Here is a 115,343-nt window from a genome sequence, read left to right on the forward strand (position 1 = left end):
TTAAATAATTATGATAGAGTTTTATTTCTTTTGAACTACTTTGATACACTGAACTGCGTGAGGGATAGTAGCGAAAAGCCCACAGCGAGATGGTACGACAAGCAAGGACTTGTAGCGGATAGCCCGACCCTTGTGGTCACGCCCAAATTTTAATTAAGTATTTATTTCAAGGTCTTTGATATACTCTTCGTGTTCGTAGAAGAAGTATTCGAAGGAATCCATTTTTTCAGCAAAGAAGCTGAAAATTGTGTTCCATGTGGATTTGTTATTGATGCTGATATTGTTTAATTCAACCCAAATACGGCTGATAATTTTTCCGTTTTCGAGATGGAAGTTTTTTTCGAAAATAGCTTCAGGTAAATATTCTTCTAAAAGGATGGTTTTGAGCGATTCAATTTTTTCGAAATAAATTTTACGATGTTCTTCGTCTTTAGGTTCAATATCTAAAGAGACCATGGCTTTTTTATTATCAATATGGAATTTAAAGGTTACATCTTTTATTTTGGTGTTGTAGAGTAACCATTTTCTAGGATATTCCTGTGCGAAGGTAATCCAAAATTCACGCTTTATTTTCTGAGCTTCTTCTTTACTGAACATTAGTTGATGACGGTTACTTTGATTTTTATATTTAAAAGTGGAAATTCTTTTTTGTCGGTTTCTTGGTTGGCGATTTCGTTCATGACATCAAAACCTTTTGTTATTTTGCCAAAAACGGTGTGTTCATTGTCTAAATGGTGAGCTCCATTTTTGTTTTGAACAAGATAAAATTCGTAAGGATTGCTTAGTTTATTCGGGTTTTCTTCCCACAATCTTGCAGAGGCTAAAGCTCCGTAATTGTGTTTAAGGTTGTTGTTGAATTCGGACGGAATGAGGTATTTGCCAATGTTTTTTCTATCTTTTTTAGTAATGGATTCGTCGGAGTTTCCGCCTTGAATGATGAAATTTTTAACCACACGATGAAAATAAGTAGTGTTAAAATAGTTTTTTTTGACCAAATAGATAAAATTGGCTCGGTGTAAAGGTGTTTTGTCGAATAATTCGACTTCTATATTTCCAAACTTTGTTTCGATAAGTACTTTGTTTTCGGGATTTCTTTCGCCATACCAAGTTAAAAAATCAACTACATTATCGTCTGTCAGAATTACCGTTTCTAAATCATATTTTGGTTTTAGAGTAATATTTTTTATGTTAATTGAATCAATTTTTTGTTCTCTATTTTTTTCTGTAGTATCTTTCGTTTTCTTTTCACAGGAATACAGCAAAACAATTGGCAAAAAAAGGATGAGTTTATGGAATTTCATGATTTTTTAAAATTTGTTCCAAAAATAGCAAAAGAATCGCTACCGGCTAAAAGTGCTCATTTAAAAATGGCCCCATTGTTTAGACAAGAATTATTAAATAAAATTGATTATAATTCTTATAATCCAAAAAAGGCTGCAGTTTTGATGTTATTTTATCCTAAGAATAATGAAACCCATTTAGTTTTGATAGTTAGGAATAGTTATCCCGGAGTACATTCATCACAAATTGCTTTTCCGGGCGGGAAAGTTGAACTGGAAGATGAATCGCTAGCTCATACCGCATTGCGGGAAGCAGAGGAGGAGATTGGTGTGAATAGAATACATATTGAAATTGTTAAATCGTTTACAGAAGTTTACATACCGCCCAGTAATTTTCTTGTTTCCCCTTTTTTGGGAATAAGTCAAAAAGAATTGGAATTTGTCCTGCAAGAAGACGAAGTGGCCGGTATCATTGAATTATCGTTACGCGATTTTTTGGATGATAATAATGTGGTGATTAGAAAATTAACCACTTCGTATGCCAATGAAATAGATGTTCCTGCTTTTTTAGTGAAAGAACATATTGTTTGGGGAGCAACTGCTATGATGATGAGTGAATTGAAAGAAACTATTAAAATGGTTCTTTAATTGTTCTTAATTTCATAAATTCGCATTCAATTTTTTCAATTTATTCTATAATGGGATTATTCAAAAGAAATCCATTTGGTCATATATTGTTTTTAAAAAAGTGGCTCATCCGTATTTTTGGGGTGATGACACATCAGCGTTATCGTGGCTTCAACGAAATGCATATTGAAGGTTCTGAAATCATTAAAAATTTACCGGAAACAAATGTGTTGTTTATTTCCAATCATCAAACCTATTTTGCTGATGTAGTGGCCATGTTTCATGTATTTAATGCCAGCTTGAATGGGAGAGAGGATAATATAAAAAATGTGGGATACTTGTGGCAACCCAAGTTAAATATTTATTATGTTGCCGCCAGTGAAACCATGAAAGAAGGATTGTTACCAAGAATTTTAGCCTATGCCGGAGCTATCACAGTAGAAAGAACTTGGCGGGCGAAAGGAAAAGATATTAAACGAGAAGTGAATCCAAACGATACAGAGAATATTAAAATTGCATTAGAAGATGGCTGGGTAATTACTTTTCCACAAGGAACAACTCGGTCTTTTAAACCGGTTAGAAAAGGCACAGCTCATATAATCAAACAACACAAACCTATCGTTGTTCCTATTGTAATCGATGGATTTAGACGTTCTTTTGACCGTAAAGGACTTCGCATCAAGAAAAAAGGAATTCTACAATCAATGGTTATCAAAGAACCCTTGGATATAGATTATGACAACGAAACCATCGAAGAAATTGTTGAAAAAATTGAGTACGCCATAGAACAACATCCTTCGTTACTTAAAGTAATTCCGGTAGAAGTATTAGAAGAACAAAAAGAATTAGATAAAAAAAGAATGTGGGAGTATTAAAAATCCATTTTCTTTAATTCTTCATAATTTTTAAGTAATCGTTTCATTAAAAATCCATAAACCAAACGATAAAACAACCAAAACAATCCTAAAGTTACGGCAAATAAGACAAAATACGTTAGCCCAATTACAATCCAAAAGGCTTGTGGATTTTTATCTTTTGCATTTTCCAACACCGAATTTATATTTGGGTCATAATTAATTTGGGAAATAACTACTATAATGAAAATAACAGCAAACATCGCTAGATTATACCAAATGTAATACTGAACGGTTTTTCGGGTTTTTATAATGGAACGCATCAACTTTTTAACGGTATCGGTCGTTGATATGGTCTTGAAATTTTTATAAAACATATAAATAAAAATAAATATGATAATATAATTGATTACCGATAATACTTTAAACAAAGTATCAATATGATACATTTCAAGCGTCTCCAGATAATTGTCATCCACGGTAAAAAAGCTAATTCCGGCCCAAAAAATCAATTCAGCAATGCTAATCATCAAAATCCATTTTACAATAGAAGACGATCGCTTGTGAATCATTTGATAGATTTGGTTTTCCGTCACTTGTTCGTAAACATGCGGATCTTTTTTCCAAGCTTTTTTTAATAAATCTAATTCCTCAGTCATATTCCTACGGATTTACTATTTTTTTTAATTTTCCTTTAATTCTGTTCATTTTAACTCGTGCATTTACTTCACTAATACCAAGCGTTTCGGCAATTTCTTCATAATCTTTGTCCTCCAAATACATGAAAACCAATGCTTTCTCAATGTCATTCAATTGTTGCACGGCTTTGTATAACAATTTAATTTGCTCTTCTTCTTCATAATTGTAATCATCGGGAGCAATAAACTGTTTTTTGCCTTCCATATCGGTGGTAGCTATGGAACGTGTACTTTTACGGTACAACGTAATCGCCGTATTCAATCCTACTCGGTACGCCCACGTCGAAAATTTCGAGTCGCCACGAAATTTTGGATACGCTTTCCATAACTGAATCGTAATTTCCTGGAATAAATCATTGTGAGCATCCTCACCCGACGTGTACAAACGACAAATCTTGTGAACGATGTTCTGATTTTCCTTTAATTGCGTAACAAAAGATTGCTCTAGTGGATTACTCATGATGTGTTAGTAGTCTGAATGTAAAATTTGTTACAAGGTACTATTTTTTTCAGAAGCTATTCCCGCTATCCGTTCCAAGCTTTTTTGTCTTGTTGCTTTTTTCTAAGGCAAAAAAAGAGCTTCCGTTGGTCGCTTTTTTTTGCCAAGAAAAAATGCAACAATCCTGCAAAAGGCTTTCCACTGCTATCGGGGCTATTTTCGTTGTCGGTTATCAGTTTTCAGTCGCAGTTTTCAGAGAAGTTTATTCACTTTCTATTCATTCGGTCTGAAATTTTTTTAATTTTTCCAATTTTAAAAATCTGTGTTCAAATAAAAATCCATTCCATTCAAATATGATAAAATTCAGTTAAATTCCCGTCTTTCAAAAAAACGAATAATTCATCAAATGTTAAAATCAACTATCTTTGTCACACAAAATCTCAGTAGCTCAGTAACACAGCAACTCAGTAACTCAAAACTATGAATATCCCAAATACCAATCTTCCCAGAATCGTCATCATCGGTGGCGGATTTGCCGGAATTGCTCTCGCCAAAAGCCTCAAAAATAAAAGGGTGCAAGTCGTTCTAATCGACAAACACAATTATCATACGTTTCAACCACTTTTATACCAAGTAGCCACAGGTGGACTCGAAGCCGGTTCCATTGCCTACCCCATTCGGAAAGTGGTGCAGGAATATCAAAATTTTTACTTTCGTTTGGGTTTCGTCAATGAAATTGATACCCAAAACCAAAAAGTGAAAGCAGACATTGGCGAGTTGCGGTATGATTATTTGGTAATTGCCACCGGTTCCAAAACCAATTTTTTTGGCAATAAAGAAATCGAACGGAACAGTGTGGCTATGAAAACCATTCCACAATCGCTCAACATTCGAAGCCTAATTCTCGAAAATTTTGAGCAAGCGTTGCTAACCAACGATATTCACGACCGACACAGTTTGATCAATTTCGTACTTGTTGGTGGCGGACCCACCGGAGTGGAATTAGCCGGAGCATTAGCCGAAATGAAAAAAGCCATTCTTCCCAAAGATTATCCCGATTTGGATGTACGAAAAATGCAAATCAACCTCATTCAATCCAGCGATCGAATTTTAGATTCCATGAGTGAAAAATCCTCACAAGAAGCAGAAGATTTTCTCATACATCTAGGGGTTAATGTTTGGAAGAATGTTCGCGTTACTGGTTATGATGGCAGCACAGTAACTACCAATACGGATTTAACTTTTAATTCGGCTACCGTGATTTGGACAGCCGGTGTTCAAGGAGCTTTACCGGCCGGAATTGATTCCAATGCGATAATTCCACGTGCGGAACGCTTGAAAGTAAATGAGTTCAACCAGGTAGAAGGCTATGATAACATCTTTGCCATTGGTGATATTGCGGCGATGATGACTGAACAATATCCAAAAGGACATCCTATGATGGCTCAACCGGCCATGCAACAAGGGAAATGGTTAGGCGAAAACATCGTCAGCAAAATCAATAAAAAACCCCTCAAACCTTTTGTATACAATGACAAAGGTTCCATGGCAACCATTGGTAGAAACAAAGCCGTGGTGGACTTACCCAAATTTCACTTTAGCGGCGTTTTTGCTTGGTTTGTATGGATATTTGTGCACTTATTCTCCCTCATCGGATTTAAAAATAAAGCCGTTGTACTGACCAATTGGATTTACAATTACATCCGTTTAGATCGCGAAGGACGATTGATTATAAGACCTTTTAAAAAGAAAGATGTGACGTCTTTTGTGGCGGATGAAGTTTAAGTCGAGAGTTATTAGTTTGGAGTAGGTAGTTTGGAGTAATTCTCCCAACTAATTACTCCTAACTCCCTACTTACTTTCCATTCCAATCATCAATCCAACAAACTTGCTATACCCTTCCAAACCGTCTTTTTGTTGATTGAATTTTAAGAAGTTGTCGTAAAAAGTTTTGAAAATCGGTTCCAAAAAGGTTTCGTATTCTTCATGAAATTGTTTGCTTTCATCAAAGTTTTTAAGAATTCCGGGATTGAGTAAGGAAAGAAATTTTTCGCTTCGCCCTTCTTCAATCCGTTCTAAATTTCGGAGACAATGTTTTACCGCAAAACTATAACCTGAATATTGAAAATAAACATCTTCACTCTTGATGGAAGTTAAAAACCCGATAAAGTTGGCTTCACTTTCGCTGGCATACCCAATTTGATGAGCCATTTCGTGTAAGGTGGTGGTTGGGAAATTATATTTTGGTAATCGGTCATTTACTTGGGCTTCATTCGTAAACGGATTCAAATAGCCACCAAATCCCATATAACTCAACGGAACGCTGATTAATGAGGGTTTGATGCTTGTTTTTTCGTATTTTAAAAAAGGAAATTCTTTTTCAACAGAAGTATAACTTTTCACACTCAAATCAAAAATTTCTTGAGTAGAGTAGGGAACGATCACTTTCACCGAATCGTTTTTCGTGATTTGTTTATGAATAGCATTCGTTTTTTTAATCATTTTTAAGGTGAAAGCTTCCAATTCTTCAATCGAATATTCTTTTTCGATTTCCAGTTTTTCATACATCGGAATCCGATGATAATTGGTTGCCCATAAAAAATGAAACAAAAAATAAAAAACTGACGCAAAACTCAATACTTTCAACAAATTGTCTTTCCAACTGATTTTCCATGTTTTTCGCACGTTCCAAAACCATCGGAATACGAAGAACAAAACGATTCCGTAAATCACATCACCAATGGAAACCTTTGTAAATCCGAAAGTTATTCTTGAAACTTTAGAAATAACAGGATAGATTCCATTACTGTAATACTCTTCTATAAACTTCGGAAATAACGAAGTGATTTTTAATACAATGAGTTGTATCAATAGCAAAAGTGGAAGAATGTATTTTTTCTGAATCATAGTTGGTCAAATATATGAAAAGGGGATGGGTTATAGGTAGTAGGTAAAATGTTTAGCGAAATTTTAATAATTTTAACTTCTTTATTTAGAATAAATAAGAATAATATTTTTACTTTTGTAACATCATTTTTCAATCATGAGAAAAGCAAAAAAATCGGAAAAAGTAATTTATTTCTGCGACGGCAAAAAATGCTGTAAATACAACAAAGAAATCAAAGATTGTCTGAAAGACTTGGTCAAAGACAATGGCTTAAAAGAAAAAGTTGCGATTGAAAAAATGAAATGCCAAGGCATGTGTAAACAAGCTCCGGTTTTATGCATTCACAAAAATGAATGTGTGGGCAAAGTTTCTACTAAGGAGGCTAAAAAACTCTTTGAGAAGCATATCGCTTAAATTATTTTCTTCCTGATTTTATAAAAACTTTACACTTTTCAAATCAAAAATTGGTTCATTTTCTTTGTAACTTTGCATTACTGAAAAACTAAGTAACTCAGAATCTCAGCAACTCATAAAAAATGAACCAAGAAATCAGAAACCTCGAACCCAAAGCCCTTTGGAATAAATTTGCCGACTTAAACGCGGTTCCTCGTCCGTCAAAAAAAGAAGAACGCGTGATTGCGTTTATGATGGATTTCGGAAAGCAATTAGGTCTTGAAACCCTCAAAGATGAAGTAGGAAACGTCATCATTAAAAAACCGGCAATTCCAGGCATGGAAAATAGAAAAACCATAGTAATGCAATCGCATTTAGACATGGTGCATCAAAAAAATAACGATACAATTTTCGACTTTGATACGCAAGGCATTGAAATGTATGTAGATGGCGATTGGGTCCGTGCCAAAGGAACTACTTTGGGAGCTGACAACGGTTTGGGCGTAGCGACCATCATGGCGATTTTGGAAAGCAACGACATCCCGCATCCGGCAATAGAAGCCCTTTTTACCATTGACGAAGAAACCGGCATGACCGGAGCAATGGGTTTAAAAGGCGGTTTGCTAAACGGTGAAATTCTGTTGAATTTAGATACCGAAGAAGACGATGAAATCGATATTGGTTGTGCCGGTGGTGTAGATGTTACGGCTACCAGAACCTATGAAGAAGAACCAATTCCTGAAAATTCATTGGCTTTTATCATCACCGTAAAAGGTCTTAAAGGAGGCCACTCCGGAATGGATATTCACAAAGGTTTAGGCAATGCCAACAAAATCATGAATCGTTTGTTGTTTGATGGTTTTGAAAATTTTGGTTTGCAAATTGCAGAAATCAACGGAGGAAGTTTACGCAACGCCATTCCAAGAGAAAGTGTGGCAAAAGTAATTATTTCGGCTATTTATGAAGGATCGTTTCAATTGGATATGCAAGAAGTAATCGATGATATTAAAAAAGAATTCAAAACCACTGAACCGAATTTAACCATCGAAATTACCGAAACCCAATTACCGGAAAAAGTAATGGAATTAGGCGTTCAAGAAGGATTGATTCGTGCGATTTATGCGGCTCATAATGGTGTGTATCGCATGAGTGCTGATATGGCTGATTTGGTGGAAACTTCTAATAATATTGCGAAAGTTACTGTGAAAGATGGTACTATTTCGGTACAATGTTTAACGCGTTCTTCCGTGGAAACGTCTAAATTTGAATTAGCAAATGCCTTGCGTTCTGCCTTTGAGTTAATGGGTTGCGAAGTAACGTTTAGCGGCAGTTATCCCGGTTGGACACCCAATGTGAATTCCCCCATTTTAGATGTTTTGGTAAATATTTACGAGAAACAAAACGGCACCAAACCCAATGTGGTGGCTTGTCACGCCGGTTTAGAGTGTGGAATTTTAGGAACCAATTACCCAAAAATGGATATGATTTCTTTTGGACCAACGATTCACGGGGCTCACTCTCCGGATGAACGTGCCTCGATTTCATCGGCACAAAAATATTGGAAGTTTGTGTTGGAGATTTTGGAAAATATTCCGGTGAAGTAGTTTCCTTTTAAAGTTTATTTGCCACAGATTCGCTGATTTATACCTTTTAACAGTGAATCTGTGGCTTTGTAATTATAAAATCTCTTTGGTTTTATTTTTATTTCTTCTCCCCCACCAAATTAAAAATCCGGTAACGGGTAATGAGGCACAAACGAGACTGATAATCAGAGCTAAAACTTTGCTCCAAATACCAAAAATAGCACCAATATGTATGTCGTAATTGGCGGCAACGGCTTTTTCGCCAAGATTTTTGTCTTGGTGCGAATGTTGGTGCAATAACTCCCCCGAATTTTCATCAAAAATCAAACTGTGATTCACATGATAGGAGTAGGACAGTTGCTTGACAAACACATCATAATTGGGATGTTTGTGGTCGTCTAAATGGTCATAGCCCAAATCTAAACTGTATTGAAACGCATCGGGATATAGAGCTTCCACTTGTTGGGCAATTTTATCCAAGGTGTGTTCATTACGCATTTCAATAGGAGCTTGGGTTTGAATGTGCGAAAAATCAGGATAGGTAGTGCTTCCGCCCGAAAACACAAAATACAAAATAGCTTGAATAAAGAAAAACGCATAAAACAATCCGGTAAAGGCTACTACAAAAGCTAACGACGAAACGTAAAATCCTAAAATATTGTGCAAGTCATAGTTTTTGCGTTTCCAGCTTTTGACGTTTTCCCAACGAAAAGCAAAACGTTGTTTGCTGGCTTTTTTGTTTTTGGGCCACCATAAAATAATTCCCGAAATGAGCATAAACAGAAAAATCAAGGTTGGAATGCCACACACATACGTTCCCCATTCGGTATTTAGCATAAAACTAAAATGGATGGATTTGATGATGTTGAAAAAATCGGTGGTTTCATCATAAACACCCCGAATTTCTCCTGTAAACGGATTTACATACACCGACTTGTAAACCAAATATTCATCATAAAAATTCCAGCCATCCGGATTGCGTTCGTAGTAATAAAAAATGTAGCTTCGGCTTTTATCAATCGGAATCGTTACCCAGTGAATGGGATATTTTTCATTCGTAAACACATCCACTTTTTGCTCTAAAACTTTTACCGAAAGCGGTTTTTTAGAAGCGATGTTTTCCTCGTAATGATAGATGGCATCCATACGAAGATAATGGGTAATTTCCTCCTGAAAGACATAAATGGCTCCGGTAATCGAAATCAAAAATACAATCAAACCTGTTGATAAACCCAACCAAAGATGCAGCTTTCGAATTCCTTTTTTGAATGGTGTATTTTTCATAGTAAAATGCTAAAAATTCCCCATCGCAATGAGGAGCTTATTTTGAATCAAACGGAGTGAATTAAAATTTGTAGGTTATACCGGCGTTGATGCTTCGCAAACGTTGTGGCGTTACAGTTGACCAACCCGAATAGTATTTTTCATTTAAAATATTGTTCAATTTTAAGGAAACCGTAAACTTTGGACTATCATACGATAAAGCCGAATTTAAAACCGTGTAAGAAGGTAAGGCAAACGTTCCGGTATTGGCTCTGTTTAGGGTTTTGTATTCGCTGGCATAATTTCCGCCAAAACCAATTCCGAATCCTTTGAATTGGCCTTCGGTAAATAAATAGTTGGCCCAAAAGTTCACCAAGGTTTCCGGTCCGGCTTCTTCGGGACGTAAACCTAAATACCCTTCACCCGTAGTTTCTTTGGTTACTTCGGCCTCATTGTGACTGAAACCGGTGATAATGTTCAATCCTTTTATCGGATTGGCAACGATACTGATTTCAATACCTTGGCTTTGAACTTCACCTCCTTGAATGGAATTGTTAATGTTGTTTGGGTCGGTTATTACTCGGTCTTTTACCAGAATGTTGTAATAACTAATAGAAGCCGAAATTACATCTTTGTACAGACTGGTTTTTAAACCGAATTCATACTGATTGGCTTGTTCGGGGTCGAATTCTTTGGTTCTTGGGTTGCTACCATCCAAATCGGCAACAGTAACGGGAGCTACATTTTGAAAACCATTCATATAGTTACCAAAAACCGAAACTTTGTTTTCAATCAATTGATACACTGCACCCAGTTTTGGTGAAACGGCTACTTGACCTTTGGTTTCTTGGGCATCGTATTGTGATGTTTTTCCATCAAAATAGTCCAAACGCAAACTTGCCATTACCGATAATTTATCAGTAATATTCAATACGTCTGAAACATATGCACTCATTATTTCTTGACTGGCTTCGGTATTTCCGGCAAAACTATCGGTTAAAAGAGCATTGGTTCCGGCTTGTGTTAAAATTCCGGTATCGGTTCCGTTTACTAATGATACGGTTCCATTGGCTACCCAACCGGATCCGCCGTTGATTAATCGGGAATTGTAATAATCCAATCCGGCAACTAAACGATTTCTCATTTTCCCGATTTTAAAATCACCAATGAAATTTTGTTGGATATCGGTGGTGTAAAACGTTCCGTCTGCTTTCGAAATGAAACGTGTGAATTCATCACCATTGGCAGAATCCCATAAATACTGATAGTATCCATTGGTTTTGGTTGAGCTTTTAGATAAAACCGTTTGCGAAGTCCAATTTTCTGAAAGTTTATACAACGCTTGCATTTGCATGTTGAACGAATTATTGGTCATGGTCAAATTGTTGGAAGTAAATGATCTCTTGTAGTTTTGTTCAAACAAGCTCATTTTGTCAAAAGAAAGCGGAGCAAAACGACTTAGGAAAATCATACTTTGTCTAGCCGAGGTATTTTTATAAAACTCGGTGTTTACCAAAAAAGTCAATTTGTCATTCACTTGATATTTTAAAGAAGGTGCAATGAAAAAAGCATTGGAAAATCCGGCATCTTGAAACGATTCTTCGGTGGTGTAAGCCGTATTGACCCGAAGGGCTGCTTTGTCATTCATTGGAATATTAATATCCGCTGTCACTCGATTGCTCCCGTAGGTACCGTTGATGTAACTTATTTCGCCACCCAATCGATCGTATGTTTTTTTGGTTACAACGTTAATTAAACCTCCATAGGAAATGACACTGCTTCCAAACAAAGTTCCTGATGGTCCTTTGATGACTTCGATATTGTCTACATTAATAGGATCAATGGTTGTGTTGGTTAACGAGGGTAGTCCATTAGTCATCGTTGGTTGAACCGAAAAACCACGCATAGAATAGTATTCGGCTCCATCGCCATTTCTTCCCGTAGATTCCCAAAGTCGGGTTACTCCGGTAGCGTTTTTAAGAGCATCATTAAAATTCGTAACCACTTGTTCTTTCAAAAGTTCAGCCGGAATGGCGTTGTAAACTTGAGGATTTTCAATGTCTTTCAAGGGCATTTTAGAAACTACGGTGCTTTCCTCTCTTCGGTATTTGTTGACTTTTCCGTTGAGTACAATTTCTTCAAGCGATTGATTTTTTTCTTGAAGGGTAATGGTACCCAAATGACTCAATTGGTTTAGGTTAACGGTAACTTCTTGATTTGCATAGCCCAAATGCGAGAACTGCAGAGTGTAGGTTTCGTTTTCAAGGTTTGTGATAACAAAAGAACCGTCGGTATTGGTTTTACTTCCCTTTGAAGTTCCAATTAGACTCACATTTACGTTTTCTAAAGGTTGATTTTGATTGTTTTTAACCATTCCGGTAATATATCCAGATTGAGCTTGAATGCCAGAAAAACTAAGCATGAGTGTAAGGACATAGAGTATAGATTTCATTATAACTTATTTAGATTAATTAAAAATAACATTGCAAAAATAAAGGTTGTATTTAAAAACACAAAGTTTATTTAGATTAATTTTAAATAAATTAAATTAGAAAGAAGTAAGATGTTGAGAGTCAGTTACAATGTTTTGTAATTATTTTGACTTGAATAAGTTTTGATTTTTTGGAAATTTGTGTTGGAGATTTTGGAGAATATACCGGTGAGAAATTAAGAATATGGAGAATAGAAAATAGAGAATCCCGATGAAAGTTGGGATTTTTTTATGTTAAATAAATTAATAGCGAATGGTTAAGAAAACAATTTTAACTTATAGATTCTATCAACAGTTGTGCATTTTATTCTTTAATGTCACAAATTTCAAATGATTGATACATTTTTCTGCAATTTCTATAGTAATAATTTTCAAAAGGTAATCCTTCATGTTTAAATTTACAGAAAATGATAGCTCGGTTATAGTGTTCGTCTCCATCGATATCATAGTCGACAATATCTGCAAAATTTATTTGTCCAATCTTTAATACAAAAATTGTTTCGTAGTCTTTGTCTTTTTCATTTGCTTTATATTTCCACTTATTATCAGGAAAAACATCTATTGTTAACCTTTCAATCATAAACTCCATTCCATTATGATATAGGCCGAACAGTTCAGCACCAAACCAAGAATAATTTCCATTTTCATCTGGTTTATTTGAAAAAGGGTACTGAGTTCCATCAAACGCACGAATTATCATTTTTGAGTTCCTTTTGCGATTTTCTAAACGAAAATTTAGCCAATCAGCAAAATCTATTTTTATTTTTTTTCTGAGGTCGAAGTTTCTTTTAAATTCTTGCTCACTGGTAGGTAGTTTAATAATAAAATTTGACCAATATTTTTCTAGTAAGCCTTTGTGATTAGAAACTCTGTTTTCTATTGTTTGCCAACCCCAGTAAATATTTTCAAATTCTGTTTTTAAATTTTCTTTCAGTTCATCACAAAATTCATCTAAATCAGGATGATCATTATATGTTGATATGATGTAAAGTTTAGTTATTTTAATTTTTAATCCATTATTTAAAACTTGATTTACGTCATCTTCAATATCTTTGAACAATTCTCTTCTTATAATCACATCTTTTCTTGAAAGATCTTTCTTTTTGCATTGAATTGCAACATCCTTTTCAGAAGAAAAAATGTCAATTCCTTTTTGTTTATGACCATTCTTACCAAATCGTTTATATGAATTTGTAGAATCAAGAATGTTAAATAAGTCAGAAATCATATCTTCAAATATGTCTGGATTATTTATGGCTGGTAATTGATGTTTCATTATTTGCAGATTTTTTTTGCATTATAAATAGCTTATTCATGTTAGATAAAATGAGACTTATTTCCATGTCATAGTATTTATATGTAAGATAAAACAATTTTCACTCTCCCAAACATAAAAAAATCCTTTCAATTATCACCACTAAAAACTTCTTAATCTTTCGATTCAAAATCAACGAATCAGTTTCAATCAAACCCCAACAAATTCTTGAACTTCCGTTTGTCTTTTATTCCCACCAAAATCAAACAACTTACTACAATCCATCACATTAGGTATACGATCAAAAACACAAAGTTGAGCAATGACCGCTTCTAAACCTTTAAATAAAACCTTTTTGCTTTCCTTTTTTGAGGAAAAAGTACTGTGATGAAGTGGCAGTTGATATCCACAGGCTTGCAAGAACGTTTTTTCAATTTCCAATAGTTCCAATGGGGAATAACCATTGAATTTTCTTTCCAGTCGTTGGTGAACCAAACCAACATAGTTTAATTGTAAGCTGCCATTAGCATCTGAAAACTCTTTCCAATACGTTTTGTGGTCCAAAATAGTACCTACTGCACAATGCTGAAACGACAAAGGTTTTAAGTTGTTTTCGTGAAAAGCTTTATACAATTTATTGACGGCCTCATTAAATCTTTTTGAAGTTTCCATGACGTAATTGTTTGAATACAGTCAAATTTAAGCATAATTTCATAACCAAGCATGGAACAATCGTTAACTTTTCAGGACAAAAAATTAATGTACTTTCTTAAACGGAAAACCTTGTTTTTTCCCATCGCCACTAATTTCGGCATACAAACTATCTCTGGTCACTAATTTGTAGGTGATTTTTTTGGGAAAATCGTGTTCAGGGTTTTCAAAAACTAAATAATCGGAAATGGAAGAGGTTAATTTAAAAGCTACCGGTTTTTCTTCATTTTGATTGGAAACAGTGACGATGTAAAATAAATCACTTTGACGTTGAACTAATCGAACTGTTTCAGCAAACAAAGTATCTTTTCCGTTGATGAAATAACTTTCACCTTTCAAAACAGTATCATTTTCAACTTTCCATTCTTCAGAAAAAGTACCATCAGGTGTTTTGTTTTCCCATCTTCCTAAAAACCAATTGGCTTTCTCTAATTTTTTGAAAGACGGTTTCTGTTGGCAGGAAAAACAGCAAAATAGTAGTGTGGATACGATGTAAATTATGTTTTTCATGATGGATGATTTGATTAAACAATACTACAACAAAACATTGAAATGAGAAACTTGAAACTTGAAACAAAAAATCGTACTTTTGCACTCCAAAATAGAGTACTACAACTATGTTAGACAGATTACAATATGTAAAACAACGTTTCGACGAGATTTCCGATTTGATTATTCAGCCGGATGTGATTGCCGATCAGAAGCGTTATGTGCAATTGAACCAAGAATATAAAACCTTAAAAGGGTTGGTGGACAAGCGTGAAGAATACATCCGTTTGACCCAAAATATAGCAGAAGCCAATGAAATTATTGCTGATGGTTCGGATGCCGAAATGGTAGAAATGGCCAAAATGGAATTGGACGATGCCAAAGAAAGACTTCCTGAATTAGAAGAAGAAATCAAGTTCATGTTGATACCTAAAGATCCGGAAGATGCTAAAAACGTAATGGTGGAAGTTCGTGCCGGAACAGGTGGTGATGAAGCGTCGATTTTTGCCGGAGATTTATACCGCATGTACACCAAATATTGTGAAAGCAAAGGCTGGAGAACGTCTGTGGTGGATATGAACGAAGGAACTGCCGGTGGTTTTAAAGAAATCATTTTTGAAGTAACCGGTGAGGATGTCTACGGGACCTTGAAATTTGAAGCAGGCGTTCACCGTGTGCAACGTGTACCCCAAACAGAAACACAAGGACGTGTACATACATCAGCAGCAACTGTAATGGTTTTACCGGAAGCGGAAGAATTTGATGTGCAAATCGACATGAACGATGTGCGGATTGATTATTTCTGTTCATCTGGTCCCGGAGGTCAGTCGGTGAATACAACAAAATCGGCCGTTCGGATGACGCATATCCCAACAGGATTGGTGGCTCAATGTCAGGATGAAAAATCGCAACATAAAAATAAAGACAAAGCATTAACTGTTTTGCGTTCACGTTTATATGAATTGGAATTAGCCAAAAAGCAAGCGGAAGATGCAACCAAACGTACATCACAAGTAAGCAGCGGCGACCGTTCGGCAAAAATTCGTACTTATAATTATGCTCAAGGTCGAATTACAGATCACCGTATTGGATTAAGTATTTTCGATTTAGATGGATTCATGAACGGAAATATTCAAAAAATGATTGACGAGTTGCAGTTGGTAGCCAATACTGAAAAACTGAAAGAATCAGAAGTGTTTTAATCCACCTACAAGTCAAGAAAGCCCACTCCAAAAAGTTGGGCTTTTTTTATACTTTACAATTCATATTTTTTTGAGAACTTTGTAACAAACAACTCCTATGACTACAACACAACTAATTGAACAAATTCATCAAAAAAAATCATTTTTATGCATCGGTTTGGATGTGGATTTGACTAAAATTCCGCCACATCTTATAGCGTCAGATGATCCGATTTTTGAATTCAACAAAGCCATTATCGATGCTACTCATGATTTATGTGTTTCCTATAAACCGAATACCGCATTTTATGAAGCGTATGGGTTAAAAGGTTGGCAATCTCTTCAAAAAACAATTCAATATATCAATGAAAATTATCCTGAAATGTTTACCATAGCCGATGCGAAACGAGGCGATATCGGTAATACTTCGACCATGTATGCCAAAGCTTTTTTGGAAGATTTGGATTTTGATTCGGTTACGGTTGCTCCGTATATGGGAAAAGATTCCGTGGAACCGTTTTTGGCTTTTGAAAATAAACATACAATTTTATTGGCTCTAACTTCCAACGAAGGAGCATTCGATTTTCAAACGAAACGATCTGAAGGAAAAGAATTGTACAGACACGTTATAGAAACTTCCAAAACGTGGAAAAACAGTCAAAATTTGATGTATGTGGTTGGTGCGACAAAAGCAGAATATTTCACTGAAATCCGAAAAATTATTCCTGATAGTTTTCTTTTAGTTCCGGGCGTAGGAGCACAGGGAGGAAGTTTGCAGGAAGTCTGCAAATACGGAATAAACGCTAATGTAGGTTTATTAATCAATTCTTCCCGCGGTATTATTTATGCTTCGAATGGAGCTGATTTTGCTGAAAAAGCAAGAGAAGAGGCTTTAAAGATGCAGGAGGAAATGAAAGAAATTTTAAAAACAAATTAAAATGACAAAAAGAGATTTTTTTCGATTGCTTATCAAAATATTCGGGCTTTATTCATTCATAATTAGTTTGTTTATGTTTCTTCCGGAAATGATTTCAACTTTTTTTCTTTATAAAGACTATTCGTATTTATTTATTTCTCTAGGCGGATTCTTGGTCATCACATTTTTTTGTTTCTTATTAATTTCCAAAGCAGATTTAATTATTAATAAGCTTGAATTGGAAAAAGGATTTGATGATGAAAATATCATTTTAGGAAACATGAATTCTTTAATGATACTCAAACTTGCTATATTGTTAGTGGGATTTTTTTTAGTGATAGATTATGTTCCGAGTTTTTTATACCACATTGTTAATGCCTTTAAAAAAGAAGTTAGTACCTATGGGATTGATGCTCAAAAAGTAGATTATTTTGGGTTAACAGTAAGTTGTGTCAATATTATCTTGGGATATTTATTGCTTACAAATTATAAAAGAATAGCTGAATATTTTGACAAATAGAGTTATGAATTTCTTTATTTTAGTATAAAGTTTCTATGAACTGTATCGACCAACTTGGCATTGAACACTCTTTCAAAACCACTCCCAAACGAATCATCTCCCTCGTTCCCTCGCAAACGGAATTGTTATACGATTTAGGATTGGAAGAGGAAATTGTAGGCATTACCAAATTCTGCGTTCATCCAAATCATTTGAAAGCCACCAAACAAATTATTGGTGGAACTAAGCAAGTGAAGTTTGACAAAATAGAAGCCCTTCAACCCGACATTATCATTGCTAACAAAGAAGAAAACACCAAAGAAATCGTCAAAGAATTGAGTAAAATTTGTCCGGTTTGGGTTACTAATATTGTTACGATAGAAGATAATTTGCAAATGATTGCTGATTTTGGAAAGCTCTTTAACAAACGCACTGAAGCTCAAAAATGGAACGATAAAATCACTTTTGCGTACCATGATTTTCAACAATTTATTAAGGATAAACCTTTTCGAAAAGTGGCCTATTTTATTTGGGCGAATCCCTATATGGTTGCCGGAAAAGATACGTTTATCAATGAAATGCTCACTTTGAATCGATTTCAAAATATTTATGTGGAAAAAGGACGTTATCCGGAAATTGAATTGGAAAAAATTCGAAAAGAAGGCGACCCGGAAGTTGTGTTTTTATCTTCAGAACCGTTTCCCTTCAAAGATGAACATGCCTTTGAAATCGGTCGGAACACACATCACGCTAAAACCATTTTTGTGGATGGCGAAATGTTTTCTTGGTACGGGAGTCGCTTATTGAAAGCGTTTGATTATTTCAAACAACTGCATCAAAAACTATAATTCAACTTCTTCTAAAACAAGTTCCTCTTTTTGTGGAGTAGAAGCTTTTTTTGATTTATCTGTTGGATTTTGTTTTTTCTTTTTCACAAAGTTGGTGAACTCTTCTTTCAAAAAAATTAAGTCTTTATTTTCTTTAAATACGCCTTTCATTTGGGGTAAAATTTGTTTCGACAAAGATATATTATTTAAACATTAAATTTTCATTAAGATTTGTTAAGATTGCATTTGTGGATAAAAAGACTATTTTTGTTCAAAATCTGAAGCCTTGATTGCACATACGATTTACCGAAATGAAAGCAGTACTGAATGGGTGACCTTTGTTCATGGTGCCGGCGGAAGTTCCTCTATTTGGTTCAAACAAATCAGAGCGTTTCAAAAGCATTTTAATGTTTTGTTGCTCGATTTGCGTGGGCACGGCGAATCAAAACCAACATTCAAAAACGGTTTTAATCAAAAATATACCTTTCAATCCATCGCTCAAGATGTGTATGAAGTAGTCGAGCATTTAAAAATTGAAAAGTCGCATTTTGTTGGCATTTCTCTCGGAACCATTGTGATCAGACAATTGGCAGAAATGCATCCTACCCGAGTAAAATCGATGATCATGGGTGGAGCGATTCTGAAAATGAATTTCCGCTCGCAAATTCTCATGCGTTTGGGAAATATTTTTAAATACGTTTTACCTTATTTAGTACTCTATCGCTTTTTTGCTTTTGTGATTATGCCTAAAAAAAATCACAAACAATCGCGTTTACTTTTTATCAACGAAGCCAAAAAATTATACCAAAAAGAATTCATCAAATGGTTTAAATTGACGGCAGAAATCAATCCGGTGCTTCGCTGGTTTCGTCAAGTGGAAATCAATATTCCAACACTTTATGTGATGGGTGAAGAAGATTATATGTTTTTACCTTCTGTAAAACAAGTGGTTGAAAAACACTATAAAACAGCAGAATTATTTGTGATAGAAAATTGCGGACATGTGGTAAACGTTGAGCAACCGCTACAGTTCAATTCGGCTGTCATCTCTTTTGTTCGGTCTAAAGCATAAAAAAAAGTCAGCGGTCTCAATCACTGACTTCTTTTTTACTAACTAACTCTAACCAAACAAACCTTAAATTTTATGTTACAAATATCGCAAGAAAAAATCGTTTGTAATGTTAAGCATTTGTTATATATATGTTATTGATTATTAAAAATTTAGATAAAGCAGTAAACCCATAACCATTTACCCATCTAGATAATAACTTACACTAAGCACTTCAAATTTTTGCTAAATTTTTCACGTCTCGTCTCCCCCTCTTTTGGAGGGGGTTGGGGGGAGGTTATTTCTTATCCTGCATCGCAAAAACCCTTTTCAACAAATCTGAACTTCTAGCACTCAAATTCGTACGGATTTCTTTTTCTTCCACAGCAATCATTTTAAATACACCTTCCATTGCTTCTTTGGTGGTGTAATCGGTTAAATCGGGATTTACTTTTTTCACTAACGGAATTGAATTATACCGGGTAATAATATTTTCCCAAACCTTATCCGCTCCCACTTTTGCAAACGAATTTTTAATCACCGGATTAAATTTGGCATACAACGCGGTTGAAGTCGAATTCTGCAAATAAGAAGTCGCCGCCGTTTGATTGCCCATCAAAATATTTTTAGCATCATTAAAGGTCATTTGTTTCACTGCATCCACAAAAATAGGCGTGGCTTCTTTCACCGCATCTTCTGCAGCACGGTTCAATACTTTTAACCCTTCATCGGCCAAACTCGATAAACCTAATGCTCGTAATCGGGAATCCACCATTTTTAATTCATCAGGAAGTAAAATTTTCACGGCTTCGTTCTTAAAAAACCCGTCCGTTTTGGTCAGTTTTGAAACTTGTTTGTCTATGCCATTGTTCAACGCTTCTTTTAACCCATTGGCAATATCTGCATTACCAAGAATTCCATTAGTTTGAGGCAATTGAGCCGCAATTTGTTGCATTTCCGCACAGCTAAAAAATGTAAAGGCACATAAAAGTAAAATTGTTTTTTTCATAGTAGATAAAATTTATAGTCCAAAAATAAGCAATTACCATGCCTTTTTTCGAGTTTGGGTTGTTAAGCTTTAGGTTTCATTTTCACGCAAAGTCGCAAAACCACAAAGTAATAAAATAAAGTTTTAAACTTTGCGACTTTGCGTCTCTGCGTGAAACTAATAAAATCCGTCAAAATCCGCGTTTAGCTTCAGCTAATCCGTCCAATCCGCGTTCCAATTAGATGTTGCCTTTCCAACTTCGTGGCAAAACCCTAACAAATAATTCCTCCAATTTTAAAAATCTGTGTTCAAAAAATAGAAAACAGAAAACCAACAACAGAAAACAAAAAAACCGCTATTATTTTTTATTAATTCCGTAAATTGCACCCTCAAAAACATCATTTTTTTATCAATGGAACAAGCAACTCCTTATATTCCTAAAAATAAAGTAAGAATTGTAACCGCTGCATCTCTTTTTGACGGTCACGATGCCGCCATCAATATCATGCGTCGGATCATTCAAGCCACGGGTGTAGAAGTCATTCATCTGGGTCATGACCGAAGCGTAGAAGAAGTCGTAAACACGGCCATTCAAGAAGATGCCAATGCAATTGCCATGACTTCCTACCAAGGTGGTCACAACGAATATTTCAAATACATGCATGATTTGCTCAAAGAAAAAGGAGCAGGTCACATCAAAATATTTGGCGGTGGAGGAGGTGTTATCCTTCCTGAAGAAATCAAAGATTTACACGATTACGGCATCACTCGCATTTATTCTCCCGATGACGGTCGTGCGATGGGTTTACAAGGAATGATTAATGATTTGGTGCAAAAAGCCGATTTTCCTATTGGTGATAATTTGAATGGTGAAGCGAATCATTTGGAAGAAAAAAATCCAAGAGCGATTGCAAGAGTAATTTCAGCCGCAGAAAATTTCCCGGACATCGCAAAAGAAACGCTCGATACCATTCACAAGAAAAATGAAACCTCCAAAATTCCAGTTCTCGGAATCACCGGAACAGGTGGAGCCGGAAAATCATCCTTAGTAGATGAATTAGTGCGTCGTTTTCTAATCGATTTCCCTGAAAAGACCATCGGTTTGATTTCAGTTGACCCATCCAAAAGAAAGACAGGCGGAGCGTTGTTAGGTGATAGAATCCGAATGAATGCTATCAATAATCCTCGCGTTTACATGCGTTCGTTGGCTACACGTCAATCGAATTTAGCGTTATCAAAATATGTTGCCGAAGCCATTCAAGTGCTCAAAGCAGCAAAATACGACATCATTATTCTGGAAACTTCCGGAATTGGTCAAAGTGATACCGAAATTTTAGAACATTCGGATGTTTCGTTATACGTGATGACTCCTGAATTCGGTGCTGCCACGCAATTGGAAAAAATCGATATGTTGGATTTTGCCGATTTAGTTGCCATCAATAAATTCGACAAAAGAGGTTCACTCGATGCTCTTCGCGATGTGAAAAAACAATACCAACGCAACCATAATTTGTGGGATGCCGATTTGGATTCATTGCCTGTTTTCGGTACGATTGCTTCGCAATTCAATGATCCGGGAATGAACACACTGTACAAAAAAGTGATGGACAAAATCGTGGAAAAAACGGGTGCCGATTTGCAATCGACTTTCGAAATTACACGTGAAATGAGCGAGAAAATCTTCGTGATTCCGCCACACAGAACGCGTTATCTTTCGGAGATTTCAGAGAATAATCGCAAGTACGATGAAACGGTTTTATCGCAAGTGGAAGTCGCTCAAAAATTATATGGAATTTACAAAACCATCGAATCCGTTGGTCATATTAACAAGTTAGGTTTAACGAAATACGGTTTGAATGAAGAGCAATTACAAGCCGCTCAATCTTCAACCAACCAAGAATTTTTAAGTTTATTAACCAAAGAATTCGACCGGGTAAAAATGAACCTTGATCCTTTCAACTGGGAAATCATTTTGAATTGGGACGAAAAAGTAAACAAATACAAAAACCCGATTTATTCGTTTAAAGTTCGCAACAAAGAAATCAAAATTCAAACGCATACCGAATCGCTTTCGCATTCACAAATTCCAAAAGTAGCCTTGCCGAAATACCAAGCGTGGGGCGATATTTTAAAATGGAATTTACAAGAAAACGTGCCGGGAGAATTCCCTTTTACTTCCGGATTGTATCCGTTTAAGCGAGAAGGCGAGGACCCGACCCGCATGTTTGCCGGAGAAGGCGGACCGGAACGCACCAATCGCCGTTTTCACTACGTGAGTTTGGGAATGCCGGCCAAACGTTTGTCCACCGCATTTGACTCGGTGACGTTGTATGGAAATGACCCGGATTATCGTCCGGATATTTACGGAAAAATCGGGAATGCCGGGGTTTCGATTTGTTGTTTGGATGATGCGAAAAAGTTGTATTCCGGTTTTGATTTGAGTCATCCGATGACTTCGGTGAGTATGACCATCAACGGTCCGGCTCCGATGTTGTTAGGATTTTTCATGAATGCCGCCATTGACCAAAATTGTGAAAAATACATTTTGGAAAACAATTTACAAGACGAGGTAGAAGAAAAAATCAACGAGATTTATAAGAAAAAAGGTTTTGAAAGACCTCGCTATAACGGCGAACTTCCCAAAGGAAACAACGGTTTAGGTTTGATGTTGTTAGGCGTAACGGGAGACCAAGTGCTTCCGCAAGACGTGTACCAAGACATCAAAATCAAAACCTTAGCCCAAGTTCGCGGTACGGTGCAAGCCGATATTTTAAAAGAAGATCAAGCACAAAATACCTGTATTTTCTCCACTGAATTTGCTTTGCGATTAATGGGCGACGTGCAGGAATATTTCATTCAGAAGAATGTTAGAAACTTCTATTCGGTTTCTATTTCAGGGTATCATATTGCCGAAGCAGGAGCTAATCCGATCACGCAATTGGCGTTTACGTTGGCGAATGGTTTCACGTACGTGGAATATTATTTGAGCCGTGGCATGAACATCAACGATTTCGGTCCGAATTTATCCTTCTTTTTCTCTAACGGAATCGATCCGGAATATGCGGTGATTGGTCGTGTGGCAAGAAAAATTTGGGCAAAAGCCATGAAAAATAAATACGGAGCCAACGAAAGAGCTCAGATGTTGAAATACCATATTCAAACGTCCGGACGTTCGTTGCATGCTCAGGAAATTGATTTTAACGACATTCGTACGACGTTACAAGCCTTGTATGCAATTTACGACAACTGTAACTCGTTGCACACCAATGCGTATGACGAAGCCATTACCACACCAACGGAAGAATCGGTGCGTCGTGCGATGGCGATTCAGTTGATTATCAACAAAGAATTAGGATTAGCCAAAAACGAAAACCCGATTCAAGGTTCGTTCATCATTGAAGAATTGACGGATTTAGTAGAAGAAGCAGTTTTACAGGAATTCGATCGCATCACCGAGCGTGGTGGTGTGTTGGGTGCGATGGAAACCATGTACCAACGTTCTAAAATTCAAGAAGAATCGTTATATTATGAAACCTTGAAACACACAGGTGAATTCCCGATAATTGGGGTAAATACATTTTTGAGTTCCAAAGGTTCGCCCACGGTGATTCCGGCGGAAGTGATTCGTGCCACCGAAGACGAAAAACAATTCCAGATTAACACGTTGGAAACCTTACATCAACTGCATGCCGAAAAGGTAAAAGAGCAATTGAACAGCTTGCAAGAAGCCGCCATCAAAAACCAAAACCTTTTTGAACGCTTGATGGAAGCCACCAAATATTGTTCGTTAGGACAAATTACGAGTGCGTTGTTTGAAGTGGGTGGGCAGTATAGGAGGAATATGTAATTCTATAATATTTGAAAAGGATGACGGGAGTTGTCCTTTTTGTTTGTGATAATAAGAGCTGTGTCTATTTCTTAAAAAGGAATTATTATTTGCTTCGAAGTCAGGAGGATACTTCCTGAATACGGTTATATACTTGAGGTAGTAAAAAATCAAAACACAAATAATAAAATTTGAATTCAGAATTTATTTTATTTTGACATTTGATTTTTTTTATTATCTTTGCATTGTACTTGGTAAAGTATACCTATTGGATTATAGGTTTCATCTGGATAGATGGCAGGAAATATATAACTGGTAAGTTGTAGGTAATGGGAATCACTATACTTCTCTTTTATTGTTTCTTTCATAAAATCAAACATTCGATTCCCTTTTATAATTAAAATGAAAGATATTATTCTAAAGTTAGAACATTCTAACTCTGTACAGACATCTTTACAAGGATGTAAAATTCAAAAAATTATTTCGTCCATTTCACCTTCAACATTTATTAAATTATTAAATGTTGCGGATAATAAGGTTAATCCAAGAATTGCGACTGTTAACAAAATAACTAAGAGTATTCATGAAACACTTGAAGTTAGTCCTGAGTTATTTTGGTTCAAATCTAAAGGAATTCTAATTTCTACAGAGTCTTTTGAATTACTTGATAGAAACCGTGTTAAAATTTCTTTATCAAATCTTGATTATGAGGGTATCATGGATGGTGGTCATAATACTTTTGCAATTGCTACCTACATAATAGAAAAACTTTTTGAAAAGAAATTGAAATCTTGGGATGATACAAAAGAATTTTGGTATAATAATTTTGAAGAAATTCTAAAAAAGTTTGAAAGCTCTAAAGAGTTATTTAATTTTTCTATTCCAGTTGAAATTATTACACCAAATGATGAAGATGGTTCGGTAGAAGAATTTTATGATTACATATCAGAAATTTGTTCTGCAAGAAATAATAATGTTCAACTAAAAGAAACTGCTAAAGGCAATCAAGTTGGATACTATGACTATTTAAAAGAATCTTTAGATAATAAATACAATATTATTTGGAAAACTGGTGATTCAGGAGATATCAAATCTGAGGATGTAATTAGTTTATCAAGTTTGGGTTTAATCTTTTTAAAGGAAAATGATCTTTTACCAAATGATGTAAAATCTTTGAATAAGATAAGTATATATTCTCAAAAAGGAAAGTGTGTTGATTTCTTTAATGAAGTTTTATCTCATTCAGATATAAGTGAAGAAGAAAAGGGTAAATATGTTTTAAATTCACAAAGAGTAAAATCAGCCTTAGACTTAACAGATGATATATTACATTTTTTTGATAGACTTTTTGTTGAATTCCCTAATTTATATCATCAAGCTGCTCCAGGCAAATTTGGTAGAATTTCTTCAGTAGATCATAAAAAGAAAGGTAAAGCTCCATTTGGTACATCCTCTAAGCTATCAGATTATCAATATTCTTATGGTTTCTTTTACCCATTAATATGTGGTTTAACTAGTTTAATGAAATATGACGAAAGAAATGATGAGGTATTTTGGAAGATTAACCCGAAGAATTTGGATCTTAGTTCACTTGATTTGTCACAATATGTTGAATTAATAAAGATTGTAAATTTTGATCCCCAAAAAATAGGAAAAGGAGTAGTTTTTTATAATGAATCTGAAAGTATCTTTGATAAAATTGATTAATTATATTTAATGTAAATTTCAGAGATCGTTCATTGAACGATCTCTTTTTTTAAAAAAATATTATTTTGAAAAGGTATAATAAAAATTGATCAAAATCATTGAGACTATTATCCATAAACATTCAAATTTTAAACTTATAAATTCTTAAAATCTCCTCTAGTTTCAAATTTTAATCAAAATAAAATTACATTAAAATTCATTCTCATAGAAACCAATTCGAATCATTTTTTAAAACAATAATCCCTACTTTTGCACAAACTTTCCAAAATGGATTCACTCAGTCAAATCGTTCTCGGAGCCGCAGTGGGCAATCAAGTGTTGGGCAAAAAGATAGGCAACAAAGCTATTCTTTACGGTGCCATTGTGGGAACCATTCCCGATTTGGATGTAGTGTACGGAAAGTTTTTAGATCCGCTAACGGCAACCGATATTCACCGTGGGTTTAGTCATTCGGTGGTGTTTTTTCTGTTGCTGTCACCCATTTTAGGATGGATTTTTCAAAAACTGGAACATAAAAATAATGTCCGTTTTAATGAAGCGACGGTGTTTGCTTATTTGGGTTTGCAAACGCATGCGTTGTTGGATTGGTTTACCACGTGGGGAACGCAATTGCTTTGGCCCTTGGAAACCCGGTTTTCGTTGCAATCCATTTTTGTGATTGATCCGTTGTATACGATGCCGTTTTTGTTTTTCCTGATTCTTTCGATGAAGAAAAAGAAAGACAATCCCAAACGACTATTTTGGAACCAAACCGGATTAATCGTGAGTACTTCGTATTTGCTTTTCACGCTTTTCGTGCAATCAATCGTCACAAATAAATTTGAAAAGCAATTGAACGAAAATCAAATTTCCTACCAAGAAATAGTGGTCAAACCATCGCCATTCAACATCATTTTATGGACGACCAATGTAAAAGTTGAGAAAGGCTATATGATTGGTGATTATTCTTTTTTTGACACCCAACCGATTCAATTTCAGTACATTCCTATGCAAAAAGAATGGATTGCTCCGATAGAAGAAGAGCCTGTTATTCAGCAATTAAAACGCATTTCGGAAGGATGGTACTGCATTACAAAAAAGGAAAACCAATTACTTTTTAATGACTTGCGATTTGGGGTGATGAATGCGGATTCAACCGATTTTCAATTTTCATTCAGTTATGCTATCAAAGAGCAAAACGGTTTGTATTCCGCAAGTGAGTTGCCGAATAAAAACCGAGCTCAGGCGGAAAAGTTGTTAAAAAAACTTTGGGTGAGGATGTGGGGGAATTAAGGTTGTAGTTTTTTAGATAAAAATTCTGAAATATCATGCGTCCATTCATCTTTATACTTTATCAAATAGTTTTCATGTCCTGCATTCTCATAAATTTTTAATTCTTTTTGGCCTTTTAAGTTTAAGAAAATTTCATCAATTTCTTCCAAACTAACTTTTTTGTCTATCTTTCCGTGCATTAAGAGGGTCGGAATAGTAATGTTTTTGGAATAGTCAGTTGAATTATGTCCAAATCCCCAAAATCCATTTTGAATTCCTCCCCAAAAAACTAAAAGTCCGGCCATTGGAAATGTTGGTACATTCATCGATTCAAATCTTGCTCCAACTGTTTTATACATTGAGCCAAATGGACATTCGATGATAATTCCTTTGGGTTTAATTTCAAAGTCGCTAATCGCTTTCATAATAGCAACAGCTCCCATTGAGGTTCCAAAAAGGAAAATATTTTTTTCACCGATTTGCTTTACATATTCATAACTCGATTTAACTTGTTCGGCTTCTAAAAAACCAATTGTTGTTTGATTTCCTTCTGAGCCACCTGAACCCATAAAATCAACTAAAAATGTATTGAAACCTAAGTCTCTGAAAACTTCAGCTTTGTCTAACATGGATGATTTATTTCCTCCATAACCATGGAAAAGTATAATTGTTCCTTTTGAATGTGATGTTTTGATATCCCAACATTCTATTTCTTTATTGCTTTGAATATAAATTGTTTCAAAAGTTATTGAAGGTTTTTTTTTATTAATGGGTTTTGGATTATTTACTCCAAATAGTATAGTTGAAATTTTCTCAATAGTAGAAAGTTTTGCCGGAGTTTTTGTTTTTTCGGATTTACTTTCAGCAAAGTGAGTGAATTTATAAGAATGAAAAATTGCGATAACGTTCATTAAAATGAAAAGTATTACAAATGTCCAAACTAGTTTCTTTATTATTTTATGCTTTATCAATTGCATTGAGTTTACTGCATAAATCGCACCTCACTAATTTTCCCATCCGTAATCGTATACACCGCAATCGCATATATTTTGGGTTGCGATTTCATAACAACCACTTCTTCATGGTCGATGACTTTGTTGTTTAACACGATTCGGTTAACTAATTTACAATGCAAATCAGGTAATCGGTTGAACATGGAAGTATATTCTTCTCTCATTTTTGCTTTTCCTTCGTACAAAAGCTGATCGGGAAAAGCATAGACTTTTACATTTTCGCTATACGGTTTCAAAAAGGCTTCGATGTCACGTTTGTTATAGGCATCCAATTGTTCTTGGGCTAGGGAAGTAGCTTCTTGTTCGATGGTCGATTTGTCTTGGGCTATACAGAATGAAATATTGAAAAATGCGAGAGCAATCAAAAGTAAATTTTTCATATTCATGGTTTAATTAGTTTTTTGTTTCTTTTTCATCACTATTAAACTTCCGCACAATCGCCTTCAACTTCTCTTTTCTCGCCATTTCTTTCTCCTTCTTCTTGGCTTGCTCTTTATGCAATTTGTCGTTGTGAATTTTGATGTTTTTTGGATTATTTCTACCCATCTTTCAGTAATTTATCAATTTTCACATACCCAATTTCGAGAACATCTTCCTGATTGGATGCTGATTTAGAAATGTTCAACTGGAATTTTTCTTTAAATTGTGGGGATAAAATATCTTCAATTTCATAAATGTCATCCACATCTACGCCGTATTTATCATCAATGTGCGAAGTAGCTCCTTTAAAACCGCAATGTTTGTAAAACGAAGTGGCTTTTGCTTTTTTAATGGCCTCGGCTTTGTTTTGAGCAACGGTGAGCACCTTATAATGGTATTCTTCAAATTCATTTTCTTTGTATCCGCCTAAATTGAGGAAAAATAATTTTTCGGTGTTGCGAACATTTTTCTCCCGTGAAACAACTTCAATTGTATAACCATCCACGCAAGTTACTTTTCGCCAAGCATCAATGTGAATTCTTCCTTTTGCTTCCGGCCAAAAGGCTTTCATATCGGGAACTAAAGCCTTTAAACTTTCGCCAATACCAAAAAAGATATCGTGTTGTTCGGTCAATCGTCCGGGTGGAGTAGCTCCCAGCATCACCATAAAAAGGGTTTGATTTTCTTCCATTTTTCAAAAGTAAGAAAAATAAAATTAGGGCAAATCACTCAAAAAAGATAACTTTGGCATGAGTATTGGATAGAACAAACTATCATTAATCATTAAAAAATAGACGTATGAAAAAAATTACATTCATTTTAGTGTTAATCGGGATGATAACATTACAAAGTTGCGAAGGACCGGAAGGACCTCCGGGAAGAGATGGCTTTACCGTTGAAGCAGAAGTTATCGAAGTAGGAAACGTTAACTTTACCCCACAAAATAATTTTGAGTTTCAAATCTTTTTAAATCCTCCCATCTTACCGGCAGATAAAATTTTAATTTATCGATTAATCGATGTAGATGGCGGACAAGATGTTTGGAAATTATGTCCGGAATATGTGTTTTTTAATGACGGTACATTAAGCCATGCTTACAATTATGATTTTACACGTTCAGATGTACTATTTTATATGGAAGGATTTGATTTAGCCGGACTTTCGCCGGCGGTTCGCACTAATCAAATTTTTAGAGTGGTCATCATTCCGGGTTATGGTTCGAACTTTAGAATGGATTTTAGCAATTATGACCAAGTGATGGCAATGTTAGGACTTTCAGAAGCGAATGTAAAGCCGATTGAAGCTCGTCAATAAATTCTGAATAAATTTTAAATAAATTTTAAAAGGTCTTCCCAAAGACCTTTTTTTGTGCGTTTAATTTGTCTAATTTCGCAGCACTTTTAAATGCAATTATGGATTATCTTTTTATCATTCTTGGGTTGGTATTTTTAGTTTTAGGTGGTGATTGGTTGCTCAAATCGGCTGTGGGTATGTCGCTTCGTCTGAATGTATCCAAAATAGTTATCGGGATGACAGTAGTTTCGTTTGCCACGTCTGCACCGGAATTGATTGTGAGTGTCAAATCGGCTATGGCCGGTTTCCCCGATATTGCACTTGGAAACGTAGTAGGGTCTAATATTGCCAATATCGGATTAATCCTTGGCATCGTGATGATAATCAGTAAAATGAAGGTCGATGAATCGTTCTTTAAAACCGATTGGCCTGCCATGATAGTTTCTTCTTTATTGCTCTACGGAATGCTTCTTTTTGATGGACAGGTCAGTAGAATAGACGGAATAATTTTGTTTGTTTTATTAATTGCTTTTGTTGTTTATCTCATCAAATCACAAAAAAATAAAAACCAAGAAATCGAAATTCCCCTCGAAGAAACCATGAAAATGTATCAAGTAGTTGGGTTTCTAGTCATTGGTGGAGCTGCTTTGTACGGAGGTTCAGAGTTGTTAATCAAAGGAGCGGTTAATGTGGCTCAAACGTTTGGTGTTTCAGATCGAGTAATCGCGGTTACTGTGGTAGCCATCGGAACCAGCATACCGGAATTGGCTGCCTCACTTATTGCTGCCATCAAAAAAGAAAGTTCTATCTCCATTGGAAACGTAATTGGTTCAAATATTTTAAATATTCTCTCTGTACTTGGTCTCTCAGCCATCATCCATCCGATTAAATTAGTAGACAATCGCTTACTTAGCTTCGATATCTTATGGATGTTAGGTTTTGCGTTTATTTTATTGCCTTTGGTTTACCTGCCACAAAAGGGTTTTCTTGACCGCAAAGCCGGTATAATTTTATTGGCAAGTTATATTTTGTTTGTCTATCTCACATTCGCTTAGTTTTCAGGAGCTCATCCAGCTATCCGCTATAACTCCTCGGCCTAAAAACTATTTTTTCTAAGTCTTTTTTGTGGCTTCCGTTGGTCGCCCCAAAAAGCCAAGAAAAAGTAGCTTTTAGTCCTGCGGGGTTTCCACTGCTATCCGGGCTAGGGAAGCAGTGGTCAGTTTGCAGTGGTCAGTTTTCAGTCGCAGTCATCAGTCTCAGTTTTCAGTCTCAGTCTCAGTTTCCAATTTCAAGTCAATCATTTCAAGTTTTCAAAAGCTTTGTGCCTTTAATTCTTCGCAGCAAAATAAGTCGAAGTTTTCAAACAACCTTGTCATCCTGACGCATTAAGAATCTCACCAACTCAGCCTCTCAGCAACTCAGAACTGCCATTTCCTCAAAAAAACCTCCCCATTAATCGATAATTTTTACATTTTATAGATTTTACCCCTAAAAAAATAGGGGTATGATTGTTTTGAAATAAATTTTAAATATATTTGCACCGTAAAATAATATGGTTAAACCTTAAAAAAACAATTTTATGTCAACTTTACGTTTCCAAGCATTAAACGATGCATCAAACAGAAAACCTGTAAAATTTGATGAATCCGGTAGAAAATCTGAACTTTTCGGTTCTAATGTGTTCAATGACAAAGCTATGCGTCAGTACCTTACTGCCGATGCTTACAAAGGAGTAAAAGATGCCGTGCAGCACGGAACAAAAATCGACAGAAAATTAGCCGATTACATTGCTTTAGGAATGAAAGAATGGGCATTGTCAAAAGGAGTAACACATTATACGCACTGGTTTCAACCACTTACCGGTTCTACCGCAGAAAAGCACGATGCTTTTTTTGAAACATCTTATGACGGTTCAGACCCGGTAGAAAAATTCGGTGGCGGACAATTAGTGCAACAAGAACCGGATGCTTCTTCTTTCCCAAATGGCGGAATTAGAAATACTTTCGAAGCTCGTGGTTATACAGCATGGGACCCAACTTCACCGGCATTTATCTTCGGAACAACTTTGTGTATTCCAACGGTTTTCATTTCATATACCGGGGAAGCATTGGATTATAAAACACCTTTATTAAGAGCTCTGAATTCAGTTGACGAAGCGGCTACTGAAGTATGTAAATATTTCGATAAAAACGTTAAAAAAGTAACCGCCACTTTAGGTTGGGAACAAGAATATTTTTTGGTGGATTCAGCTTTAGCCAATTCGCGTCCAGATTTAATGTTAACAGGAAGAACATTACTTGGTCATACCTCTGCCAAAGGACAACAATTAGATGATCATTATTTCGGTTCAATACCTTCAAGAGCATTGGCTTACATGAGAGAATTGGAGGAAGAATGTATGTTATTAGGAATTCCTGTAAAAACACGTCACAACGAAGTAGCTCCCAACCAATTTGAGTTGGCTCCAATTTTTGAAGAGACTAACTTAGCGGTTGACCACAATTCATTGTTAATGGATGTGATGTCAAAAGTGGGCGAACGTCATGATTTTAAAGTTCTTTTCCATGAAAAACCTTTCAAAGGGGTAAACGGTTCTGGAAAACACAATAACTGGTCGATGGCTACCGATACCGGAGTAAATTTATTATCTCCCGGTAAAACGCCAATGAGTAATTTACAATTCTTATCGTTCTTTATTAATACCATCAAAGCGGTTCAAGAATATGAAGAATTGTTGAGAGCTTCTATTGCTACAGCCAGTAATGACCACCGTTTAGGAGCAAATGAAGCCCCTCCGGCCATTATTTCTGTTTTCATTGGAGAACAATTAACCAAAGTCTTAGAGAATTTAGAAGGTGTTTCTAAAGGAAAACTTTCTCCGGAAGAAAAAACAGATTTGAAATTGAATGTAGTGGGTAAAATTCCGGATGTTATGTTAGATAACACTGATAGAAACAGAACCTCACCTTTTGCGTTCACCGGAAATAAATTTGAATTTAGAGCGGTAGGTTCTTCTGCAAACTGTGCTAATGCGATGACAACATTGAATTCTATTGTTGCGAAGCAATTGAGAGATTTCAAAAAAGAAGTTGACGCTCTAATTGAGAAAAAAGATTTAAAGAAAGACGAAGCGATTTTCAATGTGTTGAGAGAATACATCAAAGGAACTAAAAATATCCTTTTTGAAGGGGACGGATATAGCGATGCTTGGGAAAAAGAAGCCAAAAAGCGTGGTTTGAGTAATCACAAAACAACTCCTGCCGCTTTAAAAGCAAAAGTTTCTAAAAAAGCATTGGAATTGTTTGAAGAATTAAACGTAATGAACCACGTTGAGGTGGAAGCTCGCTACGAAATTGAATTGGAAGAATACACAAAAAAAATCCAAATCGAAGGAAGAGTGTTGGGTGACATTGCCAGAAATCACGTAATTCCAACGGCTATTCGTTACCAAAATACATTGATTGAAAATGTTCGCGGTTTAAAAGAAATCTTCGGAAAAGATTTTGAAAAAATAGCGAAAGAGCAAATTTCGTTAATCAAAGAAATTTCAGCTCACATCGAAGGAATTAATTCAAATGTAGAGGCAATGACCGAAGCTCGTAAAAAAGCAAATGCCTTAACCGATGCTCAAAAAATGGCAGAAATGTATTGTGACAAAGTGAAGCCATATTTTGAAATCATCAGAGAGCATTGCGATAAATTAGAACTTTTGGTTGACGACGAAATTTGGACGTTGACGAAATATAGAGAGTTGTTGTTTACGAGATAAATTTCACTCCTTAAGAAGTAGCCACGAATTTCACTAATTACACCGAATTATTTGGTATAATTAGTTTAATTCGTGGCTATACTGTTTTATAAATTTTTCAAATCTATTTGTGTTTTTGTGTCTTGACTTTTTTTAAGAAAAAGTAAATTTATTTTCTTAAAAAGTGACAATATTAAAATAATTTTATATTTTCGTATCGCTTTTGTAAACAAATGCTTGTTTTTAAAAAAAGCAGAATGCCCCAAGCATTAAAAAAATCTAGAAAATATAACCGTGGGAAGTATAGTGGTATTTTAACAGTGAGTTTTCTGTGTTCAAAAATACTACATCAAAATCTTTTTTGATTTTGATCACAACAAAACTAAATTTCCAACAAATTAACACTAAAACGAGTGGGATAACGAAAGTTGTCCCACTTTTTTTTACTTTCATAAAATTAATTAATTGTATTTTCGTTATCCTTAAAAGGAATGATATGAAGTGGATTTTCACAAGTCTTTTGTTTTTGGTTTTTCAATTTTTTTCTGCTCAGGAACAGGTTTCCTATTATTTTGATTCCAATAAATTTGAATTAAAAAATAGTGAAATTCAAAAAGTAAATGAGTGGATTTCAAAAAATCAAGATGTCAAAATAGTGGCGATCAATGGTTATACTGACGAAGATGGAAGCATCGGTTTTAATGATACATTGGCTCAAAAGCGAGTGGATTTTATTTATAAATTAGTAAAAGATAAAGTCAAAATTAGGGATGATTTTAAAACCCGAAGTTTCGGAAAATTACATCAACATTCCGATAACAAAGCAGAAAATAGAAGGGTGACTATTTACTACATCGAAGCAAAAGATTTAGCCAGAGAAGACGAAATTTTAGGTATCAAAAAAGAAGAGATTGCTCCAAAACCTAAACCCAAAAAACAATTTCCGGAAGCTATTGTCATACAAAACCCGAATGGTACCGAATCAACATTTGAACTGAATGTGGAGTTCATGCAACAAGTTGATGCCGCAAAACCCGGCGAAAAATTAAAATTGGAAAACCTTAATTTTCAATTAAATACGTTTGCTATTGTGAATGAAAGTCGCGGAAAATTGTATGAATTATTGATTGTGATGCAACAAAATCCTGAACTTTCTATTGATATTCAAGGCCATTTGTGTTGCATGCCAACGGATAGAACTAATTTATCAACTCAACGTGCCAAAGCAATTAGTCAGTTTTTACGAATGAATGGTATCGAGAATTCGAGGGTTACTTATCAAGGTTTTGGGAGTTCGCAACCCATTTATCCATTACCGGAAAAAAACGAAGAAGAAAGAGCCGCCAATCGCAGAGTAGAAATTGAAATTATTAAAAATTGAGAATAGTACTTTTTTTTAGTTTATGTTTCTCATTTCTTCAAGCTCAAGAATCAAAAACACTATATTTTGATTTTGCCAAAGAAATGCCTAATTCAATTTCTTTAAAAAATTTTGATGAATGGATTTCTTCAAATAACAATATTGAAATTCTACAAATAGCAGGCTATTGCGATTCCGTTGATACGAATTTGTATAACAAAAAACTAGCTTCAAAAAGAATTCAAAGTGTTTTAACTTTATTAAAATCAAATAACTGTATAATTTCCAACAGTTTAATTCAAGAAGTTTTTGGAGAAGATTTTAATCAATCAAAGATTCAAGCAGAAAATAGAAAAGTAACTTTTTTGTATAGAAAAGTGGATGAACCAATTGTAAAAACTGAATTAGAGATAGAAGAAAAGCCTAATGTAGAGTCACTTGCCGAGAAAATTGAAAAGGAAAGAATTTCATTACTGGATAAGTTCGAAAAAGCGAATGTTGGCGATAAAATTGTGATTCATAACATTCATTTTCAATTTAATACTGAAATTATTATCCCGGAATCTGAACCTTTACTCGAACAATTGTTGTTTGCTATGGAATTGAATCCGGATTTAGAAATTAAAGTTTTAGGACATATTTGCTGTAATCCTGATCCAAAGGATACAAAATTATCGTATCGACGTGCTTTGAAAATTTTCAATTATTTGAGAGATAACGGTATTCAACTTCGAAGATTGGCTTACAAAGGTTTTGGAAGTAATCAACCAATTTATCCAATTCCTGAAAAAAATGAAGAAGAAAAAATAGCCAATCGCAGAGTAGAAATTGAAATTGTAAAAAAATGAAATCATCAGTCTACTTTTTCCTAATTTTATTTTATGTTCCATTTTTTTCTCAGGAAAAAGTGGATATTTTTTTCGATTTCAATAAAGCGAACCCCAATTCCAATTCTATTCAAGTTTTGAATGAATGGATTAAACAAAATCCAACGGCCGAAGTTTATAAAATGGAAGGATATTGTGATACAGTAGATTCCAAAATGTATAATTTAAAATTAGCCGAGCGACGAATTCATACGGTCGAAACTATTTTAAAATTGAATAAAATCAAAATATTAGAAAAACTAGAGAGAATCCCTTTTGGCGAAGAGTTCGATTTTTTATTAAACCAAGATGAAAATAGAAAAGTGTCCATCTTTTATCAAATAACATCCATAAATTCATTTTCCGAAAAGGTAAAAAATGCTAAAGTGGGTGAATTTTTAAAGTTAAAAGGGTTGAATTTTTATAACATGAGCGATGTTATTCTTCCCGATTCGAGACCAATTTTGGAAGAATTACTTCAAATCATGAAGGATAATCCAACCTTAAAAATTGAGATTCAAGGACATATTTGTTGTAAAGAAATTGAAGTTGAAGATATTTCCATCAAAAGAGCCAAAACAGTTTACAATTATCTTTTGTCCAACGGAATTTCAGAAAGTAGAATTAGCTACAAAGGATTTGCATCCACACGACCTATTTATCCGTTACCGGAAAAAAACGAAGAAGAACGCGTGGCTAATCGCCGGGTTGAAATTCTCATTCTTGAAAAATAATGATTTCTCATTGTTTTTAAATTGTGACATTTTCACATTAATCCTATCTTTGCCCAACACAACAACACAACTATGAGTTCGGATACCAGCAAACGTTATGCACTTCGGGGAGTTTCTGCCGCCAAAGAAGACGTGCATAACGCCATCAAAAACATTGATAAAGGTTTATTTCCTAAAGCTTTTTGCAAAATTGTTCCCGATTATTTAACCGGAGATGAAGACTATTGTCTCTTAATGCACGCAGACGGTGCAGGAACAAAATCGTCTTTAGCGTATTTATATTGGAAAGAAACCGGAGATAGTTCAGTGTGGAAAGGAATTGCTCAAGACGCGTTGATTATGAATATTGATGATTTACTATGTGTTGGGGCAACTGATAATATTATGCTTTCTTCTACCATTGGAAGAAATAAAAATTTAATTCCGGCTGAGGTTATTTCTGCCATCATCAATGGAACAGAAGAATTAATTCAAGAATTGAAATCATTTGGAGTAACGATTCATTCCACCGGTGGCGAAACGGCTGATGTAGGTGATTTGGTGCGAACTATCATTGTTGATTCTACCGTAACTGCTCGCATGAAACGCAGTGATGTAATTGATAATGCCAACATTCAATCCGGAGATGTAATTGTTGGATTAGCTTCATTCGGACAAGCCTCTTACGAAAAAGAATACAACGGCGGAATGGGAAGTAATGGCTTAACTTCTGCTCGTCATGATGTTTTTGCAAAGTATTTAGCCGAGAAATATCCGGAAAGTTTTGATGCCGCCGTTCCTTCTGAATTGGTTTATTCCGGTCAAGTAAAATTGACGGATGAAGTAGAAAACAGTCCGATTGATGCCGGAAAATTAGTGCTTTCGCCAACACGTACCTATGCTCCAATTATCAAAGCGATTTTAAAAAAATATTCGTCCAAAGAAATTCACGGCATGGTGCATTGCAGTGGTGGAGCACAAACGAAGATTTTACATTTCATTGATAATTTACATATTATCAAAGATAATTTATTTCCGATTCCGCCTTTATTTAAATTGATTCAAGAACAATCCAAAACCGATTGGAAAGAAATGTATCAAGTGTTTAATTGCGGTCACCGAATGGAATTGTATGTTCCTGCTGAAATCGCCAAAGACATTATCGAAATTTCAAAATCGTTCAACGTCGATGCTCAAATTGTCGGTCGAGTAGAAGCATCCGAACATAAAAAATTAACCATTAGCAGTGAATTTGGTACATTTGAATACTAATTCATTTACCTTTAACCTATTACCAATAACCAATTACCATAAAAAAATGGACTTACCAAAATTCGTTTTAGCAGACAATACCGATTATCCCGATGATATCTTTGTGATTCATCTAGATTATCCACGTTTTTTAATAAATTTAAAAGATGACGAAGTAGAATTTCTTGAAGAAATTGACGAAGAAGACGAAAAAGAATTAGAAACCGAAATGGAAAAGCTAATTGAATTAGCAGGAGCTTTTTATGACAGAGAAATGGAACGATATGAGGAGTAAAAAATGCCGTTTTAAATTCTAAAACGGCATTTTATAGTAATTCCAATTGCTTATACCTATTCTCCATTAAACTCAAATACTTTATTTTATATTCGTCACGTACAAAACTTTTTGCCAAAACGGCTTCCATTTCAGGTTTGGCATACACAAAGAGTTCCAGCGTATTGTCCAATACTTTTTTGCTTAAACCACAGTTTTCATAAGCAACTAAAAAATCATTGTATTTCAATTTTCTTTTTTTAGCATTCAAAGTCAGAGCCAATTCTTCGGTATCAGCCGGATTGACCAAGGCTGTTGGGACCAAATCATAAGCCGGACACAAACTTAAACCTTGACCTTCTCTTTCCAACAAAGAAAAATTCTTCAAATGCATATCGGAATTTCCGGTAAAAAAGCTAAACAATACTTGTTCATAAAAATTACTGACATCCAAAAGCGGCGTACTCGAATAGTTCAAAACCAATTTAGCGACTTGTTCGTGACTTCCTTTGTATTTATCTTCCGTTAATCGTTCACTCAACTGACACATGTCTTCCATGTGAAGTTTGGTTTTTCGAGTTCTATCTACACGTTTGGTGATGTAGCAAAGCGTTCTGTCTTGTAATTTCACCAAACTGTGAGGAACTACTTTTATTCCACAAACATCAGCCATATGCATCGTAACACTTTCCAGTTCCGGTAATTGTTCATATTGTTCAGAAGGGGGTTTGAGTATATAATCGCCATAAAGGCCAACGATGGTGAGTTTTTTGGTTAAATTTTTTTCTTCTTTTCGGAATAAACTCAACGAAACTTTCGCTTGAACGCCTGTAACCGCCATTTGACTTTGGATAACTTTTGAAGCTAACTCCTGCAGATTATCCAGGTTGTAATTGAGTTGTGGTGTTTTTAACTGTCCAAAAAAACGTTTGTTGCAGGCATCATGAAAATCGGAAGAAGGATCAAAAAGTGGTTCATAGCAATACAAGCATCTTTTGCCATAAAAAGTTCTTGGTTCTTGAACTTCTAGGGTAGGGTTTTCTAATCGTGCTAAATATTTCTTTTTATAGTTCTTCATTTTTTACAACACTAACCGCTCCAATGCAATCTTTACAACAGGTGAGGAGCAAACCCATTCGGTCTTTATAGTTTATTTTCCAATTTTTTTCGGCAAGGTCTAATAGCCATCCTTCGGGAATTAAGCCATCAAAAAAAGCAAATAGTGTTTTACTTTCATATGTTTTTTCAGTTAATGGTAAAGTGAGACTAACCGCTTCAGCTTTCTCACTTTTTAAATAATCGGAATCATATTGAAATACATAGCCGTGATCAGTTTCTGAAACTGTTCCGCAGTAGCTGTTTTTCATATATACTTTTCCGCTTCTATTCATTTGTCAGTAGTTTTTCTCTGTCCATCGGAATTGGCCCTAAGGTTTCTCCAAATAAGCGTAAAACATCATTTACTTTATCCATTCTCAACGTGCTTTTTCCTTGTTCTAAATCCCGCACAAATCGCAATCCTACTCCGGCTTTCAGGGCAAGTTCAGGTTGCGTAAGTTTATTTTGCTTACGTTTTAGTTTGATGTGCTTACTCAAATCGGTTAGATTTTCTCGCATATTTATACCTTTTAAGTTACAAATATACAAAAATATCGTAAAATCACACCACATAAGGTATATTTTTAAATTTTATCGATATTTTATACCTTTTATAGTATAAAAATTAAAATATTTCTAATTTTGAATTAGATAAGGTATAAAATTAAGGCTTATTTAAAGTAAGTTGAAAGTAATTCCATCGCTGCCGCAAAAGGTGAAAGCGTATTGTTTTGCACGGCTTTTTTCTTTTCGTTCAAGTGTTTAGAAATTTCAGGATGGGTATAAAAATGATTTTTCAATTGTTCATTAATCGTCTCCATCATCCAATATTGATTTTGCTCTTGTCTTTTCTCTTGAAAATAGGCATTGGATAGTGTCAATTCCAAATAATCTGAAATGGTTTTCCAAACTTCATCAACTCCTTCTTTGGTTATTGCACTACAAGTAGAAACTGTTGGCATCCAACCTGATTTTTTAGCCGGAAAAAGATGCAATGCTCGGTTGAATTCGGTTTTAGCTAATTTTGCTTTTTTGATGTTATCGCCATCGGCTTTGTTGATAACGATGGCATCGGCCATTTCCATAATGCCGCGTTTGATACCTTGCAATTCGTCGCCGGCACCCGAAATTTTTAATAACAAAAAGAAATCAACCATGCTGTGAACGGCGGTTTCACTTTGACCTACACCCACCGTTTCGATAATGATGGTATCAAATCCGGCTGCTTCACAAAGAATTATGGTTTCTCTGGTTTTTCGGGCAACTCCGCCCAACGTTTCTCCCGAAGCTGAAGGCCGAATGTAGGCATTTTTGTCTTTGACCAATTCTTCCATTCTGGTTTTGTCGCCCAAAATGCTTCCGTGAGAAATAGTACTACTCGGATCAACAGCCAAAACAGCCACTTTTTTACCTAACAAAGTTAAGTGTTTTCCAAACGCTTCAATAAACGTACTTTTTCCAACGCCGGGAACACCCGTAATTCCAATACGAACGGACTTATTGGCATGTGGTAAACAGCCATTGATTACTTCATTTGCTTTGGTTAAATGCTCGGGATTGGTGCTCTCTACTAAGGTAATGGCTCGGCTTAAATCGGTAATATTTCCTTTTAAAATTCCTTGAACTAACTCTTCTGCAGTACTACTTTTTCTACGGAATTGTTGAATTAGCTTAACGGAATTAGAATTGACCGTTTCCGGTTGCATTACACCGTCTTTCTCCTGCAAAGCAGATGTTTTTGAAGATTTTTGAGCCACAACAATTTAATTGAAAGGTAAAGTTACAAAAAAGAAAAATGTATTGGTTTATTTCAATTGTTTTTATGCTCAAAAACGTATTTTTGAATTTTAAATCTCAATGGAAAATATCATTTTAATTTTTCTTTGTTTAGCGATTGGCTTTGGACTGCAATTTCTCAAAAGTTTTCCCAAAAACGGGTATGTGGCTCTAAACCATTTTGTAATTTATATTTCACTTCCGGCTTTAGCATTGTATTACATTCCGAAAATTGAAATTTCTTCAAAATTATTGTTTCCAATAGGTATAGCGTGGCTCGGATTTGGGTTGTCTTTTTTGTTTTTTTATAGCTTAGGAAAATGGCTTGGGTGGTCCAAAAAACTCACCGGATGTTTGATTTTAACCGGTGGATTGGGAAATACTTCGTTTGTTGGATTTCCTGTAATTGAAGCGTTATTTGGTCAAGAAGGTTTACAAACGGCTATCATTGTTGATCAACCTGGTTCATTCGTGGTGTTGGCCACTTTAGGAGTAACTGTTGCCTCTGTTTTTTCAAAAGGGGAAGTCGATTCGAAAGCGATTATCAAAAAAATTCTATTTTTTCCACCTTTTATCGCTTTTGTGTTGGCTTGTTTGCTTAATTTCTTGAACATAGATTTCCCCAATATGCTACAAACTGTTTTTCAAAAAGTAGGAGGAACGGTTTCAACAATTGCTTTAGTTTCTGTAGGATTGCAATTAAAAATTGATAAAAAAAGTCAACATTGGAATTTTTTGGCGTTGGGATTGTTCTTTAAATTGATGCTAACGCCTTTTTTTTTCTTGGTTTTATACAAATTTATTTTGAGTGGCGAAGGATTAATTGTCAATGTTTCCATCATGGAAGCAGCAATGGCTCCCATGATAACCGGAGCAATTTTGGCTTCTACTTATGGGTTAAAACCAAAATTGAGTAGCATGATGATTGGTATTGGAATTCCGCTTTCATTTTTAACCTTAGCTTTTTGGTATTGGATACTTTCTTTGCTATAATTTTTTTACCTTTATTGGTTTAAAAATAAAGTATGCAACTCAATTCCGAAATTTTATCCAAATTAGAAAATATCGTTGGTCAATCATTTGTATTTACCGATGAAGAAACCCGAAATCACTTCGGTCAAGATGAAACCGAAGATTATGTTTTCCCACCAAATGTTGTTGTAAAACCATCTACCGCTATTGAAATTTCCAAAATTTTAAAAATTGCGAATCAGTATAAAATTCCGGTTGTACCAATTGGAGCTCGTACCGGTTTGAGTGGCGGTGCTTTATCTGTTCAAGGCGGAATCGGACTTTCGATGGAACGTTTCAATAAAATCCTAAACATCGACGAACAAAATTTACAAGTCATCACCGAACCCGGTGTGATAACACAAGTGTTACGAGAAGCCGTTGCCGAAAAAGGTCTTTTCTATCCGGTTGACCCAAGTAGTATGGGAAGTTGTTTCATCGGCGGAAATGTAGCTGAAAATTCCGGTGGAGCAAGAGCAGTAAAATATGGCGTAACGAAAGATTATGTGTTGAATTTGGAAGTGGTTTTGCCCACGGGAGAAATCATTTGGACCGGTGCCAATACCTTAAAAAATTCAACAGGATACAATCTTACACAATTGATGGTGGGTAGCGAAGGAACATTGGGAATCATTACTAAAATAGTATTGAAATTGATTCCGATTCAAAAACATAATGTGTTGATGCTAGTTCCCTTTTATAAAGCAGAAGAAGCTTGTGAAGCTGTTTCAGCCATTTTTAGAGCCGGAATAGTGCCGAGTGCTTTGGAATTTATGGAACGTGATGCCATTGATTGGACTCTTCAATTTGTAGAGGGGTTGAATGTTCAAGTCAAATCGGATATTCAAGCACATTTGTTAATTGAAGTCGATGGAAATTACCCCGAAATTTTGATGGCGGAAGCCGAAAAAATCATGAATGTGGTAGAACAATTTCAAATTGATGACATTCTTTTTGCGGATACCGAAGATGAAAAAAAGGCGTTGTGGAAAATGCGTCGTAGTGTCGCTGAGGCGGTGAAAGCTCATTCCGTTTACAAAGAAGAAGATACCGTTGTTCCGCGATATGAACTCCCAAAATTGTTGAATGGAATCAAAAATATCGGAAGAAAATACGGTTTTCAATCCGTTTGTTACGGTCATGCCGGCGATGGAAATTTGCATGTGAACATCATCAAAGGTAACTTAAGCGATGAAAACTGGAAAATGGAAGTACCCAAAGGTATCAGAGAAATTTTTGAATTAACCGTTTCTTTAAACGGCACGTTATCCGGTGAACACGGTATTGGTTTTGTACAAAAAGACTTCATGGATATTGCTTTTTCGAAACCTCATTTAGAACTGATGGAGCGGTTAAAATATGTTTTTGACCCGAATGGAATATTAAATCCAGGAAAGATTTTGCCTTGATAAATCATCAAAATTGTAATATTATTATTAAATGTATAACTTTGAAAAGTTTATTAGTGGTTTCTTATTTAAGTTAAATATAAAATGAGCAAAAGAATAAATTATATAATTGAAGAAATCGCTGACCAATATGCTATTGAGGACAACAATAGACCTTGGATTATTGGTTTTAGTGGTGGAAAAGATTCAACAGTCTTACTAACTCTTACTTGGTTGGCTCTATTAAAAATTAAAAACGAAAAAGGAAAATCATTTTTAAAACGTGAAGTATATGTAGTATGTAATGATACGTTGGTTGAAAATCCAATCATTACAAACTATGTAAATAAAATTTTAGAGAAAATCAAAGAGGGTGCTTTAAAACATTCGCTTCCTGTTTTTGTGCAAAAAACAATACCAAGATTAGAAGATTCATTTTTTGTAAATCTAATTGGAAAAGGTTATCCTGCACCTAATAATAGTTTTAGATGGTGTACAGAAAGGTTAAAAATAAAGCCAACTGCTAAATTTGTAACTGATATTGTAAAAAGTGAAGATAACGACCACCACGAAGCAATTATTTTAGTTGGAACTCGAAAAAGTGAAAGTTCTTCAAGAGCAAAATCAATTAAAAAGCACGATATTAAGGGAAAACGTCTAACAAAACACCCATTACAAAATAATGTTTTTGTCTATTCTCCAATAAAAGAGTTGCAATTAGAAGAAATTTGGTATATCATCAATACCTTTCAATCGCCTTGGGGTGCAAATAATAAAGAATTGTTTGATATTTATGCTGATGCAAGTGCAGATGATTACGAATGTCCTACAATGGTTTCAGATAAAGAGCATAAATCTTGTGGACAAAGTCGTTTCGGTTGTTGGACTTGTACGGTTGTAAAACAAGACAAATCTATTTCTGCTCAAATTGAAAACGGACAACAATGGTTAATTCCTTTACGAGATTTAAGAAATTGGATTCAAGAAGAAAGAAATAAACCCGAAAATCGTTCGCATTTCAGAAGAAATGGACTTGAAGCAACCATTCCTCACGGTGGCGTTGTGGAATTAAAACACAGAGCTGAAATTCTTGAAAAAGTTTTTGAAGCACAAAAGCAAATCAATGAATTAGGTTATGAAGTGGAATTAATAAACAAACAAGAATTAATTGCAATTCAAGTTATTTGGTATCGTGATTTATTTTTTCAATACACGGTTTCAGATATTTACAATAAAGTATTTAATAAACATCTTGATATGAAACAGCACAATGAACTCGTAAAAAAAGAAGAAGAACTTCTGTTGTCTGCTTGTGAAAAGGATAAAAAACAATTCACTTTAATACAAGACTTGCTAAAATTAGAAAAGTCTAAAACAATTATGATGAAACGAAGAGGATTGATTGAAGATATTGAAAAACGTTATAAACAATATATCAAAGTAGCTTAAAAAATTGTTTTCAGAAAAACTTCCATATTATATTCATTGTTTTACGCACTTAAAACGAGATGCCAAAAATGGTGGTGCTCCACATAAACCTATTTTATTGTTAAGTATTATTAGTTTGTTTCAAAAAGGAATTTTTACTGATAATCAAATTAATATTTTACCTGAATTAGTTGCTTCTTTTAAATCAAATTGGTCAAAATTGGTAGTAACCAATCATCATCCGATTTTTGCAATGCCATTTTATCATATGAATTCCGAACCTTTTTGGAAATTGATTGCGAATGTTGGGTGCGAAAAATGGATTGAAAGCAAAAGTTCAATGCGAAGTTTAGGAAATCTAACGACTGCTATTAAATTTGCTCTTATTGATGCAGAACTTGCACAATTACTTCTTCAACCTGAAAGCAGAGATATTTTAAAAATTTCCATTTTAGATAAATATTTTCCAGAAACAAAATCAAATTTTGGTAATAATGGAAATGACGATTTACCAAATATTTCTATTTTAAATGAACCTTCGGAAGAGTATAAAAGAAAAATAATTGAATTAAAAAACCAAGTGGATGAAAATGCTTTTCAAGAGGAAGTTTTTATACGAAGTGGATTGTTCAAAAGAGAAATTCCTAAAATTTATAACAATACTTGTGCAATAACGGGTTTAAGGATTGATGCAATAACCAATGTTTCAATGGTTGATGCTTGTCACATTGTTCCTTTTTCAGAAGGTTATGATGACACATTAACAAACGGAATTGCACTTTGTCCGAATCTTCACAGAGCATTTGATAGAGGCTTGATTTCTATCTCTGATGATTATAGAGTAATTATCAATAAAAATTTTGTAGAAAAAACTTCGATTTACAATATTTCTCAATTTGCAGGAAATAAAATAACACTTCCAGAAAATTCTAATTTTCACCCTGCTTTAGAAAATCTTTATCAACATCGAAAAAGATTTAATTTCTAAACTAATTCACATTTGCGTGAGGGATAGAAGCGAAAAGCCCACAGCGAGGAACGAGCGAGGACTTGTAGCGGATAGCCCGACCCGAAGGGACACGCCCAAATAAAAGAATCCAAATCACTTTCAGAGCGAATTAAAAATGGTTTAGATACTTTGTTGCATAAAAAATCATTTATTAAAGATGTAAATGTAGAAATTATCGGAGAAGATATTGATATTAACTTGATTGATTCAAGAGGTAATATCATTAATAAAGATTCACTTTCAAAAGGAGAACAACAGATGTATGCAACAGCATTATTAAAAGGTTTAGTTGATGAATCTAATATTAGTTTCCCTGTATTCATTGACTCGCCAATGCAAAAATTTGATGTTGACCATTCTAATAGTATTGTGAAACATTTTTATCCAAAAGTATCAGAGCAAGTTATCATTTTCCCATTGCTCAAAAAAGAAATGTCAGAAGAAGAATTCAACATTTTATTACCAAATATCAGTAAAACCTATTTGATAAAAAATATTGAAAATGAACAATCTGCATTTGAAAAAGTAGAAAGCAAAGAGGAATTATTTAAAATATTTGAACGAGATTATCAAGATGCAATTTAATATCAAAACTTCATCAGAGCTTGTTAAGAAATTAACGAATAGAATGCAATTAGGCGAAGAAAATCATATCGCCCGAATTTCATTAGCATATTCATTGGCAAAAGGTGCAACTTACACTTCCGAAAATAATTCAACTTCTGAAAAGCAAAAAGAGTATAAAGACAATACTTTATTTGGAAACTATAAAGAGTATTACATTTCTTTAATTTGTCAAAAATATCAAATCCATAAAGATGATACCGATGTTAGAAAGTATCTGAAATGGCATATTGATAGCGGTTTAGAAATGATTAACCTTTATTTTGAAGAAAACAAAAATGTATCAGGTATAGAGTTTCTATTAGACCATATCGAAATTGGAATTGATGCAATAAATGAAAATGAAACCAATTTTGATTTTGTTAAAAACAAAAATAATTCGTTAAAAGAAAAAGAGAGTTATTTAGCACCGATTAAAGTATTAATAGGAGAATATAAAGGGAAAGATATTTATTTCACTCCTAACAATACATCAATGTATGGGAACTGCCACATTGCTGTTGCGGGTCAATCAGGAATGGGTAAGTCTTATTTTGTTAGAAAAATTTTAGAAAGAATTATTACAGAGTCAAAAGGTAAGGTCAATTATCTATATTTAGATTTTAAAGGAATGACTGAAAGCGATAAATCTAATAAAGATTTCAAAGAGTTTTTTAATAATACTAATGCTAAATTAATAGATACACCAACAGACTCATTCCCTGTTAATCCATTGTCATTTATCAATAATGTAAATGAACGAGATAAAATTGTTGGAATAGGTCGTTTTGTTGATATTATAGTTAAATATGCTAATTTAGGAAATGTTCAAAAGCAACATTTAAAAGATGCTACAAGAAAAGCATTTGAAGATAAAAAAGATGGTAGTTATCCAACATTATCAGATATATTAGAAAATGTATACGAGATTGCAGGAGATAAACCTACTTCATTAACGCAAATATTAATAGGTTTAACAGAAATAGAATTGTTTGATAATAACAAATTAGGAGATTTTATCAATGAAAATTACTATTTAAGTCTGTCGGGAGATTTAAGTAAAGAAGTGCGTTTTACAGCTACATTTTTAGTTATTTACTACTTGTATAATATATTTATGAATATGGATAAAGTGCCTATTGAAGACAATTATAGCGGTCTTCGGTATGTATTACTTATTGATGAAGCACATAATGTATTCAAGGAAAAGAAATCACAAGAAATATTAGAAAAATTATTGCGTGAAGTTCGTTCACAAGGTGTTGCTGTAATGTTAGTTTCACAAGGTATTGAAGAATTTAACCAACCAACTTTTGATTTTTCTGAAATGTGTCAATCAACATTTTTAATGCAAATCAAAGATGGCAATAATTGGAAATCTATTAGTAAATTTTTAGGTGCTGGAGAAAAACAAAGAAGTAAAATAAATCGTTCTATGGAATCCATCAATCCAAGACAAGCAATATCAAATATTCGTGAGTTTGAATTTGGAGAAATATTTAATACAAAATAGTATTTTATATCAATCCGGATTTTGAGTTTTCTAATTTTGTGAAATTATATCCAAATCCGGCCGGTTCAACAATCACAATTGAAAGCCAAACCATTACCCTAAAATCAGTTGAGATTTTCAATAGTTTAGGACAATTAATTCAAGCGATTCCCAACGATAATAATCAACTCAGCATAGATGTTTCCATTTTGCAAACCGGAACGTATTTTGTAAAAAAGTACATTCTGATAAAGGAGTAGGAGTGTCGAAGTTTGTGAAACAGTAAATTAGTTTTAATATAATAGAAAAGGATGGTTTCTGCCATCCCTTTTTTTATAGTCCCAATTGCTTTTGAATTTCCGGATTCAACAAATTATCAAAAGATTGAAATTTTGGATTTTGTTCAATGAATTTCCAATTATCCATGGTTGAAGAATGGAAAACTGCCACCCAAATCACATTCTCTTCTATGAAAAAACTATTGCGTTTGGCTTCGTATTTCACAGATTTAATTTTTGGATTAGCTTGAAAGGAAGCAATATTTTTTTGGACTTCCTCTTCTGATAATTTGTCGATAAAATTCACTCGAAAAGTATTTTTAAAAGAAATCACGCAATATTTTTTACCCTCAATTTCCTGAAGCATTCCAAAAGTAAAATTCATGGTCGGGAAAACAAATCGTATCCCTATTTTATCATTTTGAAATTGTTCATCTAATTTAGTTGTTATTTCTTCTTTTGTTATTTTTTCAAAATAATTCGGATGATAAAGTGAAGCTATTCCATCAAAATCCATGTTGTAATGAGCCTCATAAAATTTTTTGGTTTCCAATTTTAATTGTTCCAAAGTTTGTGTTTGGCCATTCCAAAAAGCCAATAAAAATAAGCATACTATTTTTTTCATGTGACGAGATTTTTAACAAATATAAAAATCCCTGACAATTTACATGCCAGGGATTATAAATTCATTTATTTTTTGTTTATACTAAAACCCATTCACCGCTAGCAATCAAGCTTTCTGCTTTTTTGTATTTCATGGATTCTGTTTTGCCACTCATGACATGTTTTACCGTAACCGTATCATTTCGATTGATTTTTGGCATTTCACGAACAATCGTTTCAGTAACTGCTGGTCGCTGACTCGCCATTTCTCCCGCTTGTCTGTTGGCTTGAGCTCCATCGTTTATTTCAGTTGAAGCTTTCGTTTCTGTATAATTTTCTTTTCTGCGAACTTCTCTTGCTTCTTGAATATTCGTTTCATTACGATTTGGTAAATCACCTTTAAACAAGAAAGAAATCACTTCTTTATTTACACCATCCAACATCGCTCTAAACAAATTAAACGCTTCAAACTTATAAATCAATAATGGATCTTTTTGCTCGTGAACGGCCAACTGAACCGATTGTTTCAATTCATCCATTTTGCGTAAATGCTTTTTCCAAGCTTCATCCACAATGGCTAACGTGATATTTTTCTCAAAATCGGCAACCAATTGTTTTCCTTCGCTTTCATACGCTTTTTTCAAGTCGGTTACCACATTCAACGTTTTTTGTCCGTCACTAAAAGGAACAATAATGCGTTCATAGTGATTGTTTGGATTTTCATATACGTTTTTGATAATTGGAAAGGCTTCTCTGGCATCACGTGCATTTTTCTCTTCATAATGAGCTAAAACTGCTTTATAGACTTTTCCGGTGATTTCCATTTCACTCAACTTGTTGAATTCACTTTCAGAAATAGGTGAAGTAATGGAAAAATAACGAATCAATTCAAATTCAAAATTCTTGAAATTAGAAGTGGCTTTGTTTTCATTCGTAATGTTTTCACAGGTGTCATACATCATGTTGGCGATATCCACTTTCAAACGTTCACCGTGTAAAGCATGTCTTCTGCGTTTGTAAATTACTTCCCGTTGTGAATTCATCACATCGTCATATTCCAACAAACGTTTACGCACCCCAAAGTTGTTTTCTTCTACTTTTTTCTGAGCTCTTTCAATCGATTTGGTCATCATTGAATGTTGAATCACTTCGCCTTCTTTCAAGCCCATTCGATCCATTACTTTGGCAACGCGTTCCGAACCAAATAATCGCATTAAATTATCTTCTAACGAAACATAAAACTGTGAACTTCCCGGATCTCCTTGACGACCCGCACGACCACGCAACTGTCTGTCCACACGACGCGAATCGTGACGTTCTGTACCAATAATGGCCAAACCACCGGCAGCTTTTACTTCCGGAGTCAATTTAATATCCGTTCCACGACCTGCCATGTTGGTAGCAATGGTTACCACTCCCGGTTTTCCGGCTTCGGCTACAATTTCTGCCTCTTTTTTATGCATTTTCGCATTCAAAACATTGTGTGGAATGTTTCGCATTTTCAACATTCTACTCAATAATTCTGAAATTTCTACTGAAGTGGTTCCAATCAAAACCGGTCTTCCCGCTTGCGAAAGTTTGGTAACATCTTCAATAACCGCATTAAATTTCTCACGGGTGGTTTTGTATATTAAATCTTCTTGGTCTTTTCTGGCAATTGGTCGGTTAGTTGGAATTTCCACTACATCCAATTTATAAATTTGCCAAAGTTCACCGGCTTCTGTCACAGCTGTTCCGGTCATACCGGCTAATTTGCTGTACATTCTGAAATAATTTTGAAGAGTAACGGTTGCAAAAGTCTGTGTAGCCGCTTCAATTTTTACATTTTCTTTGGCTTCAATCGCTTGGTGTAAACCGTCAGAATAACGACGACCATCCATGATACGACCGGTCTGCTCGTCTACAATCATGATTTTATCTTCCATGATTACATATTCCACATCTTTTTCAAAAAGAGTATAGGCTTTTAATAATTGTGTCAACGTGTGAATGCGTTCCGATTTAATTGAAAAATCTTGGAATAATTTTTCTTTTTCTTCGGCTTCGGCATCTTTGGCCAAATTCATTTTTTCAATTCGGGCAATTTCGGTTCCAATATCCGGTAATACGAAGAAGTTTTCATCTGTATCAGTAGACAAGAATTTAATACCGTTATCCGTTAACTCAACTTGATTATTTTTTTCTTCAATCACAAAATACAACGCTTCATCCACTTTTGGCATTTCGCGGTTGTTGTCTTGCATGTATTGATTCTCCGTTTTTTGAAGCAATTGTTTGATACCTTCTTCGCTCAAAAATTTAATCAAGGCTTTATTTTTCGGCATCGAACGATACGCTCTCAACAATTGAAAACCACCGTCTTTGGTGTTTCCTTCTTTGATTAAACGTTTGGCTTCGGTTAAAAATCCGGTCGCTAAATTGCGTTGTAAAGAAACCAAATTATCAACTTTCGGTTTCAATTCATTAAATTCATGACGGTCTCCTTGCGGAACCGGTCCGGAAATAATTAAAGGTGTTCTGGCATCGTCAATCAAAACCGAATCGACCTCATCGACAATGGCATAATTGTGTTTGCGTTGTACTAAATCGTTTGGCGAATGAGCCATGTTATCTCTTAAGTAATCAAAACCAAATTCATTGTTGGTGCCATAAGTAATATCGGCATCATAGGCTTTTCTTCTCGCATCGGTGTTTGGTTGATGATTATCAATACAATCCACAGTTAAACCATGAAATTCAAACAAAGGAGCTTTCCATGTACTATCACGTTTTGCCAAATAATCATTTACGGTAACCAAATGCACGCCATTTCCGGTTAACGCATTCAAATAGAGTGGGAGTGTAGCCACCAATGTTTTTCCTTCACCGGTTTGCATCTCAGCAATTTTTCCCTGATGCAATACAACTCCACCAATCAACTGAACGTCGTAGTGAATCATGTCCCAAGTGATTTCTTTTCCGGCTGCATTCCATGAATTAGCCCAAACCGCATGATCACCTTCAATCGAAATATAAGATTTAGTAGCTGAAAGTTCAATGTCTTTTGGAGTAGCTTTTACGGTAATGTTAGTATTGTCTTTAAAACGTTTTGCTGTTTCTTTTACCACAGCAAATGCTTCGGGAAGAATTTCGTTTAACGTTTTTTCTGAGATTTCGTAGGCTTCTTTTTCTAAAGTATCAATTGAAGCATAAATGTCTTCTCTTTTATCAATGTCAGTAATTTGATCCACTTCAACTTTTAACGATGCGATTTTGGCATCTTTTTCAGCACGAGCCTGTTTTATTTTTTCTTTAAAAAAAACAGTTTTGGCTCGTAATTCATCATGTGATAGTGAAGAAAGACTACTTTCAAATGTTTTTATTTTCGTAATAAGAGGTTGTATTGCTTTGACATCTTTTTCGGATTTGTCGCCCACAAATGCTTTCAGAATACTATTAATGAAACTCATTTTATTTTGATTTATAATGTTATAAAATCCCGATGATTCGGGATGCAAATTTACACAAAAAAAAAGCCTCGTTTGAGACTTCTTTTTGGTGTTTTTTTATTTTTGTTTTAATATTCGTCCTCGTTCCAAAGATAATCTTCGTCTGTAGGATAATCCGGCCAAATTTCTTCCATCGATTCGTAAATTTCGCCTTCGTCTTCAATAGATTGAAGGTTTTCCACTACTTCGAGGGGAGCACCCGTTCTGATAGCATAGTCAATAAGCTCATCTTTGGTGGCTGGCCACGGTGCATCACTCAAATAGGATGCTAATTCTAATGTCCAATACATCTTCTATCGATTTAATTTTATGCAAAAATAAATTTTCTACTGATATAGTCAAGTAAAAAGTGATTTATTTTACCAAAAAGTAATTTTTAATACTTTTAAAAGGTAAGAACGTCTTTGAAATAGTTTTCAGTATTTAGATTTCAGTGTTCAGATTATACTAATAATCGACAACCGACAACCGATTACTCCTTCCTCGGAATCCATTTAACTTCATCCGCTTGAAGATCAAAGGACAACTTTCGTGCCAACACAAAAAGATAGTCAGAAAGTCGGTTTAGGTATTTTAAAACCTGCTCATCTGTCGGTTCTAATTCGTGAAGGTGCACCGATAGGCGTTCGGCTCTGCGGCATACACAACGAGCAATATGACAATATGACACAGTTGTGTGTCCGCCAGGAAGCACAAAATGCGTCATCGGAGGTAAGGCATCGTTCATCGTATCGATTTCATTTTCCAATAATTGAATATCGGCCTCCGAAATTCGATTGATGTTTAAGCGTGGCTGTCCATTTTTTAACACTTCTTTTTCCGGTGGAGTGGCTAAGATAGCTCCAACGGTAAAAAGGCGGTCTTGCACTTCAATTAAAACATTTTTATAAAGTTGATTGATGTTCTGGTCACGAATTAAACCGATATGCGAATTCAATTCGTCCACCGTTCCGTAACTTTCAATTCGAATGTGGTGTTTAGGAACGCGTGTTCCGCCAAAAAGTGCGGTGGTACCGCTGTCGCCGGTTTTGGTATATATTTTCATGTTTGAGAAGCTGAGGTTCTGAGAAGCTGAGTAACTGAGTTTTTTATTTTGCTAAATTACGAATTTTTTTTTCTCAGTCACTCAGAACCTCAGCTTCTCAGTAACTTTCAAAAAACATTCCACAAATCGTTCTCTCGCTCCTTTCGCTAAGTCAAAATACAAATCGGGTTCTATGAGTTCAATTTCCATTAAGTGAAGTTTATTATCAATGACAATACCATCTACACGAGCATACAACATTTGTTCTGGAATTTTTGATAAAACCAATTCTGCTTGATGCAATAAATCATCATTGGGTTGAATTAATGTATATTTTCCACCGTATTGAATTTGAACTCTAAAATCATTTTCGACGGGTTTTTTATTGACAGCATGTGAAAATTTTCCATTGAAAAAGATAAACGAAGTTTCGCCCAATTCTTTTATTTCCGGACGAAATTCTTGCAAGAGAAAATCTTTTGTTGCAAAATGTTCTTTAAATTCTGTTTGGATGGAGGTTAATTCGCTTCGGTCAATTAATTTAGTCAAATAACTTCCGGCGGAAAAAGCAGGTTTAATCACTATTTTCTCCCAACTTTCCGGAATTAAATCGTATAAATTTGAAGTTGAATTTTTTTCTAAAAAAATTGTCGGAAGTATTAAAATTCCCTCTTTTTCAAGTTCTTTTAAATAAAATTTATGTTTGTTTTGTTGGATAACTGAAATCGGATTGAATGTTTTAATTCCCAACGATTCGATTTTATCTAACCACGAATTAAATGCGGTTTCTTTTTGATAATAATCCCAGGTGTTTCTGAAAATGAGGGCATCAAATTCAGACCAATCAACTGAAATATCATCCCAAATTACAGCTTTTGCAAAAACATTTTCCTTCGCAAAAAGCGGAATTAGTTTTTGGTCTGAGGGTAAAAGTTCAGGTAATCGGGCACAAGTAAGTATTCCAATTTTCATCAGATTATTTTTTCTTTTTGGAATAATAATTGGTTTTGAAACTGCGATTTCGGCGATTTCCTCTTTGTTTATTGGCCATTCGTGTCACAATGATAACTGCTACAAAAAGAATAACCATGACGATAATTAGGGTTTTCATATACAATAAACTTGATGTAACAAAGTTACGAATTGTTTATTTTACCCGCTCGTCTTTTTCTACAATTCCGTCTCGCAAACGGATAATTCGGTGGGCATAAGCAGCAATATCTTCTTCGTGGGTAACTAAAATGACTGTATTTCCGTTTTTATGAATCTCATTGAAAAGACCCATGATTTCCTCTGAAGTTTTGGAATCTAAATTTCCGGTTGGCTCATCGGCTAAAATGATAGAAGGTTTGTTCACTAATGCTCTGGCAACTGCTACACGTTGTCGTTGACCACCCGAAAGTTCGTTGGGTTTGTGGTCCATTCTATCGGCTAAACCCACTTGAGTGAGAACTTCAGAAGCTCTTTCATGACGTTCTGATTTGGAGTGACCGGCATATACCATAGGCAAAGCAACATTGTCTAACGCTGTTGTTCTGGGCATCAAATTAAAGGTTTGAAAAACGAATCCGATTTCTTTGTTTCGGATTTCGGCTAATTCATCATCGTGCATTTTACTGACATCCTTTCCGTTTAAAATGTACGTTCCCGATGTGGGTGTATCCAAACAACCCAAAAGATTCATCAAAGTAGATTTTCCGGAACCGGATGGTCCCATCAACGCCACATATTCACCTTTGTTGATTTCTAAATCGATTCCTTTCAGAACATAAATCGTTTCACTTCCTAAAACAAAGTCACGTTTTAAATCGGAGATTTTAATTAATGGATTAGCCATTGGAGTTTGGATTTTTGATTAACGATTGCAGATTTTTTGATTTACAATACTCGTCATATAAGTAGTAAAAACACATTAATTGTTACACTATTTTTCTTAAAATTAAGCACGAATAACAAAATGCTCTTTCTCTTGTTCTTTTCTGAAAAATACAATTCCCCATTGAAAAGTATCAATCGTAACAGTCACTTTAGGATGGTTTTTAATAACTTTCCATGCTTCTTCCATGTCTTTGGACCAGTGAATGTCATCGAAAATCCAAGCCGAATCATTTAAAATGGTTGGTAATAATAATTCGAAATAGTTTAAAGTAGCTGATTTGGAGTGATTCCCGTCGAAGTAGATAAAGTTGTAAGTTGTCGGTTGTGGGTTGTGGGTTATCAAAAAATCTTCAAATTTTGTGTGTACAAAATCAATGTTGTTTAGATTTTGTAATTGACATTGATTTTTTGCAATTGCCATTGTATTCGGACAACCTTCTAACGTAATTATTTTTGAATTTTTGTTTCCTAACGATAGGGCAGAAGTAGCTAATCCTAAAGAAGTTCCGATTTCTAAAATATATTCCGGTTGGAAATAACGAACCATTCGAAACAATAATTCCCCATTTTTAATAGAAATTCCGGCATTTTTGGCAATCGCGGAAACTTTTCTTTTATTGGATTTAAAAACTCGAGAGCCGGCACCAAAATCGGTTACTTCAATGGTATTTTCATTTTCTAAAAGGGAGTTTCGGTATGCTTTTAAAATGGAATAGTCGAGATAGTTTGTTTTATTATAAAAACATTTCGTCACCAAATCAAATACAAATGGCGAATGCACTCCGTGTTCGTTTTTGGAATGGTAAAGGAATTTTAGATATGATTTTAGGATGTGTTTCATTTTTAGACGCAGTCACAGTTACGGTTTTCAGTTATAGTTTCTTAGTCTCAGTTTGGTTTGCAGCCAAATTTATCAGGGTTATTGATCATAAAATTAATTAATTTACCAATTTCTTTTGATTTTGTTGTTAAATCTGAATGTATTTCATTTGAAATATAACCACATTCCAATGAAAAATCTAACCAAACAGTAGTTTCAGAATTTTCTCCATCACAATCCGTAAGTTTACATATAAAATGATTAACATATCTTCTTTTTCTATAGGCTTCCGCCATATTTGCACAAACACTTCTAGATGATCGTCGTACTTGATCAGTTAATGAATATTTTTCTTCTTTGGGAAATAAATTACTGATTTTATAAATTTCCATGGCTAATAAAAAAGCTTTTTGATAGGCTAATAATTCTTTGAAATCCATTTTTCTTCTTTTTTAAAATATATATTTTAATCAAACTGCGACTGAAAACCGCGACTGCGACTGAAAACTATTTACTCCATTTTACTAGATAATTCAAACCATCTTTCTTCTTTTTCTTCCAATTTCTTTATAATCACTTGCAACTCATTTGCTTTTTTCTCAATAGCGTCATCTGCTACTTTTCCATCGGCAAAAAGTTGTTCGATTTGCTTTTTCTCGAATTCTAAATCTTTGATTTCGCGTTCAATTTTCTGAAATTCTTTTTGCTCGTTAAACGTTAAACCTTCTTTAACTTGCTTTTCTTTCCAATTTGTTTTTTCAGTGCTAACATTAGATAAATTTTTAGGTTCAGCACTATCTTCATAAGCTCTGAAATCGGAATAATTACCGGGGAAATCTTCAATAACACCCTCGCCTCTGAAAACAAATAGGTGGTCCACGATTTTATCCATGAAATATCTATCGTGTGAAACTACTAGCAAACATCCCGGAAAATCCAATAGAAAGCTTTCCAACACATTCAAAGTCACAATGTCTAAATCATTGGTGGGCTCATCCAAAATCAAAAAGTTCGGATTCTGAATCAAAACCGTACACAAATACAAACGTTTTAATTCGCCACCACTCAATTTTTCCACAAAATCATACTGTTTTTTGGCATCAAATAGAAAACGTTCCAACAATTGCGAAGCTGAAATGATTTTCCCTTTCGTAAGTGGAATATATTCGCCGTATTCTTTAATTATATCAATCACTTTCTGACCCGGTTTTGGGTTGATGCCGCTTTGCGTATAATAACCCACCTTTATCGTATCGCCAATTACTACTTTTCCGGCATCAGGCAAGATAGTTTTGGTTAAAATATTCAAAAAAGTTGATTTTCCGGTTCCGTTTTTACCGATAATTCCAATCCGTTCACCACGTTGAAAATCATAGGAGAAATTATCTAAAATTACCCTGTCTTTGAACTTTTTATACAACTTGTGGAGCTCAATAATCTTGCTTCCCATGCGTTCCATGTTGATTTCCAATTCTACCACATTTTCTTTTCGGCGACTTTCTGCTACCGCTTTTATTTTATAAAAATCATCCTGACGTGATTTCGATTTGGTCGTTCTCGCTTTGGGTTGGCGACGCATCCAAGCCAATTCTTTTACGAAGAGGTTTTGAGCTTTATCGATACTGGCATTTTCAGAAGCAATTCGTTCTTCTTTCTTTTGCAAATAATAGGAATAGTTACCTTTGTATTGATACAATTTGCCATTGTCCAATTCAATGATTTCGTTGCAAACCCGTTCCAAAAAGAAACGGTCGTGCGTCACCATAAACAACGTGATGTTTTCTTTGGCAAAATAATCTTCCAGCCATTCAATCATCTCCAAATCCAGATGGTTAGTGGGTTCATCCAAAATCAACAAATCCGGACGATTAATTAAAATGATGGCTAAGGAAAGTCGTTTTTTTTGTCCACCCGAGAGACTTTTGACTTTCAATTTAAAATCTTCCAGTTTCAATTTGAACAAGATTTGCTTGAATTGTGTTTCAAAATCCCAAGCGTTGTGTTGATCCATCAAATCAAACGCTTTTTGATAAGCTTCTTCATTTTCAGGGTTTTGAAGAGCTTTTTCATATTGCTCAATCACTTTGAGCGTTTCGTTATCGCTGGCAAAAATGCTTTCCTCAATGGTCAATTCATCTTGCAAATTCGGTTTTTGCGACAAAAAAGCCATTCGGATATTTTTTCGAATCACAACCTGACCCGTATCCGGCTCATCAAAACCATTAATAATGTTCATAACGGTCGTTTTTCCCGAACCGTTTTTGGCAATAAAAGCAATTTTTTGGTCTTTATTAATACCAAACGAAATGTTGTCAAATAAAACGCGTTCGCCGAAGGATTTAGATATATTTTCTACTGAAAGGTAATTCATGTAAGGTGTCAATAAGGCAATTTGCCAATTAGTCAATGGTTTTAGAAGTACAAAAGTAATGCTTTATTTTTTCTGAAACGAATTAGTAAAATAGCTGATTTTTATATGAATCCAAATAATAAATCATTATTTTTACTTTTTTAAACATAATGCCATGAGTAAAAAGAATCAAAACCACGAAAACAAAAACATCAACAAAGTTGAAGAACCGATCGCGGAATACAATGTTGAAAAAAATAGTGTTCAAGAAGAAGAATTACATCCATTATTAATAAAAGTTTTGGAAAAATCGATACAAGATGCTAAAGAGGACAAAGGGATTTCAAATGAAGAAATGCAAAAAAGAATTAAACTAAAATATCCTTTTTTGAAATGACATATCAGATAATTTGGCAACCAAATTCTCAAATATCCTATTATGATGAAATCGATTTTATTTTCCGTAAATGGAACCATAAAGAGGTTCAGAAATTTCAGGATTTAGTATTCGAAAACTTGAACAGACTTTCAGAAAATCCATTAATTGGAATTTATGATAATTCAAATAAAATATACTCAATTGTTATTTCAAAGCAAACTAAACTTTTTTATACAATTGATTTAATAAATAAAGTAGTTGATTTGCATTTATTTTGGAACAATTCAAAAAATCCTCAAGATTTAAATAAGTTGCTGTAAATTTGCCTTATGCAACTATCTGTCATCATCCTCAATTACAACGTTCGCTATTTCTTAGAACAATGTGTGCTCAGTGTGCAGACTGCTTTGCAACACATTGAGGGTGAAATTATTGTGGTCGATAACAATTCTTCTGACGATAGTTGTCAAATGATGAAAACCCGTTTTCCTGACATCAAACTAATTGAGAACAAAAAAAATACCGGTTTCCCAAAAGGTAATAACATTGGCGTTGCACAAGCTAAAGGCGAATACATTTGTATTTTAAACCCTGATACGGTTGTTGCAGAAGATACTTTTACAAAGATTTTTAACTCCAAACTCCTAACTCCAAACTCCCAACTCGGAATAATCGGATGCAAACTCATCGACGGTACCGGAAATTTTCTCCCGGAGAGTAAACGAGGCATTCCCACGCCTTGGGTGGCATTTACTAAGATTTTTGGATTGTATAAAATTTTTCCGAAAATTAAGTTGTTCAACCAATATTATGCTCAACATTTATCCGAAAATCAATCCGGAAAAGTGGATATTTTAGTGGGAGCTTTTATGGTGATGAAACGCGATTTGTATACTGAACTGGGTGGATTTGACGAAAATTGTTTCATGTATTCCGATGATATTGACTTGAGTTATAGGGTTTTGAAAAATGGAAAATCTAATTTCTATTTTGCCAAAACGACCGTCATTCATTATAAAGGAGAAAGCACTGTAAAAGACGAAACCTATATGAAACGTTTTCAAGAAGCGATGGATTATTTTTATGCCAAACATTTCAAAAAATCAGGTTTTTTTAGTTTTTTTATGAAAGTTGGTAGCTTCTTTTTTGCTTTTTTAAAGAAAAATAAAACAGGAATTTCCAATATAAAAATAGACAGTTATATTTTAATTTCTCAAAACGAGTTATTAAAAGAAAAACTCGAAAAATTGTTAGGAAAAAATGTAAAACAGCTTTCTACTACTTTTAAAAATGAATTACCTTCGCTTTTAAAAGGAATAAATTCTAACGTTGAAATTATTTTTGATCAGGATGATTTTTCATTTTCTACCATTATCTCCGCCATGGAAACGTATAAAAGTAAAAATGTTACATTCAAAATCATCCCCAATCAAAGTAATTTTATGCTTGGAAGCAACAACAGCAACGATAGAGGCGAAGTCGTATTGATTGAAAATTGAAGAATTTTGATTATTGATTTTTGAAGTTGACATGGCTATTGCTATTGATTTTTGATATTGAAAATTTTATTGATTATTGCTAAAATCAATCCTTTTTTTAGTAAATTCGCAAACTGAAATAAAAAATAAACCTTTAGGTTAACAATATGGCAAAATTTGAATTAAAATTGCCCAAAATGGGAGAAAGCGTTGCCGAGGCAACCATTACCAATTGGCTTAAAAAAGTTGGAGAAAAAATCGAAGCCGATGAAGCGGTCTTAGAAATCGCTACCGACAAAGTAGATAGTGAAGTTCCTTCGGAAGTTTCCGGAACATTAGTTGAAATTTTATTTCAAGTAGATGATGTGGTTAAAGTGGGTCAAACCATTGCAATTATTGATACCGAAGGCGGAAATGCTCCAGTTGAATCTCCTAAAGAAGAAGTAGTCGAAGCTGTTGCTCAAATTGAGAAAGCCATTGAAGTGGTGAAAGAAACGGTTCAAACCGCTGCTCCTGTTGAGGTAGATTTTTCAGCATCAGAGAAATTCTTTTCTCCTTTAGTGAAAAATATTGCCAAAGAAGAAGGGGTTTCTATTGCAGAATTAGAAAGTATAAAAGGCACCGGTAAAGAAGGTCGTGTTACCAAAGACGATATCATAGCATATGTAAAAGACCGTGCTAATAAACCTGCAGTTGCTGCAGCTCCAAAAGTAGAACCGGTTGCTGTTGATCCCGAAACTTCGGGACCAAAAGTTGAAGTAAAGGTTGAAGCTCCAAAAGTTGAAGTTCCTAAAACAGAATCAACTCCTGAGAAAAAAATACCGGTTTCCGTAAACGGTCAAGACGAAATCATCGAAATGGATCGTATGCGTAAACTGATTTCAGGATATATGGTAGCTTCTAAACAAACTTCGGCACACGTGCAGTCGTTTATTGAAGTGGATGTAACCAACATCGTGAATTGGAGAAATAAAGTGAAAGATGCTTTTGAAAAAAGAGAAGGCGAGAAGCTAACGTTTACACCAATATTTATGGAAGCTGTGGCAAAAGCCATCAAAGACTTCCCAATGATTAATATTTCGGTAGAAGGCGATTATATCATCAAAAAGAAAAACATCAATTTAGGAATGGCTGCGGCTTTACCGAACGGAAATTTAATTGTACCGGTTATCAAAAATGCAGATATGCTTAACTTAGTCGGATTGACCAAAACCGTGAATGACCTAGCGAACCGTGCTCGAAATAACCAATTAAAACCGGACGAAATTCAAGGCGGAACCTACACCGTAACCAACGTGGGAACTTTTGGAAGTGTTTTCGGAACACCCATCATCAACCAGCCACAAGTAGCGATTTTAGCTTTAGGTGCCATCCGAAAAGTTCCCGCAGTTATCGAAGCTCCAACCGGAGATTATATTGGAATTCGCCATAAAATGTTCTTATCGCACAGTTACGATCACCGTGTAGTGGATGGTTCATTGGGCGGACAATTCGTTAAACGCGTAGCGGATTATTTAGAAGGTTTTAGCGAGAATAGAGAATTCTAAAAAGTAAAATGATAAAATTTTAACCCTTTCAACCCTCAGAAACTGAAAGGGTTTTTTAATCCACCAAACCTTAAAATACTCTTAAAAAAAATAATTTCATCGTTAAAAGGTGATTTCAAACCCTTATCTTTGTTTTTCTAAAATTTTAAAATGGAACTCAAATTAAATCGCCCAATTTGCTTTTTCGACCTTGAAACTACCGGAGTAGATGTTGCCAAAGATCGAATTGTGGAAATCGCTATCTTTAAAGTTTATCCCAACGGAAACAAAGAAAGTAAAACCTGGTTGGTGAATCCGGAAATGAAAATTCCATTTTTATCTACTCAAGTTCATGGCATTACCGATGAGAAAGTAGCCAACGAACCCACATTCAAAGAACTTTCCGGTCAGATTTACAACATGATCAAAGATTCTGATTTAGCCGGATTTAATTCCGATCGATTTGATATTCCATTATTAGCCGAAGAATTATTACGTGCCGGAGTTGATTTTGATATGAAAAACAGAGTTTCAGTTGATGTACAAACCATTTTCCACAAAATGGAAGAGCGAACGTTAAGTGCGGCTTATAAATTTTATTGCGGACAATTACTTGAAAACGCTCATTCAGCTGAGGCCGACACCATGGCAACTTACGAAATTTTAAAAGCTCAATTAGAGCGTTATCCCGAATTGGAAAACGACATGAAATTGCTTTCTGAATTCACCACCCGTAAAAAATCTGTTGATTTCGCCGGTTTTATAGCGTTGAATGACAAAGGACAAGAAATTTTTACCTTCGGAAAACACAAAGGAGCGTTGGTTGAAAAAGTATTGGAAGAAGAACCCGGCTATTTCGGTTGGATTCAAAATGCCGATTTCCCGCTTTATACCAAAAAAGTCCTCACCGCCATCAAACTTAGAAAACTGAACAACAAACTAAGTTAAAAAACTCAGCATCTCAGTAACTCAGAACCTCAGCAACTTAAAAAAAATGAAAATCATCTGCATCGGACGAAATTACACCAAACACATCGAAGAGCTCCACAACGAGCGACCCGAAGAACCGGTTGTTTTTTTAAAACCGGATAGTGCGGTTTTGCTCAAACAGCATCCGTTTGTAATTCCGGAGTTTAGTGATGACATTCATCATGAAGTTGAAATTTTAGTTCGGATTAATAAAGTAGGTAAATATATTGATGCCAAGTTCGCTCCTAATTATTATGACGAAATCGGACTTGGGATTGACTTCACTGCTCGCGATTTGCAAGCCAAACTCAAAGAGAAAGGCTTACCATGGGAAAAAGCCAAGGCTTTTGACGGTTCAGCGGTTATTGGTAGCTTTTTATCGAAAAAAGATTTCAGTTCCACAGAAAATATTAATTTTGAATTAAAATCCAACGGAAATACCGTTCAAAAGGGCAATACCAGCCATATGTTATGGAAGATTGACGAACTTATTGCTTATGTTTCTCAATACTTTACACTCAAAATTGGCGACATTATTTTTACCGGAACACCTGAAGGTGTGGCAAAAGTAAACCCGAACGACATCCTCGAAGGATTTATAGAAAACAAAAAACTATTCCGAATACAAGTAAAATAAAATCATGGCATTAAATTATAACTTAGCCAAAGTCTATGCACTTTCAGATAACGATCCCGAGTTCGTTCTCCAAATTATTACGCTGTTTGTGAGCGAAATCCCGGAAGATTTAAAGTTCGTCAAACAAGGCATTGAAGAAAAAAATCACAAATTGGCTTACAGCTATGCTCACAAAATAAAACCTACGCTTGATTTATTGGGAATGAATGTAGCTTACGAAGAGATTCTTCAGGTAGAAGCGTGGACCAAACGCGAAGGAAAAAGAAAAGAAATTAAAGAGATTTTCAAAAGTATCGAAGAGCAAGTAGAAAAGGCAGTTAAAGAAATTAATAAAGATTTCGAATTATAAGAAGCTATTCCGGCTATCCGCTGTAAGTCCTCACAAAAAAAAACTATTTTTCTAAGTCAAAAAAGGAGCTTCCGTTGGTCGCTCTTTTTTGCAAAGAAAAATTAGTTTTTTTAGTTCCGGGCTTTCCGCTACTATCCGGGCTAAAAGAGTAGCTGAGACACTGAGCTACTAAGTAGCTGAGTGATTTAGCAAAATAAAAATCTCAGCATCTCAGCAACTCAGTCACTCAGCACCTCAAAAAATGAAAGCAACCATCATCACCATTGGCGACGAAATTCTCATCGGTCAAATTACCGATACCAATTCCGGTTTCATTGCCAAAGCATTGAACAAAATTGGTGTCGAGGTGCACGAAATGATTTCAATCAGCGATGATAAGAATCACATTCTAGAAACTTTTGCAAAAGTGCAAAACCATGTTGATTTTGTCATCATAACAGGCGGTTTGGGTCCAACCAAAGACGATATTACCAAAATCACTTTTTGCGAATATTTTGAAGATATTTTACAACGAAATCAAGCCGTTGAAAATCACATCGTCGAACTTTTTACCAAAATGAATTTTGTGGTTTCGCAAGTCAATCGAGACCAAGCGATGGTTCCATCCAAGTGTATTGTTTTGCCAAATAATTTCGGAACCGCTCCCGGCATGTGGATGCAAAAAGAAAATACCGTTTTTGTCTCTTTGCCCGGCGTTCCCTATGAAATGAAAGCCATTGTAACCGACGAATTAATTCCAAAAATCGTCAACGAATACAAACGACCTTACATTTTACACAAAACCATTTTAACCTACGGTCAAGGCGAAAGCATCGTGGCAGAACGCATCGAAGAATGGGAAAATAATTTGCCAACATTTGTAAAATTAGCCTATTTACCAAGTCCTGGTCGCGTGCGTTTGCGTTTATCTGCTCGTGGATTAGACGAACAGTTTTTACAAACTACAATCAATGAATTGGTTGCTCAATTACAAGAAATTATCAGCGACATCATTGTTGGCTTTGAAGAGGATGAAAGTATAGAATTCGTTTTGGGTAAACTATTAAGTCAAAAGAAATTCACGCTTGCCACCGCTGAAAGTTGCACGGGAGGTAAGATTTCTGAAGTCATTACTTCTGTTGCGGGTTCCTCTGTTTATTTTCGTGGAGGAGTGGTAACTTATGCTACAGACACAAAAGTTTCTTTACTTAAAGTTAATCAATCAATCATTGATACCTATTCGGTTGTAAGTAAAGAGGTGGCAGAAGAAATGGCTTTGGGAGCTCAGAAATTACTTCAAACCGATTTCGCTATTTCAACGACAGGAAATGCAGGTCCATCCAAAGGCGATGCCGATGTAAAGGTTGGAACAGTTTGTTTTGCCATTGCTACTCCAAAAGGAGTTTTTTCAGAGGAGTTTAATTTTGGTCAACCGCGTCAAAAAGTGATAGATAGAGCAGTAAACAAAGGACTTGAACTACTTTTAAAAGAAATTTTAAAAAACTACTAAAATTTGTTTGTGTAATAGATTAGTTTTTTGTTTCTTTGCACCCTGATTTTGAATAACGATAAAAGATAAGCATAATGTCAAGAGTTTGTGACCTTACAGGTAAAAGAGCGATGGTAGGAAACAATGTTTCTCACGCGATGAACAAAACTAAGAGAAAATTTTCAGTAAACTTAGTTAAAAAACGTTTCTATCTTGCTGAAGAAGACAGATGGATTTCGCTTAGAGTAGCAGCATCTACTATTAAAACAATTAATAAAAAAGGGTTAGCCGCTGTGTTGAAAGATGCAAAAGCTAAAGGATTTATTTCTTAATTCCACCTTATTAAATATACTGAAAAATGGCAAAGAAAGGCAATAGAATCCAAGTAATTTTAGAGTGTACAGAGCACAAAACTTCAGGTGTACCTGGAACGTCTCGTTATATCACAACTAAAAACAAAAAAAATACTCCTGATAGATTAGAGATTAAAAAATTTAATCCAATCTTGAAAAAAGTAACAGTTCACAAAGAAATTAAATAAGATAAGAAATGGCAAAGAAAACCGTAGCAACGTTACAAACAGCGTCAAAAAGATTAACTAAAGCCATTAAAATGGTAAAATCTCCTAAAACAGGAGCTTATACTTTCGTTGAATCAGTAATGGCACCAGAATTAGTAGATAGTTTCTTAAACAAGAAATAATTTACTCACAATAGTATAGATAAAGCTACTTTCATTGAAAGTAGCTTTTTTATTTTATCTTTGTATTCATAATTTTGTATCAAATATAATCAACTAGAATATGAGTTTTTTTAAACGAATATTTTCATCCGAAAAAAAAGAAACGTTAGACAAAGGTTTAGAACAAACTAAAACTTCTTTTTTTGCCAAGTTAACCAAAGCTGTAGCCGGAAAATCATCTGTAGATGAAGATGTTTTAGATAATTTAGAAGAAGTATTGGTTTCTTCTGATGTGGGTGTAAAAACCACTCTAAAAATCATTGATAGAATTGAAGAGCGTGTTGCCAGAGACAAGTACTTAGGAACAGACGAACTCAATAAGATTCTCCGTGAAGAAATTGCCGGACTTTTATCTGAAACAAATTCAGGTGAAGCTTCTGAGTTTGAAATTCCAGCCAACAAAAAACCGTATGTTATTATGGTTGTGGGTGTAAATGGTGTGGGTAAAACAACTACCATCGGAAAATTAGCCTATCAATTTAAAAAAGCCGGACATAAAGTGGTTTTAGGAGCAGCGGATACTTTTCGTGCGGCAGCAATAGACCAATTGCAAATTTGGGCAGATCGGGTTGGTGTGCCAATCGTTAGACAACAAATGGGAAGTGATCCTGCTTCTGTTGCATTTGATACTTTGCAAAGTGCGGTGACACAAGGTGCTGATGTGGTTATAATTGACACAGCCGGTCGTTTGCACAATAAAGTAAATTTAATGAACGAGCTTACCAAAGTAAAACGTGTCATGCAAAAAGTGGTGGGCGATGCTCCTCATGATGTATTATTGGTTTTAGATGGTTCAACCGGTCAAAATGCATTCGAACAAGCCAGAGAATTCACTGCAGCTACCGAGGTGTCATGCTTAGCAGTTACAAAATTAGATGGTACCGCAAAAGGTGGCGTAGTGATTGGTATATCAGATCAGTTCCAAATTCCGGTTAAATATATCGGTGTAGGCGAGGGAATTGAAGACTTACAGGTTTTCAATAAATATGAATTTGTAGATTCTTTTTTTAAATAATGGAAGAGCCAAAAGTTTTTAATAAATACCTAGTTTCGTTAACCAAAATTGTTTCGGTTTACAGCTTTTTTTTTGTACTACTTAAATCTATTGCAATTTTAAGAGGTGCTTGGATGATTCCGAATATCATCTTAGCTATTCCATTCATAATTATGGGAATTTTGACGGCTTATACAGTTCTTTATAAAAAATATTCTTGGATAATCACAATTGTTACTGTTACACTTATTATTGTTGTTCGCTATTACGAAGGAGATTGGGTTTACTCTTTACAAAATAAATATGGAAATTAAATCAGAAAGTTATTATTTCAAAAATGAATAAGGATAGGAATCCAATTATCACCGTTTCTGAATTAAAAACTCTCTGCAAAGCTAATAATATATTTATTCTTGATGTAAGCAACGGAAAAGATGCTCAATCAAATTACAATCAAAAACACCTAGACGGAGCCATTTTTGTAGATTTAAATACAGAACTTGCCGAAATTAAAGAGGATTTATCAAGAGGAGGAAGACATCCTTTACCATCAATAAAAAATTTTTCTCAGCTACTTTCAAAAATAGGAATTACTCCAAATAGTCATGTAGTTTTATACGACGATAAAAGTGGTGCTAATGCGGCAGCTCGAATGTGGTGGATGTTAAAATCTATCGGACACGAAAAAGTACAAGTGCTTAACGGCGGTTTTCAAGAAGCAGAAAAACAAAATTTTCCAATAAATTCAAAAATAGAAACCCCTATTTCAGTTCAAGATTACAGAATTAAAAAATGGGAATTACCATTGGCAACAATTGATGAAGTTGAGAAGACATCTGTCCATCAAGATGGTTTAATCATAGACGTTCGCGAAACTTCTCGATTTAATGGTGAGGTTGAACCAATTGATTTAATTTCCGGACATATTCCAAATGCAATTAATATTCCTTTTTCAACCAATTTGGATGAAAATGGACTTTTCTTATCTTCTGAAAAATTAAAAGGAAAATATAAAAATGTATTCGAAAGCAACAATTCTAAATCAATTATTGTTCATTGTGGATCGGGAGTAACAGCGTGTCATACACTTTTAGCCATGTCTTGTGCGGGATTTGAAATTCCAAAATTGTATGTTGGTTCTTGGAGTGAATGGAGTAGAAATAATAAACCAATTGCTGTTGGTAAACCTTAAATTATTGAATTATTACATTAATGTTTTTCCGCAATTAATTATCAAAATCTGATAAAGTAAAATTTTCAATATCGTTAACTTTTTCGTCAAAATAATTGTAATTTTAAACTTTATTTTTAAAAGATGAAACCATTTTATTATTTCCTTCTTTTTTCAGTTGCTTTGATTTCTTGTCAAGAAAAAGTTTCACCCGAATCCATTTCAAAAATAAATGGTTATTGGGAAATACAAAAAGTACAATTGCCCGATGGGCAGGAAAAAGAATATAACATCAATGAAACGGTTGATTATATTGAGTGGAATGGAAAAACCGGTTATCGCAAAAAAGTAAAACCACAATTTGATGGAAAATTCTTAACCAATGATGAATTGGAGAGTATTCAAATTAAAGATAGTTCCGGCGTTTTTCAAATTCATTATAAAACCAATTTTGCTCAATGGAGTGAAGATATCCTTGTTTTAACCGATAGCATTTTAGTGCTCAAAAACAGGCAGAATTTAGAATATCATTACAAACGTTTCAAACCCATTACAATACAATAATGGCCAAACGATTAAGCAACGAAAGTTCGATTTCAGAAGTAATCAAAGCGTTTATTGAAAATAATAAGCTTCAATCCGGCATGGACAAAATCGATGTAGAAAAGGCTTGGAAAGATTTGATGGGAAATGGAGTGAATACCTATACTCAAGAAGTAATTCTGAAAGGATCTACATTATATGTTACCCTAACATCTTCAGTTCTACGCGAAGAACTTAGTCATGGAAAACAAAAAATCATTATTATGCTCAATGATGAATTACGGAAAGAAGTTGTAAAGGAATTGGTTTTAAGATAAATTGTAATCTTAATCAATTACTCTCTTCAAAATATATCTATCACTTGTATATAAAAAAAGGCTGTCCTTTCGAACAGCCTTTCTTCAATTGTTAGAAAAATTATCGATTTGCAGATATTATTTTCTTCGTTTCACTTCCTCTATCAGTAATTACTTTTAAGATATAAACTTGACTAGATTCGCGAACCGTTGTTAAATTAATGGTATATTCTTTATTCAGATAACCATTAGTATCATTTGCTTTATGAATTAATCTTCCTTTTAAATCATATACTTCAACTTGAACAGGTGAATTATAATCAAAAGTATACCTGATTGTTAAGTCATCTACAAATGGTAAAGGATAAACATCAAATGAAACGTTTGAATCAAAGATTCCTCTTTGTGGTCCTTGAGGATTTGAAGCTGGTAAAACAACAATAGTTTGTTTATGAACTATCGTATTACCGCAAGCATCCTCTGCAGTCCATATTCTGTAAATCTCATAATCACAATCGTTATCGTTTGATCTAACTTCTTTGTAAGAAACCTCTACTTCGCTACAGTTATCAGTGGCTGTAATCGCTGGAATAGCCGGAATTGCATCACAAGCCACAGCCACATCAGCCGGTAAGCTTTCAACAAAAGTTGGAGCTTCAGTATCAGAAACTACAATGGTTTGTTTGTGAGTAGTTGTGTTTCCACAAGCATCTTCAGCAGTCCAAATTCTGTAGATTTCATACTGACAACCTTGACCGGAAGTTACTTCTTTATAAGTTACTTCTGCAGCACCACAATTATCCGTTGCCGTTATTGTTGGAATAGCCGGAATTGCATCGCAAGCTACAGCCACATCAGTCGGTAAGCTTTCAACAAATGTTGGAGCTTCAGTATCAGAAACTACAATGGTTTGTTTGTGAGTAGTTGTGTTTCCACAAGCATCTTCAGCAGTCCAAATTCTGTAGATTTCATATTGACAACCTTGACCGGAAGTTACTTCTTTATAAGTTACTTCTGCAGCACCACAATTATCCGTTGCCGTTATCGTTGGAATAGCCGGAATTGCATCGCAAGCTACAGCCACATCAGTCGGTAAGCTTTCAACAAATGTTGGAGCTTCAGTATCAGAAACTACAATGGTTTGTTTGTGAGTAGTTGTGTTTCCACAAGCATCTTCAGCAGTCCAAATTCTGTAGATTTCATATTGACAACCTTGACCGGAAGTTACTTCTTTATAAGTTACTTCTGCAGCACCACAATTATCCGTTGCCGTTATTGTTGGAATAGCCGGAATTGCATCGCAAGCTACAGCCACATCAGTCGGTAAGCTTTCAACAAATGTTGGAGCTTCAGTATCAGAAACTACAATGGTTTGTTTGTGAGTAGTTGTGTTTCCACAAGCATCTTCAGCAGTCCAAATTCTGTAGATTTCATATTGACAACCTTGACCGGAAGTTACTTCTTTATAAGTTACTTCTGCAGCACCACAATTATCCATTGCCGTTATCGTTGGAATAGCCGGAATTGCATCACAAGCTACTGCCACATCAGCCGGTAAGCTTTCAACAAAAGTTGGAGCGGTGTTGTCATGAACAGTAATGGTTTGTTTATGGAAAATATAATTTCCACAAGAGTCAGTTGCTTTCCACAATCTTACTAATGTATAGTCATTAGGACATGTACCGTCAATTCTGGTTTCAAAAAACAGAATAGTTGGAACACTACAATTGTCAGTCGCAGTTACATTGGCAGGTTGTGGAACTTGATCACATTCTACAGTAACATTCTGTGGTAATTGACCTGTAAACATAGGATTTGTTGTGTCTTGCACCGTGATGGTTTGCGTATGAACAGTTGTGTTTCCACACTCATCCTCAGCTGTCCAAACTCTTACTAAAGTATAGTTTGAAGGACAGTTACCGTCAGTTCTGGTTTCTTTGTAAGATACCTCAGCTGAACCACAATTATCAGTAGCAGTTAACGTCATCGCCATTGGTACAGCGTCACATTCTACTGTCATATCCATTGGAAGATCTTCTACAAAAGCAGGAGCCGTTGTATCTTGCACCGTGATGGTTTGTTTGTGAACAGTTGTGTTACCACACTCATCCTCAGCTGTCCAAACTCTTACTAATGTATAGTTTGATGGACAGTTACCATCAGTTCTGGTTTCTTTGTAAGATACCTCAGCTGAACCACAATTGTCAGTAGCAGTTAATGTCATCTCCATTGGTACAGCGTCACATTCTACTGTCATATCCATTGGAAGATCTTCTACAAAAGCAGGAGCCGTTGTATCTTGCACCGTGATGGTTTGCGTATGAACGGTTGTGTTACCACACTCATCCATAGCTGTCCAAGTTCTAACTAAAGTATAGCTTGAAGGACAGTTTCCATCATTACGTATTTCACCGTATTCAACAGAAGCTGAACCACAATTATCAGTAGCAGTTAACGTCATCGCCATTGGTACAGCGTCACATTCTACTGTCATATCCATTGGAAGATCTTCTACAAAAGCAGGAGCGTTTGTATCTTGCACCGTGATGGTTTGTTTGTGAACAGTTGTGTTTCCACACTCATCCTCAGCTGTCCATACTCTTACTAGAGTATAGTTTGAAGGACAGTTACCATCAGTTCTGGTTTCTTTGTAAGATACCTCAGCTGAACCACAGTTATCAGTAGCAGTTAATGTCATCGCCAATGGTACAGCGTCACATTCTACTGTCATATCCATTGGAAGATCTTCTACAAAAGCAGGAGCCGTTGTATCTTGAACCGTGATAGTTTGTTTGTGAACAGTTGTGTTTCCACACTCATCCTCAGCTGTCCAAACTCTTACTAGAGTATAGTTTGATGGACAGTTACCGTCAGTTCTGGTTTCTTTGTAAGATACCTCAGCCGCACCACAATTATCAGTAGCAGTTAAAACAGGAATAGCCGGAATAGCATCACAAGAGACAGCTACATCGGCCGGTAAATCTTCAAAAAAAGTTGGTCCTACATTATCATTCACCACAATAGTTTGTTTGTGAACGGTAGTATTACCACACTCATCTTCGGCAGTCCAAATTCTGTAAATTTCATAGGAACAGCCTTCACCTGAATTAACTTCTTTATAGGTTACTTCAGCAGCACCACAATTATCAGTAGCAGTTAAAACAGGAACAGCCGGTATAGCATCACAAGAGACAGCTACATCGGCCGGTAAATCTTCAACAAAAGTTGGTCCTACATTATCATTCACCACAATAGTTTGTTTGTGAACAGTTGTGTTGCCACACTCATCTTCGGCAGTCCAAATTCTGTAAATTTCATATGAACAGCCTTCACCTGAATTAACTTCTTTATAGGTTACTTCAGCAGCACCACAATTATCAGTAGCAGTTAAAACAGGAACAACCGGTATAGCATCACAAGAGACAGCTACATCGGCCGGTAAATCTTCAACAAAAGTTGGTCCTACATTATCATTCACTACAATTGTTTGTTTGTGAACGGTAGTATTGCCACACTCATCTTCGGCAGTCCATATTCTGTAAATTTCATAGGAGCAGCCTTCGCCTGAGTTAACTTCTTTATAAGTTACTTCCGCAGCACCACAATTATCAGTAGCGGTTAAAACAGGAACAGCCGGAATAGCATCACAAGAGACAGCTACATCGGCCGGTAAATCTTCAACAAAAGTTGGTCCTACATTATCATTCACTACAATTGTTTGTTTGTGAACGGTTGTATTGCCACACTCATCTTCGGCAGTCCATATTCTGTAAATTTCATAGGAGCAGCCTTCGCCTGAGTTAACTTCTTTATAAGTTACTTCCGCAGCACCACAATTATCAGTAGCGGTTAAAACAAGAACAGCCGGAATAGCATCACAAGAGACAGCTACATCGGCCGGTAAATCTTCAACAAAAGTTGGTCCTACATTATCATTCACTACAATTGTTTGTTTGTGAACGGTTGTATTGCCACACTCATCTTCGGCAGTCCAAATTCTATAAATTTCATACGAGCAACCTTCACCTGAAATAACTTCTTTGTATGAAACTTCTGTATCGGTACAAGAATCTGAGGCAGTAAGAGTAGGTACTGTAGGAACTTCATCCGGACAATTTACTGCTAAATCTTGAGGAAGATATTCGTTAAAAGTAGGAGGAGTAGTGTCAACAACATTTATGATTTGAATATTAATTCCAATACAAAAATGCCAATTATATACCAAACAAACCCTAACAAAAGTTTGATGACATGGGTCAACAATAGGACAAACAAAAAATTTGATTCTTGAAAAGAAATTTACATTTAAGTTTGAAACTTGTTTTTCAACACCTCGTTCAGAAATTAAGCCTTCAAAAGTAAAATTACCTACAACAGCTATTTCATCATTTTTAGATTTAGTTGTGGTAGCGTAAAGTACATTTTCACTGTTGGTTAATTTGAGTGTTGATCCCTCGTAACCGTTAATTCCGGTTAGAGAATTTGTTTTGGATAAATCAATGACATATTCATTTAAATTATCATAATTGATACCAAATTGGCGAGTTAAGTTATCAGCATTAATTTTTGGATTGCTGTTTGCTTTTTTCTTTGTTAGCCAAAATGCATAATTGAACGCTAAGTCTTTTTGAGCTGAATTTACAATTGTTCCTAAAAGAACAGCTGTTCCATCGTTGTTTTCGATGAAATCTGTTTTTTCTGCAACAAAATTTGAATTAAAATCACCTGTTGAATTGCTAAGAACAAATTTAGATTGATCTGATGATAAATTCAGTTCAGAAGAACTGGTGTACATTCGAGATTGACCATGTCCTAAACTAAAGGTGTAACACCAAGGTGTGGCGTTTTGGTTTCTCGGAGAATACGGTGGTATTGGATTACCGCATTCCACAGTTAAAGTACTGAACTGAGAATAGATTGAAGTGTTTGAAGAACTAAAAAAAGTTAGTAAAACAACTAAAATCAAATTCAAAAAGTTAGTACGTAATGATTTTTCACTGGTTAATTTCATACGAATTAATTTTATTTAATTAAATTCTTTCTTGAATTATTTATTAAAAGTAGATTTTTCGTATTTGGGGGGCGGAGGCTAAATAAAGTTTAATTCATAGGCAATGCTTGTTTAATAGTTTATTAAAATGATGTTTTAAAAATAAAAAAAGTAGGTACAGACTTTATCAGAAATGTAAAGACTTAAAATTTGTTTTTGAAGTAAAGATGGGGTTGTCTTGTGTGGTACAATGGCTAAATTCTATCTATTTTATCAATACGTCAAATAAAATCGACGAAATGCATCATTTAATCTATTATGTGTAATTTTAACAATTGTTTTTGCTAAAACATGTTAATATATAGTAAATTTAATGTAAATAATGTAAAAAAAATCCCACTTCAATTTTAGAAATGGGATTTTGATATTTTAAATTTTCGATTTTCGTTCTCGAAAAATTATAATTAAAACATCTCTCTACCTGAAAAATGAAATGCACTTTCAATCGCCGCATTTTCATCAGAATCAGAACCGTGAACAGCATTTTCACCCATAGAAGTTGCATATTTTTTACGGATAGTTCCTTCTGCAGCATTTGCTGGATTGGTAGCACCAATTAAAGTCCTGAAGTCTTCCACAGCGTTTTCTTTTTCCAAAATAGCTGCAACGATAGGGCCACGCGTCATAAACTCTACCAATTCACCATAAAATGGTCTTTCAGCGTGAACAGCATAAAAAGCCTTTGCATCAGCCACTGTCAATTGCGTTAATTTCATTGCTACGATTCTGAAACCACCTTCCGTAATCATATTCAAAATCCCACCGATGTGTCCGTTTTCAACCGCATCCGGCTTAATCATTGTAAAAGTTCTATTTGTTGCCATTTTAATTTGCTTGTTTAAATTCGGGTGCAAAGGTAGGGTTTTTGTTTGAAGTTTCAAGTTTCAGGTTTCAAGTTTTTTTAGAAGCGAATGGCTTGGGCATTTTCAGGAATCCATTTTCCCGCTTTTCGTTCCAATTTTTTGTTCACGAGCAAAGCTCGCCAACAAAAAGATTTCCACTTCAATCGGGGCTAGGAGGGAAGCCGTTTAAGAATTAGTTTAGTAAAGAAATTTCAGTTCAAAAGGAAACTTAATTTTAAATTTTATAAAATCCTGATTTTTTATTACTTTTGATAAATATACTTTGCCATATGAAATCAGATGCAACCCTTTTAAATCAAAAACTTGAATTAATTCAATGGCTTTCTACTGTTGAAGATTCTTCTCTTATCAAAAAAATTATGGAATTGAGAAAGAAAGAAACTTCCGATTGGTGGAATTCAATTTCTGAAGAAGAAAAAAAATCCATTGATTTAGGACTCAAAGATGCAGAAGAGGGTAAGTTGAATTCTCACAATAAGGCTAGGGAAATCTATGAAAAGTGGTTATAGAATTCTCTGGACAGATAATGCTCTACTAGAATTAAAGAAAACGGTAAATTATTTAGAACAAAATTGGACGGAAAGAGAATTAAAGAAATTAGCAACCCAATTAGAAAAAACACTACAGTTAATTTCTCAAAATCCATATCTCTTTCAAGCCTCGGATGTTAAAAAAAATGTTCGAAGAGCAGTTATTCTATCTGTTAATTCAATGTATTATAGAATTTTAGAAAATGAAAATGAAATCTTGTCATTTTTTTCAAATCGTCAAAATCCAGATAAAAGAAAATTAAAATAATCTACAAAACCACCACTTTAAATTCCATCTCCAACGGTTTCAATTCCTTCAACAATTTTTCAATCAATTCTTCACCAAATTCCACATAAAACTCAGCAAAATTTACTTTTCGTTCCTGTAAACTTTGGTTCGGGAACAATTCATTTTGCAACGAAATAATGCGGTTTAAATGTTCTTGGTGAACTCGTTTTTCCGCTTTTAATAAACGTTTTTCTAAATTTTCTAAACCTTTAATTTGTTTGGCTTCTTGAGCTTTTACAGCTCCTAAAAACGATTTATCGGTAGCTTTAGCCATTTCGTGAAGTGCTTCAAATTGCTTTTTCAACGCTTCTTTTTGAGCCGAAAAATCAATCGTAAAATCAGAAAGTAATTTGGTCTTTTGGTCAAATAATTCTTGCTGATTTAAAAATAAATCACGCCAAGTCAATTGCAATTTATCTGCTTTTTTGGCTTGTTTTTCCGTTGCCAACAAAACCGAATTACGTAGTAATAAAATCGGGAAAGTCACTTTCTGACTTTCGAAAAACGATTTTAATTCCAACCAATACGCCAATTCGCCACCCCCGCCAATGTAGCATAAATTCGGCAAAATGACTTCTTGGTATAAAGGTCTTAACAACACATTCGGACTAAATTTTTCAGGATGATTGTCAACTTCTTTCACTATTTCATCTTCCGAAAAAGTCATTTTTGTATTCAAAACAGCATAACTTCCGTTTTCAAAAACAATTCGCTCACGCAAATTATCTTCAATATAAAACAGATTAATTTCCCTCGGATTCACTTGAATCGAATAGGATTCCAACGAAGGAATTGTTTCATTCACTTTCGTAAAAGCTGTTTGCTGCAACAACTCATTTTTGATGTAAGGAATAAACGATTTTTTCAAATCAGTATCATCACCATCAATAATAACCAAACCTTCTTTGGCAAACAATTCGTTCGCTAAATACCGAGTGGCATCAGCTAAATTCGTATGATTCAAATACGCTTTTTTGAAAAGGTTTTTAAGGTATTCAGCATTTTTTCCTAAACCAATTTCTGATTCAAAAACGGCAAAAACTTCTTCTAAACCTTCAGTGGATAATCGGCCTACCGGACCAAAACTTTCCCGATTCCAACTAATTTTTTTATGTTGAAAAGTAAAATAATTAATTTCTTCAAAATCATGATCTTCCGTCGCCATCCAATAAATGGGTACAAAATTGTTTTCGGGAAATTCTTTTTTTAATTGTTTACACAAATTAATGGTCGAAATAATTTTATATAAAAAATACAATGGACCTGTAAACAAATTCAATTGATGTCCGGTTGTAATCGTAAAAGTGTTGTATTGGTTTAAAAGTTGAATGTTGTTCAAAGTCGTTTCAGATGTTTGAATTGACTCATATTGCTTTTCTAAAACTGAAACTAAAATTTCCCTTTTGAATTTCCCATTGATATTGTCATTGCCATTGTCATTGCCATTGTCATTGTCCCCTTTTTCCTCCAACTGTAACTTAAAATTTCCCAAGTTCGGAAATCGATGATATAAAGCTTTCAACTCCGATTTTTCATTCAGATAATCGTTGATTAAGGATGAAAAATATCCGGATTCTTGATAGCTGATACAGTCGGTTGGCATAGTTTGAAAGTTTTCGTAAAAATAAAGAAAATAAAAGTAGTGAAAAGTGGTTTAACAATTGGTTGGGAAATATCAAGTTTTACTATTAATGGAATGTATTGCAAACTATTTTTGTTAAATTTGTTTATAAACTAAATGTTCATGAAAAAGTTTTTTTTCTTCACGTTACTGATTTCGTTTCAATCGATTAGTCAAAGTTTACTGAGAATTGAACCCGAAAATTTTTCAAATGTTTATTTTTTTGGGGGTATTGCCAGCTTTAATAATAGTGAAATTGCAGTTTCAGGCTATGATGCAATGCCTCCGAATGGTACTCTTAAACTATATCTTTTTAATTATGAATCTTCAGGAATTTCACCAAATGGTATCTTGAATTCACCGGAAGCAAATCAATTTTTTGGAGGTGGAATAGAAATGACAGATAATTATTTGTTTGTCGGCTCAACAACTAACAATACTAATATTACAAACGGAGGTGCGGTTTATGTATTTAAAAAGGTAAATTCAACTTGGGAATATTTACAAAAAATTCAGCCAGCTACCCAACATGAGAATGATTATTTTGGTTCAAATATAAAAATTCATAACGGACAATTATTCATCACTTCTTTCGGCTATGATGCAAATGGAGATGCTTCAATAAATGAAGGTGCAGTTTATGTGTTTAATCAAAATGAAGATGCTTTTTCATTTCAGCAAATAATAACCACAACTCCCGAAAATACAGGTTTTGGTATTTTATTAGATATTGAAAATGATATGTTAGTGACGACTTCAACTAATTCAGCGAATGATTTTATTCATGTTTTTACGGTAGAAAATTCTAATTGGGAGTTGGTAAACACGACTCTCATGCCTACGTTTAATTTTGAATCTAGTCCGGATATTTATATTCCCCATTTTTTCAGAGTGAGTTTTTCAAATCTTAAATTGTATATGTATGATATTGTAGATTTAGAATTTGATTTGTTAGGACAAAAAATGATTAAAATTTATAATTGGTCTGAAGATTTTGAAGAATGGAGTTTTGCGGAAGATTTTATATTTCAAGAAGGAGATTATTATGAGTATAAAGTAAAAGTAAGTGGCAATAATATGTTTATAATTCCAGTAGGATTTTATATTTTACAGATGGAACGAAAAAATCCTGCTTTTCATTTTGTTAATAATGAAGGAAACTGGAATTATAATAATACTTATGCTGGGATGAGTTCTTATACCAATGATAATTTTGGGCATTTTACTTTAGTAAAAGGAAATAAAGTTTTATTTGGAAATGCAAATGAATATTGGACACAACCTATAATGGCTGCAAATGGAGGAGCGTATATGTTAGACGTTACTTTAGGAATCAACGAATTTGAAACTAATAATTTCGTTATTTATCCAAATCCAACTGATGGGAAAATATCTATTTATGCTCAAAATAGTGAAACTTCTTCTGTTGAAATTTATAATAGTTTGGGCAAAAAAGTATTAGAATCTAAGTCAACAATTTCTGAGATTGATATTTCTAATTTGACAGCAGGAATCTATTTTTGTAGAATAACTTCAAATGATAATTCTATAATTTATCAAAAGATTATAAAGAGATAAAAGCTATTTTTGCCAAAAGCTTTTCCATTGAAAGATTTATTTTTAATCACCCCACCTTTCACACAACTGAATACACCGTATCCGGCAACAGCTTATTTGAAAGGTTTTCTAAACACCAAAAACATTTCGGCTTTTCAAATGGATTTGGGTATCGAAGTGATTTTGGAAATTTTTTCAAAGAAAGGATTGGAAAAAATGTTTCAAGTTTCAGGTTTCAAGTTTCAGGGTGATGAGAATTGTCAAAGGATTTATGCGTTAAAGCAAGATTACATCCAAACAATTGATTCTGTAATTTCTTTTCTTCAAGGCAAAAATCCAACCCTAGCTCGTCAAATTTGTTCCGGAAATTTTTTACCGGAAGCATCTCGTTTTGAACAATTGGATGATATGGAATACGCATTCGGAACGATGGGAATGCAAGATAAAGCCAAGCATTTAGCGACATTATACCTCGAAGATTTATCAGATTACATTGTGGCTTGTGTGGATGAAAATTTCGGTTTCAGTCGCTATGCCGAACGTTTAGGGCGAAGTGCTAATTCCTTTGACGAATTGTACCATCAATTGCAACAAAAACCAACGTATATTGATGAAATTACACTTTCTATTCTCAATCAAAAACTGACTGAAATTCAACCGAAATTGGTTTGTTTTTCCGTTCCGTTTCCGGGAAATTTATACAGTGCTTTTCGATGTGCTCAATTCATTAAAACCCATTTTCCCGGTATCAAAACGGCAATGGGAGGCGGTTTTCCAAACACTGAATTACGTGATTTAAAAGACAAACGCGTTTTTGAATTCTTTGATTTTATTACGTTGGATGATGGCGAATTGCCGATTGAACTTCTTCACCGTAATATTTGTCATTCTGACGAAAAAGGCACGAGCAATAGCGAACTGGCGAAGCAAATCTCCAGTGAATTTAAACGTACTTTCCTCCTCGAAAACAATCAAGTCGTCTACAAAAACAATTCCACCCAACCCGATTACAAACAATCCGAAGTTGGCACACCCGATTATTCCGATTTACAACTAGACAATTATATTTCCGTTATTGAAATTGCAAATCCAATGCACAGTCTATGGAGCGATGGTCGTTGGAATAAACTCACCATGGCCCATGGTTGTTATTGGGGAAAATGCACATTTTGTGATATTTCACTCAATTATATTAAATTATACGAACCCATCGCGGCCAAATTATTGGTCGATCGAATGGAAGAACTTATTGTCCAAACGAATGAAAATGGATTCCATTTTGTGGACGAAGCAGCTCCTCCGGCCTTAATGAAAGAAGTAGCGTTGGAAATTCTCCGACGAAAATTAACCGTAAGTTGGTGGACAAACATTCGCTTTGAAAAAAGTTTTACCGCCGATTTGTGTCAACTTTTAAAAGCTTCCGGTTGCATTGCTGTTTCCGGTGGATTGGAAGTGGCCTCCGACCGATTATTAGAACTCATCAAAAAAGGAGTAACGGTTGAACAAGTGGCTCAAGTGACCCGAAATTTTACCGAGTCCGGCATCATGGTGCATGCATATTTAATGTATGGTTATCCTACGCAAACGGTTCAAGAAACGGTGGATAGCCTTGAAATGGTGCGTCAATTGTTTGAATTAGGCATTTTGCAATCCGGTTTTTGGCATCAATTTGCGATGACGGCTCACAGTCCGGTGGGTATGTTTCCGGAAGAATTTGGCGTTACTCCGCAACATAATGAAATTACATTTGCTAACAACGATATTCAGTTTACCGACAAAACCGGGATCAATCATGATAAATTCAGCTTCGGTTTAAAAAAATCATTGTTTAATTATATGCACGGCATTTGTTTTGACTATGATTTACAAGAGTGGTTTGATTTTAAAATTCCAAAAACCAAAATTGCTCCGGATTATATCATTTCTTGTTTAGAGAAAGAAGATACTTTCAACACTAAACCCACAGCGAAAATTGTTTGGATAGGAGGGACGCCTACTTCCGAATTATTTACTAAATCTAAAAAAGGCCAATCGTGGGAAATGATGAAATTGACTTTTCATACCAAAATTGAAACCATTGAAATTTCCTTAGAAAAGGAAAAAGCAATTTGGCTGACGGAATTGTTGAAAAAAATTTCAATTACAGCAAACAAAACATTCACCTTTTCTCAAGTAAAGCAAGATTTTGAAACGCATTTTGAAGATTTCGAGTTGTTTTGGTACTCCAAACAACTTAAATCTCTTAGAGGTCAAGGGTTAGTAGTTTTGTAATTTTACCATATAAGTCATATAAGTTTTTAAATTCAAAACTTATATGGTTTTTATTTTGTGTAGATTAAAATTTAAAATGTTGCTATACCAATTTAGCGAAATTCTTCATTTTTACCTTTACGAAAACGTTATAAATATGTATTTTTACCACATTCAAAAATACATGTATGAATCAAAAATACAGACTGTCCGTCAATCAAAGTGATACCTTTGATAAAACAGAACAAGATATTGCCCAATTAGATGCCATCATCACATCTTTAAATTCCTTTCATATACTTCACAATAATAAACCTTTTTTAGCAAAAATTACAGCTGTTGATTTTCTCAAAAAAACCTACACAGTTGAAGTAAATCACAATTCCTATACCGTTGAAATTGCCAATGAATTGGATATTTTAATCAAAGAAATGGGATTTGAAGTAGGCAAAACCAAACAAATCAATGCCATCAAAGCTCCGATGCCGGGCTTGATTCTCGAAATCAATGTTTCTGTTGGTCAGGTAGTGAATGAAGGCGACAATTTACTCATTTTGGAAGCCATGAAAATGGAAAATAGTTTTGCTTCTCCAAGGAATGGTAAAATTAAATCGATTGCGGTTGCCAAAGGCGATGCGGTGGATAAAGGCCAATTGTTGATTGAGTTTGAATAGTTATACATTAATAGCATCTAGCTTTAGCAGGATGAAAAAATTAATAAAATAATGATAAAAAAAATAACAAAAATACTAGTTGCCAATCGGGGTGAAATTGCCATTCGGGTAATGAAAACGGCTCAGAAAATGGGAATTAAAACGGTTGCGGTTTATTCTACAATTGATAGAAATGCACCTCATGTAAAATTTGCCGATGAGGCAGTTTGGATTGGTGAATCACCGTCCAATCAATCCTATTTATTGGGAAATAAAATTATTGAAGTGGCTAAATCGTTGGGTGCAGACGCCATCCATCCCGGTTACGGATTTTTAAGTGAGAATGCTGCTTTTGCTGAAGAAGCTGAGAAAAACAACATCATTTTCATCGGTCCAAAATCAAAAGCCATTCACATCATGGGAAGTAAATTAGCAGCTAAAGATGCCGTGAAAGCTTACGATATTCCAATGGTTCCCGGCTATGATCAGGCCATTACTGATGTAGCTAAAGCGAAAGAAGTTGCCAATCAAATTGGCTTTCCCATTTTAATCAAAGCCTCTGCCGGTGGAGGTGGAAAAGGAATGCGAGTGGTTGAAAAAGAAGCCGATTTTGAAGCTCAAATGAATCGTGCGATCAGCGAAGCTACATCTGCTTTTGGGGATGGTTCTGTGTTTATTGAAAAATATGTTGCTTCGCCAAGACATATTGAGATTCAAGTGATGGCGGATGAACATGGTAATATTTTGTATTTATTTGAAAGAGAATGTAGCATTCAACGTCGTCATCAAAAAGTGGTGGAAGAAGCTCCTTCTTCGGTTTTAACACCGGAATTGAGAAAAAAGATGGGAGAAGCCGCTGTTCTAGTAGCCAAATCATGTGATTATTTGGGAGCCGGAACGGTTGAATTTTTATTGGACGAAAATTTAAATTTCTACTTTTTAGAAATGAATACGCGTTTGCAAGTGGAACATCCGGTAACGGAAATAATTACGGGTGTGGATTTGGTTGAAATGCAGATTCGAGTGGCAAGGGGAGAAGTTTTATCAGTTAAACAAGAAGAGTTACAAATCAATGGTCATGCGTTGGAATTACGAGTGTATGCTGAAGATCCGCTCAATGATTTTCTTCCGAGTGTTGGCTTTTTAGAAGAATATACCTTGCCTGAAGGCGAAGGAATTCGTGTGGATAACGGATTTGAACAAGGCATGGATGTCCCCATTTATTATGACCCAATGTTAGCCAAGTTAATTACATATGGTAAAACACGTTCGGAAGCCATTCAACTGATGGGCAAAGCAATTGATGCTTACAAAGTAAAAGGTGTTCAAACTACGTTGCCATTCGGAAAATTTGTTTGTGAACACGAGGCTTTCCGCTCAGGAAATTTTGACACCCATTTTGTCAAAAAGTATTATGATGCCGAAAAGCTAAAGTCTAAACATTCTGAAGAAGCAGAAATAGCTGCTTTGGTGGCGTTAAAACAATATATGGAAGATCAGAAAATGGTTCGATTACCAATTCAATAAACATGGAAAAGAAGATAAAAGAATTACAAGATAAATTAGCCGAAGCAAAGCTTGGAGGAGGAATAAAACGTATTGAAACCCAACATGCGAAGAAAAAATTAACGGCTCGCGAACGGGTGAATTACTTAATGGACGAAGGTTCTTTTGAAGAAATTGATGCGTTAGTAACTCATCGAACCACCGATTTCGGTATGGAAAATGAACAATATTATGGCGATGGAGTAATCACCGGATATGGAACAGTAAACGGCAGATTAGTATTTGTATTTGCTCAAGATTTCACAGTTTTTGGTGGAGCTTTGTCTGAAACACATGCCGAAAAAATATGCAAAGTAATGGATATGGCTTTGAAAAACGGAGCCCCGATGATAGGCTTAAATGATTCGGGAGGTGCCAGAATTCAAGAAGGTGTACGTTCATTGGGTGGTTATGCCGATATTTTCTTTCGCAATGTAAAATCAAGTGGAATTATTCCGCAAATTTCAGCCATTATGGGACCCTGTGCGGGTGGAGCGGTGTATTCTCCTGCGATGACTGACTTTACGATGATGGTAGAAAATACCAGTTATATGTTTGTCACCGGTCCAAATGTGGTAAAAACGGTCACCAATGAAACGGTTACTTCGGAAGAGTTAGGAGGAGCGAGTACGCATTCTACTAAATCGGGAGTGGCTCATACAACATCAGCGAATGATGTAGAATGTTTAGAGGATGTGAAAAAGTTATTGAGTTATTTGCCACAAAGTAATAAAGAAAAAACACCAAAAGTTCCTTATGAATTGAAAGATGAAATTCGGGAACAATTGATGTCTATAATTCCTGATAACCCCAACAAGCCGTATGATATGCATGAGGTGATTCAGGGAATTATTGATGAAGAGTCATTTTTTGAAATTCACAAAGATTATGCGGAGAATATTATTGTAGGTTTTGCCAGATTGGGCGGAAGAAGTATCGGAATTGTAGCGAATCAACCGTTGTATTTGGCTGGTGTTTTAGATGTAAACAGTTCAGTTAAAGCGGCAAGATTTACGCGTTTTTGTGATTGCTTTAATATTCCTTTATTAGTTTTGGTTGACGTACCCGGATTTTTACCCGGAACGGATCAGGAATGGACAGGAATTATTCGTCACGGAGCTAAATTATTATACGCTTTAAGCGAAGCAACAGTGCCAAGAGTAACGGTTATCACCCGAAAAGCCTATGGTGGAGCGTATGATGTAATGAACTCCAAACATATTGGTGCCGATATGAATTTTGCTTGGCCAACAGCTGAAATTGCGGTAATGGGAGCTAAAGGAGCGAGTGAAATCATTTTCAAAAAAGAAATTGCAGAAGCTGAAGACCCTACGGCAAAATTGATTGAAAAAGAAAACGAATACGCAGAAAAGTTTGCCACACCTTATCGAGCCGCTCAACGTGGATTTATTGATGAGGTAATTGTACCCAATGAGACTCGTAAAAAATTATTAAAAGCTTTCAGTATGTTGGAACACAAAGAAGTGGAATTGCCTAAGCGAAAACACGGAAATATTCCGTTGTAACGATTCATAATTAATATTAAAAAGTCAGGGAGAATAAATTTTCTTCCTGACTTTTTTTAGTTTTTTTGGAGAAAAGTATAAATCTCATCTTTTAAAAAAACGCGATCTTTTCTTTTGTGCGTTAATTCATCATCATTGAGTGGAATTTCTCCTTTTTCTATTTCAAAAATTTCGGTATCCAAGGTATTGTAAGAACTCATAAGCACCTGAAATTCTTCATTATGATGATATAAATCTTTGATTTTTTCGGCATATTCCGGAAACTCTTCGAGTAATGGATGTTTAGTAATCATAAATAGAAGTTTAAGTAATTAATTTATACCTCTAAATTACAAACTATAGTTCTATAAAATAATGACAAATGTCAGGTTATAAAAAAAGAGGAATCAATTTTCCTCTTCTTTTTTCTTCTTCTTTTTAGATTTTTCTTTGTTTTTATCTTTTAATTCTTCAAAAATTTTAATTTGTTCAGGATTTAAAATTTTTAAAAGTTTTTCATCAAAATCTTTTACAGCTTCTTCAAGTTTTATTTTTTTTTCTTCATTTGAAATTCTACTACTTAGAATTTTCTCAGCACTTTTTTCATTTTCTTGTAAAAAAACTTTGGTGGCAGCCTCTTGAAAAGAATCTAAAGATAATTTCTCCTTTAATTTTTTTAAAGTTTGTTCAATAGGATCTACTTTATCAGTTTTTGGACTATTTTGATGATATTGAGAATTCCTTCCAATAGTTCTGTCTACTTGTGAGTAAGCATTTTGACAAAAAATATATACAATACAAAAAACAATAATTTTATTCATAAATTTATATTAATATAGGTTCACCATATAAATCAAATTCAGTAGCATCGATAATTTTTATTCTACTAAAGTCACCCACTTTTAAATAAAATTTAGAAGCATCGATTAATACCTCATTATCAACATCCGGGCTATCAAATTCTGTTCTTCCCACAAAATAAGGACCTTCTTTTCTGTCAATAATACACTTAAAAGTTTGACCAATTTTTTCCTGATTCAAATCCCATGAAATTTGTGATTGAATGTCCATGATTTCCGCGGCACGCTGTTGTTTCACTTCTACAGGAACATCATCTTCCAATAAATAGGCGTGTGTATTTTCTTCATGCGAATAAGCAAAACAACCTAATCGTTCAAAACGCATTTCTTCCACCCAATTTTTTAGGATTTGAAAATCTTCTTCGGTCTCACCGGGATATCCAACAATTAAAGTAGTTCTGATGGCTATACCCGGAACAGCTTTTCTAAATTCTTTAAGAAGTTTTGTTGTTTTTTCCTGAGTGGTGCCACGACGCATCGATTTAAGGATATTATCTGAAATGTGTTGCAAAGGGATGTCAATATAATTACAGATTTTAGGTTCGTTTTTCATTAATTCCAACACATCCATAGGGAATCCGGTAGGGAAGGCGTAGTGTAACCGTATCCATTCAATTCCATCAATTTTAACCAAGTTTTCTAAAAGTTCGGCTAAATTTCGCTTTTTATATAAATCTAATCCGTAATAGGTTAAATCTTGTGCAATCAATATCAATTCTTTTACACCATTTTTGGCTAAACCCTCCGCTTCTTTTACTAATTTTTCAATGGGTTGCGAAACGTGTTTTCCTCTCATGATTGGAATAGCACAAAAGCTACACGGACGGTCGCAACCTTCGGCAATTTTTAAATAAGCAAAGTTTTTGGGTGTTGTAGTTAATCGTTCTCCTAATAATTCGTGTTTGTAATCTGCACCTAATGCTTTCAATAAAATAGGTAAATCGGTTGTGCCGAAATATTGATCTACATTGGGAATTTCTTTCACTAAATCGGGCTTGTATCGTTCTGATAAACATCCTGTTACAAATACTTTGTCGACAATTCCCTGTTCTTTCTTTTCTACATATTCCAAAATCGTATTTACCGATTCCGCTTTTGCATTATCAATAAAACCACAAGTGTTTATAACCACTATATTACCTTCTTGCTCATGCACTACGTCTTTTCCACTGGCTTTTAGTTGCCCCATTAACACTTCGCTATCATACACATTTTTTGAACATCCTAAGGTAATAACGTTGATTTTATTTTTCTTTAACGATTTGGTTCTCATTATTTTATACTCTTATTTAATCTTAAAAGGGATGCAAAATTACGGTTTTATTTGGTATTTATGGAAATAAATAATAAAACCATTCACAAGAGTAAATGGTTTTTCGAAATTATAGAAAACAATTTAGAATTTTATAGTGTAACTCAAGGTTACATTATTGTTGATGGCTGTTAAACGAGAAGTATCATTTAATCCGGAACTGATTAAATCAAAATTCATTTTTCTTCTACTATAGGCATAGGCCAAATCCAGTCTTGAAATACCAAAATCAAAACCAATTCCGCCCGAGTATCCGGTTAAATCTCCCATAGCAGTATCAACTTTATAAGGACTTTCTTCAAAACGGTAACCACCTCGCAAACTCCATTGTTTGTGTCTGAATTCACCACCAACTCTAATTTCTGCTGCAGTATCCAAATTTGCCGACATAAAGTTGTTGATCGATTCCAAGTTAACATCGTTTCTTGGTCTGAATGTAATATTACTATAGTCTTTCATGGAATAATCGATACTAATTAATCCTCTCTCACCAAAAACATAGGCGAAACTACCGGTTAGTTTACTTGGAGTTTGAATTTTATAAGAATCAAATACCATAATCACATTGGGGTCAAAAACTATCGGATTGCTGTTTGCATCACAATCTTCACAATATGTAATTGTTCTTTGTCTTACTTCATCCGTTAAATTATACCAAGTGGGCGATTCATAAGCTAAGCCAAGTCTTACACTTTCAGTGATTTTTCCGATAGCTCCAATACCGAAAGAAAATCCACCACCAAATGTATACGTTTCTGTATCAAATTGAACAGAACGGAGTCCGGTGGATGAGTTATTATTATAACTTTCATAAATGGAAATCGTATTGGTCAAATCAGTAAAGTGAGCATTCAAATTAAGTCCGATAAAAAGTCTATCCTTAAATGATGTGGCTATATTACCGGTAATTTTTCCATTGTAACCTGTAGCAACTGTGTAATTTTCCTGATAATAATTGCCATTGGTTGGCACATTAGAAACATACACTGAGTTGTCCGGATTTTCATTATCAACCGGATTAAACATATAAGCATTATATCCTAAGAGAGCCTGTTGATCGATGAAACTTAATTCGTCAAAAAATGCTGTGTCAAGTACATTTAAAAAAATACCACCTTCGTTTGGTAATCCATTCGCAAATCGTAAAAAATAGCCGTCAATTGAATTGTTAGGATTTACTCCGCGGGCATTAAACTGATTATCAAAATTTGAATTGTTTTCGTAATTTAACGCTATACTAAATTTATTCCAACCACTTGAAGGGTTATTGTTTTTAAAGACAAAAACGCCACCGGCTTGATTGATATCTAAATCATGATCGCTCTCAATTGTTCGTGTTCCAAAATAAGAAGAACTATTTCTCACATTATAATTACTGAGCGAGATAGTTGCTTGGTTATAATTAAACAGGGCTGAACCGGCAGGATTTACATTTATGGCAGATAAATCTCCACCCACAGCACCAAACGCTCCACTCATGGCTCTAAATCGAGCAGAACCGGTTAAATTATCAAAGGCATACCGCAATCCTTCATTCGGAGTTATTTCTTGCGAGAAGGATAAAAAGCTAGCTAATAGAAAACCGGATGTGATAAAAATCTTTTTCATAATTTTTTTATTTTTTCATAAAAATACCCATGCAAACCGATTTGATTCAACATAGGTATTTTGATTATTTTTTTGATTAACCTCTACCTCTACCACCGCCGGATGAACGTCCGCCACCGCCACCGCCAGATGAACGTCCGCCACCAAATGAACTACTTGAACTTGATCGCGAGCCCGAATAGGTTGGCGAAGAAGAACTTCTCGTTGATGAAGAGTTTCTTACATTCGATGAAGGTGTAGTTGAGCGGGTAGAATTACGTGTTCCTACATTATTGTTGTTATAATCTCTGGTGTTACTTGAGTTTCTTGGTGAAATTTGAGTACTTCGGGTTGAAGAACTTCTTGTTCTTGTTCCAAAGTTATTTCTTGTTGAGGTTCTTCCGCTTGTAGTATAGGATGTTCTTCCATTGTATCTACCTACAGAATACCTGTCGCCATAATAGCCACCGGTTCTTCTTCCTCTTGTATAAGCGTAGTTATTTCCATACCAACCATTACCCCAACCATTTCCATACCAGCCATTCCAACCCCATCCGGGACCATACCAATTGTTCCAACCCCATCCCCAACCTGGTCCGTACCAACTGTTCCATCCCCATCCAACATTCCATCCCCATCCCCATCCGGGTCCATACCAGTTGTTCCAACCCCATCCCCAACCGGGTCCGTACCAATTATTCCAATAATTCCATCCCCAATTATTGTCATATACATTGACAGTTACTGAGGAAGGATTTGATCCCCACGCAGCATTCGAATCATAATTTCGTTCTGATGTTACCGTTGAGTCTTCAACGGAAGAATAACTTTCAACATCCGTAAATACTTCTTCTTCTGCATTTAATTGTTTTGATTTAAAATAATTTTGATACGCTTGATTGGTATTGTTTTGTTCAACATTGTTTGATACAACTTCATTATTTCTGCCTGAGCTCCTATAAACACCATCATTATCATAATAAGAGGAGTTTTGATATGAACCACAAGAAACAAATAACATTCCCGAAAAGAATAAAACCAAGCGGGTAATATAATTGGTGCTGGGGTAAAAATTAGTTTTCATAATCGTAGCAATTTTATTGTTGTTATTACAAAAATAGTTAGTTTTGTCGAACTATTTAGTTAAAATAAGTTAAACAATTTTTATGCCAAATTATTCAAGATGAGCAAAAACCTTACGAAAAGATCCGAAGATTATTCAAAATGGTACAATGAACTCGTAGTTAAAGCTGATTTAGCTGAAAACTCGGGTGTTAGAGGCTGTATGGTTATCAAGCCTTACGGTTATGCTATTTGGGAAAAAATGCAAGCTGAATTGGATAGAATGTTTAAAGAAACGGGACATTCCAATGCGTATTTTCCCCTTTTTGTACCCAAAAGTATGTTTGAAGCAGAGGAAAAAAATGCAGAAGGTTTTGCTAAAGAATGTGCCATAGTGACGCATTATCGTTTGAAAAATGATCCTGATAACAAAGGAAAATTAATGGTTGACCCTAATGCAAAATTGGAGGAAGAACTAATCGTTCGTCCAACTAGTGAAGCAATTATTTGGAGTACTTATAAAAATTGGATACAATCTTACAGGGATTTACCTTTATTGATAAATCAATGGGCCAATGTGGTGCGTTGGGAAATGAGGACACGTTTGTTTTTGCGAACGGCTGAATTTTTGTGGCAAGAGGGGCATACGGCTCATGCAACACAGGCTGAAGCAATTGAAGAATCGGTAAAAATGATGAATGTATATGCTGATTTTGCTGAGAATTTCATGGCTATTCCGGTTGTAAAAGGTGTAAAAACTGAGTCAGAACGATTTGCCGGAGCGATTGAAACTTATTGTATTGAAGCGTTGATGCAAGATGGAAAAGCATTACAGGCAGGAACATCACATTTTTTAGGTCAAAATTTTGCCAAGGCTTTTGATGTTAAATTTGCTAATGCCGAAGGAAAACAAGAACATGTTTGGGGTACCTCATGGGGTGTGTCGACACGATTAATGGGAGCATTGGTCATGACACACTCGGATGACAATGGTCTGGTTTTGCCCCCCAATTTAGCTCCTATTCAAGTGGTAATTGTTCCGATTTATAAATCCGAGGAACAATTGGAAGCTATTTCAATAGAAGTTAATAAATTAATGGTTGGTTTACGAAAACTTGGTATTGCTGTTAAGTTTGATAATAGAACCACGCACAAACCCGGCTTTAAGTTTAACGAGTATGAATTAAAAGGTGTTCCTGTACGAATTGCAGTTGGACCCAATGATTTGGAAAACGGTACTTATGAAATCGCCAGAAGAGATAATTTAACAAAAGAAGTTGTTTCAAAGGATGGAATTGAAACTTACATTCAAAACTTGTTAGAAACAATTCAAAAGAGTCTTTATGATAGAGCTTTTGAATATCGAAACAACCACATAACAGAAGTAAATAGTTTTGATGAGTTTAAACAATTATTAGATTCCAAAGGTGGATTTTTTGCTGCTCATTGGGACGGTACTGCAGAAACAGAGGAAAAAATTAAAGAATTGACCAAAGCAACAATTCGCTGTATTCCTTTGGATAGAGTAGAAGAGGCCGGAACATGTATGTTTTCCGGAAAACCTTCCGTTGGAAGAGTGCTTTTTGCGAAAGCTTATTAAAAAAAATAAAAAAAATAAATTGTAACTATTGTGAGTATTAAAAATAGTTGTATTTTTGCACTCGCAATTAGCAATTGGCCCGTTCGTCTATCGGTTAGGACGCCAGGTTTTCATCCTGGTAAGGGGGGTTCGATTCCCCCACGGGCTACAAGTTCAAGTATCAGATTGAAAAGCTTAAACTAGAGGAAAACAAGGGTCCGTTCGTCTAGGGGTTAGGACGCCAGGTTTTCATCCTGGTAACAGGGGTTCGATTCCCCTACGGACTACGAAATTAGTTGTAAATTAGTTTTATAAAATAAAAATCAGTGTCTCGGTTTTTATTTTATTAGTTAAAACCAAAGTGATTGTTTTTGCAGTTGTGGGAGGTTTTTCTTTTTTAACTAGTATTTTTATAAATTACATCTAAAATTAAAAAGAAAATGGCAAATCATAAGTCAGCTTTAAAAAGAATAAGAAGCAACGAAAAGAAAAGAGTATTAAACAGATATCAGCATAAGACTACACGTAATGCAATCAAAGCCCTACGTTTAGCTACTGACAAATCTGATGCAGCAGGAAAACTTTCTGCAGTTATCTCTATGATTGATAAATTAGCAAAGAAAAATATCATTCATGATAATAAAGCTTCTAACTTAAAATCAAAATTAACCAAGCACGTTGCTAAGTTATAATTAATCCTAAGTTATATAATATAAAAAAAGCTTTCCGTTCGGAAAGCTTTTTTTGGTTTAAGAATAGATTGGTTTTAAGTTTTCCAACATTTCAACCGTAATTGGTTTTGATAAAAAATGAGAAACAACATCATATTGTTTGGCTTTGTTATAATCTGCCGGATCAATTGTTGATGATAAAATAATCACTTTTGTTTGTGAAAATTCATTTGAAATAGTTTTATTAAATAAATCAAGAAATTCCCATCCATTCATCACAGGCATATTCAAATCCAAGAAAATGAGTTGAGGTAATTGAAATTCTTCTGACTTGTTTTTTTTACTTACTAACGTTTGAAATAATTCATAAGCTTCTTGGCCATTGTTAGCAAACATGACATCTTCGCTGAATTCCGCTTTTTTAATTACTTTTTTACAAAGCATTAATGTGATGGGATCGTCATCTACGCACAATATTGTTTTCAACATTATTCTTTTTTAAAGGTTAGAGTAAATTGTGTTCCTTTTCCAACTTGGCTTTCCACTTCAATTGAACCTCCCATGGCTTCTATTTGAGATTTTACGAGATACAATCCAAGCCCTTTACTGTCGGGATAATCGTGAAATCGTTGGTATAAGCCAAATATTTTGTCACCATTTTTATCCAAGTCAATTCCAATTCCATTGTCTTTAATGACCAAATTTACGAAATTTTCTTTTTCTACCGCCTTTATCGAAATTTTAGGTGTTTTGTCTTGAGAACGATATTTTATTGCATTAGACATCAGATTCAAGATGATGCTTTCCATATAGGCTTTATTAATGTGTATTGTTAAGCTATCTTCTATGTCAAACTTAATGGTTGGCTTATACAAATTGATTTGATTGTTGAGTTGGAAAAATACATTTTCAAATATTTCTTTAATGGAAATGTCTTCTTTTAAGATAGAAGGATTATCTTTAATAATTACAACTTTTACCAAATCTTCAATTGTTTCATTCAAAAGATGGGTTGAACGTTTAAATCCGTTAAGAATTTCCTGAAGCTCATCATTCTCAATCGGTACATCTTCTAACAAGTGAAGTAGGCCGGTTAAATTTGATAAAGGTGCTCTAAAGTTGTGTGAGGTAATATAAGAAAATTGCTTTAAATCTTTATTGTTTTGAGTTAATTCGCGAATAAGTTGTTCTCTTTCTCGTTCCTGATTTTTTTCTTTGGTTACATCCCGTTGTATAGAAATCCAATGCGAATGCTCTCCTTCTTTATTCGTAACCGGAATCATTGAAAAATTTACCCAATATTCTTCACCGTTTTTCTTATAACTTATGGTTTCAATAAAACACTCTTTATAATTTTTAATTGCAGTAGAAAGTTTTTCCAATTCACTCAAATCCGATTTAGCTCCGGTGAACATAACAGGAGATTTTCCAATCACTTCTTTGGGTTTATAACCTGTCATTTTTGTGAACGCTTGGTTAACAAAAATGATATTGGGAATTGGATTCTTTGAAATATCGGTATCCGTAATAACAACCGCATCTTTGGTTTGCGTAATTACCGTTTCTAAAAGTTTCAATCGTTGTTCTTCTTCTTTTTGTTTGGTGACATCTTGAATTGCTCCAATCATACGAATGGCTTTTCCATCAGCATCTTTTACCAAAAATCCTCGGTCAAAAACATATTTATAACTTCCATCTGCACATTTAAAACGGTATTCATCTTGCCAGCGTTCAGTTTTTTGTTCTAAGAAAGAATATAATTTAACGGACATTTTTAAACTATCCTCTGGGTGAATTCGGTCAAACCACCAACTCGAGGTTTTGCCTACCTCTTCCTTTTTATAGCCAAAGATTCCTTGAATACCTTTGTTCCATACAAATTCATCTTCTTGAATTTTCCAATCCCATATCGTATCACTGGTTGCCTTTGCTACTATGTCATAACGCTCATTGGAATCTTTAATTTCTGTATTGATGGTTTGTAATTGTTCTAAAATGGAGATATTCCTTTTGTCATTTCTTGCAATAATAAAGCGAAGTAATAAGCCGGCGGCTATAATAAAACTTACATCTTTAATGAAATGAAAAGTGATTAAGCTTTGAAAATCATTCTTGAAACTTCCTCGCAATATCAAATGCATAATGATAGCTAAAAAGAGTGAAGCAATGATGAAAACAAAAGAGATGATATTTGATTTACTTTTCATTACTCAAATATAAAAAAAAATTCTTTTTTAAATTTGAAGTAACACTGCGACTTGTTTTTTTAATTTGAATCATAAAATGTGGTATTTAGTTGTTGTTGGAATATTAATTAGGTTAAAAAATCTTTTAATTCGATATATGATCTTATTTTAACACTCTTTTTCTCTTTGTTTAAAACACTTTCAATTTGTGTTGGAATGGGTAATTTAATTTCTAAGAACGATTCTACATTATCGGAGAATTTGATAGGATGTGCTGTTTCTAGAAACACACCGATATGGTTTGATTTATTTGCCAGTTCTTTTTTAAGTCCTAAATAACCTACAGCACCATGCGGTTCTGTAATATAATTATGTTCAGAATATATTTTTTTCATAATTGATACGGTTTCTTCATCAGAAAATTGATAGGAAGAAAAATCATTTTTAAAAGCCGTCAAATTATGTTGATATAATTCCTGTATTCGAATAAAATTACTTGGGTTTCCAACGTCCATCGCATTTGAAAGAGTAGCCTTTGAGGGTTTTGGCGAATATGTTCCCGTAGTCATAAAGCGAGGTACGGTGTCATTTTCATTGGTCGAAGCAACAAAATGTTCAATGGGAAGTCCGAGTTTTTTTGCCAAAATTCCGGCACAGATATTCCCAAAATTCCCACTCGGCACAGAAACAATAATGGGCAGGTTATATTTTTTTAATTCTTTGTAAGCAAAAAAGAAGTAAAACATTTGCGGCAACCATCTTGCCACATTGATTGAATTGGCGGAAGTTAAATTTTTATGAGCTAAATCCTTATCCAAAAACGCTTTTTTTACCATGTCTTGACAATCGTCAAAAACGCCATCTACTTCCAAGGCGGTAATATTTTGACCTAATGTTGTAAGTTGTCGTTCTTGAATGTCACTGACTTTCCCACTGGGATACAAAATAACTACGTCAACATTTTTAACGCCTAAAAAACCACTGGCAACAGCTCCACCGGTATCACCGGAGGTGGCAACTAATATAGTGTTTTTTTGAGTAGGATTTTTTTTATTGAAATAGGCCAAACACCTTGCCATAAATCGGGCACCCACATCTTTGAAAGCCATAGTTGGGCCATGGTATAATTCCAATGAAAAAATACCTTTTTCTACTACGGTTAACGGAAAATCAAAATTTAACGTTTCAGTAAGAATTTGTTTTAAATCCTGCTCAGGAATTTCGTTTCCAACAAATTGTTTGATTGCTTCAAATGCAATAGTAACATTATTTAATGTTTCAATTTTTTCAAAAAATGATTGTGAGAGCGGGTTTATTTCTTCAGGAAAATATAATCCTTTATCCGGAGCAAGTCCTAATGTTACTGCCTCCTCAAAAGAAACAGCAGGAGCATTTTGATTTAAACTTTTATAGTGCATCGAAAATAGAATAGTTTTTTATGGTATAAAAATCATTGCAACAGTTTCGTAAAAGTAAAATAAAACTTTTAATCTTGACAAAAAGTTATTAATTTAACGATAAATGGTTAGGGATAAAATTTTGTAACTTTGTTAAAATTAAATTTTATGAGTCTAAAAACAAAAGCTTTTCTTTTTCAATTGATTTCTTTTGCTGTTTTTTTTATTCCTTTTCGATTCCTTTTCGATTATTATACAACACTTGAACGTTTTTGGCCTCCTTTTTTTGCGTTTATGGTAACGTTAATTTTAGCTCCTAAATTTCAGGTTGCCAAAACAAAAGACGGTGAACAATTATTTATGAAGTGGATTTTTTTAAAAGGTGTGCGTTCAATCTAATTATTTTTTCACCTCATTTAGTGCAGGTTGAATTTTCTTTTTGTAAATCGGAATGAAATAGGAAATAGTATAATTAAAACCTACACCAAATTTACCTTCATATTTTTTATTAAAACCGGGAATGTATAAATTTTCAAAATCAGATGATTCTTTATTTCCTATCAGATAATTTATCCTAAAATTGAATCCAGCATAAAAATTTGAAAATAATTCTGCTTTAACGCCTGCAACAAATTCGCCCCATTGAGCTGTACGGCCATCAAATTTTCTTCCGGAAATAACAGTAGGCGATTCTCCAAAGTAAGGGTTTGGATTATAGACGCGGTAAGTATTTAATTCTTGACTAAACGTACTCGCTCCAAAACGTAATCCAACATAGATTAGATTTTCCATATCTAACCAATTTTCGTATGTATTGTAATCAAAACCTACTTTAAAATAGGTTCCTGAAGTAGTAAAGTTAACACGGTCTTCGTCTATGGTTCTTTTTTCGTTACCGATTTCACCTGCCAAATAGTATTTTTTTGTTAAACGATAATCGCCTACAATTTCAAGTCCTCTATAATCTTCTTCATAGAAACTTCTGGCCAATTTCAAGGCGTCAATTCCAATACGTAGGCCATATCGTTCCGTTTTTAAGGGAGCAACAATACTGTCTTTTTTTGTTTCCTGAGCCAAAAGAGTTTGACAAAACACTATCAACAAAAAACTAAAAATACATTTTGATATGGACATCTTCTTCAGTTTCAACATTAGTTTTTACAATTTCAACGTTTTTTATCCAAAATTCAGCATCCCCGGCAGGATTTGTTCTTTCTACACCATTGGCCAGATTTAAAATAAAATTACTTTTAAAACCACAGGCTCTAGATACATAAATGTCATTTACAGTATAATTAAATCTTATTAAATCGGTGTTGTTCACCGACGTAGTGGAGCTGGAATTGATGTTCAGGCTATAATTCGTGAAATTTTCATTGGTTTTAAGCGGAAGTTCAATTGTGTCCACTTGGTCAAAATCCAAAGTGGTATTTGCACCTTCACCTTGCACTTTTAAATTGGCTACTAATTTTCGAACGGTAGTATTTTCATCGCTGTAAAACTCGATAATTAATCGTGGAGTAGTAGGAGTTCCTTCCACACAAATGTCGTCTTTTTCACATCCTGAAAAAAAATAGGATGAAAGCAATAAAAGGAAAATGATAAAACGATTTTTCATTATTTTTTTTCTAAAAGTACAACATTTTCTACGTGATGCGTTTGTGGAAACATATCAATCGGACGAACACGCGTTACTTTATACATCGAATCCATTAAGGCTAAATCACGTGCTTGCGTAGCCGAATTACAACTCACATAAACCACTTTCTCCGGTGCAATTTTCATAATTTGTTCCACCACAGCCGCATGCATACCATCTCGCGGAGGATCAGTTATGATAACATCAGGTTTACCATGTGTTGCAATAAACTCAGCATTAAAAACCTCTTTCATATCGCCCACAAAGAATTCACAATTAGTGATATTGTTTCGTTTAGCGTTTTGTTTTGCATCGGCAATGGCTTCCGGCACAGCTTCTACACCAATTACTTTTCTGGCTTTTTTAGATACAAATTGAGCAATTGTACCTGTTCCGGTGTATAAATCATATACCAGCTCATTTCCGGTTAATCCGGCAAATTCGCGGGTTATTTTATAAAGTTCGTAAGCTTGTTCCGAATTGGTTTGATAGAATGATTTCGCGTTAATTGAAAATTGTAAACCTTCCATTTCCTCCAAAATGTATTCTCTGCCTTTGAATAACTTTATATCTTGGTCGTACAACGTATCATTTGCCTTTCCATTAATGACATAGAGTAAAGAAGTGATTTCCGGAAATTTTTCCGAAAGGAAATTAAGTACCAATTCACGTTGTTGTTTGTCTTCTTTAAAGAATTGAATCAGCACCATAATTTCTCCAATAGAAGTAGTTCTAATCATCAACGTTCGCAATAAACCCTCATGATTTCTAGCGTTGAAAAACGGAATCTCATGTTGATTTGCAAATTCTTTAATGCTGTTACGTATGGCATTTGATGGATCTTGTTGCAAATGACACTTTTCGATATCTAAAATCTTATCCCACATTTTTGGGATATGAAAACCTAATGCATTTCTATTTTGAATTTCGTCCTTATGTTGAATTTCATTTTCGGTAAGCCATCGACTGTCGGAAAAGGAAAATTCCATTTTATTGCGGTAGAAAAATTGCTTTTCGGAGCCTAAAATTTTTTCAAATTCTGGAATTTCGATTTTTCCAATTCGTTTTAAATTATTAAAGACCTCATTATTTTTATAAAACAATTGTTGGTTGTAGTTCATGTTTTGCCACTTGCATCCGCCACAAACGCCAAAATGTTTGCACTGTGGTTCTACGCGATGCTCGGAAAGTTTATGAAAGTGAATGGCTTTTCCCTCAAAATAGGACTTTCTTTTTTTGAAAGTTTGCACATCCACTACATCGCCCGGAACTACATTGGGTATAAATATCACTCTTCCGTCTTCGGTTTTGGCAACAGATACACCTTTTGCACCGGCATCTAAAACTGAAACTTCTTTGAAAATAATTTTGTCTGTATTTTTTCTTCCCATGGAGCAAAAATAAGTTATTCGAAACTAAAAATTCAGCACGATGTGAATTTTTTAAAATAAAAAAACGTCTTCACTTGTAAGACGTTTAATTTTATAATTTGTTATAAATATTATTGGTAGATAATGTCGAATGTTCCTTCGCTGATTATAATATTTTCCTCTGAACCAACTAAACTACCTTGGAAATTTCCTTTGTATCTACCTCCTGAATTTTGTGAAATTTCAGAAATAAAGTTGTCTTCATTTAGTTCATAAATTACGCCATTATTACTGTAACTAAAACGCCAAATTTCATCTACACCGGTAATATTGTATTCAGAAGAAATAATTAAAGTCTTTGAATTGTCACTTTCCATCGTAGCGGTTACTATGATGTCTTTGTAGGTGTAATTGGTGACAGGGTCTGTTATCTCAGGTGTAATTTGAACATTGATCTTGTTGAATTTCAGTTCAGTTCCATTAAACTTTGCACGAATAAAATTGACGTCAGACTTACTGTCGTCAGAGGAACAAGAATGTAATCCAATTAAAAGAAAACTTAGAATAAGAAGAAACTTATTTTTCATAAAAAAAAGTATATATTAACACAAAGGTAATATTTTATAATCTATTATTTAACACATTTGCTTTAATTTATTAATTATGCTCAATGTTAAAACTACCATTGGTTATTGAGATGGTTTGCCCATTATTTGGTTCTGTAAGTATTCCGGAAAAAGTGCCGATTAATTTGTTCTCTGTACTTTCAGTTACTAAAGTCGTAAATGCACTATTGTTTTGCATATATGTAAATCCATTAATGGTAATATTAAATCGCCATATAGATTCAGCTCCTACAAGGCCTTCTTCTGCAATAAATTCAATAATATTTAATGTGTTTTCTGAATTATAACCTAAAATTCGAATATCAGTCCATTCAAAGCCGGTCTCGTCATTTGTATAATCTTGTTTAGTAATTACTAAATTTGAAAACTTTATAACCTGCCCGTCAATGTTGGCAGAAATACTATTTGTTTCAATGATTGGAGGTGTGCTATCATCATTATCAGAACATGATAAAGTTAAAAAAAGTAAACAAATCGGAAGAGTTTGTAAAATATTTCTCATGTTTTTTTAAAGGTTTTCCATAAAAATAATATAAACTTAAAATGACATAAAAACTTGTCGATATAAAACATAAAAACCCGTTCAGTTACTTATTTTAACATTGCATACAGTAATGTAAAAGTAATGATCAAGATGGGGCCAACCAATCCAACAAACAATCCACCAATTCTAAATTCGGATTGTTTAATCAATCCGGTACTGTAAGCAATGGCATTAGGCGGCGTAGAAACCGGTAGCAACAAGGCACAAGAAGCACTTAATCCAATTACAAAAGGTAGAATAATTGGGTCTATTCCTTCTGTTATACTCAACATTGATATTCCAACCGGAATTAAAATGGTTGTTGCCGCCGTATTGCTCATAAAATTAGATAATGTAACAGTAGTGATGGAAAATAGCAAGAGTAAAAGATAAAAGTTAATTTGTACAGAACTGATTGTAGATATAAAATAATCTGCTAAACCCTGTTCTTGAATAGCAATTCCTAATGCTAAACCACCTGCTACTAACATTAATGTGTCCCAAGGTAAAGAACGAACATCGTCCGCATCAATAATGCCCAACATGGTTAATGCAACAATAGGTAGGCCGGAAACCGCAGCAACCGGTATTTTTGTCCATTGAGAAGTTAACCATAAAGCTAATGTTGTTGCCATGACAATCAATACGATTCTTTTACGAATTTTATCCTCTTCTGCATATTCTTCTTCTAACGGACTATCATTTTGAAGAAAGTCCAGAGAAAGGTTTTCTTTTTTGATTTCATATTTTATTACTAAAATTTTCCAAAACATTAAAGTAAGTAAAAAAGCAACAGGAATACCAATAATCATCCATTCGATAAAGGTGATTTTTATACCAATTCCTTCCAAAGCCCCCACGGCAATTGCATTTGGAGCAGACCCGATAATTGTACCCATTCCACCAATTGATGCTGCTGCCGGAATACCTAACAAAAGCACTTTTGATATCCTGGAGTCTTTACCTAATTGTGTAAAAAGTGGTGTAACGGTAGCAATCATCATAGCAGTGGTAGCCGTATTACTCATAAGCATGGATATTGTTGCAGTAGTCATCATCAAACCTAACGTGATGTATTGAGCTTGTGAACCAAATTTGGGAGCAGCAAGTTTAAGCAATAGAAAATCCAACTTGGTTTTTTTCATTCCTTCTGCCAAAAAAAATCCACCCAAGAACAACCAAATTACACCGTCCGACCAGGTTTGAACATACCGTTTAGCATCCATCGAGTTTTCCTGGCCAACTATAAAAACCATAAAGCCTACAATTAATATTCCCACTGCAAAGGGCGGAATTGCTTCCGTGACCCACAATCCAATGGAAAAAAACAGTAAAAACATGACGTAGTTTTGCGTGTCAGTAAAACTAGGGTCACGAAGTAAAAGCACCAAAAGCATCGAGGTGACAGCAGAAAATAAAAATAGAATAGTTCGGCTTTGACGGGCTACTTTTAACTGAATTTTGGTCAGTTGCTTAATGGAATAATTTCTTGAATCTGACATGATGAACAAATTTTACAGTAAATGTACTAACATTATGGATGAACTAAACTGATGAATGTCATTTTATTTTAACTGTTCACGCAAACGTTTTCAAAGAATATTGCTTATTTTTGTTACTTATTTGGATGATTTCTCTCCATCAAGTAGGAATTGATATGTATCGCATTTAAAATTTATTACAATGTCAGTTTTAGAAAAAATCAATTCAGAAGAATTAATTGCTTTAGAAGATCAACACGGAGCTCACAATTACCATCCTTTACCGGTTGTGTTAAGCAAAGGAAAAGGGGTTTATGTATGGGATGTGGAAGGCAAAAAGTATTACGACTTTCTTTCGGCTTATTCAGCTGTCAATCAAGGTCATTGTCATCCAAAAATTGTAAATGCTTTGATGGAGCAAGCACAAACGTTAACGCTTACCTCAAGAGCTTTTTATAATGATAAATTGGGGAAATATGAAAAATTCATCACCGATTTGTTCGGATTTGATAAAGTGCTGCCTATGAATACCGGTGCTGAAGCAGTTGAAACCGCACTTAAAATCTGCCGCAAATGGGCTTATGAAAAGAAAGGTATTGACGAGCACCAAGCCGTAATTGTGGTTTGTGAAAACAACTTTCATGGAAGAACAACCACCATCATTTCTTTTTCAAATGATGAAAATGCCCGTAAAAACTTTGGTCCTTACACGGAAGGTTTTATAAAAATTCCCTATGATGATATTGAAGCATTGAAGAATGTTTTAGAAAACAATAAAAACATTGCCGGATTTTTAGTAGAACCGATTCAAGGAGAGGCCGGTGTTTATGTGCCTTCAGATGAGTTTGTTGCTAAAGCTAAAGCTCTTTGTAAACAAAATAATGTCCTTTTTATTGCTGATGAAGTACAAACCGGCATTGCCAGAACCGGTTCCTTACTGGCTGTTTGTGGCAATTGCAACTGTGAAAACAACTGCGAACGCAATCCGCAAACTTATGTAAAACCTGACTTATTAATACTTGGGAAAGCCATTTCCGGTGGAGTTTATCCGGTTTCTGCTGTTTTGGCGGATAATGCAGTGATGAACGTAATTAAACCCGGACAGCATGGCTCAACTTTTGGCGGAAATCCATTGGCAGCAGCAGTAGCAACAGCCGCATTAGAGGTAATCCAGGAGGAAAACTTAATTCAAAACGCACGAAGTTTAGGTAAACTTTTTAGAAGTGAATTGAATAAATACATTCAAAACAGTACTATTGTAAGCTTAGTGAGAGGAAAAGGACTTTTAAATGCCATTGTAATCAATGATTCGGAAGACAGTTCTACGGCATGGGATATTTGTATGAAATTGGCAGAAAACGGTCTTTTAGCCAAACCAACACACGGAAACATTATTCGTTTTGCACCTCCATTGGTGATGAATGAGGAACAGTTACTCGATTGTGTTTCGATAATTATCAAAACATTAAAAGAATTTGAAAGATAAAAAAAAGCCACTTTTCAGTGGCTTTTTAACTTTATTGTTTTATTCTAAAACTATTGATTTTGTAATTGATTCATCAATTCTTCATATTGCTCCATGCTTTCAGCAAATTTTCCGGTAGCTAATAAATAAATTAAGTAAAGCACAAAAATTGCACTAATCACTAAACTGATGATGTTAATGGTTTTCCAAGTTTTGAGCGAACCTAAATCATAAATATCAGGATTTTCAGCATGCATTTTCTCATCTTTTTTGGCTAGATGCAATCCAATTCCGGCTAAAATAAGTCCTAAAATACCATTTGTACAGCAACAGCCAATAAATGATGTTATTCCTAAAATCATAATCGCCGTTTGGTTAGGTAATTTTTGTTTTTCCATAATGTTAAGTTTAATGTGTTAGTTGATTAATAATAAATGAGTTTATAAAAATAAGAAAATACCATTGTAAATGCTGTAATCACTCCTAAAAATACAATTAGTTTATGATAACTCCTTGATTTGTCTATCAAACTGATTCCGATAAATAAAAAGAATAATATCATGGTATAAATGGCCGGATACATATAAAAAGCAGCTTCAAATTCTCCTTGTAATAACAAAGCCAAAGAGCGTTGAATACCACAACCGAAGCAATCTACCCCAAATAGTTTTTTTGATAAACAGGGAAGCATGTATTCTTCCATAAAGCATATTTTTTAACTATACAATTTTACAAAAAAAAGAGATTAAATTTTCATTATCGGGATTATTATTTTAATCTTTACCTTTGAATTCTAAAATTTCTTAATGAAAAAGTTATTTATTCCTATCGTGTTGATTGCCGTTTTTTTTGCTTTTTACACTCCAAAAGAGCATCATTATGCTATTTATATTAAAGTGGTCGCCATAGTGATTTTAATGATAGGAGTAATGAAATTAATGCAAAAAGTACCTAGTAGAAACCAAGAAAAAGAAGATGATGAAATTTAGTATTGGAGATAGAGTAGCAGCGTTGGATGAAGATATTTCCGGAGTGGTCGTAGCAATAAAAAATGACCAAGTTGAGGTAGAAACGACAGATGGTTTTTTGATGACATATTTTGTCAACGAATTAATTAAAGAAAACATTTCCAATGATTTAAATGGTTTTATTTCAAGAGAAAAAGTAAGTAGTGCCATCAAAGAAAAAATAGACCCAATCAAACGAAATTTCACCAAAGAAAAGAAATCTAAGAAGGATGAATTTGTGTTGGAGGTCGATTTACACATCGAAAAATTAGTGCCTTCCAAACGCGGAATGAACAACTATGATATTCTAAATCTTCAAATGGAAACGGCCAAACGCCAACTTGAATTTGCTCAAAAAAATCGCATCCCCAGAATCGTTTTCATACACGGCGTTGGCGAAGGTGTTTTAAAAGCCGAACTCGATTTTTTATTAGGCAGATACGATAACATCACGTTTCAAGATGCCAATTATCAAAAATACGGATTGGGTGCAACCGAGGTCTATTTTATCCAAAAGAAAATGTTGTAATTATTATAAAAGAATTACAAATTCTCCAAACTCATAAACATTTCCTAAGTTAAAAGATATTTGTAGTTCAGGTGAACTTACTTTTGTCATCGTAACATTCTTAAGTATGATTTTATGACGATGACCGATGACCGGACTTTGGTTATCTGTCGGGATTTCATATTCAATAGTTGTGGTTACTTCAATTATTCCACTTACATCCGTCACACCATTTTCTGCATTAAATTCTTCAATTGGAATGGGGTATGTAGGTGTTTCACTTGCACACAAAAACTCACTGCCAATTATGTCATTGTAATAAACAAGTTGTAAAAAATTTGATGTACCATTTATCAAAGCTGTTCTTGGTTGATTTTCAGGTGTGACTTCAGCAACAAATAAATTTGGATCAATGCGTAAAGTCATCGCTTGAGGAGGAACATTGGCAGGCGTAGAAGAACCAATAACCGGAATTTTAAACAAAAACGAATTATCACTACCACATTGAGCAATATTGACATCAAAATCGCCTTGTCGTAAAGAAGAAGTAACATAATCGCCAAAAACTAATTCCGTAAACAATTGTTGGTTTCCGTTACCGGTATCAAAATTCACATTACGTAAAACGATTGAATGGGTGTATCCTGTAATTTCCGATGCGTTTGTGGTTTCATCAACTTCCTTGTTCACAGAAGTGCTAATTTCAATGTTTCCCGAAAGTGCATTCCATTCTTTAGTCACCGTTGGATTGGCTGGTGGAATCGTATTACAAATCACGTTTGTATTCAAATCACCATTGTAAAGTCGGTATATTACTTTGTTTGTACTGTTGATCGACAAAGTTCTGGGTACGCCCGTGGGTGTGATTTCATTCTCAAAATTAGTTTCCGGAATTTGAAGAATTAATGCTTCATTATCATTAATCTTATAAATAAAAAAACCGGATTCACCACTGTTACATGAATTTGTTGTGGCAGAAGTGAAATCAAATGATTCGATAGTAAAATCACCATCATCACATGCGTTTAACGAAAAAAGAAGCACAAAAAAACCAACTATTTTTCTCATAGGAATATCAAAATTATAAGCAAAAATAGGATTTTTAATCGCTCCAAAAAGCATTTGGTTTTAATTAGGACGATTTTAACCATATTTCTTATCTTTGATATCTTCATAAACTATTTAAATATGAACTATTTCATAGCCTTTTTTTCTTTACTATTCGTTGGAATTACAAACGGTCAAACGTTAAAATCGCCTGATAATCAATTAGAACTGATTTTCGAACTAAATCAATTAGGGAAGCCAACTTATCAATTAAAATATAAAAACAAAAGCGTTATTCAACCCAGTAATCTGGGATTAGTGCTGAAAAATAATGACAATTTAGTGGATGGTTTTGAAGTAATAAATGCTAAAGCCACTTCATTTTCAGACAAATGGAAACCCGTTTTAGGCGAAGAAAAAGAAATTCTCGATCAGCACAATCAATTGATTGTTGAACTTCTTCAAAAAGCCACCGGTCGTAAAATGAATTTAGTTTTTCGATTATTTAATGAAGGATTGGCTTTTAGATATGAAATTCCTACCCAAGAAAAGTTAAATTATTTTGTTATTGCTGATGAAGAAACGCAATTTTCATTAACCGGAGATCATAAAGCTTTTTGGATACCGGGAGATTATGACAGTCAAGAATATAGCTATAATGAAACCAAATTGTCCCAAATTGATGTGGATAAATTAGACATGAATAATGGAATTGGGATGAAAGGACCTATGGCAAAATCCAGAATTCAATCGCCGGTGATGATGAAATCAGCCGATGGATTATACCTCAATATCTTTGAAGCCGCTGTGGTCAATTATCCGATTATGCATTTGGATGTGTATACAAAATCGTTTCAGATGCAATCGCATTTGGTTCCCAATGCCATTGGCGATAAAGCCTATTTACAAGCTCCTGCAAACACACCATGGAGAACGATTATGGTAAGCGATGATGCTCGAATAATTTTGGCCTCCAAAATGGTCTTAAATTTGAACGAACCCTCCAAAATTGAAGATACTTCTTGGATAAAACCGATGAAATACGTTGGAATTTGGTGGGAAATGCACGTAGGCAAAGCCACTTGGGATTATGCGGGTTCACAAAACGCTCAAATGGCTCAGGAGGCCGAATTAAAACCAACCGGAAAACACGGAGCAACCACCGAAAACACAAAAAAATACATCGATTTTGCAGCAAAACACGGATTTGATGGCGTTTTAGTGGAAGGATGGAACGTAGGTTGGGAAGATTGGTTTGGCAACTGGAAAGAAAATGTTTTTGATTTTGTCACTTCCTATCCCGATTTTAATGTGGAAGAAGTGCAAAAATATGCAGCATCCAAAGGTGTTAAAATGATCATGCACCACGAAACCTCAGGTTCTGTTTCCAATTATGAAAGAAGACTAGACCGAGCATTTTCATTTATGAAAAAACATAATTATGATGCAGTTAAATCTGGGTATGTTGGAAAGATCATCCCAAGAGGAGAATGGCACGACGGACAAACAATGGTAAATCACTTCAATTACGCAGTGGAAAGAGCTGCAGATTATAAAATTATGGTTAATTCACACGAATCATCCAGACCAACGGGTTACCATAGAACTTACCCAAATTACATTGCGGCAGAGGCGGCTCGTGGCAACGAATTCAATGCGTGGAGTGTGGGAAATCCACCGGCACACGAAACGATTTTGCCGTTTACACGCTTTTTGGGCGGACCAATGGATTATACACCCGGAATTTTTGAAATTAAAATGAGCCATTATGATGCCACCAAGAAGGAGCAAGTGCACACCACGTTGGCTAAACAATTAGCGTTGTATGTCACGATTTATAGTCCGCTACAAATGGCGGCCGACTTGCCTGAAAATTACGAACGCCATTTAGATGCTTTTCAATTTATTAAGGATGTGGAAGTAGATTGGGATAAAACGGAGATTTTAGAAGCAGAACCCGGCGATTATGTCTCTATCGCTCGTAAAGCAAAAGGAAAAGAATCCTGGTTTTTAGGAGCTATTACCGATGAAAATCCTAGAAATACAGAAATAGCCTTAGACTTTTTAACACCCGGAAAAAAATACAAAGCCACCATTTACCAAGACGGAAAAGACGCTCATTGGGAGAAAAATCCAAAAGCGTATTCCATTAAAACCATCGAAGTAACTGCTAAATCCAAATTAAAATTAAATTTAGCAGCCGGTGGCGGAACGGCAATTAGTTTCTTTCCTATGTAATGGGAATAGGTTAAAGGTGATTGGTAATGGGACAAAATCCGTTCAAATCCAATATAGCGAAGCTATCAAAATCCGCTTAAATCCGCGTTTAGCGTAGCTAATCTGTTAAATCCGTGTTCCATTTACAAGAAATAATTATAGAAAAAAATGAACAAAATATACCTCGATAACGCCTCCACAACTCCCATACGCCCCGAAGTAATTCAGGTAATGGCCAATGTGATGCAAACCGAATTCGGTAATCCATCTTCCACACACAGTTTCGGACGAGGTGCAAAAGTGATTTTGGAATCGGCTAGAAAAAGTATAGCCAAACACTTAAATTGTTCCGCACAAGAAATCATTTTCACTTCTTCAGGAACCGAAGCTAATAACTGGATTCTGCGAAATGCAGTTGCTAAAATGGGTGTTAAACGAATTATTTCAACCAAAATTGAGCATCATGCCGTTTTGTATCCTATTTTAGAATTACAAAAAGAGTTTGGAATAGAAGTTGAATTCCTAACCATCTTTCCTAACGGCCATATTGATTATTTGCAATTAGCTACTTTATTGGAAGATACAAAACCTACTTTAGTAAGTCTCATGCACGTGAATAACGAAACCGGAGTAGTGTTAGATTTGAATCGGGTAGGCGAGTTGTGCAAATCCGCAAATGCCTATTTTCACTCTGATACCGTGCAATCTATCGGTAAAACGGAAATCGATTTACAAGAAATCAAGGTTGATTTTTTAGTTGCGAGTGCACACAAATTCAATGGTCCAAAAGGAATTGGTTTTACTTTTGTAAAGAAAAACACCATCATTTCACCCATGATTTTTGGTGGTGAACAGGAAAAAGGCCTTCGTGCCGGAACCGAGGCCGTTCATCAAATTGCCGGGATGGCCAAAGCCTTAGAAATGGCTTATCATCATTTGGATACGGAAAGAAGTGCCATTTTTGAGTTAAAGAAATATACAATAGAAAAATTAGCACAACAATTTCCTTCCATAAAATTCAACGGTGGATTGGAGACCTTTTATTCTATCTTGAATATTCAATTACCCTTCGCTCCGGAAAAAACAACGATGATTTTATTTGAATTGGACATGAAAGGAATTGCTGCTTCGCGAGGAAGTGCTTGCCAGTCGGGAAGTATCAAACCTTCGCATGTGTTAGCCGAAATTTTATCGGAAGATGAACTCAAAAAGCCAAGTCTTCGCATTTCGTTCAATCATCAAAACACCAAAGAAGAAATCGATTATTTTATTTCGTGTTTGGCAGCGATGTAAGTCAGAATGATTATTTTTGCTCAACAACACAACCCACATGTATAAATTATTAATTCGACCTATTTTATTTTGTTTCGATCCGGAACAAGTACACCATTTTACGTTTTCACTCATTCGGGTTTTAAATAAAATTCCCGGTTTTGGATTACTTTTTCAATCGATTTATGAAGTGAAAAATCCTAAATTAGAACGAGAAGTATTTGGTTTGAAGTTTAAAAATCCGGTTGGTTTGGCAGCCGGTTTTGATAAAGATGCCAAATTATATCAAGAATTGTCCAATTTTGGTTTTGGTTTTATTGAAATAGGTACCTTAACCCCAAAACCTCAAGAAGGAAACCCTAAAAAGCGTTTGTTTCGCCTAAAAGAAGATTCAGCCATCATAAACCGTATGGGTTTCAATAATGGCGGTGTTTTGGAGGCGGTGGAACGATTAAAAAAAAATAATGGCGTTTTAATTGGTGGAAATATTGGAAAAAATAAAAATACACCTAACGAAGAAGCTACTTCCGATTACGAAATTTGTTTTGAAGCGTTATTTCCACACGTTGATTATTTTGTGGTGAATGTAAGTTCGCCCAACACACCTAATTTGCGAGCGTTACAAGAAAAAGAACCATTGACGCAATTATTGCAAACGCTTCAGAATCTGAATTCACAAAAACCGAAACAAAAACCAATCTTACTCAAGATTGCACCGGATTTAACCAATGAACAATTGTTGGATATTATTGACATTGTCAATGAAACCAAAATAGCCGGAGTAATTGCGACCAATACAACGCTTTCCCGCGAAGGTTTACAATCGGAGAATAAATCTGAAATGGGTGGACTGAGCGGAAAGCCATTAACCAACCGTTCCACTGAAGTGATTCGTTTTTTGAGTGAGAAAAGCAATAAATCCTTTCCAATTATTGGTGTGGGTGGAATTCATTCTGCCGATGATGCAATCGAAAAGTTGAATGCCGGAGCAAGTTTGGTGCAGCTTTACACCGGTTTTATTTATGAAGGGCCGAAGTTGATTAAGGAAATTAATGAGCGGATTTTAAGTAATAATTAAAGTTGTTTTTTTTCAGTTGTTTGTTGACTAAACCCTGACTGAATACTGCGACTGCAAACTGCAAACTATGTTTACTACATTCCTCCTCGCATCCATCGCCCTAACACTCTCTCCCGGACCGGATATTTTATACGTCTTGACGCAAAGTATTTCCAATGGAAAAAAGTTCGGAATAGCCACAGCGGCCGGTTTGGTTTCCGGTATTTTGGTGCATACGACATTAATTGCTTTAGGAATTTCCGCCATAATTAAACAATCTGAAATAATCTTTACGGGAATCAAAATTCTAGGTGCTTGTTATTTACTTTGGATTGCTTTTCAAGTGTATAAAGCACCGGCTTCCATTAATTTAAAATCGAATATTAGCAAAAAGAAGTCCTTATTTTCATTATTCAAACAAGGTTTTATAATGAATGTGCTCAACCCGAAAGTGACTTTGTTTTTCTTAGCTTTCTTTCCGGGTTTTATCGATGAAAAATTAGGCAATGTAACACAGCAAATTTATTTACTTGGCTTTTTATTTATGCTACAAGCTTTTGTGATTTTTTCTTTGGTAAGTATTTTAGCGGATAAGCTTACTGTTTTCATCCGAAATAACAACACATTTTCCGTTTTTTTAAAATGGTTTCAAATTGTGGTTTTCATACTAATCGCTGTGCTGATTTTGATATAAAAAAAACCATTCTGAGTCAGAATGGTTTTTTTATGAAAATATTTTTTTTATTCTTGCGATAAATTTCGCAATTGTTTCAACTTGTCTTTCCAAGTTTCCAATTCGTCTTTATGCTTTTCGATGTTTTTTAATACTTCTTTCACAAGCGGATTGTCTTTTTTAGCATTTGTAAAAAACTGAATGTTGTTTTCTAACTGAAAAATTTCAGATTGAATTTCATCAATTTTACGTATGATAAATATTTTTTCGCCTTCCAATTTTCTGCTGTCATCCGAACCGGCTAGTTGCTCTAATTTGTTGGAAAAACGCATCATATCGCCTTCTTTTTTGCTCAAACTTAATTTTTCAAACAAGGCATCCAAAATCTTATTAAACTTTCCTTCAATATGTCTTCTGGAAAAAGGTACTTTACCAAACGATTTCCATTGTTCAATGTGAGCTTTGATGGCCTCTAAATCGGTTTTGTGATCACCTACTAATTCAAAATCTTTCATGGAATCCAAATAAGCTTTTTTCTTGTCAAAGGCTTCAATTTCCTCTGAATTTGCTTCGTTTCTCGTGGCTTTCATTCGATCGAAATAGTGATTACAAGCCTCTTTGAATTCTTTCCAAATCTTATCGGAATATTTACGAGGAACATGACCTATTTGTTTCCATTCCTCTTGAATTTGTTTCATAAGCGGTGTTGTAGCAGCAAAATCTTCACTTGTACTCATCGCTTTTGCTTTTTCAACCAAAGCTAATTTTTTATTTAAATTATCGCTTTGTTCCTTTTTAATGTCTTTATAAAAAGCATTTTTGTGCGAATTGAAATTGCGAACGGCAGTCTTAAACTCAGCCCACGTATCTTCATTCACTTCACTGGGTACTTTACCGGCAGAAAAGAAGTCATTTCTGAGTTTTTCTACTTTTTCTATATATCCTTGCCATTGTGAATGAGCGGTTACTTCCACTTTTGCTAATTCTTCAATTTCGGCAATAATGGCTTTTTTTCGCTCTAAATTGGCAACTTCTTTTTCACGTTGATTAGCAAACAAACTTTCGCGTTTGTCATGCATTTGCTTCGTTAATGCACTAAATTGATTCCAAATCTCTTCACGGTGTTCTCTGTCTACCGGTCCGATTTCTTCTTTCCAAATACGGTGCAAATCTTGTAGTTCACGGAAGGCTTTGGTTATGTCTTCTTCGTTTACCAATTCTTCTACACGAGCTATAATTTTTTGTTTTTGCTCCAAATTGTGTTTAAAATCTAAATCCCTTGCTTCGCGATCTAAGTGCAGATAATCATAAAAATTTTCTACATGAAAATGATAGTTATTCCACACATGGTTGTATTTGTCTCGCGGGATTGGACCAATATTTCTCCATTCATCACGCAATTCATTAAAGTGTTTCAACGTATCTTTAATGTTTTCTTGCGGATTGATGAGGTTTTTAATTTCTTCCACAATTGCTAATCTTCTGTTCAAATTAGCTTGTAAATTGTTTTGCAAACTTTTAAAGTGAGCGTTTTGCTTTCCTTTAATGAGTTTGTAGAGCGAATCAAATTTTGGTTTTAAAGGCAAATGATATTCAAAATCCTCTGTAGAATCCGGATTTTCAGCTAAAAACTCATCCCTTTTTTCATCAATAAAATGATTGTATTTCGATAAAAATTCTTTTTTAATTTCCTCAACATGTTCTTTGATCGACATGACTTTTTCAACCGTAGAAAGTTTTTCCAGTTCATCCACCAACGTTTCCATCGACATGGCATGATAATCCAATAAAGGAATGTTGTGGCGGTCTTTCAACGTTTCATCCTCGCTTTCTTCCGCATTCGAATCATCAATGGCATTCAATGCTTTTTGATGTTCACTTTCGGTCATCGGACTGTCATCAGCCAATTCTTCGGGAGAGATTTCCACCACCACTTCTTCCTCTACGGAAGTTAACGGAGCGGTTTCAACTTCTTCCGAAACGGTTTCAGCAGTTTCTTTGATTTCGTTATTTAAAACGTTTTCTTGGTTTCCATCTGTCTCATTCTCAATTGGCGACAGGTTATCATTCTTTTCTTCTAACATCGAACAAATGTTTAAGGTTCATATAATAAAGGCGAAAGATAATAAAGTGTTCGCAAAATTCAAAGGAATCACACTTTTAAAGTTGTTTTTAGTTTTTTGAAGCGAATGGCTCGGGCATTTTCAGCCAACCATTTTCCCGCAATCCGCTCTGTTTTTTGCTCTCCTTTAGCTATCGGGACTCCACAAAGGATGCCGCTCCTTTCGGGGCAAGGAGGGAAATGTAGTTGGGTTTCAAGTTTCAGGTTTCAAGTTTGAGATTTGTTCAAATGAAAATGTTCTCAAAGCGTATCCTTGAAAATCCACCATAGCAAAGCTATCAAAATCCATGAAAATCAGTTTTATCTGTTTAATCCGTGTGCTTTTAAAAAAAGCGATGCGATTGAAAAGTTTCAGGTTTCAGGTTCAGCAACTTGTAACATTAAACTTGAAACAAAAACTAACTCTATTTATTCCAAATTTTCCACCCTTTTTCAGCCTGAAACACCAGCATTTCATAACCGTTTTTGGTGACAGCATTTTTGGCTTTGGCACGTTTTAGGAATTCAGTTTCTTCGGGATTATAGATTAAATCAAAGGCGATATGTTCTTTCGTGAAAAATTCATACAGAATTGGAGGGAATTCCTCTACGTTCGGGTGCGTTCCAAGTGGGGTGCAGTTGATTATTATTTGGTAATTATCGAAGGTAGTGGCATTGATGTATTTATAATCCAAGGCATTTTCTTTTTTGCTTCTTGAAACAAATGTGTATAAAATACCCAATTTCTCCAACGCAAAAGCGACTGCTTTGGAAGCTCCACCGGTTCCCAGGATTAAAGCTTTTTGATGATGCGATTGTAACAAAGGTTCTAATGATTTTTTGAAACCATAATAATCCGTGTTATACCCTTTTATCTTTCCTTTCTTTGTGATTTTTATGCAATTAACCGCACCAATTTTTGAAGCATTTTCATCCAATTTATCGAGATAAGGTATGATTTTTTCTTTATAAGGAATAGTAACATTCAAACCTCTTAAATTTGGATTTTCTCGAATAATTTTAGGGAATTGGTTGATGGCTTGCAGGTCAAAATTTTCATAAAAACAACCGGTCAGTTCTTCTTTTTCAAATTTGTCATTAAAATATTTTTTAGAAAAAGAGTAACTAATGTTCTTTCCAATTAAACCGTAAAGCCTATTTTTTTCGAGTGCGTGCTCCATACCATTCTAAGCCTAATACTAATACAATACCAACAAATATATAAAAAACAGCCCATAAAGTGTCGGCTGACATTTCGGGTAAATAGCGTTTATAGGTGGCTACAATATGATTCCCGTTTCTATCAACAAGCAGGTTGCCGTTTTGTGTTGCATAAATTTTATGTTTCCATGGCCAAACTACTCCTAATGAGCCAATGATAAAGCCCAGAATAGAAGCATAAGTGACTTTTTTGAAATGTTTTATTAAATAACTCAATAAATTTGAAAATGTAACTAATCCTGTTAGGGAACCCAGTGTAAACGAAACCAAAACTTTTAGTAAATGTATACGTCCGGTATCATTAACAAAACTAAAATCGCCTACGAGAATATCAGCAATCGTGTCGTATAAGGAATTAACTGAATCAACTAAAAGTAAGACGTAATTGCCCATCAACATCATGATGAAGGAACCGGAAAGACCGGGTAAAGTCATTCCGGAAACACTAATAATGCCACATAGAAAAACGAAAAGAAGATTTGAATTTTCGGTAGCCGGATCAAAAAAACTAATACCGATGCCGAGTAAAGCTCCAACAATTAGTGCTGTTCGTGCCGTTTTTGTCCAAGTACCTTCAAAATCTTTGTTGATGTAATAAATGGAACCAATAATCATCCCAAAAAAACAAGCCCACACTTGAATCTCATAACGGGTAAGTAAAAAATCCAAAATTTTGGAAATACTAAAGAAGCTTATGATGATACCAAGAATTAACAAGGACAAAAACGGTCCGTTGATGTAGCGGTATAAACTTTTGAATCTTCCGGCAATTAAAAATTTGAATGCCGTTTTGTTGACTCGTTTAAACGAATAAATAAACTCTTCATAAAAACCTGCCACAAAAGCTACAACACCACCGGAAACTCCCGGGATTTTATTGGCCAAACCCATTGCAATCCCTTTTAGGACAAGAAAAATTTTATCGGAAAGGGAACGTTGGACTTGCATTTATTTAGCGAATTTAACGGCTGCTTTTTCCAGAATAAATATAGTCAAAAATCCGAAAACCATCAACACAATAGCCATCATTAAGTGATTTTCGCCTTCAAAATACTGTGGAAGAATGCTTTTTTCCATAAATGGTACTTCGTTTCCGTGTGAATCAATTCGGGTTGACAAAACTTTTTTCCATGGCCACACTTTGTTGAGCGAACCCAACATAAATCCGGTGAGCAATGCCAACGTAGCATTTCGTTGGTTGTCAAACATCCAATGCAATACTTTTGAAAACAATTTGAGTCCTAAAATAGCACCAATAGCAAAGGTACCTAATTTTAAAACAGCTTGTCCAAGAAGCTGCAAGTTGAATCCAATTAAGGCTTCTCTAAATTGGTTAATTGTCCCGATTACAACAGCATAAGAACCCATTAACAGTAAAATAAACGCACCGGAAACGCCGGGTAAAATCATTGCAATAATGGCTATAAATCCGGAAATGAATAGATAAAAATAACTATCCGGTGAGGCAATTGGTTCGGCAATAGTGATATAGTAGGAAAGAGCTGTTCCGATGATAAAAGTTAGCCATGCGGCAAGATTAAATTTAGTAATTTGTTTCCCCACAAAAAAGATGCTGGCAATTACTAATCCAAAGAAAAACGACCATACCAAGATGGGCTGCGTTTCCAAAAGATGGGTAATGACTTTGGAGAGGGATAATATGCTAAGGGC

Annotated in this window: 115 protein-coding genes and 2 tRNA genes (1 of these 117 running past the window's edge); 63 read left to right on the forward strand and 54 right to left on the reverse strand. The window is 34.7% G+C overall.

From position 1 onward, the window contains the following. Positions 1–153: 153 nt before the first annotated feature. Together EQG68_RS10870 and EQG68_RS10875 are read right to left on the reverse strand one after the other, a co-directional pair. Positions 154–597, reverse strand: coding sequence for a DUF4268 domain-containing protein (locus EQG68_RS10870; RefSeq protein WP_129464918.1), 444 nt, complete (start codon positions 595–597; stop codon positions 154–156). Continuing rightward, positions 597–1,301: a peptidylprolyl isomerase gene (locus EQG68_RS10875; protein WP_129464919.1), complete on the reverse strand. Its 705-nt coding sequence runs from the start codon at positions 1,299–1,301 to the stop codon at positions 597–599. Before EQG68_RS10875 ends, EQG68_RS10870 begins: the two co-directional genes overlap by 1 nt. On the opposite strand from EQG68_RS10875, the gene EQG68_RS10880 reads away from it, so the two are divergent. Together EQG68_RS10880 and EQG68_RS10885 are read left to right on the forward strand one after the other, a co-directional pair. After that, a complete protein-coding gene (locus EQG68_RS10880; protein WP_129464920.1) occupies positions 1,290–1,928 on the forward strand; it encodes an NUDIX hydrolase in 639 nt (212 codons plus the stop codon). The genes EQG68_RS10875 and EQG68_RS10880 overlap by 12 nt on opposite strands. 50 nt (positions 1,929–1,978) lie before the next feature. Further along, entirely contained in the window at positions 1,979–2,782 is an 804-nt protein-coding gene (locus EQG68_RS10885) for a lysophospholipid acyltransferase family protein (RefSeq protein ID WP_129464921.1), read from the forward strand. On the opposite strand, the gene EQG68_RS10890 is transcribed toward EQG68_RS10885, so the two are convergent. Both EQG68_RS10890 and EQG68_RS10895 read right to left on the reverse strand, forming a co-directional pair. Further along, positions 2,779–3,420, reverse strand: a complete 642-nt coding sequence (locus EQG68_RS10890; RefSeq protein WP_129464922.1) for a hypothetical protein — start codon at positions 3,418–3,420, stop codon at positions 2,779–2,781. The genes EQG68_RS10885 and EQG68_RS10890 overlap by 4 nt on opposite strands. 4 nt (positions 3,421–3,424) lie before the next feature. Next, positions 3,425–3,919 carry an RNA polymerase sigma factor gene (locus tag EQG68_RS10895; RefSeq protein WP_129464923.1) on the reverse strand — a complete coding sequence of 165 codons (495 nt, stop codon included), beginning with the start codon at positions 3,917–3,919 and terminating at the stop codon, positions 3,425–3,427. Between the two features lie 459 nt (positions 3,920–4,378). On the opposite strand from EQG68_RS10895, the gene EQG68_RS10900 reads away from it, so the two are divergent. Then, on the forward strand, positions 4,379–5,683 hold the full coding sequence (locus EQG68_RS10900) for an NAD(P)/FAD-dependent oxidoreductase (RefSeq protein ID WP_129464924.1): 1,305 nt from the start codon (positions 4,379–4,381) through the stop codon (positions 5,681–5,683). A 66-nt stretch (positions 5,684–5,749) separates the two neighbouring features. Here the strand turns inward: EQG68_RS10900 and EQG68_RS10905 are convergent, their stop codons facing one another. Then, on the reverse strand, positions 5,750–6,805 hold the full coding sequence (locus EQG68_RS10905) for a DUF3810 domain-containing protein (RefSeq protein WP_317125521.1): 1,056 nt from the start codon (positions 6,803–6,805) through the stop codon (positions 5,750–5,752). A gap of 136 nt (positions 6,806–6,941) precedes the next feature. Here EQG68_RS10905 and EQG68_RS10910 point away from each other — a divergent pair, with 136 nt between their 5' ends. Both EQG68_RS10910 and EQG68_RS10915 read left to right on the forward strand, forming a co-directional pair. Beyond that, complete coding sequence (locus EQG68_RS10910; protein WP_129464925.1) at positions 6,942–7,199, forward strand: (2Fe-2S) ferredoxin domain-containing protein; 258 nt, start codon at positions 6,942–6,944, stop codon at positions 7,197–7,199. 122 nt (positions 7,200–7,321) lie between these two features. Further along, positions 7,322–8,782 carry an aminoacyl-histidine dipeptidase gene (locus tag EQG68_RS10915; protein ID WP_129464926.1) on the forward strand — a complete coding sequence of 487 codons (1,461 nt, stop codon included), beginning with the start codon at positions 7,322–7,324 and terminating at the stop codon, positions 8,780–8,782. Between the two features lie 72 nt (positions 8,783–8,854). On the opposite strand, the gene EQG68_RS10920 is transcribed toward EQG68_RS10915, so the two are convergent. The 5 genes from EQG68_RS10920 to EQG68_RS10940 form a co-directional block, all read right to left on the reverse strand. Continuing rightward, a complete protein-coding gene (locus tag EQG68_RS10920) occupies positions 8,855–10,045 on the reverse strand; it encodes a PepSY-associated TM helix domain-containing protein (protein WP_129464927.1) in 1,191 nt (396 codons plus the stop codon). A gap of 61 nt (positions 10,046–10,106) precedes the next feature. After that, on the reverse strand, positions 10,107–12,476 hold the full coding sequence (locus EQG68_RS10925) for a TonB-dependent receptor (protein ID WP_129464928.1): 2,370 nt from the start codon (positions 12,474–12,476) through the stop codon (positions 10,107–10,109). Between the two features lie 343 nt (positions 12,477–12,819). Then, entirely contained in the window at positions 12,820–13,791 is a 972-nt protein-coding gene (locus EQG68_RS10930) for a hypothetical protein (protein WP_129464929.1), read from the reverse strand. A 189-nt stretch (positions 13,792–13,980) separates the two neighbouring features. Continuing rightward, positions 13,981–14,442, reverse strand: coding sequence for a Na(+)-translocating NADH-quinone reductase subunit F (locus tag EQG68_RS10935; protein ID WP_129464930.1), 462 nt, complete (start codon positions 14,440–14,442; stop codon positions 13,981–13,983). An 84-nt stretch (positions 14,443–14,526) separates the two neighbouring features. Next, positions 14,527–14,991: a DUF6265 family protein gene (locus EQG68_RS10940; RefSeq protein ID WP_129464931.1), complete on the reverse strand. Its 465-nt coding sequence runs from the start codon at positions 14,989–14,991 to the stop codon at positions 14,527–14,529. Between the two features lie 107 nt (positions 14,992–15,098). Between EQG68_RS10940 and prfA the strand changes: the two genes are divergently transcribed. The 4 genes from prfA (at position 15,099) to EQG68_RS10960 (ending at position 18,414) form a co-directional block, all read left to right on the forward strand. After that, positions 15,099–16,172: a peptide chain release factor 1 gene (gene prfA, locus EQG68_RS10945; RefSeq protein WP_129464932.1), complete on the forward strand. Its 1,074-nt coding sequence runs from the start codon at positions 15,099–15,101 to the stop codon at positions 16,170–16,172. Between the two features lie 97 nt (positions 16,173–16,269). Further along, the gene (gene pyrF, locus EQG68_RS10950) at positions 16,270–17,088 is read left to right on the forward strand and encodes an orotidine-5'-phosphate decarboxylase (RefSeq protein ID WP_129464933.1); all 819 of its coding nucleotides are present in this window, start codon (positions 16,270–16,272) and stop codon (positions 17,086–17,088) included. A gap of 1 nt (position 17,089) precedes the next feature. Further along, positions 17,090–17,587 (forward strand): hypothetical protein, encoded by a 498-nt coding sequence (locus EQG68_RS10955; RefSeq protein WP_129464934.1) that lies wholly within the window; start codon positions 17,090–17,092, stop codon positions 17,585–17,587. A gap of 35 nt (positions 17,588–17,622) precedes the next feature. Then, positions 17,623–18,414 carry an ABC transporter substrate-binding protein gene (locus tag EQG68_RS10960; RefSeq protein WP_129464935.1) on the forward strand — a complete coding sequence of 264 codons (792 nt, stop codon included), beginning with the start codon at positions 17,623–17,625 and terminating at the stop codon, positions 18,412–18,414. Here EQG68_RS10960 and EQG68_RS15065 read toward each other — a convergent pair. Continuing rightward, positions 18,409–18,564, reverse strand: a complete 156-nt coding sequence (locus EQG68_RS15065) for a hypothetical protein (RefSeq protein WP_164975437.1) — start codon at positions 18,562–18,564, stop codon at positions 18,409–18,411. The genes EQG68_RS10960 and EQG68_RS15065 overlap by 6 nt on opposite strands. A gap of 115 nt (positions 18,565–18,679) precedes the next feature. On the opposite strand from EQG68_RS15065, the gene EQG68_RS10965 reads away from it, so the two are divergent. Continuing rightward, complete coding sequence (locus tag EQG68_RS10965) at positions 18,680–19,465, forward strand: alpha/beta fold hydrolase (RefSeq protein WP_129464936.1); 786 nt, start codon at positions 18,680–18,682, stop codon at positions 19,463–19,465. Between the two features lie 274 nt (positions 19,466–19,739). Here EQG68_RS10965 and EQG68_RS10970 read toward each other — a convergent pair whose 3' ends face one another. Then, entirely contained in the window at positions 19,740–20,450 is a 711-nt protein-coding gene (locus EQG68_RS10970; RefSeq protein WP_129464937.1) for a DUF4197 domain-containing protein, read from the reverse strand. A gap of 391 nt (positions 20,451–20,841) precedes the next feature. Here EQG68_RS10970 and EQG68_RS10975 point away from each other — a divergent pair, with 391 nt between their 5' ends. The 3 genes from EQG68_RS10975 (at position 20,842) to EQG68_RS10985 (ending at position 27,234) form a co-directional block, all read left to right on the forward strand. Next, entirely contained in the window at positions 20,842–24,276 is a 3,435-nt protein-coding gene (locus EQG68_RS10975) for a methylmalonyl-CoA mutase family protein (RefSeq protein ID WP_129464938.1), read from the forward strand. A 381-nt stretch (positions 24,277–24,657) separates the two neighbouring features. Beyond that, positions 24,658–25,962: an AIPR family protein gene (locus tag EQG68_RS10980; RefSeq protein ID WP_129464939.1), complete on the forward strand. Its 1,305-nt coding sequence runs from the start codon at positions 24,658–24,660 to the stop codon at positions 25,960–25,962. A 267-nt stretch (positions 25,963–26,229) separates the two neighbouring features. Further along, a complete protein-coding gene (locus EQG68_RS10985; protein WP_129464940.1) occupies positions 26,230–27,234 on the forward strand; it encodes a metal-dependent hydrolase in 1,005 nt (334 codons plus the stop codon). Here EQG68_RS10985 and EQG68_RS10990 read toward each other — a convergent pair. The 4 genes from EQG68_RS10990 to EQG68_RS11000 form a co-directional block, all read right to left on the reverse strand. Then, on the reverse strand, positions 27,231–28,124 hold the full coding sequence (locus tag EQG68_RS10990; RefSeq protein ID WP_246011723.1) for an alpha/beta hydrolase: 894 nt from the start codon (positions 28,122–28,124) through the stop codon (positions 27,231–27,233). The genes EQG68_RS10985 and EQG68_RS10990 overlap by 4 nt on opposite strands. Before the next feature lie 71 nt (positions 28,125–28,195). Then, positions 28,196–28,606, reverse strand: coding sequence for a nuclear transport factor 2 family protein (locus tag EQG68_RS10995; protein ID WP_129464942.1), 411 nt, complete (start codon positions 28,604–28,606; stop codon positions 28,196–28,198). 13 nt (positions 28,607–28,619) lie between these two features. Beyond that, entirely contained in the window at positions 28,620–28,772 is a 153-nt protein-coding gene (locus tag EQG68_RS15070) for a hypothetical protein (protein ID WP_164975438.1), read from the reverse strand. Beyond that, positions 28,765–29,337 (reverse strand): DUF1543 domain-containing protein, encoded by a 573-nt coding sequence (locus tag EQG68_RS11000; RefSeq protein WP_129464943.1) that lies wholly within the window; start codon positions 29,335–29,337, stop codon positions 28,765–28,767. The genes EQG68_RS15070 and EQG68_RS11000 overlap by 8 nt, the downstream gene beginning before the upstream one ends. A gap of 107 nt (positions 29,338–29,444) precedes the next feature. Between EQG68_RS11000 and EQG68_RS11005 the strand changes: the two genes are divergently transcribed. The 8 genes from EQG68_RS11005 to EQG68_RS11040 all read left to right on the forward strand — a co-directional run bounded on the left by EQG68_RS11005 (position 29,445) and on the right by EQG68_RS11040 (position 38,172). Beyond that, positions 29,445–29,960: a hypothetical protein gene (locus tag EQG68_RS11005; protein ID WP_129464944.1), complete on the forward strand. Its 516-nt coding sequence runs from the start codon at positions 29,445–29,447 to the stop codon at positions 29,958–29,960. 98 nt (positions 29,961–30,058) lie between these two features. Then, on the forward strand, positions 30,059–30,994 hold the full coding sequence (locus tag EQG68_RS11010) for a calcium/sodium antiporter (protein WP_129465046.1): 936 nt from the start codon (positions 30,059–30,061) through the stop codon (positions 30,992–30,994). A 524-nt stretch (positions 30,995–31,518) separates the two neighbouring features. Next, positions 31,519–33,708, forward strand: coding sequence for a glutamine synthetase III family protein (locus tag EQG68_RS11015; protein WP_129464945.1), 2,190 nt, complete (start codon positions 31,519–31,521; stop codon positions 33,706–33,708). A 475-nt stretch (positions 33,709–34,183) separates the two neighbouring features. Continuing rightward, positions 34,184–35,068, forward strand: a complete 885-nt coding sequence (locus EQG68_RS11020) for an OmpA family protein (RefSeq protein ID WP_129464946.1) — start codon at positions 34,184–34,186, stop codon at positions 35,066–35,068. After that, entirely contained in the window at positions 35,065–35,895 is an 831-nt protein-coding gene (locus tag EQG68_RS11025; protein ID WP_129464947.1) for an OmpA family protein, read from the forward strand. The genes EQG68_RS11020 and EQG68_RS11025 overlap by 4 nt, the downstream gene beginning before the upstream one ends. Continuing rightward, positions 35,892–36,647 carry an OmpA family protein gene (locus EQG68_RS11030; RefSeq protein ID WP_129464948.1) on the forward strand — a complete coding sequence of 252 codons (756 nt, stop codon included), beginning with the start codon at positions 35,892–35,894 and terminating at the stop codon, positions 36,645–36,647. Before EQG68_RS11025 ends, EQG68_RS11030 begins: the two co-directional genes overlap by 4 nt. Positions 36,648–36,719: 72 nt before the next feature. After that, on the forward strand, positions 36,720–37,898 hold the full coding sequence (locus EQG68_RS11035) for an AIR synthase related protein (RefSeq protein WP_129464949.1): 1,179 nt from the start codon (positions 36,720–36,722) through the stop codon (positions 37,896–37,898). Between the two features lie 46 nt (positions 37,899–37,944). Continuing rightward, on the forward strand, positions 37,945–38,172 hold the full coding sequence (locus EQG68_RS11040) for a hypothetical protein (RefSeq protein WP_129464950.1): 228 nt from the start codon (positions 37,945–37,947) through the stop codon (positions 38,170–38,172). Positions 38,173–38,203: 31 nt separating this feature from the next. Here EQG68_RS11040 and EQG68_RS11045 read toward each other — a convergent pair whose 3' ends face one another. The 4 genes from EQG68_RS11045 to meaB form a co-directional block, all read right to left on the reverse strand. After that, positions 38,204–39,229 carry a HipA domain-containing protein gene (locus EQG68_RS11045; protein WP_129464951.1) on the reverse strand — a complete coding sequence of 342 codons (1,026 nt, stop codon included), beginning with the start codon at positions 39,227–39,229 and terminating at the stop codon, positions 38,204–38,206. Further along, complete coding sequence (locus EQG68_RS11050) at positions 39,216–39,542, reverse strand: HipA N-terminal domain-containing protein (protein ID WP_129464952.1); 327 nt, start codon at positions 39,540–39,542, stop codon at positions 39,216–39,218. The genes EQG68_RS11045 and EQG68_RS11050 overlap by 14 nt, the downstream gene beginning before the upstream one ends. Beyond that, a complete protein-coding gene (locus EQG68_RS11055) occupies positions 39,535–39,768 on the reverse strand; it encodes a helix-turn-helix transcriptional regulator (protein WP_129464953.1) in 234 nt (77 codons plus the stop codon). The genes EQG68_RS11050 and EQG68_RS11055 overlap by 8 nt, the downstream gene beginning before the upstream one ends. A 152-nt stretch (positions 39,769–39,920) precedes the next feature. Then, positions 39,921–41,006 (reverse strand): methylmalonyl Co-A mutase-associated GTPase MeaB, encoded by a 1,086-nt coding sequence (meaB, locus tag EQG68_RS11060; protein ID WP_394343614.1) that lies wholly within the window; start codon positions 41,004–41,006, stop codon positions 39,921–39,923. Between the two features lie 100 nt (positions 41,007–41,106). Between meaB and EQG68_RS11065 the strand changes: the two genes are divergently transcribed. The 7 genes from EQG68_RS11065 (at position 41,107) to EQG68_RS11095 (ending at position 48,216) form a co-directional block, all read left to right on the forward strand. Continuing rightward, the gene (locus tag EQG68_RS11065; RefSeq protein ID WP_129464954.1) at positions 41,107–42,018 is read left to right on the forward strand and encodes an AEC family transporter; all 912 of its coding nucleotides are present in this window, start codon (positions 41,107–41,109) and stop codon (positions 42,016–42,018) included. A 32-nt stretch (positions 42,019–42,050) separates the two neighbouring features. Next, positions 42,051–43,445, forward strand: coding sequence for an FAD-binding oxidoreductase (locus tag EQG68_RS11070; protein WP_129464955.1), 1,395 nt, complete (start codon positions 42,051–42,053; stop codon positions 43,443–43,445). 84 nt (positions 43,446–43,529) lie between these two features. Next, positions 43,530–44,873, forward strand: coding sequence for a DNA phosphorothioation system sulfurtransferase DndC (gene dndC / locus EQG68_RS11075; RefSeq protein WP_129464956.1), 1,344 nt, complete (start codon positions 43,530–43,532; stop codon positions 44,871–44,873). Between the two features lie 4 nt (positions 44,874–44,877). Further along, the gene (locus tag EQG68_RS11080) at positions 44,878–45,840 is read left to right on the forward strand and encodes an HNH endonuclease (protein WP_246011724.1); all 963 of its coding nucleotides are present in this window, start codon (positions 44,878–44,880) and stop codon (positions 45,838–45,840) included. A gap of 150 nt (positions 45,841–45,990) precedes the next feature. Beyond that, complete coding sequence (locus EQG68_RS11085; protein ID WP_187347465.1) at positions 45,991–46,446, forward strand: hypothetical protein; 456 nt, start codon at positions 45,991–45,993, stop codon at positions 46,444–46,446. Then, positions 46,418–47,977: a DndE family protein gene (locus tag EQG68_RS11090; RefSeq protein ID WP_246011726.1), complete on the forward strand. Its 1,560-nt coding sequence runs from the start codon at positions 46,418–46,420 to the stop codon at positions 47,975–47,977. The genes EQG68_RS11085 and EQG68_RS11090 overlap by 29 nt, the downstream gene beginning before the upstream one ends. Before the next feature lie 38 nt (positions 47,978–48,015). After that, positions 48,016–48,216: a T9SS type A sorting domain-containing protein gene (locus EQG68_RS11095; RefSeq protein ID WP_164975439.1), complete on the forward strand. Its 201-nt coding sequence runs from the start codon at positions 48,016–48,018 to the stop codon at positions 48,214–48,216. Between the two features lie 73 nt (positions 48,217–48,289). Here the strand turns inward: EQG68_RS11095 and EQG68_RS11100 are convergent, their stop codons facing one another. From EQG68_RS11100 to EQG68_RS11140, 10 genes are all read right to left on the reverse strand, one after another. Further along, on the reverse strand, positions 48,290–48,859 hold the full coding sequence (locus EQG68_RS11100; protein WP_129464958.1) for a hypothetical protein: 570 nt from the start codon (positions 48,857–48,859) through the stop codon (positions 48,290–48,292). Positions 48,860–48,935: 76 nt separating this feature from the next. Beyond that, positions 48,936–52,286: a preprotein translocase subunit SecA gene (gene secA / locus EQG68_RS11105; RefSeq protein ID WP_129464959.1), complete on the reverse strand. Its 3,351-nt coding sequence runs from the start codon at positions 52,284–52,286 to the stop codon at positions 48,936–48,938. 107 nt (positions 52,287–52,393) lie between these two features. Next, positions 52,394–52,615: a DUF2795 domain-containing protein gene (locus EQG68_RS11110; RefSeq protein WP_002986941.1), complete on the reverse strand. Its 222-nt coding sequence runs from the start codon at positions 52,613–52,615 to the stop codon at positions 52,394–52,396. A gap of 182 nt (positions 52,616–52,797) precedes the next feature. Continuing rightward, positions 52,798–53,370, reverse strand: coding sequence for a cob(I)yrinic acid a,c-diamide adenosyltransferase (locus tag EQG68_RS11115; protein ID WP_129464960.1), 573 nt, complete (start codon positions 53,368–53,370; stop codon positions 52,798–52,800). A gap of 81 nt (positions 53,371–53,451) precedes the next feature. After that, positions 53,452–54,321 carry an ATP-grasp domain-containing protein gene (locus tag EQG68_RS11120; protein ID WP_129464961.1) on the reverse strand — a complete coding sequence of 290 codons (870 nt, stop codon included), beginning with the start codon at positions 54,319–54,321 and terminating at the stop codon, positions 53,452–53,454. 4 nt (positions 54,322–54,325) lie between these two features. After that, positions 54,326–54,460, reverse strand: coding sequence for a hypothetical protein (locus tag EQG68_RS15320; RefSeq protein WP_262707602.1), 135 nt, complete (start codon positions 54,458–54,460; stop codon positions 54,326–54,328). A 36-nt stretch (positions 54,461–54,496) separates the two neighbouring features. After that, entirely contained in the window at positions 54,497–55,186 is a 690-nt protein-coding gene (locus tag EQG68_RS11125; RefSeq protein ID WP_129464962.1) for an ABC transporter ATP-binding protein, read from the reverse strand. 102 nt (positions 55,187–55,288) lie between these two features. Then, a complete protein-coding gene (locus tag EQG68_RS11130; RefSeq protein WP_129464963.1) occupies positions 55,289–56,068 on the reverse strand; it encodes an O-methyltransferase in 780 nt (259 codons plus the stop codon). 47 nt (positions 56,069–56,115) lie between these two features. Then, positions 56,116–56,487, reverse strand: a complete 372-nt coding sequence (locus EQG68_RS11135; protein WP_129464964.1) for a four helix bundle protein — start codon at positions 56,485–56,487, stop codon at positions 56,116–56,118. Positions 56,488–56,558: 71 nt separating this feature from the next. After that, positions 56,559–58,418: an ABC-F family ATP-binding cassette domain-containing protein gene (locus tag EQG68_RS11140; RefSeq protein WP_129465050.1), complete on the reverse strand. Its 1,860-nt coding sequence runs from the start codon at positions 58,416–58,418 to the stop codon at positions 56,559–56,561. A gap of 154 nt (positions 58,419–58,572) precedes the next feature. Between EQG68_RS11140 and EQG68_RS11145 the strand changes: the two genes are divergently transcribed. From EQG68_RS11145 to EQG68_RS11220, 16 genes are all read left to right on the forward strand, one after another. Continuing rightward, on the forward strand, positions 58,573–58,794 hold the full coding sequence (locus EQG68_RS11145) for a hypothetical protein (protein WP_129464965.1): 222 nt from the start codon (positions 58,573–58,575) through the stop codon (positions 58,792–58,794). Then, positions 58,791–59,096: a type 2 periplasmic-binding domain-containing protein gene (locus EQG68_RS11150; protein ID WP_129464966.1), complete on the forward strand. Its 306-nt coding sequence runs from the start codon at positions 58,791–58,793 to the stop codon at positions 59,094–59,096. Before EQG68_RS11145 ends, EQG68_RS11150 begins: the two co-directional genes overlap by 4 nt. A gap of 9 nt (positions 59,097–59,105) precedes the next feature. Next, positions 59,106–60,275: a glycosyltransferase family 2 protein gene (locus EQG68_RS11155; RefSeq protein ID WP_129464967.1), complete on the forward strand. Its 1,170-nt coding sequence runs from the start codon at positions 59,106–59,108 to the stop codon at positions 60,273–60,275. A gap of 146 nt (positions 60,276–60,421) precedes the next feature. After that, entirely contained in the window at positions 60,422–61,801 is a 1,380-nt protein-coding gene (locus EQG68_RS11160; protein WP_129464968.1) for a dihydrolipoamide acetyltransferase family protein, read from the forward strand. Positions 61,802–61,951: 150 nt separating this feature from the next. Beyond that, positions 61,952–62,728: a 3'-5' exonuclease gene (locus EQG68_RS11165; protein ID WP_129464969.1), complete on the forward strand. Its 777-nt coding sequence runs from the start codon at positions 61,952–61,954 to the stop codon at positions 62,726–62,728. Between the two features lie 46 nt (positions 62,729–62,774). After that, on the forward strand, positions 62,775–63,386 hold the full coding sequence (locus EQG68_RS11170; RefSeq protein WP_129464970.1) for a fumarylacetoacetate hydrolase family protein: 612 nt from the start codon (positions 62,775–62,777) through the stop codon (positions 63,384–63,386). 4 nt (positions 63,387–63,390) lie between these two features. Continuing rightward, complete coding sequence (locus tag EQG68_RS11175) at positions 63,391–63,735, forward strand: Hpt domain-containing protein (protein WP_129464971.1); 345 nt, start codon at positions 63,391–63,393, stop codon at positions 63,733–63,735. Between the two features lie 241 nt (positions 63,736–63,976). Beyond that, positions 63,977–65,224, forward strand: a complete 1,248-nt coding sequence (locus EQG68_RS11180) for a CinA family nicotinamide mononucleotide deamidase-related protein (protein WP_129464972.1) — start codon at positions 63,977–63,979, stop codon at positions 65,222–65,224. Between the two features lie 74 nt (positions 65,225–65,298). Continuing rightward, a complete protein-coding gene (gene rpmB, locus EQG68_RS11185) occupies positions 65,299–65,535 on the forward strand; it encodes a 50S ribosomal protein L28 (protein WP_112087259.1) in 237 nt (78 codons plus the stop codon). A 26-nt stretch (positions 65,536–65,561) separates the two neighbouring features. Beyond that, positions 65,562–65,744, forward strand: a complete 183-nt coding sequence (gene rpmG, locus EQG68_RS11190; RefSeq protein WP_112087260.1) for a 50S ribosomal protein L33 — start codon at positions 65,562–65,564, stop codon at positions 65,742–65,744. A gap of 8 nt (positions 65,745–65,752) precedes the next feature. Beyond that, positions 65,753–65,905: a DUF4295 domain-containing protein gene (locus EQG68_RS11195; RefSeq protein ID WP_129464973.1), complete on the forward strand. Its 153-nt coding sequence runs from the start codon at positions 65,753–65,755 to the stop codon at positions 65,903–65,905. Between the two features lie 100 nt (positions 65,906–66,005). Next, positions 66,006–66,959, forward strand: a complete 954-nt coding sequence (gene ftsY, locus EQG68_RS11200; protein ID WP_129464974.1) for a signal recognition particle-docking protein FtsY — start codon at positions 66,006–66,008, stop codon at positions 66,957–66,959. Next, positions 66,959–67,252, forward strand: coding sequence for a hypothetical protein (locus EQG68_RS11205; protein WP_129464975.1), 294 nt, complete (start codon positions 66,959–66,961; stop codon positions 67,250–67,252). Before ftsY ends, EQG68_RS11205 begins: the two co-directional genes overlap by 1 nt. A gap of 23 nt (positions 67,253–67,275) precedes the next feature. Continuing rightward, complete coding sequence (locus EQG68_RS11210) at positions 67,276–68,130, forward strand: sulfurtransferase (RefSeq protein WP_129464976.1); 855 nt, start codon at positions 67,276–67,278, stop codon at positions 68,128–68,130. Between the two features lie 123 nt (positions 68,131–68,253). Continuing rightward, positions 68,254–68,673, forward strand: a complete 420-nt coding sequence (locus tag EQG68_RS11215; protein WP_129464977.1) for a lipocalin family protein — start codon at positions 68,254–68,256, stop codon at positions 68,671–68,673. Continuing rightward, positions 68,673–68,969 carry a DUF721 domain-containing protein gene (locus EQG68_RS11220; protein WP_129464978.1) on the forward strand — a complete coding sequence of 99 codons (297 nt, stop codon included), beginning with the start codon at positions 68,673–68,675 and terminating at the stop codon, positions 68,967–68,969. Before EQG68_RS11215 ends, EQG68_RS11220 begins: the two co-directional genes overlap by 1 nt. A 100-nt stretch (positions 68,970–69,069) precedes the next feature. On the opposite strand, the gene EQG68_RS11225 is transcribed toward EQG68_RS11220, so the two are convergent. After that, complete coding sequence (locus tag EQG68_RS11225; RefSeq protein WP_129464979.1) at positions 69,070–73,959, reverse strand: T9SS type A sorting domain-containing protein; 4,890 nt, start codon at positions 73,957–73,959, stop codon at positions 69,070–69,072. A gap of 443 nt (positions 73,960–74,402) precedes the next feature. Next, positions 74,403–74,822: a nucleoside-diphosphate kinase gene (locus EQG68_RS11230; RefSeq protein WP_129464980.1), complete on the reverse strand. Its 420-nt coding sequence runs from the start codon at positions 74,820–74,822 to the stop codon at positions 74,403–74,405. Positions 74,823–75,130: 308 nt separating this feature from the next. On the opposite strand from EQG68_RS11230, the gene EQG68_RS11235 reads away from it, so the two are divergent. Both EQG68_RS11235 and EQG68_RS11240 read left to right on the forward strand, forming a co-directional pair. Continuing rightward, positions 75,131–75,370: a hypothetical protein gene (locus EQG68_RS11235; RefSeq protein ID WP_129464981.1), complete on the forward strand. Its 240-nt coding sequence runs from the start codon at positions 75,131–75,133 to the stop codon at positions 75,368–75,370. Further along, a complete protein-coding gene (locus EQG68_RS11240) occupies positions 75,354–75,659 on the forward strand; it encodes a type II toxin-antitoxin system RelE/ParE family toxin (protein WP_129464982.1) in 306 nt (101 codons plus the stop codon). Before EQG68_RS11235 ends, EQG68_RS11240 begins: the two co-directional genes overlap by 17 nt. 1 nt (position 75,660) lies before the next feature. Here the strand turns inward: EQG68_RS11240 and bshC are convergent, their stop codons facing one another. Continuing rightward, on the reverse strand, positions 75,661–77,283 hold the full coding sequence (gene bshC / locus EQG68_RS11245; protein WP_129464983.1) for a bacillithiol biosynthesis cysteine-adding enzyme BshC: 1,623 nt from the start codon (positions 77,281–77,283) through the stop codon (positions 75,661–75,663). 141 nt (positions 77,284–77,424) lie between these two features. Here bshC and EQG68_RS11250 point away from each other — a divergent pair, with 141 nt between their 5' ends. The 5 genes from EQG68_RS11250 (at position 77,425) to EQG68_RS11270 (ending at position 84,832) form a co-directional block, all read left to right on the forward strand. Continuing rightward, a complete protein-coding gene (locus tag EQG68_RS11250) occupies positions 77,425–78,879 on the forward strand; it encodes a T9SS type A sorting domain-containing protein (protein ID WP_164975440.1) in 1,455 nt (484 codons plus the stop codon). A 27-nt stretch (positions 78,880–78,906) separates the two neighbouring features. Continuing rightward, a complete protein-coding gene (locus tag EQG68_RS11255; protein WP_129464985.1) occupies positions 78,907–81,129 on the forward strand; it encodes a B12-binding domain-containing radical SAM protein in 2,223 nt (740 codons plus the stop codon). A gap of 167 nt (positions 81,130–81,296) precedes the next feature. Beyond that, positions 81,297–81,782, forward strand: coding sequence for an acetyl-CoA carboxylase biotin carboxyl carrier protein subunit (locus tag EQG68_RS11260; protein ID WP_129464986.1), 486 nt, complete (start codon positions 81,297–81,299; stop codon positions 81,780–81,782). Between the two features lie 63 nt (positions 81,783–81,845). After that, positions 81,846–83,288: an acetyl-CoA carboxylase biotin carboxylase subunit gene (gene accC, locus EQG68_RS11265; protein WP_129465051.1), complete on the forward strand. Its 1,443-nt coding sequence runs from the start codon at positions 81,846–81,848 to the stop codon at positions 83,286–83,288. 2 nt (positions 83,289–83,290) lie between these two features. Beyond that, positions 83,291–84,832, forward strand: a complete 1,542-nt coding sequence (locus tag EQG68_RS11270) for an acyl-CoA carboxylase subunit beta (protein ID WP_129464987.1) — start codon at positions 83,291–83,293, stop codon at positions 84,830–84,832. Positions 84,833–84,888: 56 nt separating this feature from the next. On the opposite strand, the gene EQG68_RS11275 is transcribed toward EQG68_RS11270, so the two are convergent. The 5 genes from EQG68_RS11275 to EQG68_RS11295 form a co-directional block, all read right to left on the reverse strand. Then, positions 84,889–85,125, reverse strand: coding sequence for a YdcH family protein (locus EQG68_RS11275; protein WP_129464988.1), 237 nt, complete (start codon positions 85,123–85,125; stop codon positions 84,889–84,891). Between the two features lie 93 nt (positions 85,126–85,218). Further along, a complete protein-coding gene (locus tag EQG68_RS11280; RefSeq protein WP_129464989.1) occupies positions 85,219–85,632 on the reverse strand; it encodes a hypothetical protein in 414 nt (137 codons plus the stop codon). A gap of 4 nt (positions 85,633–85,636) precedes the next feature. Beyond that, on the reverse strand, positions 85,637–86,944 hold the full coding sequence (gene rimO / locus EQG68_RS11285) for a 30S ribosomal protein S12 methylthiotransferase RimO (protein ID WP_129464990.1): 1,308 nt from the start codon (positions 86,942–86,944) through the stop codon (positions 85,637–85,639). 123 nt (positions 86,945–87,067) lie between these two features. Next, on the reverse strand, positions 87,068–88,591 hold the full coding sequence (locus tag EQG68_RS11290) for an OmpP1/FadL family transporter (protein ID WP_129464991.1): 1,524 nt from the start codon (positions 88,589–88,591) through the stop codon (positions 87,068–87,070). Between the two features lie 76 nt (positions 88,592–88,667). Continuing rightward, positions 88,668–89,654 carry a hypothetical protein gene (locus EQG68_RS11295; RefSeq protein ID WP_129464992.1) on the reverse strand — a complete coding sequence of 329 codons (987 nt, stop codon included), beginning with the start codon at positions 89,652–89,654 and terminating at the stop codon, positions 88,668–88,670. A gap of 99 nt (positions 89,655–89,753) precedes the next feature. On the opposite strand from EQG68_RS11295, the gene proS reads away from it, so the two are divergent. The 4 genes from proS (at position 89,754) to rpsT (ending at position 91,903) form a co-directional block, all read left to right on the forward strand. After that, on the forward strand, positions 89,754–91,232 hold the full coding sequence (gene proS, locus EQG68_RS11300; protein ID WP_129464993.1) for a proline--tRNA ligase: 1,479 nt from the start codon (positions 89,754–89,756) through the stop codon (positions 91,230–91,232). Between the two features lie 76 nt (positions 91,233–91,308). Further along, positions 91,309–91,380, forward strand: a tRNA-Glu gene (locus EQG68_RS11305). Between the two features lie 46 nt (positions 91,381–91,426). Further along, positions 91,427–91,498 (forward strand) — tRNA-Glu (locus EQG68_RS11310). 153 nt (positions 91,499–91,651) lie between these two features. Continuing rightward, positions 91,652–91,903, forward strand: a complete 252-nt coding sequence (gene rpsT / locus EQG68_RS11315; protein WP_129464994.1) for a 30S ribosomal protein S20 — start codon at positions 91,652–91,654, stop codon at positions 91,901–91,903. A gap of 57 nt (positions 91,904–91,960) precedes the next feature. Here the strand turns inward: rpsT and EQG68_RS11320 are convergent, their stop codons facing one another. The 3 genes from EQG68_RS11320 to thrC form a co-directional block, all read right to left on the reverse strand. Next, positions 91,961–92,371 (reverse strand): response regulator, encoded by a 411-nt coding sequence (locus EQG68_RS11320; RefSeq protein WP_129464995.1) that lies wholly within the window; start codon positions 92,369–92,371, stop codon positions 91,961–91,963. Beyond that, positions 92,371–94,089, reverse strand: coding sequence for a PAS domain-containing sensor histidine kinase (locus EQG68_RS11325; protein WP_129464996.1), 1,719 nt, complete (start codon positions 94,087–94,089; stop codon positions 92,371–92,373). The genes EQG68_RS11320 and EQG68_RS11325 overlap by 1 nt, the downstream gene beginning before the upstream one ends. Positions 94,090–94,196: 107 nt before the next feature. Next, positions 94,197–95,486, reverse strand: a complete 1,290-nt coding sequence (thrC, locus tag EQG68_RS11330) for a threonine synthase (protein ID WP_129464997.1) — start codon at positions 95,484–95,486, stop codon at positions 94,197–94,199. A 147-nt stretch (positions 95,487–95,633) separates the two neighbouring features. Here thrC and EQG68_RS11335 point away from each other — a divergent pair, with 147 nt between their 5' ends. After that, positions 95,634–95,864: a hypothetical protein gene (locus tag EQG68_RS11335; protein ID WP_129464998.1), complete on the forward strand. Its 231-nt coding sequence runs from the start codon at positions 95,634–95,636 to the stop codon at positions 95,862–95,864. Here the strand turns inward: EQG68_RS11335 and EQG68_RS11340 are convergent, their stop codons facing one another. The 6 genes from EQG68_RS11340 to EQG68_RS11365 form a co-directional block, all read right to left on the reverse strand. Then, complete coding sequence (locus tag EQG68_RS11340) at positions 95,865–96,599, reverse strand: DUF6048 family protein (RefSeq protein ID WP_164975441.1); 735 nt, start codon at positions 96,597–96,599, stop codon at positions 95,865–95,867. Beyond that, positions 96,574–97,083, reverse strand: a complete 510-nt coding sequence (locus EQG68_RS11345; protein WP_129464999.1) for a DUF6452 family protein — start codon at positions 97,081–97,083, stop codon at positions 96,574–96,576. Before EQG68_RS11345 ends, EQG68_RS11340 begins: the two co-directional genes overlap by 26 nt. Beyond that, positions 97,083–98,495 carry a 23S rRNA (uracil(1939)-C(5))-methyltransferase RlmD gene (gene rlmD, locus EQG68_RS11350; RefSeq protein WP_129465000.1) on the reverse strand — a complete coding sequence of 471 codons (1,413 nt, stop codon included), beginning with the start codon at positions 98,493–98,495 and terminating at the stop codon, positions 97,083–97,085. The genes EQG68_RS11345 and rlmD overlap by 1 nt, the downstream gene beginning before the upstream one ends. Positions 98,496–98,605: 110 nt before the next feature. Further along, the gene (locus EQG68_RS11355) at positions 98,606–99,061 is read right to left on the reverse strand and encodes a hypothetical protein (protein ID WP_129465001.1); all 456 of its coding nucleotides are present in this window, start codon (positions 99,059–99,061) and stop codon (positions 98,606–98,608) included. A 70-nt stretch (positions 99,062–99,131) separates the two neighbouring features. After that, entirely contained in the window at positions 99,132–99,602 is a 471-nt protein-coding gene (locus EQG68_RS11360) for a hypothetical protein (RefSeq protein WP_129465002.1), read from the reverse strand. A gap of 89 nt (positions 99,603–99,691) precedes the next feature. Then, entirely contained in the window at positions 99,692–101,125 is a 1,434-nt protein-coding gene (locus EQG68_RS11365; protein WP_129465003.1) for an SLC13 family permease, read from the reverse strand. 181 nt (positions 101,126–101,306) lie between these two features. Between EQG68_RS11365 and rocD the strand changes: the two genes are divergently transcribed. Continuing rightward, entirely contained in the window at positions 101,307–102,590 is a 1,284-nt protein-coding gene (gene rocD / locus EQG68_RS11370) for an ornithine--oxo-acid transaminase (RefSeq protein ID WP_129465004.1), read from the forward strand. 50 nt (positions 102,591–102,640) lie between these two features. Here the strand turns inward: rocD and EQG68_RS11375 are convergent, their stop codons facing one another. Together EQG68_RS11375 and EQG68_RS11380 are read right to left on the reverse strand one after the other, a co-directional pair. Beyond that, positions 102,641–102,967, reverse strand: coding sequence for a CCC motif membrane protein (locus EQG68_RS11375; protein ID WP_129465005.1), 327 nt, complete (start codon positions 102,965–102,967; stop codon positions 102,641–102,643). 26 nt (positions 102,968–102,993) lie between these two features. Further along, entirely contained in the window at positions 102,994–103,272 is a 279-nt protein-coding gene (locus tag EQG68_RS11380) for a DUF2752 domain-containing protein (RefSeq protein ID WP_129465006.1), read from the reverse strand. 103 nt (positions 103,273–103,375) lie between these two features. On the opposite strand from EQG68_RS11380, the gene EQG68_RS11385 reads away from it, so the two are divergent. After that, positions 103,376–103,558, forward strand: coding sequence for a hypothetical protein (locus tag EQG68_RS11385; RefSeq protein ID WP_129465007.1), 183 nt, complete (start codon positions 103,376–103,378; stop codon positions 103,556–103,558). Next, positions 103,548–104,105: a Smr/MutS family protein gene (locus tag EQG68_RS11390; RefSeq protein ID WP_164975442.1), complete on the forward strand. Its 558-nt coding sequence runs from the start codon at positions 103,548–103,550 to the stop codon at positions 104,103–104,105. The genes EQG68_RS11385 and EQG68_RS11390 overlap by 11 nt, the downstream gene beginning before the upstream one ends. Positions 104,106–104,108: 3 nt before the next feature. Here EQG68_RS11390 and EQG68_RS11395 read toward each other — a convergent pair whose 3' ends face one another. After that, complete coding sequence (locus tag EQG68_RS11395; RefSeq protein ID WP_164975443.1) at positions 104,109–105,206, reverse strand: hypothetical protein; 1,098 nt, start codon at positions 105,204–105,206, stop codon at positions 104,109–104,111. A 66-nt stretch (positions 105,207–105,272) separates the two neighbouring features. Here EQG68_RS11395 and EQG68_RS11400 point away from each other — a divergent pair, with 66 nt between their 5' ends. The 4 genes from EQG68_RS11400 to EQG68_RS11415 all read left to right on the forward strand — a co-directional run bounded on the left by EQG68_RS11400 (position 105,273) and on the right by EQG68_RS11415 (position 110,371). Next, the gene (locus tag EQG68_RS11400) at positions 105,273–107,369 is read left to right on the forward strand and encodes a glycoside hydrolase family 97 protein (protein ID WP_129465010.1); all 2,097 of its coding nucleotides are present in this window, start codon (positions 105,273–105,275) and stop codon (positions 107,367–107,369) included. Positions 107,370–107,516: 147 nt separating this feature from the next. Beyond that, a complete protein-coding gene (locus EQG68_RS11405; protein ID WP_129465011.1) occupies positions 107,517–108,641 on the forward strand; it encodes a cysteine desulfurase family protein in 1,125 nt (374 codons plus the stop codon). A 37-nt stretch (positions 108,642–108,678) separates the two neighbouring features. Then, entirely contained in the window at positions 108,679–109,698 is a 1,020-nt protein-coding gene (locus tag EQG68_RS11410; RefSeq protein WP_129465012.1) for a quinone-dependent dihydroorotate dehydrogenase, read from the forward strand. 67 nt (positions 109,699–109,765) lie between these two features. After that, complete coding sequence (locus EQG68_RS11415) at positions 109,766–110,371, forward strand: LysE family translocator (protein ID WP_129465013.1); 606 nt, start codon at positions 109,766–109,768, stop codon at positions 110,369–110,371. 47 nt (positions 110,372–110,418) lie between these two features. Here the strand turns inward: EQG68_RS11415 and EQG68_RS11420 are convergent, their stop codons facing one another. The 4 genes from EQG68_RS11420 to EQG68_RS11435 form a co-directional block, all read right to left on the reverse strand. After that, positions 110,419–112,434, reverse strand: coding sequence for a DUF349 domain-containing protein (locus tag EQG68_RS11420; RefSeq protein ID WP_129465014.1), 2,016 nt, complete (start codon positions 112,432–112,434; stop codon positions 110,419–110,421). 442 nt (positions 112,435–112,876) lie between these two features. Next, the gene (locus EQG68_RS11425; RefSeq protein WP_129465015.1) at positions 112,877–113,632 is read right to left on the reverse strand and encodes a shikimate dehydrogenase family protein; all 756 of its coding nucleotides are present in this window, start codon (positions 113,630–113,632) and stop codon (positions 112,877–112,879) included. Continuing rightward, positions 113,607–114,620 (reverse strand): DUF368 domain-containing protein, encoded by a 1,014-nt coding sequence (locus EQG68_RS11430; RefSeq protein ID WP_129465016.1) that lies wholly within the window; start codon positions 114,618–114,620, stop codon positions 113,607–113,609. Before EQG68_RS11430 ends, EQG68_RS11425 begins: the two co-directional genes overlap by 26 nt. Next, positions 114,621–115,343 carry the 3' portion of a DUF368 domain-containing protein gene (locus EQG68_RS11435; protein WP_129465017.1) on the reverse strand. 243 nt of this gene lie beyond the right edge of the window, so only the last 723 of its 966 coding nucleotides appear in the window; its start codon lies beyond the right edge, outside the window; its stop codon occupies positions 114,621–114,623.

It is taken from the genome of Flavobacterium piscinae (assembly GCF_004122145.1).
GTDB classification, from domain to species: domain Bacteria; phylum Bacteroidota; class Bacteroidia; order Flavobacteriales; family Flavobacteriaceae; genus Flavobacterium; species Flavobacterium piscinae.

Bases quoted from the DNA above. Each gene is read 5' to 3' on its own strand.
- EQG68_RS10870 (WP_129464918.1), bottom strand. From the start codon at position 597: ATGTTCAGTAAAGAAGAAGCTCAGAAAATAAAGCGTGAATTTTGGATT.
- EQG68_RS10880 (WP_129464920.1), top strand. From the start codon at position 1,290: ATGGAATTTCATGATTTTTTAAAATTTGTTCCAAAAATAGCAAAAGAA.
- EQG68_RS10875 (WP_129464919.1), bottom strand. From the start codon at position 1,301: ATGAAATTCCATAAACTCATCCTTTTTTTGCCAATTGTTTTGCTGTAT.
- EQG68_RS10885 (WP_129464921.1), top strand. From the start codon at position 1,979: ATGGGATTATTCAAAAGAAATCCATTTGGTCATATATTGTTTTTAAAA.
- EQG68_RS10890 (WP_129464922.1), bottom strand. From the start codon at position 3,420: ATGACTGAGGAATTAGATTTATTAAAAAAAGCTTGGAAAAAAGATCCG.
- EQG68_RS10895 (WP_129464923.1), bottom strand. From the start codon at position 3,919: ATGAGTAATCCACTAGAGCAATCTTTTGTTACGCAATTAAAGGAAAAT.
- EQG68_RS10900 (WP_129464924.1), top strand. From the start codon at position 4,379: ATGAATATCCCAAATACCAATCTTCCCAGAATCGTCATCATCGGTGGC.
- EQG68_RS10905 (WP_317125521.1), bottom strand. From the start codon at position 6,805: ATGATTCAGAAAAAATACATTCTTCCACTTTTGCTATTGATACAACTC.
- EQG68_RS10910 (WP_129464925.1), top strand. From the start codon at position 6,942: ATGAGAAAAGCAAAAAAATCGGAAAAAGTAATTTATTTCTGCGACGGC.
- EQG68_RS10915 (WP_129464926.1), top strand. From the start codon at position 7,322: ATGAACCAAGAAATCAGAAACCTCGAACCCAAAGCCCTTTGGAATAAA.
- EQG68_RS10920 (WP_129464927.1), bottom strand. From the start codon at position 10,045: ATGAAAAATACACCATTCAAAAAAGGAATTCGAAAGCTGCATCTTTGG.
- EQG68_RS10925 (WP_129464928.1), bottom strand. From the start codon at position 12,476: ATGAAATCTATACTCTATGTCCTTACACTCATGCTTAGTTTTTCTGGC.
- EQG68_RS10930 (WP_129464929.1), bottom strand. From the start codon at position 13,791: ATGAAACATCAATTACCAGCCATAAATAATCCAGACATATTTGAAGAT.
- EQG68_RS10935 (WP_129464930.1), bottom strand. From the start codon at position 14,442: ATGGAAACTTCAAAAAGATTTAATGAGGCCGTCAATAAATTGTATAAA.
- EQG68_RS10940 (WP_129464931.1), bottom strand. From the start codon at position 14,991: ATGAAAAACATAATTTACATCGTATCCACACTACTATTTTGCTGTTTT.
- prfA (WP_129464932.1), top strand. From the start codon at position 15,099: ATGTTAGACAGATTACAATATGTAAAACAACGTTTCGACGAGATTTCC.
- pyrF (WP_129464933.1), top strand. From the start codon at position 16,270: ATGACTACAACACAACTAATTGAACAAATTCATCAAAAAAAATCATTT.
- EQG68_RS10955 (WP_129464934.1), top strand. From the start codon at position 17,090: ATGACAAAAAGAGATTTTTTTCGATTGCTTATCAAAATATTCGGGCTT.
- EQG68_RS10960 (WP_129464935.1), top strand. From the start codon at position 17,623: ATGAACTGTATCGACCAACTTGGCATTGAACACTCTTTCAAAACCACT.
- EQG68_RS15065 (WP_164975437.1), bottom strand. From the start codon at position 18,564: ATGAAAGGCGTATTTAAAGAAAATAAAGACTTAATTTTTTTGAAAGAA.
- EQG68_RS10970 (WP_129464937.1), bottom strand. From the start codon at position 20,450: ATGAAAAAAACAATTTTACTTTTATGTGCCTTTACATTTTTTAGCTGT.
- EQG68_RS10975 (WP_129464938.1), top strand. From the start codon at position 20,842: ATGGAACAAGCAACTCCTTATATTCCTAAAAATAAAGTAAGAATTGTA.
- EQG68_RS10980 (WP_129464939.1), top strand. From the start codon at position 24,658: ATGAAAGATATTATTCTAAAGTTAGAACATTCTAACTCTGTACAGACA.
- EQG68_RS10985 (WP_129464940.1), top strand. From the start codon at position 26,230: ATGGATTCACTCAGTCAAATCGTTCTCGGAGCCGCAGTGGGCAATCAA.
- EQG68_RS10990 (WP_246011723.1), bottom strand. From the start codon at position 28,124: ATGAACGTTATCGCAATTTTTCATTCTTATAAATTCACTCACTTTGCT.
- EQG68_RS10995 (WP_129464942.1), bottom strand. From the start codon at position 28,606: ATGAAAAATTTACTTTTGATTGCTCTCGCATTTTTCAATATTTCATTC.
- EQG68_RS15070 (WP_164975438.1), bottom strand. From the start codon at position 28,772: ATGGGTAGAAATAATCCAAAAAACATCAAAATTCACAACGACAAATTG.
- EQG68_RS11000 (WP_129464943.1), bottom strand. From the start codon at position 29,337: ATGGAAGAAAATCAAACCCTTTTTATGGTGATGCTGGGAGCTACTCCA.
- EQG68_RS11005 (WP_129464944.1), top strand. From the start codon at position 29,445: ATGAAAAAAATTACATTCATTTTAGTGTTAATCGGGATGATAACATTA.
- EQG68_RS11010 (WP_129465046.1), top strand. From the start codon at position 30,059: ATGGATTATCTTTTTATCATTCTTGGGTTGGTATTTTTAGTTTTAGGT.
- EQG68_RS11015 (WP_129464945.1), top strand. From the start codon at position 31,519: ATGTCAACTTTACGTTTCCAAGCATTAAACGATGCATCAAACAGAAAA.
- EQG68_RS11020 (WP_129464946.1), top strand. From the start codon at position 34,184: ATGAAGTGGATTTTCACAAGTCTTTTGTTTTTGGTTTTTCAATTTTTT.
- EQG68_RS11030 (WP_129464948.1), top strand. From the start codon at position 35,892: ATGAAATCATCAGTCTACTTTTTCCTAATTTTATTTTATGTTCCATTT.
- EQG68_RS11035 (WP_129464949.1), top strand. From the start codon at position 36,720: ATGAGTTCGGATACCAGCAAACGTTATGCACTTCGGGGAGTTTCTGCC.
- EQG68_RS11040 (WP_129464950.1), top strand. From the start codon at position 37,945: ATGGACTTACCAAAATTCGTTTTAGCAGACAATACCGATTATCCCGAT.
- EQG68_RS11045 (WP_129464951.1), bottom strand. From the start codon at position 39,229: ATGAAGAACTATAAAAAGAAATATTTAGCACGATTAGAAAACCCTACC.
- EQG68_RS11050 (WP_129464952.1), bottom strand. From the start codon at position 39,542: ATGAATAGAAGCGGAAAAGTATATATGAAAAACAGCTACTGCGGAACA.
- EQG68_RS11055 (WP_129464953.1), bottom strand. From the start codon at position 39,768: ATGCGAGAAAATCTAACCGATTTGAGTAAGCACATCAAACTAAAACGT.
- EQG68_RS11065 (WP_129464954.1), top strand. From the start codon at position 41,107: ATGGAAAATATCATTTTAATTTTTCTTTGTTTAGCGATTGGCTTTGGA.
- EQG68_RS11070 (WP_129464955.1), top strand. From the start codon at position 42,051: ATGCAACTCAATTCCGAAATTTTATCCAAATTAGAAAATATCGTTGGT.
- dndC (WP_129464956.1), top strand. From the start codon at position 43,530: ATGAGCAAAAGAATAAATTATATAATTGAAGAAATCGCTGACCAATAT.
- EQG68_RS11100 (WP_129464958.1), bottom strand. From the start codon at position 48,859: ATGAAAAAAATAGTATGCTTATTTTTATTGGCTTTTTGGAATGGCCAA.
- secA (WP_129464959.1), bottom strand. From the start codon at position 52,286: ATGAGTTTCATTAATAGTATTCTGAAAGCATTTGTGGGCGACAAATCC.
- EQG68_RS11110 (WP_002986941.1), bottom strand. From the start codon at position 52,615: ATGTATTGGACATTAGAATTAGCATCCTATTTGAGTGATGCACCGTGG.
- EQG68_RS11115 (WP_129464960.1), bottom strand. From the start codon at position 53,370: ATGAAAATATATACCAAAACCGGCGACAGCGGTACCACCGCACTTTTT.
- EQG68_RS11120 (WP_129464961.1), bottom strand. From the start codon at position 54,321: ATGAAAATTGGAATACTTACTTGTGCCCGATTACCTGAACTTTTACCC.
- EQG68_RS15320 (WP_262707602.1), bottom strand. From the start codon at position 54,460: ATGAAAACCCTAATTATCGTCATGGTTATTCTTTTTGTAGCAGTTATC.
- EQG68_RS11125 (WP_129464962.1), bottom strand. From the start codon at position 55,186: ATGGCTAATCCATTAATTAAAATCTCCGATTTAAAACGTGACTTTGTT.
- EQG68_RS11130 (WP_129464963.1), bottom strand. From the start codon at position 56,068: ATGAAACACATCCTAAAATCATATCTAAAATTCCTTTACCATTCCAAA.
- EQG68_RS11135 (WP_129464964.1), bottom strand. From the start codon at position 56,487: ATGGATTTCAAAGAATTATTAGCCTATCAAAAAGCTTTTTTATTAGCC.
- EQG68_RS11140 (WP_129465050.1), bottom strand. From the start codon at position 58,418: ATGAATTACCTTTCAGTAGAAAATATATCTAAATCCTTCGGCGAACGC.
- EQG68_RS11145 (WP_129464965.1), top strand. From the start codon at position 58,573: ATGAGTAAAAAGAATCAAAACCACGAAAACAAAAACATCAACAAAGTT.
- EQG68_RS11150 (WP_129464966.1), top strand. From the start codon at position 58,791: ATGACATATCAGATAATTTGGCAACCAAATTCTCAAATATCCTATTAT.
- EQG68_RS11155 (WP_129464967.1), top strand. From the start codon at position 59,106: ATGCAACTATCTGTCATCATCCTCAATTACAACGTTCGCTATTTCTTA.
- EQG68_RS11160 (WP_129464968.1), top strand. From the start codon at position 60,422: ATGGCAAAATTTGAATTAAAATTGCCCAAAATGGGAGAAAGCGTTGCC.
- EQG68_RS11165 (WP_129464969.1), top strand. From the start codon at position 61,952: ATGGAACTCAAATTAAATCGCCCAATTTGCTTTTTCGACCTTGAAACT.
- EQG68_RS11170 (WP_129464970.1), top strand. From the start codon at position 62,775: ATGAAAATCATCTGCATCGGACGAAATTACACCAAACACATCGAAGAG.
- EQG68_RS11175 (WP_129464971.1), top strand. From the start codon at position 63,391: ATGGCATTAAATTATAACTTAGCCAAAGTCTATGCACTTTCAGATAAC.
- EQG68_RS11180 (WP_129464972.1), top strand. From the start codon at position 63,977: ATGAAAGCAACCATCATCACCATTGGCGACGAAATTCTCATCGGTCAA.
- rpmB (WP_112087259.1), top strand. From the start codon at position 65,299: ATGTCAAGAGTTTGTGACCTTACAGGTAAAAGAGCGATGGTAGGAAAC.
- rpmG (WP_112087260.1), top strand. From the start codon at position 65,562: ATGGCAAAGAAAGGCAATAGAATCCAAGTAATTTTAGAGTGTACAGAG.
- EQG68_RS11195 (WP_129464973.1), top strand. From the start codon at position 65,753: ATGGCAAAGAAAACCGTAGCAACGTTACAAACAGCGTCAAAAAGATTA.
- ftsY (WP_129464974.1), top strand. From the start codon at position 66,006: ATGAGTTTTTTTAAACGAATATTTTCATCCGAAAAAAAAGAAACGTTA.
- EQG68_RS11205 (WP_129464975.1), top strand. From the start codon at position 66,959: ATGGAAGAGCCAAAAGTTTTTAATAAATACCTAGTTTCGTTAACCAAA.
- EQG68_RS11210 (WP_129464976.1), top strand. From the start codon at position 67,276: ATGAATAAGGATAGGAATCCAATTATCACCGTTTCTGAATTAAAAACT.
- EQG68_RS11215 (WP_129464977.1), top strand. From the start codon at position 68,254: ATGAAACCATTTTATTATTTCCTTCTTTTTTCAGTTGCTTTGATTTCT.
- EQG68_RS11220 (WP_129464978.1), top strand. From the start codon at position 68,673: ATGGCCAAACGATTAAGCAACGAAAGTTCGATTTCAGAAGTAATCAAA.
- EQG68_RS11225 (WP_129464979.1), bottom strand. From the start codon at position 73,959: ATGAAATTAACCAGTGAAAAATCATTACGTACTAACTTTTTGAATTTG.
- EQG68_RS11230 (WP_129464980.1), bottom strand. From the start codon at position 74,822: ATGGCAACAAATAGAACTTTTACAATGATTAAGCCGGATGCGGTTGAA.
- EQG68_RS11235 (WP_129464981.1), top strand. From the start codon at position 75,131: ATGAAATCAGATGCAACCCTTTTAAATCAAAAACTTGAATTAATTCAA.
- EQG68_RS11240 (WP_129464982.1), top strand. From the start codon at position 75,354: ATGAAAAGTGGTTATAGAATTCTCTGGACAGATAATGCTCTACTAGAA.
- bshC (WP_129464983.1), bottom strand. From the start codon at position 77,283: ATGCCAACCGACTGTATCAGCTATCAAGAATCCGGATATTTTTCATCC.
- EQG68_RS11250 (WP_164975440.1), top strand. From the start codon at position 77,425: ATGAAAAAGTTTTTTTTCTTCACGTTACTGATTTCGTTTCAATCGATT.
- EQG68_RS11260 (WP_129464986.1), top strand. From the start codon at position 81,297: ATGAATCAAAAATACAGACTGTCCGTCAATCAAAGTGATACCTTTGAT.
- EQG68_RS11270 (WP_129464987.1), top strand. From the start codon at position 83,291: ATGGAAAAGAAGATAAAAGAATTACAAGATAAATTAGCCGAAGCAAAG.
- EQG68_RS11275 (WP_129464988.1), bottom strand. From the start codon at position 85,125: ATGATTACTAAACATCCATTACTCGAAGAGTTTCCGGAATATGCCGAA.
- EQG68_RS11280 (WP_129464989.1), bottom strand. From the start codon at position 85,632: ATGAATAAAATTATTGTTTTTTGTATTGTATATATTTTTTGTCAAAAT.
- rimO (WP_129464990.1), bottom strand. From the start codon at position 86,944: ATGAGAACCAAATCGTTAAAGAAAAATAAAATCAACGTTATTACCTTA.
- EQG68_RS11290 (WP_129464991.1), bottom strand. From the start codon at position 88,591: ATGAAAAAGATTTTTATCACATCCGGTTTTCTATTAGCTAGCTTTTTA.
- EQG68_RS11295 (WP_129464992.1), bottom strand. From the start codon at position 89,654: ATGAAAACTAATTTTTACCCCAGCACCAATTATATTACCCGCTTGGTT.
- proS (WP_129464993.1), top strand. From the start codon at position 89,754: ATGAGCAAAAACCTTACGAAAAGATCCGAAGATTATTCAAAATGGTAC.
- rpsT (WP_129464994.1), top strand. From the start codon at position 91,652: ATGGCAAATCATAAGTCAGCTTTAAAAAGAATAAGAAGCAACGAAAAG.
- EQG68_RS11320 (WP_129464995.1), bottom strand. From the start codon at position 92,371: ATGTTGAAAACAATATTGTGCGTAGATGACGATCCCATCACATTAATG.
- EQG68_RS11325 (WP_129464996.1), bottom strand. From the start codon at position 94,089: ATGAAAAGTAAATCAAATATCATCTCTTTTGTTTTCATCATTGCTTCA.
- thrC (WP_129464997.1), bottom strand. From the start codon at position 95,486: ATGCACTATAAAAGTTTAAATCAAAATGCTCCTGCTGTTTCTTTTGAG.
- EQG68_RS11335 (WP_129464998.1), top strand. From the start codon at position 95,634: ATGAGTCTAAAAACAAAAGCTTTTCTTTTTCAATTGATTTCTTTTGCT.
- EQG68_RS11340 (WP_164975441.1), bottom strand. From the start codon at position 96,599: ATGTCCATATCAAAATGTATTTTTAGTTTTTTGTTGATAGTGTTTTGT.
- EQG68_RS11345 (WP_129464999.1), bottom strand. From the start codon at position 97,083: ATGAAAAATCGTTTTATCATTTTCCTTTTATTGCTTTCATCCTATTTT.
- rlmD (WP_129465000.1), bottom strand. From the start codon at position 98,495: ATGGGAAGAAAAAATACAGACAAAATTATTTTCAAAGAAGTTTCAGTT.
- EQG68_RS11355 (WP_129465001.1), bottom strand. From the start codon at position 99,061: ATGAAAAATAAGTTTCTTCTTATTCTAAGTTTTCTTTTAATTGGATTA.
- EQG68_RS11360 (WP_129465002.1), bottom strand. From the start codon at position 99,602: ATGAGAAATATTTTACAAACTCTTCCGATTTGTTTACTTTTTTTAACT.
- EQG68_RS11365 (WP_129465003.1), bottom strand. From the start codon at position 101,125: ATGTCAGATTCAAGAAATTATTCCATTAAGCAACTGACCAAAATTCAG.
- rocD (WP_129465004.1), top strand. From the start codon at position 101,307: ATGTCAGTTTTAGAAAAAATCAATTCAGAAGAATTAATTGCTTTAGAA.
- EQG68_RS11375 (WP_129465005.1), bottom strand. From the start codon at position 102,967: ATGGAAAAACAAAAATTACCTAACCAAACGGCGATTATGATTTTAGGA.
- EQG68_RS11380 (WP_129465006.1), bottom strand. From the start codon at position 103,272: ATGGAAGAATACATGCTTCCCTGTTTATCAAAAAAACTATTTGGGGTA.
- EQG68_RS11385 (WP_129465007.1), top strand. From the start codon at position 103,376: ATGAAAAAGTTATTTATTCCTATCGTGTTGATTGCCGTTTTTTTTGCT.
- EQG68_RS11390 (WP_164975442.1), top strand. From the start codon at position 103,548: ATGAAATTTAGTATTGGAGATAGAGTAGCAGCGTTGGATGAAGATATT.
- EQG68_RS11395 (WP_164975443.1), bottom strand. From the start codon at position 105,206: ATGCTTTTTGGAGCGATTAAAAATCCTATTTTTGCTTATAATTTTGAT.
- EQG68_RS11400 (WP_129465010.1), top strand. From the start codon at position 105,273: ATGAACTATTTCATAGCCTTTTTTTCTTTACTATTCGTTGGAATTACA.
- EQG68_RS11405 (WP_129465011.1), top strand. From the start codon at position 107,517: ATGAACAAAATATACCTCGATAACGCCTCCACAACTCCCATACGCCCC.
- EQG68_RS11410 (WP_129465012.1), top strand. From the start codon at position 108,679: ATGTATAAATTATTAATTCGACCTATTTTATTTTGTTTCGATCCGGAA.
- EQG68_RS11415 (WP_129465013.1), top strand. From the start codon at position 109,766: ATGTTTACTACATTCCTCCTCGCATCCATCGCCCTAACACTCTCTCCC.
- EQG68_RS11420 (WP_129465014.1), bottom strand. From the start codon at position 112,434: ATGTTAGAAGAAAAGAATGATAACCTGTCGCCAATTGAGAATGAGACA.
- EQG68_RS11425 (WP_129465015.1), bottom strand. From the start codon at position 113,632: ATGGAGCACGCACTCGAAAAAAATAGGCTTTACGGTTTAATTGGAAAG.
- EQG68_RS11430 (WP_129465016.1), bottom strand. From the start codon at position 114,620: ATGCAAGTCCAACGTTCCCTTTCCGATAAAATTTTTCTTGTCCTAAAA.